Genomic DNA, 115,343 nt, shown 5'->3' with positions numbered 1-115,343 from the left:
TTATTGAGTCAGGTGCCAAAATCAATAATCTCAAGATCGACCTTATTGGTGATCATAATAGTGTTATTATCAGAAAAGGTGCAATTTTCTTTGGGGGGAGCTTAAGTGTTTCTCACAAAGCTAGCGTTAATATTGGTCTCAGGTGCAGATTTGGAAACAGACTGGAATTAATCGCCGAAAAAGCATCCATAATCTTCGGTGACGATTGTATGTTAGCTGCCGGGGTTCAGCTCAGGACGACCGATTCTCATCCTATTTTTGATTTAGACAGCGATACAAAAATCAATCAATGCAAGAGTATTGAAGTGAGTGATTATTGCTGGATAGGAAAAAATGTGACTATCTTAAAAGGGGCGCAAATCCAACCATGCAGTAGTGTTGGCATTAACTCAACTGTTACAGGGAAAACTACACCGTTTTCGGTATGGGCCGGATCACCAGCGAAGCTGGTTAAAAGTGATGTCATCTGGTCAAGATTGAATAAAATTGATAGCTATCTTGATGAACCTATCATTGTAAGATATTTAAAAAAATATAAGGATCTCATTCCAGAAGGTTTACGCGACACTATTGTGAAAAAAATAGAAAGCTTCTAAAACACTGTGCTCAATATCTGAGCTAATGGTGAAAACGGCTTCTGTCGGGTAAATGTCATAATAGGTTGTGGCTACTGCATATAAAATATGTTTTGTGGTCAGACTTTATTGTGAGACTCCCTGTCTATTGGTTTTTGAGTCGATAATTGTTGCAAAATTTCTTAAAACTTTATACCTGGAGTCATTACAAAATCCTATTGGATCACTCATTAGCTTTTTCATTCTTTTTAACAATAATGGCCTGTTATCCGGTACTTTTGAAAAAGCTCCATCTGGCATATGACGATGTGGTAACAGGCCTTTATTTTTAAGAATCAGAAGCTCATTTAGTTTTATTTTTAATGCCTCCATATCAGGTGTTTTTACATTTTTTTCTAACCACTGTCGGTTAACCGAAGGCACATACCCAGTAGCCAGTTGATCAAAGGTTGCCAGGCATCCACTGCCTACAAAGCTTGCTGTATGTATATCTTTTCGTACCCCAAAATCACTTACAATGGCTGTTGGGATGCCACGAGCCATAGCCTCTATTGCGACAGTTGAACTGACAGTAATGCATAGGTCAGTGTGCTGAAGGATTTCTTCGACCGGTTCGTAGGTAAATCGCAAATTATCCGGAAATTTTAATTTCAGTAATTTTCTTATTCTTTCTAGATGCCATATTTGTTTATGAATTGTTCTACCGCCGAGTTTGCAGCGGGGCTTTATTAATATGGTTTTCTGAGGTTTTGATTTCGCTAAATGAACGAGTTTTTTTAATAAATAACATCTTTCGCGAAAATTCCTGGGCGCAACAAGCTGCTCAAAAAAAACTATATCTTTTTGTTTGTTGACGAAGTTATGTTTGATATTTAAAAGCTGAGGGTAGCCAAAACAAAAAGCGTTATCTGGTGAAAAAGCAAGCTCTTTCGATAATTCGATATATCTTTCGTAATCGTTGGGACAATTGAATAATATTAGATCAGACTGGACTCTGGATAAAATGGTTGCATCATCCCCCTCAATGTATCCAGAAAAACAACTAACAATCAGCTTTGAATGATTTTGTTCAAAAAAATTAATAAATTGTTTGTTGGTCAAGTTCTCAATCAAAATATCATTCTTGAAACAATCACCCAATGAATGTTTAATTGCATATTTCGATAAATTTAATGATGAGTATTTTTTAAGCAAATTGTATCAGCTGACGTTATATAAAATTTTAAAAAGATTAAATGAATAATCAAATTATGTATTCTTTTAATTTATTCAGATTGTAATCTGACTGCCCTTTGCAATTGACAAAAAAGTGATTGTCTCCATCGCTTGCCATCTCAGGCATGTTAACAATGTATTCGACAGTCTTTTTGTAATCATCGATATGATGAAATAACTTATTGCTGATGGCTTCTGAAAAATATTCCTTGGCATTTTCGCCATAGGCTAGGACTTTACAACCGAAAAAACTGGCTTCATATGCTACTGTAGAACTTTCAACAACTACCGCATAAGCCTGATTTAAGAGTTCATATATATTCTTTGAGGTGGTTTCTTGTATATCAAAAAAAGAATAACTAGAAAAATAGTCTGTATATTTTTCTATCAAATGATGACTTCGAGGATGCAGTCTCAAAGAGATCTGAAATTTATCCTGAAGATTATTGTCAATTATCGTATTAGCGGCCTTGGTTATCATTGATTTTGTATGGTTGTGAGTATATTGCTCAATAAATACAATATTCTTGATCTTTTTACCTTCTTTATTGCTTCCATTCTTATAGGAAAATAAGTCTAATTTCCCTCCTACTAGCACTTCTGGTGTTAAATCGTCTTTTACTGGCTTTATGTATTTTCTTGAAGACTCACCCCAGACCCAAAAAGTATCTGGTAAGATATCCTTTTGATGATCAAATTTTTTCAAGTTATAAAAGTTTGGCCCCAGAATCCCATGTTGTACTTCTACCGTTTTTATTCCCAGCTGTTTGCAGGCAATAACCGCAGCCAGGCGTTCAGAAGAATAAAAGCTGGTCAACATGAGAAGCTTAGGTGAGATGTTAGATAGAATATTTATGAAATTATCTGATCTTATAAATATGGATTTAATCCATCTATCAACATAATCGTAACTGAATGGGCATAATAATTTATTCTTCCTAATGAAAAAGAAGAGTTCTTTTAGTCCTCGTATGTTACGTTCTTTAAAATTATTGGGTATATATTTATCAATCGGTTTCTTATAGTACAATATGTCTCTTTCGAATTGGGTTTTTCTGAAACCGTTATCAAATGGAAGAATGCTTAACTGTGTAAACTCTGACATTTCATCTTGAAAAGGCTTAAAAAGCCTGTTCTCTGAAGAGCCTCTCTCATTTAAAACCAATGAATCAAGAGCTTCAAGAAAAATAATTTCATAATTATTGTTAAGGCAGCGTTTTTCTTTCGCTAATAGCAAATTATCACCAACCTCTTTTGCGAAGAGTTTGTTTTGACGAAATGAGGAATCACTATTAAAAACTGAATAAGTTTTTCTATTGGCCGAAGCCAATAGCCCAGCACTATCGAAAGACCACAGGTGAAGACCTGCTAGCAAGCACTTTACAGCGTTCCAGACATACCAGCCATTAAATCTTATGTTTTTTACATTGAACTCATGCTCAATTCGACTGATGTTTTCTTCAACAACTTTAGGGTTCAGTGAAAATGAGGCCATATTAAATAATTTCTAGCTTGTAGTTGATTTTAAGGCCGTACTTGTTTTCCATAAATAGTTTTTTCTCATATTGTTTTTTTGCCTGATTGCCAACTAAATTGCTATATAACATTCTACTTCTTGGGTTGACACCGTTACGTATTATATATTGCTTTAACCTGAATAAGCTTTTTTTAAAATTGCCACAATGATAATGGCATTCAGCAGACTTTATTCTTGATGATTTAGCTGCTTTATGGGTATTTATAATGTACTCATAATACTCCAAAGCTCGTTCAAAATTTCTAAGTGCATGATATGAATCACCTATCAATTCAACTGTATTTTTGCCATATTTATGCTCAATTTCATCATGTCTTTCTTTAGAGAAGAGTCTTACAACTTTATAAAAAGATCTCATTTTAAAAAGTTCTCTAGCAATATCAACTTTAAGGGACTCATGAATTTCATAAAAGCGTATAATTCTTTCAGCAGAGAAATTATTGTTAGCACTACGGTATACTTTTGAAAACTTTACAGCTAAAGGGAATGTTCTTGGACTAACTCTACAGGCTAGCTTAATGAGTCTTTCAGTGTTTACAGAGCTCTTACCAAAAAAAGAAAAATATTTCCTTATAAAAAAAGCTCTAACTCTAGAATATGGATTCAGCATTTACCAGGTCATCAATATTATCGATATCGATTGAAAATTTACGTTCCATGTCAAATGGAATGACCGGCTTTTCAAAGAGATCTAATCGTTTTATGAAGTTGATGCAATTTGATATATAGATTGCTCCATTAATTAAGTATGTTGACTCTAAACTTTGCCTTGGGGCTGTGAGGCTAGCCCAGTCAAAAACCGGTTCAATAAAACCATTCCGAAAATATAAGTTCTTTTGAATAGGGTGGTCTGTTTTGGTGACACTTACCAGGCTTTTAGCATTAGACGCATTGAATTTCTCCTTCGCGTCTTTAATGTGTGTAGCACTACGCAAAGGTGATGTTGGCTGCAAAAGTATAAAATGCGTCGTTTCTTTATTTTGATTTACAAGCTCTAACAAAGCATGTTTGACTACATCAAGACTGCTTGATAAATCTGTTGCCAGCTCATCTGGCCGGTCAATGACCTCAGCCCCCCAGGTCAAACTGACCTCTTTAATTTCGGAGCAATCTGTTGTTACAACAATATGCTCAAAGCATTGGCTTTCCAGTGCTGCTGTTATAGTGTGTGCAATCATTGGTTTACCAGCAAGGTCAAGCACATTCTTTCGGGGTAACCCTTTAGAGCCTCCTCTGGCAGTGATAATGGCGGTATAGGTATTTTTCTGCATCAGGCTACTTCCTTTATGGCAGTTGCCATTAATGAAAAGTCTACATCATTGAATAGTTTTTGGTCTGCAGCAGACCAGATTTCTTCTTTCTCTATAAGCGAGATGAACTTTTCTGTACTATTGCCATCACCAAAATAGCTGTCTCTTACGGTTTTTGTAAAGCGAGAGGCTTTTTGAATAGCTTTGTATATGTCTTCGCTATCGTAACCAGTATTGATAATGCTCTTTGCAAAATACCTTGCGTTCTGACGGTTACCTATATTAATTGATGGCATACCATAGAATGGTGTTTCACGAATGCCTGCGCTGGAGTTGCCAATTATGCACTCAGAATTCTTCAGTAACGTCAGAAATGACTCAAACCGGATAGAAGGGTAAATTCTAAAGTTTTCTCTGTACTTCAATCGATCATACTCTTTAAGAATATAATCTGAACCTTCATCATTATTGGGGTATACAACCACAAAGTTTTTTTGGCATTTCAATAAAGCGTCAACCATTGCTTTGGCATTGGCTGGCATATTATCAATATCAGTGGTTACCGGATGAAATAGAACAACGCTGTAATTTTCAAACGGGATGGAATAATGTTCCTTCACTATATCTAAATCAGGCAGGTCAGACGATAGCATGGCATCTATATCGGGTGAACCGATATTATGGATATATTCCTGTTTTTCTCCCATTTGGACCAACCGTTTTACTGCCTCATCATTACAAACCATATGTAAATGAGATAATTTAGAAACAGAATGACGAATAGATTCATCGATCGTACCAGATCGCTCACCACCCTCAATATGGCACACCAGTGTATTAGTAAGGGCTCCTACAATGGCGCCTGCAAGGGCTTCTACTCGATCACCGTGGATGACGAGCATGTCTGGCTTATTTTCATGAATGTAACGTGAGAGACCTTTAATGGTGCTAGCCAGAATCATCTCCATTCTGTCACCAACATGTTGATTCATAAATGTGTAAACAGACTTATAACCTGCGCTTACAACCTCTCTGGCAGTATAACCATAACGTTGTAGTGTATGCATGCCCGTAATAAATACTTGGCATTCAAACCTTTCATGATTTTCAGTAGCTAGCATTAAAGGCTTTATTTTACCATAATCAGCACGTGTGCCTGTGAGGAATAGTATTTTACGTTGCTCCATGACTTTTTTTTTCTGTTGAGAAGAGAACAGGAAGAGCTGACGAATGAACTTCGAAAGATCTTATGGGCAAGTTAATTTACATCTGACTTTTTAATATGTTCGTCAGAGCTGATGTTTCGTGTTGCGACTTTGCCTAGTAACGAATTGAAGTCCTCTGCTAGTATTTCACCAGTTCCAGGGCGCTTAACCCAGATGTTGTCTTTACTGAATAGATCACCTTCTCTGATATCTCTGATTGCAACAACTGTTGCGAATGCAAAATCTATAGTAGGTTGTTCTTCATTAATCGGTGTTTTTGTTCCGCCCAAAGTCTTGTGGATGATTTTAGATCCTAAGATTAGCTCAGACATGGTTTTTGAATCATTTGAACAAACAATATCTGGCCCTGGTCGATCCATTCTATCTGTAAAGTGTCTTTCAAGGACTTTGGCGCCCAGTGCTACGGCACCCAGACATGCATAATTATTAACAGTATGGTCTGACAGACCAATTACAGCATTCGGAAATGCAGATTGCATTTCGGTCATAGCACCCAGTCTGACTAATTCTGGTGGTGTTGGGTAGACGTTAGTGCAGTGTAATAATGAGTATGGTACGCCATGCTTTTCAAAAATAGAGACTGCTTTTTTAATACTTTCTATGGTATTCATTCCAGTGCTGAGTATTATAGGTTTACCAAATGAGGCAATATAATCAATTAATGGGTAGTTGTTGCACTCACCGGAACCAATCTTATAGGCAGGTATATCCATTCGTTTGAGTCTGTTCGCAGCTGCACGAGAGAAAGGTGTGCTAATAAAGATCATACCTTTACTTTCGACATATTCTTTAAGCTTGATTTCTTCCTCTTCATTGAGTGAGCATCTATCCATTATTTCGTATATAGAAACGTCTGCATTGCCAGGGATGACTTTTTTTGCCTCTGCACTCATTTCATCTTCAATGACATGGGTCTGGTGCTTAACCACTTCTACACCGGCTTCAGCTGCAGCATCTACCATCTCGAAGGCTGTTTTCAATGAGCCTTCGTGGTTGATTCCAATTTCAGCAATAACCAGTGGTTCGTCATTTGGACCAATTCGTCTGTTACCGATAAAAAATTCATTCATGTTGTATCTCTAAAAGTTTTGGCTGTTTTTAAGTGAGCTTTATTTAAAGTATCAAATACAGAATTTAGGGGTTAGATTGTGAATTTAGAATCCACTTTTAATATCACTGGTGTGATGCATGGTTTTCTGATCAGGCTTTTGTGCCATCAAATCTTCTGGTTCGCTATTGACTGAGATTAATGGATATTTGAGGGGGTTGTTCCCCAAGCTATAAGTAGATTTACGCTATGGTTCGTAATGATTTATATTCTGAAACGCTACCGCCCTTCGAGTTTTGCTTCGTGAGTTGTTGTAAGACTGACGCAAGCACGCATAGACTGAAACATCGAGATGGAAAATTTGGCTGAGTATTTTAAGATTTATCTTTTGATCAGGTTATTGTGTATTTTCAATACCTTGATCGGTTTTGTGCATCTGACCTACAGATATGATCTGAAACAACCAGATATCGAAAGCTGGCTGAGCATTTTAAGTTTTATGTTTTTTTTGAGTAATAGTGTATTTGCACACTTGATTTAAGGGTTACTACATTGCGTATTGCTGCTATGTTCCCGTAAAGGTGCGAATATAAGCTAGGTAATAAGTACCTTGTATAAAGGTGGAGAAGTATCGTGATCTCTATTATCTATATATATTTTGCACACGAAATTCAGAAGTCTTGTATTTCCCTGAAATCTATACTGTATTGATTTCCTATGCAATAAGTACTAGAACCTATCTCTGATTTGCCTTGCCTAAGTTTTGCTCACGACTTCGATCGCTAACCTTTCGACTGTTCGAAAGGGTTACAACTCCTTTTAATCTGCTATGCTCAGATCTCGAATAAAAAACCATTAATTGAAGTAGTATGAGTCTTGAGGCTAGAGCCACGGCATTGGAAAAGAATCGGGAGCATTGCGACAAGGTCCCTGTTGGTATTGAGGGCACTCTAGGGTTGATTCTCAGGGAACAGGAGGGGATGAAGTAAGAGATCACCGGGGTGAAGAAAGAGATGGACAGGCGCTTTAGTGAGCACGATCAGATACTCACTGGCCTCAAAAGCACAGTGGCCTGGATTCTGAGGTGGCAAATATGGGTGAGGGAAGAATTGGCGGATCACAGTAGACGCTTCGACAAAGTTGAAGAGCTGCTGGTCCAGATCGTCAACAACCTTGCCAGCAAGTAATCAACTTGTTTCCATGCATGGACCGATAGAGCCTTGAAGCGCACGAACAAGTCAAATCGCTAACGACCACTGATTATTTTCAGCCTTGAGCGTCAGCTGCTTGATGGCCTGTGCCTCTTCGCTCTGTGCAAGAAGGTTGAGGAAAAAGCTGATTTTGCTGCTCGTGTTTATGGTTTCCAGATAGATAGATCGAAGTACTGCGTCCGAGGTTCTTGGTATAGCGATTTGATCCTTCTCCCAGCGAGCAACTGTTTGGCTATTAACACCCAATATTTCCGCCATGTTTTTTTGAGACATGCCACACTCGATTCTCAAAAATCGCACCTCCTCACCCAGGAGCGGGGTTTTCTTTTCAGTAATATATTTGGCAATGATTCGGTGAAGACCATGAACATCTTCTACGCCCACATAAGTCTCACCATCTATGGTTTCAATATCGTACCCATCAGCAAGGTAAATGTAAGATAAACCACACTCTGTATAGTGATAATTCATATCTCAGTCCTTTATTCTCGCTGAATGTAAATTGTGCGCGGTTTTTTCGAACTTACCTGCGAATGATTATTTTGAAATTTGTCATCATGATAGACAGTTTTTTGAAATTCAGAGTGGGCAAAAGAGAAAAATTCAGGAGGGTGAAAAACTAATGAAAGACTTGCATGTCCCAGACGTGTCCCGCCCTGTTTTTTGAAATGGGCGAAAAACTCTGGAACACTTGGTATAACTGGTCGGAGCGAGAGGATTCGAACCTCCGACCCCCACAACCCCATTGTGGTGCGCTACCAGGCTGCGCTACGCTCCGACGTGCCGCTCTGTGCGGCGGAGCTGTATATTACCTTTCTAATGCGGATTTGCAAGTCTTAGTCTGATTTCCTTCTATAGCAACCACTATAACAACAATGGATTAGCGAACAGAAAATGAAGAAATGTTTACTTTTTCTCCGTGTCAGACTATAGCCTTAACGACGAATCCAGTAGGATAACGACCTCAATCATCTTTCTTATGGGTTAACGCCAGTGTTAAATGCAATCAAAAGGGTTCTGACGCTATCTTTTTTACTCTTTGCCAGTCAACTGCTGGCAGAGCAGAAAGCAACAGCTCCAGATAAACCTGCTTCAGAAGCTGTGCAGCCTGTTGATGTAGTGATCAAGACCAGCAAAGGTGATATGACAGTTCGCCTGAATCCCGAGAGGGCCCCCGCCACCGTAGAGAACTTTCTCGCTTATGTAGACCAAGGGTTCTATGAAGGTCTGGTTTTTCACCGAGTGATGCCTGGCTTTATGATTCAGGGCGGTGGCATGACCGCAGATATGAGTCAAAAGCCGACGGAGGCACCTATCACGAATGAGTCTGGTAATGGCCTCAGGAACAGTCGTGGCACTGTCGCTATGGCAAGAACCTCTGACCCGGACAGCGCTACCTCTCAGTTCTTCATTAATCTCGTTAATAATGATTTTTTGAATAATCGTCCGGGTCGTCCGGGCTATGCAGTGTTTGGAGAGGTGATTAAAGGTGACGAGGTTATGGATTCCATAGCTTCCGTGAAAACCGGGAATAGAGGGCCTCATGCAAATGTTCCTGTTGACCCGATCACCATTCTGGCAGTTGAAAGAGTCAGAACGGCACCCAATTAAGTAAAACAGCTATAAGCGTCGCTGTTACCCCAATAACTATCAGGTAAATAAGGTTCCATGAAGCGTTGGGCAAAAAATTGTCTGTTAATCATCTTGTTGCCGGTTATTACAGCCTGCGACAGCTTTTGGAATAGCAGGCTGGCATTAAAATCTGTTGATCAACCTGAGATGGAAGCATTGGTCCGGGAGCAGGGCTGGGTCCTGGTCGATGTTCGAGACAGTAACTGGTATAACGGATGGCCTTCGGGTAATGATCCGGATGGGGGGCATATTCCGGGTGCCCGAAACTTTGACCTGGCTTTGATGACAGCCGACCCTGAACCTGTTCAGAACCTTTTGGCCAGTAAGGGAATATCGCCTGACAACAATATCGTTGTTTATGGTCGCGACAAGCAGGATGCCCAGGTGCTCGCCCAGTGGCTGGTGGATGAGCAGGGCTTTAATGAGGATCGGATTCGTGTGTTTGAAGCAGGCTTTTCTTCCTGGCTGACCCAGGGTGGCAAGCCTGCCAAGTTGCCGGGTTATGAGCGACTGGTTACACCTGAGTGGCTGGATGAGCAGCTTAAGGTAAATTCCGATCTTATGGTACTGGATGTCTCCTGGGGCAGGGGGGCTCGCTATGTCGTTGAGCATATTCCCGGTGCCCTGCATGTTGAAACCGGCAGCCTGGAGTCGATTATCAAGGAGTCAAAAAAACTGGTGTCGGTCCTGCTCAGGCTGGGTATCACTAAAGATACGCCTATAGTCGTTTATGGCGATGATATGATTGCCGCTGCACGAGTTTTGTTTGTTCTTCAATATGCCGGTGTCAAAGATGTACGACTTCTCAATGGTGGACTTAAAGCCTGGACGGGTTCAGGCTTCCCGGTAGAAAGAGGCATTAACCACGCGACACCTGCCAGACAGTTTGGTAGCCGTATTCCTGCTGATTCTGAACTATGGATAGTTACGATGGCATTAGAAAAAATTGCGGCGGCAAATGGATAAAGTTGAGTCCATCCTGAGGCAGGCGGCTGAAAACAATCATCGTGCTCTATTGGTTTTATCCGGGACAGAAGTCTGGGCACAGCAGCAGGCTGAATGCCTGTTTCAAAATGCACTCCTGTGCTCAAATAATCCGGAGCTACAAGCTCTCTGGGTAGGTGAGCGCAAGCGGGGAAATGAAAGTTCGATCTCTGCATCTAAAGCTACAAGCTGGTTAGGGCGTGAGATTGACTTCCTGGTATTTAACGCCTTTTCCGGTTTTGATGTCGATGCCTTTGGTCAACTCAGTGGTGCTTTGAAAGGGGGAGGGCTTTTCGTACTTCTGGTGCCAGACCTGGATAACTGGCCAGATTACTGCGACCCGGACCATAAAAGACTTACTGTTTACCCCTATCAGCCTGAGCAGATCGGGGGGCTCTATCTGAAAAGGCTGGCAAACCTTATCAAGTCTGAAACGACGCTCTCTCTGTTATGCGAGAACAGCGATGCTCGATGGCAACAAACTGTTTGTTACACCGATTTATCTGATTCTTATCAAGCTGGATCAAAAGGCGACAGTGCTTGTAGAACATGGGATCAATCCGGGGCTGTTGAAGCTATTCTTCGCGTGGCAAAAGGCCATCGGCGTCGTCCATTAGTGCTGACTGCAGATCGTGGTCGGGGCAAGAGTGCTGCACTGGGTATTGCCTCCGCCCGCTTACTGCAATCGGGGCTTTCAAGGATATGGGTAACGGCCCCCTCTCTGACTTCTGCCGAAGTCGTCTTTAATACCGCTGAATCATTGCTTGATGGGTGTGAAGTCCACCGGGGAAAACTGCTTTGGGAAGGCAGTATACTTGAATTCAAAGCACCCGACGAACTCCTGCATCCTGATGATGACTCTGGTTGCGACCTAATGCTGGTCGATGAAGCCGCTGCTATCCCGGTGCCACTGTTGACCCAATTGTTAAGGAATCATTCCAGAATCGTTTTCTCATCCACCCAGCATGGCTATGAAGGAACGGGCAGGGGTTTTGCCATCAAGTTCAAGTCAACACTGTCTGAACTAACGCCAAAATGGCAGGGTCTGCATCTGAAACAGCCGATCCGTTGGGCTGGTAATGATCCTTTCGAGGCGTTTGTTTTCAGAGCGTTGATGCTGAATGCCTCACCTGTTTCGGAGGAAATGGTAGAGGGTGCAGGTATTGAGAACTGTTCATTTGATCGTCTTGAGTCGACTGAACTGATTCATGACGATCAGCTGCTGACGGATGTGTTTGGTCTGCTGGTATTCGCCCATTATCGAACCCGTCCTTTTGATCTCAGGCATTTACTGGATGGCCCGAATATCGAGGTGCACTGCCTCAGGTATCAGGAACGTGTCGTGGCAACGGCGTTAATGGCGCTGGAAGGTGGCATTGAAGACAACTTGCAGGAAGCGGTCTGGCTTGGGCAGCGCAGGGTTCGGGGTCATCTTATTCCACAGTCTCTCAGTAATCATTGTGGTTTTCCGGAGGCTTCAGGCTTTAAAGGTTTGAGGGTTATTCGAATTGCGGTACATCCTTCATTGCAGGGAAATGGGCTCGGCACTCATCTGTTGAAATGCATTGAAGAGCAGGCAAAGCTCAGAAAACTGGATTATCTGGGCAGTAGTTTTGGTGCAACCTCAGAACTGGCGTCTTTTTGGGGAGGTTCGGGCTATCTTCCTGTTCGAGTGGGTATTACCCGTGAAGCGGCCAGTGGCTGTCATTCAATGATGGTTTTGAAGTCACTGAATGAAGCATTTTGTCTTCTTGTTAAAGAAATGCAGTGTCGTTTTACCTCAGGTTTTCTGATCCAGCTGCCCGGGGTATTCAGAGAAATGACTCCTGATCTGGCTCGAGTGATACTTCGCTTGAGTCATTCAAACATTGAATTGGTTCTGGATCAGCGAGATCAGATGGATCTGAAATCTCTTGTCTGTTCGGATCGTCTGTTTGAAAGTTGTCTGCCTGCCATTCGCTCTCTCCTTTTATCAAAAATTTCTGACAGCTCTGTCTCTAAGGTCGCTTTGAATGTCTCAATAGCCAAAGTACTTCAGTTGAATGACTGGTCGGAGATAGCCAGGGCAAATGGCCTGACGGGCAGAAAGCAGGCCGTTCAATTTTTAAAGCAATGTGTCCGGGACTTATGTACGCAACAAAAAATCGCTGAAAGCCAGAGTAGCTCCCAGCTTTAAGGAGTCAATCAGAGAAATTTGAGCATTTAACCACGCCGCCAAAGTTCTCTTTCTTGCAAAGCTTAACGTTTCCGTTTTCAGAATCCAGAACCCATATTCTGTGATCCTGATCTTTACTCTGGACGGGGTAAGCTACAAACCTGCCTGTAATGATGCTTCTTAAAGAATCCGCCGCCCAAACTGCGCTACTGAATAAAGCGGCAGCCAAAATAATCATCAGATAGTTTTTTGGATAGCTCTTTTTCATAAATGATATTTCCTCAACTCTTGAAAATGGTTGACTTCAATGCAAACTGGTTAGGTACTTATATATAGACAACAAAAAAAAGTAATCGTTCACCGCTGAAAATCCAGTCTGCTGTAAAAGAGGTGTCTGGGAGAACGGGGCAATCCGTTGTTGAAGCCGGTCTGACAGGCAATAAGGAGGTTCGGTAATGACGGATAGACTTTCTCTATCAAACCGTTAAAAAATACTGATTTCAGGCATTACACTGACTCGTTTATAGTCAGTGGCATCCTTTTATATGAATTTGAATCCTGATTAGGGTTAGGTGGATTTTATGGATCGTTTTACCGTTTTTGGACGTCCGGGCTGTGGCTACTGTGTGCGGGCTAAAGAAGTACTGGAAAGCCGTGGACTGCCCATGCTGTATGTGGATATTCATGCGGAAGGTATCACCAAGGCAGATCTGGAAAAAACCGTTGGAAAGCCGGTTGAAACCGTGCCTCAGATCTTTCACGGTCAAAAGTACATTGGCGGTTACACAGAGTTGGCTGCCTATTTGAAAGAAGAGTTGGTGGAATCCCTGCAAGGCTGAGGTCAACAGCCAGCCGCTGCACCATTGCCAGCTGCTGCACAACCACTGCAACCAATGAGCCTTTGCGCTAGTGAAAGTGCCAGTTGATGATAAAGACGCTGACAATGGTGGTTATCAAACTGAGAAAGGTAATGATGTATTGTCGGGTGAAGGAACCCATCTCGGCTCGAGCATCGGTAATTTCAGCACGTACACCGGCTATCTCTTTATGCAGCTCAGTACGCACACCGGCTATTTCCCTATGCATCTCAGTACGCAAGGCACTGATATCCGAACTCAGTGACTGATAATTGCGCTCACTTTGCAGTTGTATCTGCATAATGGCTTCCTGCATGATCAGGATATCCTTTTTACTGGCATTGTATTCCGGATCAAGGGAAGCACTGACCTTACTGGCCAGTTCTTCATCAATGCCAATACGCTTGAGCTCTGAAAATAACGACTTTTCCATAACCACCCCGACAAAAACTGAAAAAGCAGCATAGATCAGGGATGACATTATGACCAGCTAGACCGCAGACCCAATTTTCCAACAGGCCGACGATGCCGAAAAAGAACGTCTGCGCAACCATTACCGGGATCAGAATCTGGCCCTTGCCATTGCCATGGAAAACCGGGCCGGAGCGAAAAGCATTTTTGATGAGCAGGCACGTTCAGGCATATTTATAAATTCGAGAGTGCGGGTTTTCCGAGATTTTCACCAGTCTGGTGTCACTGCGTGTGAGTCGCTCCTGTTTGGCAGAGGGGTCAAAAGGTTTGATCCGGTTGAACTCTGGTAATGGCTGGCCTTTTTCCAGCTGGACAAAAACAGGCAGGGGCGTATTGATCTGGCCAGGATAGAGTTTGCGAAAATCTTTATCCGTTTTTCTCAGTTGCTCAATATCCTTTGCCCAGGTCAGGTTGGCACGCAGATGAGGGCTCAGCATTCTTTTAATAATAACGGTCTCAGCGGCAGGCATCTGCTCAAGCATCTGGATGTCTGTCTGGATGGCGTTGGAAGTCAGGTATTTCTTGCGCAGGTGATCAATCGCCTCATTTGCAGAAAGCTTCACAGAGCCGCTGTGGTGGGCTGCCCAGCTGAAGCCAATGCGACGGGGTGGAGTCTCAAAGAGTTTTAGTTGACGGTAACTCTGGACGAAATGTATGTGGGCAAACTGCAAGCCGCCGAGCATTTTTTCCCTGATCTCGTCCGAGGTTTCTTCAATGGCCTCAATACTGTCTCCGTAGAGTTTCCTGAACTCGGACATAGCCTGTTTGAAGTTTTCCCGGGCTTCGTTAAGTTTTATACCCGTCTGCAGCGTTTCTTTGGCAATGCCAACTATTCCGGGCAGTCGGGCTGTTTCCTGTTTGTTTTGTTGATCGGTATAGATCAGTCGGGTGCTGGTTTCTGCCGCCAGAGCACGGTCATTCTTGTCTTCGTCCGGGGATTTCATAACCCAAACGGGCAGGAGCTGGTCATCATAGACCTGATCACGAAACTGTCTGTTGACGGTCACCATATGAATCAGGGTGTCTCTGACGGCAATCCTGGCCGCCGTCTTCTGACTCATGGTGACAGCCTTTCTATTGACCAGTTGGATTCTGTTCGTTTAAACAGGAAACGGTCGTGCAGACGATTGGGGCGCCCCTGCCAGAATTCTATGGCTTCAGGGATGATCCGATAGCCCCCCCAGAAATCCGGTAAAGGAACCTTGCCTTCCTTGAATTTTCTTTTCATTTCTTCCAGCTTCATCTCAAGCACTTTTCTGCCAGTGATGACTGAACTCTGCTGTGAAACCCAGGCTCCTAACTGGCTGCCGTGAGGGCGGCTGGCGAAATATTTTAGCGAGTCGGTTTTGGAAATCTTTTCGGCCCGACCCCGAACAGTGACCTGTCTTTCCAGGGCAACCCAGGGAAACATAATGGCTACATTGGGGTTGTCGGCAATGTCCTGAGCCTTGCGACTGCTGTAGTTGGTGAAAAAGACAAAGCCCTCGGGGCTTACGTATTTCAGCAGGACGGTGCGCAGGCTGGGTAAACCATCTCTGGATGTTGTTGCCAGGCTCATGGCGTTGGGTTCGGGCAGTTGTGCTTCGACCGCTTGTTGAAACCACAGGTCAAACTGTTGGAATGGATCGGGATCAAGAGAGTCCAGATCGAGACCCGCCTGAGTGTAATTCTCTCGCAGATGGCTGATATCCATGTTCATACTTCGCTGATGCAGTGAGTTTATTGTATATGAACCGGTCAGGTCGTGAAACCGCTGTCAAATCTGGTCAGTGGAGTTGTACTTAAGACCTGAATCCTTGCATTGGGCTTGTCGAAGTGCGATACCATTTTGGGTATTAATTAATAGAAAATGATTAACGACACCGTTAACCTAATGCCCTGATTACACGTGTTTTTTTAAAAGGCCGCATTTGTGAATAGGGTATTACTTTGTTTTTATTTGAAGTTCTGGTTTATTTCTCGTTGTGCGAGTTTTTATTGGTTGAAAGTACTGTGTTCATTGGTATTAATACGATTTGTTGAGCTGGTCTATATCAATGAGAATACAGCCTCTTGTTCAAGATTATAATAGTGTGTGGGGGCAGATGCTTGAAGGTGGAAGAGTTTCATCTCCGAGGGTTTTTCTCCGTCGATGCGGTGAACGGACCACAGAACTCACTTCATGCCCTGTCCCTTGAGGTAGGGTAATTGATTTAATCCAAGTCATTCTGACTGAAATTAAAGTCAAACATACTTAATACCTTAATCCTGTCTTTCCAATTCCTTTCAGAAGGGAAGGGCCCTCAGGCCTTTGGCTTCCTGTACTCTGAGAAAGGGCAAATGAAAAATACAAATACCTGGTTAGGTATTTAACTCTTGTTAAACAGGCTGGTTTTAATGAGCACAACGTCAACGGTCGCACCTTCTGCCAATGACGGCAAGAAGTCCATTATTGAAAGAATCGGAAAAAAAATACCTGACCCGGTCATCATCTTTATCTGGTTATTCGGCCTGACTCTGGCAGGTTCTTTCCTGATGGGAGGCCACAGCTTTGAAGTTATGGGCGCTGATGGTGGTCAGATTGTTCATACTGTCAAAAACATGCTGACCACAGAAAATGTCCGCTGGATGTTTGAAAATGCCATTCTGACAAACTGGTTGTCCTTTGGTCACGGCGTTCTTGGCATCATCCTGATTGTTATGTTGGGGGTCGGTGTTGCAGAAGACTCTGGTCTTCTATCCACCCTGATCAAGAAGGCCGGTCTTAAAGTGAACGATAAATACCTGCCTGCTTTGCTGGTATTCATTGGCATCATGAGCAGTGTAGCCACCGATGCCGGTTATCTGGTTCTGATTCCACTGGCAGGCCTTTTGTATGCGGGCCTCGGCAAGAATCCTCTGATTGGCATGGCGGCTGCGTTTGCCGGTGTCTCTGCCGGGTTCAGTGCGAATCTGCTGCCTGCTACTCCGGTGGATGTTATCGTTGGTGTCAATGCTCAGATTTTTGCTGAATCTCAGGGAGTGCCTTTCACTAACGCAGCCGGTGAAGCACTAACGCCTGCCACCATGCACTATTTCTTTATTTTTGCATCGACTTTTATCCTGGCGACTGTGGGTGCCTGGGTGACCCACAAGTTTGTTACTCCCAAACTTGAGAAAATGGATTATCAGATACCTGAAGATCTGGATATCACCAATTTCGAACTCACCAAAGCTGAGAACAAGGGCCTGAAGGCCGCATTTTTTGGCCTGCTGGTTTCCATTGCCATTATGACAGGTCTGGCAATGGGGCCGCTGGCTGAATACACCAATGAAGCCGGTAAGGTGGTCAACCCATTCCTTAATAACATCATCCTGATGATTACCATGACTTTCCTCATTGTGGGTGTTTGCTATGGCAAATCGACAGGTAAATTCAAGGTTATGCAGGATGTTATCAGTGCCATGGTCAAGCAGATGAATACTGTCGGCTATGTACTGGTGTTGACCTTCTTCTGCTACAACTTTCTGGCCCTGTTGAGCTTTACCGGACTGGGGACCTACATTACCTTTCTGGGAGCGAGTTTCCTTCAGTTCCTGGGGTTGGATAATTTCCCAATTCTCTTGATCATTGGCTTCATTATCACCACTGCAGTCATCAACCTGTTTGTCGGCGGCCTGACATCCAAGTGGATGCTGCTGGGTCCAATCTTCGTACCTATGCTCTACCAGGCTAACCCGGCGATGACTCCTGATCTGGTGGCCGCAGCATTTCGTGTTGCTGACTCTTCCACCAACATTATTACACCGATGATGACTTATGCGGGTGTTATTCTGGCCTTTATGAGGAAGTACAAGCCTGATCTGACCATTGGTGACATGATCGGAATCATGATGCCTTATTCCATTGCCTTTATCACTATCTGGACGACTGCATTGATAGGGTTCTTCGCCTTCAATATTCCCCTGGGCTTCTGATCCCTCAAAGAAGAAAACCAGCCTTCAGGGCTGGTTTTCTTTATTTTCAAATCTTCAGCGCAACAGGGCGTTAGAAAGTTTGATTGGTATAAGTACTCAACCATACGAAATCATATTTTCTGACTTATTGTTCAGGCACTCGCGGCAACTGCTCCTGCGTTGCTCTAGCTCCTGCATCCATGCAGTCGTGATGCGTTGCAACTCTGGTCACATAGCTTGCTATGTGCCCGTCGTTGCGCCTTGCAGAGCACCTGCCCAATAAGCCAGAAATATTCGATTCCGTGTGGCTGAGTACTTAATACTCGAACCTTTAATCCTTTCTGTGGTACAAGTGTAATTAGATTACGACTGCTACTTTTGTACTCTGGTTTAAAATCTTGACGAATAGAAAAATAGATATAAATACAGGCACCCTTTGTACGTGCGTCTATACGGACATCTTTGCGAACAGTAAAAGGATGGTAAATTGGCTGTCTCAGTGCTTGATAATTAGCCCTGTCTGCAGAAAGTATTCAGCTGGGATCAAGACCTTTAGAAGGTGTGGGAACTTTTATGCTACGAAAGCACATGTCTCTGATTGTGGGAGTGCTGGCAACGATACTGGCAAGTGGGTGTACAGTGACAGCTGAACGAGATGCAATGGAAAAAAGTCGGGTGGTGGTGAAAAGTCCAGCGGATGATCGGGACTATCGTTTTGTCGAGTTGGACAATGGTCTCAAGGCTCTTCTGATTTCTGATCCGGATACCGATAAGGCCGCTGCCGCAGTGGATGTGAAAGTGGGTAGTTTCCAGGACCCGGACAATCGTCTGGGGCTGGCTCATTTTCTTGAACATATGTTATTTCTGGGCAATGAAAAATACCCGGAAGTGGATGGGTATTTTGAATACATCCGTGCCAATGGCGGCAGTGCCAATGCCTATACGGCTGATACCCGAACCAATTATTTCTTCGATATTAACAGTGACAAGCTGAGACCTGCGCTGGATCAGCTGGCACAGTTTTTTGTCTCCCCTACGCTGGATCCTGCTTATGTTGATCGTGAGCGTAATGCCGTTGATTCAGAATATAAGCTTCATGCCAATGAAGATGGCTGGCGTCTGATGACAGCTCAGAACGCTACTTCAAATCCGGCTCATCCCCGCAGTCGTTTCAATATCGGTAGTCTGGAAACCCTTGCCAACGAAGACGGCAGGTCACTCTGGAAAGACCTTAAGAGGTTTCACGATGCCTACTATGTAGCGGAGAATATCGGCGTTGTTATCTATGGCAAGGAATCAACAGATGTTCTGGAAAATTGGTTAAAAGAGTCTTTTGCCGGAGTACCTGAAGGCCAGTCACCGGGCACTCATATTGGTCTTGCTCCCTATACACCTGAGCAGCTGGGTGTTCGTATTGATCTGGTACCTCTAAAAGACGTCCGGGTACTCTCTTTGAGCTTTCCAATGCCCAGTCAATATGAGAATTACCGCAAGAAGCCTCTGGGCTATCTGGCGAGAATACTGGGTTATGAAGGTGAGGGCAGTCTGCACAGTTATTTGAAGGAGCGTGGTCTGATAGAGTCGCTGTCTTCTTATTCCAGCCATTTACCCGGAGAGTTCAGTGAGTTCACGGTTCGAATGGAGTTGACTCCAAAAGGTCTGGAGCAGGTCGACGAGATGACTGCCCTGGTGTTTGATTATCTGGATCTGGTTCGCAAACAGGGTTTGGAGCTCCGGATATACGAGGAAGCTCGTCAGCTGGCAGAACTAGGATTCCGTTACCAGGAAGATGCCAATCCACAGCAGACCGCATCCGGACTGGCTTCTCGCATTCACGATATCCCGCCTCAGGATATTTTGCGGACCAGCTACCTCTACGAAGACTTTGATCGCGAGCTGATCAGTGATCTGCTTGATCAAATGAAGCCTTCGAACATGAGGCAGGTTGTTATTGCCAGAGGCATTGAAACGGATCAGGTCGAGCCCTATTTCAAGACTCATTACAGTATCAAACCTCTGTCTGATACCCTGGTGAAGCAACTTTTATCGCCTCAGGTTCATGCAGAAATGACCATTCCCGAGCCTAATGACTTTATTGCCCGGGATTTGAAGCTGCGTGAAAGCAGTTCCGGTGATAAGCCCGGGGTGTTACTGGAAGAGCCCGGCTTTCAAGTCTGGAGTATGACAGACAGCAGCTTTGAAGTGCCCAAAGCCAATGTTCGCATCAAGATATCCTCCGGGAAGGCTTCCGAAACAGAAGCCGATCTTGTAGAGATGCAACTCTACAGCGTCCTCCTGAGACGAAGTCTGAATGAATACGGCTACCCAGCCAAAGAAGCGGGCCTGAACTACGGTGTTTCATCCAGCCGGGAAGGGCTGACCATTGCGCTGTCTGGCTATCAGGATAAGCAGGAGCTTCTGCTAAAAGACATTCTCAAGGCCATCAGGCAGTTCAACCCCGATCAGGCCGGTTTTGACCAGGAGAAGGCGCTGCTGATCAGAAGGCTCAAAAACAAGCAGTTCCAGCCACCCTATCGACTGGGTATGGATCGTTTGAGCCAGGAACTTTATCCCACCTATCGTGACGATAAGACGTTACTGGTAGCCGCTGAAAAGGTGACCTTCAGTGATGTTAAACAGTTTGCCAGTGACTTCTATCGTTCGATTTATATCCAGATGCTGGTCCATGGAAACCACAGTTCACAAGAGGCTATGAAGCTGGCTGAGCTGGTGGAAAAAGCTTTGTTAACGAAAGACAACCGTGGCCGTCAATTCAGGCAGCCTCTTAATCTTCTGAAGGATAAGAAGCGCACCATCAAGACTGACTTTAACCACAATGACTCTCTCTATATCACTTACTACCAGCGCCCTGGTACTGATGACAGAGATCGTGCCGTGTACTCCCTGCTGGGCAGACTGCTGGCGACTCCCTTCTTCAACCAGTTGCGGACAGAGCAGCAGCTGGGATACATCGTCTTTGCCGGTCCCCGTCCTGTTGAACGTCATCCCGGCTTAATCTTTGTGGTGCAATCTCCCGTGCTCGGGCCGGAAGGTATCGAGGAGAAGGTAGAAGTCTTCCTGAAGGGCCAGAAAGAGAAGATAAAATCCCTGACCGATGAAGAGTTAGAGCAGTATCGTCAGGGCCTGTTGGGTGATCTTTTGAAAAAAGATGCCAACCTGGATGAACGCAGCTCCCGTTTCTGGCAATCCCTGGATGGTCGGGAAGCCGGTTTTGATTTCCAGAAGCTCATTGCTGAAGAAGTGAAGACCGTCTCTGTTGAAGAGATTCAGCAGGCGCTGGATACCGTTCTAGAAGATAAGGGAAGATTGACCGTTGAGTCTGTTGGCAAGGCCCAGACGGACCGGGAAAGCTGAGTTCTCGTATCCAGGCCAGACGATTTATCTGGTTTGGATTTATCTCAGAAAAATAATTGGCTATGGACTTTTCTTGCAGGTGTACTATTTTGTGTACATGCGAACACAATGGAGGCACACAATATGAATTCCACTATGACAATCAGGCTTGAAGACAGTCTCAAAGATCGTTTGGAAAAGCTTTCTGAGGCCATGCAAAGATCAAAATCCTTTCTCGCAGCGGAGGCAATCAAAGATTTTGTGGAACTCAATGAGTGGCAGGTGGATGAGATAAAGCTTGCTGTTAAGGAAGCAAATTCAGAAGAATTCGCTAGCGATCAAGAGGTTCAGGGGCTTTTTGATCGCTGGGGGCTAGAGAATGGAGATTAAGTGGCTTAGAAAAGCACTAGAAAGTCTGAATAATGAATTAGATTACATTTCACATGATGATCCAGCAGCGGCACAAAAAATTTTGGAGAGAATACACAAGGCCGTTTTAAGTCTTGCTGATAATCCTTCAGCGGGTCGAGCTGGAAGGGTTTCTGGGACAAGAGAGTTGGTTGTGCCAAACACAAGGTATGTTGTTCCTTATCGTGTTAGGCTCGACCTCGAGAGAGTAGAGATACTGAGGGTTTTCCATTGTTCACGCAGGCCACCCAAAAATTGGTAAAAATAGGTAAGAAGTAATTAGTGTCGCCAAATTATCCTCCACAGCCACACTTTTCTTAAACCCCACCTTAAGAATCTACCGGTTTTTCTGCCTGAAAGAAATGTCTCCCCGAAAGAGCGCCACTATCCCGCTGTGACAGCGTCTCTGATTTTGTCCGAAATCAGGGTTTTCTCACTTTGTTTATATCAGGCCTTATTACTGGCAGTTTGTTTGGTATGGACAGGCAGCTGCTGTTGCGATCAGCACTCTGGTATTTACCGGTGATCGTCGGCGGTGTTCTGGGTGCCATTACTCTGGTGGGGCTGGCAGGTATGCTCATTGGTACTGGCTTTGTTGAAGCGGTCTTCTATGTTGGATTACCCATCTTGGGTGGCGGTATGGGTGCTGGAGCTGTCCCGCTGGCAGAGATCTTTGCCAATATTCTGAACTCCGACGCTACGACGGTTTTGTCAAAAATGGTCCCGGCGGTTGTACTGGGTAATCTGGTCGCCATTATTGCAGCGGGGTTGCTGGAAAGGCTGGGTAAGATCAAGCCCGGTCTGACAGGCAATGGCAAACTGATGAAAAGTCAGAAGGCCACTCTCCATGAAGAGCCCCATGAAGAGCCCCATGAAGAGCCCCATGAAGAGCCCCATGAAGAGCCTCATGAAGAGCGCCATGAAGAGCGTCATGAAGATAAAGTCGAGCCTGTTCCCGATCTGGCGAAGATAGGGATCGGACTTTTTGTTGCGAGCGGTTTCTACGTTTTGGGTTATTTGCTCAGTCTGTTCATTTCTCTGCATCCTTACGCCTTAATGATTTTCTCTGTCGGCCTTGTCAAAGCGCTGGGAGTGTTTCCTTCCAGCGTTGAAGAAGGAGCTGCTCTGTGGGGCGATTTTATGGTGATGTCTCTTACGCCTGCTTTACTTGCCTGTATAGGAATAGGCTTTACGGATCTTCATCAGATTGCACAAGTGATCTCTTTGCAGTATTTCATTCTGGTAGTGACGACTGTCACAGGGGCCATACTGGGTGCAGGACTGGCTGGAAAAATACTGGGTTTTTATCCCATAGAAGCCTCTGTAACGGCGGGGCTGTGTATGGCAAATATGGGGGGAACCGGAGATGTGGCGGTATTATCAGCCAGCCGTCGTATGTATCTCATGCCTTATGCACAGGTCTCTTCAAGAATAGGAGGGGCCTTTATTTTGCTATCGGCAAATGCACTGGTGTGGTTGATGTAGATCAGATCAGGTTTGAAAAGCCCACGTTGGTCTCATATAGTGGATCAGTGAGAGAACTACCTATCCAGTGACCCTGGGTGAGCACAGAATAACGATTGAACGGTTTATCGCCGGTCATTGCAGGAGAAGAAGAAATGACCAAAAAGGTCCTATTTGACAGGCTCGATACAGCCTCCGGGCATAAAGTTGGTGTTATCACTCTGAATGCTGAGGGCAATCTTAACTCTCTCGACAAAGCGATGTTAGACAGCCTTTATGAACAATTCAGTGAATGGCAGGAAGACAACAAAATCGTCTGTATTTTTCTTCAGGGGGCTGGGGAAAAAGCGTTTTGTGCGGGTGGAGATGTCCGTTCTCTCAGGCAAAGTGTTCTTGATGGGGATACCAGTGCCCCGGGGCAGTTTTTTGAAAAAGAATACCGTCTTGACTACCTGATTCATACCTACCGAAAACCCGTGATCTGCTGGGGTAACGGAGTCATTATGGGGGGCGGTTTTGGCCTCATGGCCGGGGCAGACTTTCGTGTAGTGACCGACACTTCTGTTATGGCCATGCCTGAAATTACGATAGGACTTTATCCGGATGTCGGTGGTTCATGGATCTTGAATCGCCTGCCCGCAAAAATTGGTCTGTTTATGGCTTTGACCGGGTGTCGTTTAAATCCTGCGGATGCTATGTACCTGGGTCTGGCTAACCGATTTATTGATCATGCCTTTAGAAAAAATGTGCTGGAATCACTTCAGGAGGCTGACTGGTCCGGAGACCATTATCAGGTGACCTCTGATGTTGTTCAATATTATGCAGATAACAGTGCTGGCTGGTTGCCTTACTCCAAGATCAGGGAACACCGTGATTTAATAGCCCGAATGATGGACAAGTCAAACTTTTCGGCGATCATTGCTGATCTGAAAGCCCTGGAAACAGAAGACAGCTGGCTTGAGCAGGCACGTAATATAGCTCTGACGGGTTCGGCTCTGTCGGCTGTGGTTGCCTACGAGCAATTTAAAAAGAGTCGGCATGTCTCTTTGAAGGAAGTCTTTCAGAGTGAACTCTTGCTCTCCATCAACTGTGTGCTGAAAGGCGATTTTCAGGAAGGGGTCAGAGCGCTTCTGGTGGATAAGGATAATCAGCCACAATGGGCTTATCCAGTGATTGAAGAGGTTCCTCAGGAAAAAGTAGTCGAAATGTTTACCCCCCCCTGGGGAGAGTCAGCCAATCCATTGTCTAATCTCTGATGAATGTCGGTAGCAGGTTCCCATGTGGTGCGTGGGAGCCAGTTGAAATTGATTATTGCGATAAAATGTGATCCAGATTCATCGGAATGCGTAGGATGAGTGACGCATCTAATTGAGGCTTCTATGAAAATACTGGTTGCTGGTGGCAGTGGTGGAATTGGTCGGGCCTTTGTCGAAGAGATCGTGCATGAAATGCCAGAAGCGCAAGTACATGCCACTTTTTTCAGAAGCTCTCCGGATTCCAAAAACTCTCCAGAAAATAATAATTCCGTAAACTCCGTTCAATGGCACAGGTCAGACCTTACCGATGCCGATTCCGTTGAACAGCTTGCCGATAGCGTTGGGCCAATTGACTGGATTATCAATGCTTCGGGAATGCTGCATACTCCCACTCAGATGCCTGAAAAATCGATTACTCAGATAGATTCAGATTTTTTTCACAAAACAATGGCAGTGAATGTTCTGTCGACACTTTTTTTGGCCCGTTACTTCCTGAAAAATTTTAAGGGCAGTGAATGCCCCCGGTTTGTTGCACTGTCTGCAAGGGTGGGTAGTATTGAAGATAACAGGGTGGGGGGTTGGTACAGCTACAGGGCATCGAAATCGGCTCTTAATATGGTGTTGAAAACACTCAGCCATGAGTGGCGAAGAAAAAAGCCCGATGGTTGTATTGTGGCCATTCATCCCGGAACGGTAGATACTCAGCTTACCGAGCCATTTAAAAAAAATGTTCCACCGGAAAAGCTCTTCTCTTCGCAGCACTCAGCCCAGAGGATGTTGGAGGTGATTCTTCGTTTAACTTCTGAGCAGACTGGTCAGTTTCTGGCATACGACGGCTCCCTGATTCCCTGGTAGTTAATTAGTATTGATTTTCCCGGATAGTCAGAGGCATTCATAGTCAGAGGCATTGTTGGTCAGGTTACTTCATAAGAGAAGAGAGTGGCTGTTTCCAAAGCCTGCTTTGAAAAGAGAATACCAAAGCAGGCCCTGAATGCCAGCGTCAGCTAAGCATCGACAGGACAACTTCTGCAACAGCTTCTGAAGAAGCTGGATTTTGCCCAGTTACCAGTAAACCATCGGTAATACAGTAGGGTGACCAGTCATCTCCCTGGCTGTATTGGCCTCCCTTGTTTTTGAGCTCATCTTCCAGAAGAAAGGGAACCACATCGGTTAAACCTACAGCGGCCTCTTCGCTGTTGCTGAAACCGGTGACTCTCTTGCCACTGATCAGTGGTGTATTGTCTCCTTTCTTTGCATTCAGCAAAACGGCTGGTGCATGACATACGGCAGAGACAGGCTTCCCCTGTTTCGCGAATGCTTCTATCAGGGCTATAGAGTTTTTGTCATGGGCCAGATCCCATAAAGGGCCATGGCCACCCGGATAAAAGATGGCATCGTATTCGTCAGCAGACACCTCAGACAGCTTTAAGGTATTTGACAGTTTGTTTTTCAGGGCACCGTCCGAATCAAACCTTTTTGTGGCTGCAGTCTGAGAGTCCGGCTGGGCACTTTTAGGGTCAATGGGCGGCTGGCCACCCTTCGGGGATGCGAGGGTTACCTCGGCATTGTGATCCGCAAACACATAGTAGGGCGCTGCAAACTCCTCGATCCAGAAACCCGTTTTCTCACCTGTATCTCCCAGCTTGTCATGGGATGTCAGGACGAATAACACCTTCATAAGTTCATCTCCATATGGTCAGGCGGCATGCCTGAGAATTTTGGTGGCAACTTCAGGAGTAATATTCTGCTTTTCTCCCAGTGCAGTCATTTTGTGCCGTTTCAGCTGATCAACAAGGTCAGCGATGGCGCTTTCCTCAATGCCATAATCGGACAAACGCGTTTTAATACCCATCTGTTCAAAGAATTCGCGGGTTTTGCTGATGGCTGAATCCATCTTCTCCTGGTCGTTGCCTTCCTTAATACCCCAGATCCTGTCAGCATACTGAAGCAGCTTGGACGCTTTCTCTTCTCTCATGACATGCATCACTGAGGGGAGCACGATGGCCAGTGTCTGGGCATGGTCGAGGCCAAACAGGGCAGTGATCTCGTGGCCAATCATATGAGTAGACCAGTCATGGGGCACACCCACGCCAATCAGACCATTCAAGGCCTGATTTGCAGCCCACATGATGGTGGCTCTGGATTCATATTCCTGGGGTTGTTTGAGTACAACCGGGCCTTGCTCAATCAGGGTTAACAGCAAACCTTCGGCATAGCGATCCTGAACAGGGGCATTTTCGCGGGTCGTCAGATACTGCTCCATTACGTGGACAAAGGCGTCTACGACACCGTTAGCGGTCTGGCCTTGCGGAAGGCTATAAGTGGTTTCCGGATCCAGCACAGTAAATTGTGGAAAGACTTCGGGGCTGCTAAAAGCCAACTTGTCATTGGTGGCTCTGCGGGTAATAACTGACCCTGAGTTACTTTCCGAGCCTGTTGCCGGAAGGGTAAGAACGTTGCCAGCAGGTATGGCCTGATGAATCCTGGCGTGCTCACTGAGAATGGTCCAGGGATCTCCTTCAAATGGAATGGCTGCGGCAATAAACTTTGTGCCATCAATGACCGAGCCACCACCTACGGCCAACAAGAAATCAATGTTTTCCTGTTTTGCCAGAGCAACCGCTTCCATCAGTGTTTCAAAGGAAGGGTTAGGCTCAATACCGCCAAACTCGGTAATGGACGTATGCTCTTTCAGGGCTTCCCTGACTTGATCAAGAGTGCCGTTCTTTTTAATGCTACCACCGCCATAGGTGATCAGAATTCTGGCATTACGAGGGACTTCATCAGCAATACGGGCGATCATGCCTTTGCCAAAGTGAATGCGTGTTGGGTTGTGAAATGAAAAGTTTTTCATGATTAAACCTAATACTGATTAGCTGAGTTTAACGAGCATTTTGCCGGTATTAATGCCAGAGAAAAGCCCGAGAAAAGCTTCAGGGGCCTGCTCGATACCTTCAAAAACCGTTTCTTTCCAGGAGATCTTGCCTTCCTGTATCCAGTGGCCCATCTGTTGGACAAACTCGGGGTAATGCTCCCAATGTTCGAACACAATAAAGCCCTGCATTTTCAGTTTTTTTACAATTATCTGAGCCAGATTGGCTGGTCCGGGAACAGGAGCAGTTGAGTTGTATTGATCGATCATGCCGCATACAGCTATACGTCCATGATCGTTCATTAGATTGAGGGCGGCTTCAAGGTGCTGGCCGCCGACATTGTCAAAATAGACATCAATGCCTTCAGGGCAGGCTTCGGCAATGGCATTCGCCAGGTCAGGTACGGTCTTGTAATTGACCACTGCATCGACTTTCAATTCTTCCTGCAGGTAACGGGCCTTATCATCGGAGCCAACGCTGCCGGCAACATAACAACCCTTGAGCTTTGCAATCTGGCAGACGGTCGACCCTACTGCTCCGGATGCAGCAGAAACAAAAACACGGTCACCTTTTTTCAGTTCTGCAATTTGTGTTAATCCCACCCAGGCTGTCATGCCAGGCATACCCATTATTCCCAGGAAGGCCTGATCGTCAATCTCTGTCTGGGGTAGCAATTGAAGGTCTTTATCATCAGAAATGAAATACTCGCGCCAGCCTTTCATGCTGGAAACTTTGCTACCTGTCGGCAGGGATGGATTTCGTGACTCTATGACTTCGCCGATGGCTGCACCTTCGAGGGTGGCATCCAAAGCAAAGGGTGGCACATAGCTTTTGCGATCGACCATGCGTCCACGCATGTAGGGGTCAACAGACATCCAAAGGTTTTTAACCAGAACTTCACCCTCTTTCAGCTCTGCAACGGGCTGAGAAACCAGTTTGAAGCAGGTGCTGTCTGGCAAACCTTCGGGGCGTCTGGCAAGATGAATCTCGCAATTTTTCTCTATAAACATGAACGAATGTCCTGAAACAGATAGTTCAGGGGATAATTTATCGTTGTACTCAATATGACTCCAATGCATCATTGTTATATTGATCATGATTGTGAGTAATGAGTTTGCCTGTTGATAATCTCTCGTCTTCCGACTTAAATTTGCTGCCGGTGTTGCAGGTCCTGATGGAAGAGCGAAGTGTGACCCGTGCTGCTGGTCGATTAAATCTGACTCAGCCTGCCATCAGTCGAAGTCTGGCCAGACTTCGGGTACTTTTTGATGACCCTTTGTTCACCCGGACTCCCCAGGGGCTGGCACCGACACCACGGGCCCAGGGTATAGCCCTGGACTTGCAAAAATCATTGCAAGACATCAGCCAGTTAATTGAGCCTCCCCGTTTCATAGCGGCAGAGTCTGAGCACAGCTTTCGAATGGCCTCTTCAGATTATGGGGCTCACGTATTACTGCCTGAAGTCATCAGGAGGCTAAGTCGTGAGGCTCCGGGAATTTCGCTCGAAATTGTGCCCTGGCGTTCGCATTTGCTCCATGAGATGGATCAGCAGAATGTCGATCTGGCTGTCTGCTCTATCACCGACGCGCCGGCAATGATTCATGGGCGAGGAATAGGTCAGGACAAGTTTGCCTGTGTTGTCAGAGATTCACACCCTCTGCTGGAGCAGGGCATGGATATTGAGCGCTATGCCAGCCATTCCCACGCACTGATTACCATGGGGGGGGAGCGTAAGGGTGCTGTTGACTACCTGTTGGAAGAGCGGGGATTGTCCAGGCGAATTGCCCTGAGGGTGCCGCACTTTATTGCCGCACTGGCTCTGGTAGCCAATACCGATTATATATTGACAGCACCTTATGGGTTGGTGAGAAGCTGTGCCAGTCACTATGGATTGGCGATACTGCCTTTTCCCATGGAGCAAAAGCCTTTTACCTACTCAATCATCTGGCATGAGAGGTATATGAAAGAACCGGCTCATATCTGGTTCAGGCAGCTTGTTTATGAAGAGCTGACTCAAAAGATCAGTCGGCTTCAGCTTGAGTGCACGGTTTGAGCAGCTATGGTTGATAACGCAAATTTGAGAAGAAAAAATTCATTTCTTTGTTAATTTTCTGTCAATATAGGAAGCACACATAACAAACAGGGAGTGTTTGACATGAAGGCTAAAGGATTAGCACTGTTGCTGATTTTATTTCCATTGCATTTGATGGCTGAACAGGTGGTAGATAATAAACGCTGTTCATCAGGTCTGGCCATCTATATCGCAGGTGATTATGCCAAAGCGTTTGAGGTACTCAAAGTAGAAGCCGACAATGGGCTGGACTGTGCTCAGCATTGGGTGGCCAGAATGTACCAGATGGGTCATGGTATTCCCATGAACAAAGAGCTTTCTGAAACCTATTATAAATTGGCCGCCGGTCAGGGATTTGAACAGTCCATTTTGCAGCTTGAGTTGTTGAAGAACAATTGAGACGTGTTGCTGAAGAGTGTCTGGCGCAGCATAAGCATTTTCTCTGCAACAGTGATAGCACGGAGTTATTGAAATGAAAAAAGCCTCTGACCACTTTTTATGCTGGTCAGGGGCTTTTTTTAATGGCGGAGGGTCAGGGGGCGAGTCTGTCCAGCTATCTCAATAGCTTAGGGCAATAGTTGTAGAGTAATATCCTCCCCGTGACACACTGTCATCATGATACGTCGAATACCAGTCTTTAATAAGATGGTCGGGGTCGGTACGTATCCATAAAAAAGGTAATTCGCTATCTGCGTGCTTGTACCACCTTATGAGTGCCTTATGTCCATGGACATCACTGACAGTGAAATCGAACCAGGACTGATGCCATGCGCAGTGAACAATCGACGAGGAATAGTATATATGTGTCACTGCTCCCGGCGGAACCCGGGTTCTAAGTCCATTGAAACCAATATCATCCATAGGATTATCATCCATACACTTACCGTCATCCGTGTGGATGGCCCAGTAGTTGTTATCTGTATTGCTTTTAAAATATAAAACAGCGGTTTTTGCCTGTGCAGCCGAACAAATTACCAGTGCGACAATCAATACAGCACAGCGTACATATTCTTTCTGTATCATGGTATTGACTCCAAAGAACAGGTTCATTGGGAAAATTTAGCATAGGGTGATACAGAAGTATGAAGCCATTTTTGGGGGACCAGCGTTTTCTGACAGGTACGAAAATAAAAGGAAGATAAATTAAATATCTTCAAATTTAGGGTCTATTGTTATGTCTCAATTAATAAAGCCTGCAGGCAAATCCAATTATGAAAACAGCAAGATTTCTCACTATGACTCACCTGTTTCTCTTGTTCGTAGTGTCTGTCATTTTGCCGTTTGTTGCTCACAGTGCTGAATTTACCAACCTATTGAGCTGGACTGGCTGGTTGAGTTCCTCCAAAGCCATTAAAAAAAAGAGTGAGGCATCGGAAGGGATTAGCAAACTGTCATTTATAGGTGGCAGTCCGCCTCTCCATCTTAATTATGATCGCAAGGCGTTTGACGAGAACATCAAAACAATTTCTGAACTGGAGAACAATCAGCTTTATATCATCCTCAATGGCCAACCAGGCGACTTGTTTAATTTTTGTTTCAGGACGCCACCTGCATTTTCAACGGGAAACTTGCCTTACCCCCCGGTAATTGCAGAGGCTCTGACGGGCCAGGCTATGCCGGATATACAAAACGGGGGAGTGAGGCTGGTTCCATTGGCGCCAGACAGTGATCGCTGGCAACATGAGTACTCGGCCAGTTGGCGCTTGCCGACAGGTAATAAGTCGCTGGTTCTGGCCATTGAAAACAATGACAATGGATGGGTTTTAGAGCCGGAATGTAGCGGTATAGTTTCAGAAAGCACTGGTTTACCGTCGCCTTCGAGAAGCAATATGTATGGCAGTATTACTTACGGAAACAAAAAAGCATCATTTGTCGAAATTTTTTTCCGAAGCAAACAAACTGTTAAAAATGGCCCTGATTATCTTGATGACAAAACGCGTTTAGATGGCCCTTTTTTAATACCCGGAGCCGCTGATAATGCTGATAACAGCCAGCCATTCGCAAGCTCTTCTGGTGGTAGCGGTTTTGGCGGTGGTGATGATTTAGACGATTTATTCAAGAAAAGGCCGGGAAACGGGTTGGCTCCACTTTACTCTTTTGAATGGGTGAGTGAACTGGTCAGCAGAATGGTGCTGGTGCCTGTCCCTGATACTGACGGTCAGACTGTTAAAAAACAGGTCTGGGATAACCGGATTGTGCTTAAAATCAGGCAGGGTTGGAATGAGCAGGCGATCATAATTTCGCAGGAACTGTGGAACAGGATAAGGGCGGCAAATCTTGAACGGAGTTCAGAACTTTTTCTGACATTGTCTGGAAATCCCGCTAATCCGGAAGCTGCATTTGATCATTACCTGGGCAGCAACCCGGCACAATCGCTGCAACCAGAAGACTACAGTCGCTATGCAAAGCAAGAGTTCATCCTAAGTCCTAAACAATTACGAAGTGTATCTGTTTTTCCGGGCCATTGCCCCTCAGTGATCGGTTGCTCCGGAGAAACCGCTCAGGTTGAGAAGGCAATGGCTGACCTTAGTGTGAAACCACCGACCAATGCCCAATCTCAAAGAGGTTATGGTCGGCAAAATCAAGGCAGCCGCAGTGGAAGAAGGAGTGGAGGAGATGATGGGTCAGGAGGGTCACCCAACACCGGGTTATGCCAACATTGTAATAAACCTGCTGTAGCCTCCAATAAGTGTCTCAAATGCCTGAATCGTGAATCTCAACTCGATGAGCAGGAAGTGACTAAAGGATCGCCTCCTGTAATGAGAGGAGAAAAGAAAATACCGGAGCTTGTGGCAAAAGGTGTTGATAATTCAGCAGCGGCACATCCCTGGTATCAGTCATCAGAAACAAGCAAACTGAGCTCTGTAACTACGGACTCCGACGCTCACAGGAAAGATGTACAAAATGCCAGGCATCATTCTGACGGAAAGGGTTCGCAAGGAGACTGGGTGTTGGTCGCTGATTCACGGGCACGGAAAGGCAAAAAGAAAAAGCGCTCAGGTTTCGCGGGCAAGTCTGTTGCCGGGTATCCACCCTGTGCTGCCCGTCATCGTAATAACCCAAGTCCGGGTGCAGCTCAGGGGCAGCAGGCTTTGGTTGACATAGGACTTAAGTTCCGATATGGCAAGAACTCAACCCGGGCCGGCTTGCAGCTGACTGATTCTGGCAGAGGTGATACTTCCACTGGTTTTCAGTTAACTCCTGCAAAAGAAGGGGCAAAAGTAAAACTGAAATCTCTGCTGGAGAGACCCCGGTATGATACTCCGCTGATAGATATTGGTGCCAATCTGGTCGGGAATAGTAGGTTTCAAAACTTGCACGCAGTTGTTGCTGATGCTGCCCGTTCGGGGGTCGGCACTATAATTTTAACCGGTGCATCTATCCCGATATCCAGACAGACCCAAAATGAGGTCATGAAATGGGGGAAATCCTCCCCTGTGCCAGGCAAAGCAACCGATCAGGCAACAGCTATTGCCGATTCCTCTGATTCCTCTCGATGTTCTTTATACTACACTGTGGGTTGTCATCCTCACGATGCCAAAGACTTTTTAAAAGAGGGTGGCATCCCGGCGATGAGAAAAATGCTCAAGAAGGATCGCAATCGCTGCGTCGCAGTGGGTGAGTGCGGGCTTGATTACGATCGAAATTACTCGCCTGAGAAAGATCAAAAAGAAGCTTTTCGGCAGCAGCTGGCACTGGCTGTAGAAATGAAAAAACCGTTGTTTTTGCATGAGCGTGACGCTCATGACGATTTCAAGGAAATTCTGGTGGATTATATTGAGCAACTGCCCGCGAAAAAAATGGCCTGCGTTCACTGTTTCACCGGCAATAGCGAGGCTCTGCAAGATTACATCGATCTGGGGTGCTCTATTGGAATTACAGGATGGATTGCTGGTGGCTGCAACAGAGATCTGGTGGAAGCATTGCGTACTGTTGGATGGGATGTTCTGCGGGATCGTCTGATGATTGAGACTGATGCACCATTTTTATGCCCCTTCCAGGTGATGCCCCGAAAAGATAATCCTGTGAAGGGTAGTAAAAAAAGAGTTGATAATGTTCCTGCTAATCTGCCCTATGTGGTCCATGCACTGAGTGTAGTACTGGGTGTAGATGCTGAAGAGATTGCTGCTGCAACCACCCGTAATGCCAGGGAGATATTCACTCTATTTGATGATGATTGAAAAATTCCGAAGATCTGGAGTCTTAAATAAAGCGTTCAGATAAGGATGTCTGAAGCAATAAGGTTTCAAACAAATGAAACTCGCAAACAGACCAGCATGATTCCAGACGTTTTCGTGATAGATGGCGGTGGGTCAGAGATTCGAACTCTGGGTAGGCTATTAACCTACGCCGGTTTTCAAGACCGGTGCTTTCAACCACTCAGCCAACCCACCGTATCAGGTGAAAATTCACAGTAAAAGCAAGCTGTCACCCAAGTAACTGCCTACAGATATCTGATTTCAAAGGAAATTTAAATATGGCGGAGGGACAGGGATTCGAACCCTGGGTGGGCTATTAACCCACGCCGGTTTTCAAGACCGGTGCTTTCAACCGCTCAGCCATCCCTCCGCAGCAACGGGAATGAATATTACCTGAAAACGATCAACTGTCAAACCCTTGAAAACCAAAGGATATCTCCTGAATGGAAAAATATTTATGGCAAAGCATCGGAAAAAGTAACGATTGTTACGATTTTGTAACGCCATCAGGGTACTGTGGGCATCATGTAAAACGAAGTTTTGGATATAGCCGACATGTTCAGCTCTGGTATACTCCTTATATATCTCCCAACGTGAGGAATAAAAAGATGGAACGAAAATCTACCGTTATAGCGTCAAGGCCGACACAGGTTGGCAGCGGCATTGAGATCAACAGTGTTTTGCGCAACACCTACCTGTTGTTGGGTATGACACTGCTGTTCAGTGCTTTTACTGCTGGTGTGGCCATGGCACTGGAAATCAGCCGTATCACTGCCCTGGTGCTCAGCCTGGTAGGTTTTGGTCTGATTTTCGTTGTCAATAAAACCGCTGACTCAGGCAAAGGTCTGGTGGCTGTTTTTGCTTTCACCGGTGTTCTGGGCGCAGCCCTTGGCCCAATGCTGAACTTCTACCTGGCTCTGCCTAATGGTCCTTCTTTAGTGATGCAGGCTCTGGGTGGAACAGCCGTCGTATTCTTTGCCCTGTCAGCCTATGTGCTGGTTACCCGTAAAGACTTCTCATTTATGGGTGGTTTCCTTATGGTTGGCCTGATTGTGGCCGTAATCGCCAGTATCGCTCTGATCTTCTTCCAGATCCCGGCGGCATCTATGGCACTGTCTGCTGCCATTGTATTGCTGATGTCCGGTTTTATCCTGTTTGATACCAGCCGTATCATCCACGGCGGCGAAACTAACTATATCCGCGCTACCGTCTCTTTGTATCTGAATATCTACAATCTGTTTACGGCTCTGCTTTCTCTGCTGGGCATGTCTGACGACTAAGTATTCGATGGCCCATATAAATACCCCGGTATCCCCGGGGTATTTTTTTGTCGAAGGGAGTCTTTGAATGAAATACGCACTGGCTGTATACGGTGCCTCCGGCACCGGGCAGTCTTCACTGACAGCGCTTTCTTTTGCCAGGGCCCTGCTGGCTTGTGGCCATGAGATTATTCGGGTCTTTTTTTATCAGGAGGGTGTGCACAATGCTTCCAGCCTGGTTTCTCCACCACAGGATGAGGTGAATCTGCCAGAGCAATGGCAAAAGCTGATAACAGAGCAGGGTATTGATGCCGTTGTCTGCGTCGCAGCGGCTTTGCGCAGAGGTGTGGTGAATACTGAAGAAGCCGAAAGGTACGAACTGTCGGGAAGCAATCTCAGAGATGAGTACGATCTCTCGGGACTGGGTCAGTTAATTGAAGCGACGATTGTGGCCGATCGTCTGGTTACTTTTGGAGACTAAGCATGAGTCAATCCATTTGTATTATATCGACTCAGGCCCCTTACCGTGGTCAATTTGCCAAAGAAGCCCTGGACGCTGTGCTGGTTTCTGCATCCTATGAGATCCCAACCCGTCTGTTGCTGATGGGGGATGGTGTTTATCAGATCCTGGATGGGCAGTCTCCCGGACAGCTGCAAAGGAAAAAACTTTCAGCCCTTTTTCAATCCCTGGAGCTCTATGGCATTGAAACAGTTTATGTGGATGGAGAATCGCTGACAGAGCGTCACCTTGATCCAGAGCAGTTATTACCCCTGTACACACTTCTGGAAGGGGACGCGGTGGCCTCTTTCCTGGCACAGCAAGATAAGGTATTGAGTTTCTGATGGCTACTCTGCATACGGTCAATAAAACCGGACAACCCCTGGAGCTCTGCCTGAGAGCCCTTAATGCCGGTGACAGTGTTCTGCTTCTGGAAGAGGGCGTTTACGCTTTGTACGAAGCCAGTGATGTGTTATCAGATCTTCTCAGGCATGTAACCGTCTATGTGCTGGAGGCGGATGTACTGGCCCGGGGAATCACAAACAGAGACGATCTGGATATTGGTATGGTGGACCATCAGGGATTTGTTGAGCTGACGGAGGCCAACGACAAGGTGGTGAGCTGGTTTTAGAATATGTCGGATTTGAAGCTTGATAAAGACGGTTATCTGGTCAACCTCAGTGACTGGAATCCAGAGGTAGCGGGTCAGTTAGCGGCTGAAGACCATATTATTCTGACCGATGAGCACTGGGAAGTCCTTAATCTGCTCAGAGAGTATTATCAGCAATTTGAACACGCTCCCAGTCAAAGACCTTTTGTTAAGTATGTTGCCAACCAGCTGGGAAAAGAGAAGGGGAACAGTCTCTATCTGATGAAGCTGTTTCCCGGCAGTCCCGCCAAACTGGCTGCCAGAATTGCAGGTCTGCCCAGACCTACAAACTGTTTCTAGAACAGCCCGGCCTGTGTATCCCCACCACAAAACCGGGCTGTCCGGTCGACAGCCCTCCGGTAGCTTCAATTTGATTTAGCCGCCTGGCTGGAAGTTTATGAGGCACTGACATCCTTGCGATAGACATGCCAGCAAAACAGCCCCAGGTTATGTATTGCGACCTCAGATTTGATGTTTTCGTAGGATTTAATCCCCACGTCCTGTGACATGGGTTCAAGAGCCGAATGGAAGATATAATCCGGCGAGTATTGCCAGGGTGCTAAGGATATTTCCCGATCAAGCCTTTCTGTATTTATGGAGGTAAAAAACAGATAAATACCCTGCCGCGAAGGAAGTGTTGCCAGCAACTGGTTTAACCGGTAGATATCACCGTTTTCTGCGTTCATTTCTGCGGCTATTGCCTGGCGACGGGGTTCTGTCTCACGCTCCTCCAGCGTAATGCTTTGAGCGAGCGCGTGGTAATGTTTGGTGTACACCAGTTCCGGGGGAATATATTGCTGGGGTGAGGATGCGTGCGGGTCTTCGGTGATCAGGACAAAACAACCAGGATTGTTTTTTATGAGTGTGGTGAGATAAAAGTCAGTTTTCCCCTGTGCAATCTCTTTACAAAGTTGTACTTCTTCCGAAGGCAAGCCGGTATAAGGGTGTATAGCGGTAAACAAAGTGGTCGCAGGATTAGCGCCAGAAATTTCCTGAGCCGGGATTATGTTGATGGGCAGCGGGTCGTCACAGTAAGTTCCATCCTGCATAGCATAAGCATTTCCGATATCTACAGGAATTACTTTGATCTGGGGGTTCAGCTCTTTGAGATAGTTTTGCATTAACAGGGATATTTTTCCATAACCACAGCCAATATCAACAATGTATTCGATTTCGCTGTTTTTGCTTAAAAAATCAGCCAGAAAGCTGAAGTTATAGAGTTCCAAATGACTCCTGTTTGCCTCCAGGGCCTGATTAACAAATGATTGCGAAGTATCCAGTGTCATCAGTTGCTGGTTGCCAATCTGGACAGTTTTCGGTTCAGACGTACCGGATACATTGGCATAGCTCGCACAGCAATAACGCTGGGGATTATTATCCATATGCTCACATTCCCAGTAAGTTTCAGGTGACGACGCAGAATGAGGGTTCAAGCCAGTAATGGTTCGGCTTGATAGACTGGCGGCCTGTTGTTCCTGAATTCCATCGCCGTCGGTTTGCAATTGTGGGGCGATGTTATGTTTTTGCCTGACATGATCAGGTTTGTCAGGGGGAGTTTCTCTGGTAAATTCCTGTTGTGTCGTCGGAGCCTGTAAATTGGCAGTGTCCATACTTCTAATCATGACATTTCTCCTTGTCGATGAGTCATCAAAAAGATCAAACATTTTATTCAGCTTGGGCCGGTTTTAGTCTGTGCTTACATATTTAGACCAAAGTACTAGTTATTAGTTCAATCCATAAACCGGGCGTTGTTGACGGCTATTCCCAGGCCAGAGAGGGTGTCTGGCAGCTTCAATTTGAAGAGTAGGGCTCTTTCGCAGTTTCGCTGGTCACTTCTGAGGCACTGATGTCCTGACGATAAACATGCCAGCAACGCAGCTCCAGTCCATAATTTTCCAGGACAGATTTGATATGAGCGCGAGACCTGATTGCCTTATTGTCTAACCTTTTTCCCCAGAGATAAGCATTAAAAATGTAATCCGGCGTGAATAGCCTGGGTTTTAAGTCCATTTGCCGTTGTAATCTCTCTGTAATTGCAGAAGTCATAGCGAGATAATGACTCCGTTGCTCAGGAAGTTTTGCCAGAAACTGGTTTAACCGGTCAATATCACCATTTTCTGCATTCATCTCTGCAGCTTTTGCCTCTTGAAGGGATTTTGTCTCAATATCTTCCGACGAAACGCAATTCAGTAATGCATGGTAATGCTTGGTGTATACCAGTTCCGGGGGAATATAAAGCTGGGGTGAGGATGCATAGGGATCTTCGGTGGCCAGGACGAAACAACCGGGATTGTTTTTTATGAGTGTGGTGATGTAATACTCGGTTTCCCCCCTTACGATCTCCCCGGAGAGTTTTTCTTCTTCTGAAGGCGTGCCGGTAAAAGGATGTAAAACGGTAAACAAAGTGGTTGCCGGTGATGCGCCAGCAATTTCCTGGGCCGGGATTATGTTGATAGGCAGTGGCTTGTTGAAGAAAACTGCATAGGAACGACTGTAAAAATTTGCGATATCCACAGGAATCACTTTAATCTGACGTTCCAGCTCATTGAGATAGTTTTGCATTAACAGAGATATTTTTGCGTTACCGCAGCCAATATCAACGATGTATTTGATTCCGCTGTTTTTGTCCAAAAAATCAACCAGGAAGCTGAAGTTAAAGAGTTCCAAATACTCCCTGTCTGCCTCCTGGGTTGAATTAACAAATGATTGCGAAGTATCCAGTGTTATCAGCTTCTGGTTGCCGATCTGGGCAGTTTTCGGTTCAGCCGTACCCGATACATTGGCATGTCTCGCACAGCAATTGCGCCGGGGATTATTATCCATAAGGGTACAAGCATAGGAGCGAGTTTCAGGGTACGGCGCAGAATGAGGGTTTAAACCAGTAATGGTACGGCTTGAAAGACTGGCGGCCTGTTGTTCCTGAATTCCATCGACGTCGGTTTTTAATTGAGGCTCGATGTTATGTTTTTGCCTGACATGATCAGTTTTGTCAGGGGGAGTTTCTCTTGTAATTCCCTGTTCTGTTGTCGGAGCCTGGAAATTGGCAGTGTCCATACTTCTAATCATGACTATACTCCTTGTCGATGAGCATGTAATAAGACTACAAACGCTTACTCAGAATGAACTGGTTTAAAGGTTGTCCTTACTTTTCAGACCAGAATATCAATAGAGAGTTCCATTCATAAACCGGGCTGTCTATTAGTTTCAATTTAAAAAATCAGGGCTCTTTAGTGCCTTGCTCGGTAACTTCTGAGGTAGTAATATCCTGACGATAAACATGCCAGCAACGCATCTCTAAATTCTTTACTGCTAAGTCATATTTAATTCTAAGAAATGGTTTTACAGGCTCGAAAAGTCTCATCTGATCAAGATACGAATTGAAGATTTTCTCTGGCGAAAGTTGCTCAGGTTCTCCGGGTAAGTCCTTTTGCAACCTTATCCTGATTAGAGGGATCGAGTACAAATAAATATCCCGATTTCTAGTAGGAAATTTTGCCAGCAACTGGTTTAAACGGTAAATATCACCGTTTTCTGCATTTATCTCCGCAGCCTTTGCTTGACGATCAGACAATGTCTCATAATTGTGCGGCGAAAAGGCATTTGCGAATGCATGGTAATGTCTGGTGTACACCATTTCCGGGGGAATATAACGCTGGGGTGAAGATGCGTACGGATCTTCGGTGGTCAGTACAAAACAGCCGGGATTGTTTTTCAGGAGTGTGGTTAGGTAATAATCGGTTTTTCCCTGTGCAATTTCCCTGGTCAGTTGCTCTGCTTCCCGGTCCTCTTCGGTAAAAGGGCGTATGGCGGTAAACAAAGTGGTTGCTGGTGTAGCGCCAGCAATTTCCTGAGCCGGGATAATGTTGATGGGCAGTGGCTTGTTGTGGTTATATACATTGTCATAAGCATTGGCAATATCAACAGGAATCACTTTAATCTGAACTCCCTCTTCTTTGAGATAATTTTGCATTAACAGGGATTTTTTTCCGTCACCACAGCCAATATCAACAATGTATTTGATTTCGTTGTTTTTGTTCAAAAAATCAACCAGGTACCTGAAGTTATGGTGTTCCAAATCGTTCCTGTCTCCTTCCAGATCCGGATCAATAAATGATTGTGATGTATCCAGCGTTATCAGTTTCTGGTTGCCAATCTGGACAGTTTCCGGTCTAAACGTACGCGGTACATTGGCATAGGTCGCATAGTAGTTGCCCCAGGGGTTATTATCCATATGGGCTTCACGTCGACGCCTGGAACTACCTGGGTAGGGTTTGCGAGGAGTGTTCAGTTCTAAGGGACGTTCATCTTGTCCAACGTGTTCACTGGCCTCAGGGGCACTTTGGCTGTGCGAGGCTGTCTCAGAAGTCTTGCGTTTTTGTGATTCGCTGGGATCAAAACATTGCTTTAATACTTGTGAACTGTGTTTGTTTGCCAGTTTTTGCCTTGTCTGAGTTTTGCTGGTTACTTTTGCGTCTGCCTCGCGCGCATTGGGTAATGGGCTTTTTATATCTGCATTCAAATCAGTAACGGTTCGGCTTGAAAGATCAAGGCTCTGTTGTTGAATTTCGTTGCCGTCGGTTTTCAGATGAGGGGGGATGTCATGTTTTTGTACAACATCATCAGGTTTATCAGGGCGAGTTTCTTTAGTATTGCCCGGTAATGTCGTCGGAACGACAGAGTTTTCTATACCTCTAATCATGACTGTTCTCCTTGTCGATGAGCACGCAAAAAGTTTAAAAACGTTTATTCATTAATGGTCAGTGCTTATAGATTTAGACCAAGGTACAAGTTATTAGTTCAATCCATAAACCGAACTTTGTTCTGGGGGGCTGTATCCACAGGCTTCTGAGGTATTTATATCCTGACGAAAGACGTGCCAGCAACGCAGCTCCAATGCCTTTCTTTTTACGTCATATTGGATATCATCATAAGGTCTGACACCTTCGGTAAAGGACCTTTTATCAAGATATAACCTGAAGATTTCATCTGGCCAAAATCGATCGGGCTTTTTGACTATTTCCGGCTGTAATTGGTCTTTCAATGCAGAAATCTCAGCTTGATAGCTGTTCCGCATTTCAGGAAGTTTGGCCAGCAACTGGTTTAACCGGTGAATATCACTGCTTTGCGCATTCATTTCTGCAGCTTTTGCCTGACGAATGGCTTTCTCTGTCTCACAAGCCGCTGGAACAAGGAAGTTCGGGTATGCGTAGTAATGTTTGCTATACACCAGTTCCGGGGGAATATAATGCTGTGGTGAGGATACATAAGGATCTTCGGTGATCAGGACAAAACAGCCGGGATTATTTTTTATCAGTGTGGTGAGATAAAAGTCAGCGATCCCCTCTCTAATTTCCTTATTCAGTCTTCTTGCTCCTGAGCCTGAGCCGGTATAAGGGTGTGTGGCAGTAAACAAAGTGGTTGCGGGTGAAGCATTGGCAATTTCCTGGGCCGGGATCAGGTTGATGGGCAGTGCCCTGGCACCGTCAGCTTCATTGGCATAATCATTACGGACGTCCACAGGAATTACTTTGATCCGCAATCCCTTTTCATTGAGATAGTTTTGCATTAACAAGGATATTGTTCCGCGGTGACAGCCAATATCAACAATGTATTCAATTTGGTTGTTTTGGTATAAAAAATTAACCAGAAAGTCGAAGTGATACAATCCCAAAAAGCGCCTTTCTGCCGCCAGATCCGAATCAACAAATGGTTGCGAAGTATCCAGCGTGATCAGTTGCTGATTACCAATCCGGACTGTTTCCGGTGTAACTGTTTCCGGTAGATTGGCATAGGTAGCCGAGTAGTTCCCCCGGGGATTATTATCCATATAGACTGATGTACATCTGGAAGTACCGGGATATGGCCTGGAAGGAGTCTTCAAATCAGCAACGTTACGGCAGGAAAGACTGAAGACTTGTTGCTCGTGGATTTCGTTGCCATCGGTTTTCAGAAAAGGGTTGACCTCTTGTTTTTGCCTGCAATAAACAGGTTTGTCAGGGGGAGTTTTTTCAGTACTGAGCTGTTCTGTCGTCTTGACGTTTAAATGAGAAGTCTCCATATCTCTAATCACTATGGTTCTCCATGTTGATTAATAAGCAATAAGATCAAAAATCCTTATTCAGTTTGAACTGATAAAAGTTTTGCGTTTTCTCTTCAGACCAAAATATTAATACTGAGTTCCATTCATAAAGCGGACTGTCTGGTAGTTTGTCTGGTAGTTTCCATTTGAAAAATACGGCTCTTTAGCAGCCTGGCTGGAAACCTCTGAGGCATTGATATCCTGACGATAGACATGCCAGCAACGCATCTCCAATCCATTTTTTACCAGGTCATATTTAATATCACGGTATAACCTGAAACCCTTGGTAGATGCCATCTTGTCAAGATACAACTTGAAGATCTTGTCTGGCCTGGCTCGCTCAGGTTTTCCGGGCAATTCCACTTGTAATTTTTCTTTAATTGCAGGGATCGAGGCCAGGTAATGGGCCCGCTCTTCAGGAAGTTTTGCCAGCAAATGGTTTAACCGGTGAATATCACCTTTTTCTGCATTCATTCTCATGGCTTTTGCCTCTTGGTTGGGGTTTGTTTCATAATCATCCAGCTTCATGTCATTCGCGAATGCCTGATAATGTTTGGTGTAAACCAGCTCAGGAGGAATATAACGCTGGGGCGAGGAGAGGTAGGGATCTTCGGTTGCCAGGACAAAACAGCCGGGATTGTTTTTTATCAGCCTGGTGAGGTAATAGTCAGTCATCCCCTGTGCAATCTCCCTGCTCAGTTGCCTTGCTACTGAGCCAGAGTCAGTATAAGGGTGAATAGCAGTGAACAAAGTGGTTGCCGGTGAAGCGCCAGCAATTTCCTGGGCCGGTATCAGGTTGATGGGCAGTGTCGTGGCGACGTCAGATTTACCGGCATAAGCATTGCTGACATCCACAGGAATCACTTTGATTGGTAATGTCTTTTCGTTGAGATAGTTTTGCATTGACAGGGATGCTTCTGCATTACCACAGCCAATATCGACAATGTATTCGATGGTGTTGTTTTGGCGTAAAAAATCAGCCAGAAAACTGAAGTTATAAAGTTCCGAATCAATTCTGTCTTCCACCAGGGTTGGATCAACAAATGCTTGCGACCTATCCAGCGTAATCAGCCGCTGGTTGCCAATCTGGACAGTTTCCGGATTAACCGTAACGGGTACATTGGCATAGGTTGCAGAGAAATTGCTGCGGGGACTGTTATCCATAAAGGCAGACTCGTAACTGGAATGACCAGGGTATGGTCTGGAGGGAGCGATCTGCTGTGTGGCACGTCTGTCTTGTCCAATAGGTCCACTGGCCTCAGGGACGCTCTGGCAATGCCAAGCTGTCGCTAAAGTGGGTCGCTTCGCTGATATGGCGTTAAAAAGTGGCTCAAAATACCCATCTACTTCTTGTAAACGACGATTTTTACCCACTTTTTGCTTTGTCACAGCGTTGCTTGCTACTTTTTCGACAGTCTCTTGCAGAGAGGAGGGTGATGGACTGATTTCAGGGTTGTTTGAGTCCGAATTTAAATCAGTAATCACTCGGCTCGAAAGACTTATGGTTTGTCGTTGTTGAATTCCGTTGCCGTCGGTTTTCGGGGTGATGTTATTTTTTTGCGCAATATCATCAGGTTTGCCAGAGGTTTTTTTTTCTGTACTGCCCTGTTTTGCCGTCTGAATGGGAGAATTGGCTGTGCCCGTACTACGAATCATGACTAGTCTCCACGTCTATGCAACAAGATCAATAACTTTATTCACCTTGAACGGGTTAAAATTTGTAATTGTTTGTTTAGACCAAAATATCACCGCTTAGTTCAACTCAGGCTCTTCAGGGATAACTGTGCCGTTTGGGGCCTTCAATTTAAAAATCGGGCTTTTTTCGCCTACTGGCTTGCCACTTCTGAGGGATTGATAGCCTGACGATAGACATGCCAGCAAAGCATCTCCAATTGATTATTTTCTACTTCACGTTTGATACTTTCAAAAGTTCTGCCAACTTCCGTTAATAAGTCATTATTAATATGCAACTCAAAGATGACATCTGGCCAGAATTCAGAAGGCTTTCTGAGTATTTGCTGCTGTTGACAGCTGGTAATTTTATTGATCGAAGCCAGATAACTATCCCGCTGTTCAGGCAGTTTTGCCAGCAACTGGTTTAACCGGTAAATAGCACCATTTTCTGAATTCATTTCCGCAGCTTTCTCCTGACGAAGGGCCTTTGCCTCATCGGTCTCCGACGGAATCCTGTATACGAATGCCTGGTAATGTTTGGTGTACACGAGTTCCGGGGGAATATAACGCTGTGGAGAGGAGGCACAGCGGTCTTCGGTGGCCAGGACAAAACAGCCGGGATTGTTTTTTATGAGTGTGGTGATGTAATAGTCAGTTTTCCCCTGTGTAATGTCCCTGCTTAGCTTTATTACTTCATAGTCGAGGCCGGTAAAAGGGTGTATGGCGATAAACAAAGTGTTTACCGGTGTAGCGCCAACAATTTCCTGGGCCGCTATTATGTTGATGGGCAGTGACTTGATAGCTTCATCGTCGTGATAATTGTAAACATCTACAGGGATTACTTTGATCTTGAAATTCTTTTCGTTGAGAACGTTCTGCAGTAACAGGGATATTCCTCCGCTACCACAGCCAATATCAACAATGTATTCGATGGTTTTGTTTTTATCCAAAAAATCGAGCAGGTAGCTGAGGTTAAACTCCTCCCAATTGCTCCTGTCTGACTCCAGGTCTGGATCAACAAATGATTGTGAAGTATCCAGGGTCATCAGATTCTGGTTGCCAATCCGGACAGTTTCCGGCTCAACCTCAGCCGTTACATTGGCATGTCTCGCACAGTAATTGTGTCGGGTATTATTATCCATCAAGGCAAATACGCGTCTGTAACCGGAAGTATCAGGGTATGGCGTTAAGGGAGTGTTCTGCTGTGTGGGACGTTTATCTTGTCCAATGTGTTCACTGGTCTCAGGGACGCTCTGGTTGTGCAAGGTCATCTTAAAAGTTTTGCGCTTCTTTGGTACGTTGGGATCAAAACGTTCATTGACTTCTTGTGCACTGCGTTTGTTCGCCACTTTTGGCTCTGTCTCAGTTTTGCTGGCTACTTTTGCATCTGCCTCGCGCGGTTTGGGCAATGGGCTGGTGTCAGAGTTGTTTATACCTGAATTCAAATCAGTAACGGCTCGGCTTGAAAAATCGACAGTCCGTTGTTGAATTTCGTTACCGTCGGTTTTCAGATGAGGGGTAATGTCATGTTTTTGAGCAACATCATCAGGTTTACCAGGACGAGTTTCTTTCGTATTGCCCTGTTTTGCCGTCGGAACGAGAGAGTTGAAAGTGTCCATACCTCTGATCATGACTGTTCTCCTTGTCGATAAGTATGCAAAAGATTAAAAACGTTTATTCAGCTTGATCCGATAATGATCAGTGCTTATCTATTTGGACCAATGAACAAGTTAATGGTTCAATCCAAAACCGAACCCTATTCTAGGGGGCCAGCATCCATAGGATTTCTGAGAGCTATACATCCGAACCTGCCTGGTAGCTTCAATTTGAAAAAGGGGGTTCTTTAACAGCCTGGCCGGAAACTTCTGAGGCATTGATATCCTGACGATAGACATGCCAGCAACGCATCTCCAATCCATTTCTGGTGAGTTCATATTGGATGCTTTCGAAAGGTTCGATAGCTGCCTTAAATAATGTATCTTCAATATGCAACTTGAAGATGTTATCTGGCCAGAATTCCTCTGGCTCTTCGAGTATGTGCTCTTTTATATTATCTGTAATCTTGGAGATTGAAGCCAGATAACTATCCCGCTGTTCGGGAAGTTTTGCCAGCAACTGGTTTAACTGGCTAACATCACCGTTTTCTGAATTAATTTTTGCGGCTTTTTCCTGACGAACAGACATTGGCTCAGAACAGACCATGCCAAAGCAAATCGGGTAGGCATGGTAATGTTTTGTGTACACCAATTCCGGAGGAATATAACGCTGAGGGGAGGATGTGTGCAGATCTTCGGTGGCCAGGACAAAACAGCCGGGATTATTTTTTATCACTGTGGTGATGTAATACTCAGTTTTTCCCTGTGTAATCTCCCTGCTCAGTCTGTTTGCTGTAGACCCCAGCTCGGTAAAAGGGTGTATGGCGGTAAACAAGGTAGTTGCCGGTGAAGCACCAGCAATTTCCTGGGCCGGAATTAAGTTGAAGGGGATTGGTTTGTTGTCGTTATATTCAGTGTGAGAATTGTTGACATCCACAGGAACGACTTTGATCTTCGATCCAAGCGCCCTGAGGTGATTTTGCATTAACAGGGATATCTTTCCGTCACCACAGCCAATATCAACAATGTATTCAATTTTGTCGTTTTTTTTCAAAAAATCAACCAGGAAGTTGAAGTTAAATGAATCCAAAAAGCTTTTTTTCTCCGCCAGATCAGGATCAATAAATGATTGCGAAGGATCCAGTGTCATCAGTTCCTGACCACCAATTCGGACCGTTTCCGGTTTATCCTTATCCGATAGATGGGCATAGGTAGCAAAGTAATTGCCAATGGCATTATTATCCATAATGACATTAATCGATCTGGATGAACCGTAATAAGGTCTGGAAGGCGTCTTCAACTCAGTAACCGTTCGGCTTGAAAGATCGACGGTCTGTTGTTGAATTTCTTTGCTGTCGGTTTTCAGATAAGGGGTGATGTCATGTTTTTGCGTAACATCATCAGGTTTACCAGGGGGAGTTTCTTCAGTATTGCCCTGTATTGTCGTCGGAACGAGAGAGTTGAAAGTGTCCATACCTCTGATCATGACTGTTCTCCTTGTCGATGAGTATGCAAAAAGATTAAAAACGTTTATTCAGCTTGATCCGATAATGATCAGTGCTTATCTATTTAGACCAAGGTACAAGTTTTTGGTTCAATCCATAAACCGAATCTTCTTCTGTGGGAGCTGCATTCACAGGGTTTCTGAGAGCTATACATCCGAACCTGTCTGGTAGCTTCAATTTGAGCAAGAGGGTTCTTTAACAGCCTGGCTGGCAACTTCTGAGGTATTGATATCCTGGCGATAAACATGCCAGCAAAGCATCTCCAATTTATTATTTTTTACTTCACATTTGATACTTCTGAGAGTTCTGCCAACTTCTTTAAACAGGTTGCCATTAAGATGCAACTTGAAGATGGCATCCGGCCAGAATTTAGAAGGCGTTCTGAGTATTCGCTGTTGTTCCCGACCTGTAATTTTGTCGATCGAAGCCAGATAACTCTGGCGCTGTTCAGGCAGTTTTGCCAGTAACTGGTTTAGCCGGTAGATATCACCGTTTTCTGAATTCATTTCCGCAGCTTTCGCCTGACGAAAGGTCCTGGCCTCATCGGTCTCCAACGGAATCCTGTATACGAATGCCTGATAATGTTTGGTGTACACCAGTTCCGGGGGAATATAACGCTGCGGTGAGGAGGCACAGCGGTCTTCGGTGGCCAGGACAAAACAGCCGGGATTGTTTTTTATGAGTGTGGTGATGTAATAGTCAGTTTTCCCCTGTGTAATGTCCCTGCTTAGCTCTCTTGATTCAGTGTAGAGGCCGGTAAAAGGGTGTATGGCGATAAACAGAGTGTTTGCCGGTGTAGCGCCAACAATTTCCTGGGCCGCTATTATGTTGATGGGCAGTGACTTGACAGCTTCATCGTCGTAATAATTGTAAACGTCTACGGGAATTACTTTGATCTTGAACTTCTCTTCGTTGAGAACGTTTTGTACTAACATGGATGTTTGTCCGCCACCACAGCCAATATCAACAATGTATTCGATGGTGTTGTTTTTACGTAAAAAGTCAATCAGGTAGTCGAAGTTAAACTCTTCCCAATTGCTCCTGTGTGACTCCAGGGCTTTGTCAACAAAGGGCTGCGAAGTATCCAGCGTCATCAGATTCTGGTTGCCAATCCGGACAGTTTCCGGTTCAACCGTCACCGGTACATTGGCATGTCTCGCGCGATAATTGCGCTGGATATCATTATCCATCAAGGTATATACGCGTCTGTAACCGGAAGTATCAGGGTATGGCGTGGAGGGAGTGATCTGCTGTGGGATATGTTTATCTTGTTCAATGTGTTCACTGGTCTCAGCGAGACTTTGGCTAAGTGATTGGCTAAGTGACTGGCTACATGACTGGCTACGTGAGGCTGTCGCAAAAGTGCGGGGCTTCTTAGCTGGTATGGTGGGTTCAGAATGCTCTTTTACTTCTTGTAAACGGCGCTTTTTCGCCACTTTTTGGTTCTTCATGAAGGCCGGTGGGCAGCTGTGTTCACAGTCTGAGGGACCTCTGGTAATGGGCTCGGTGCAAATATGACAATACTGGCGTTGCTGGTTTATCTGCTCTTGCCTTCCATTCCTTACGGTAGATGCTGTGCAGGGCTCCGGGGTTTGTTCTGAGCTGCGTTCTGAGTGACCCATTGCGTGAGTGTCAGAACCCGTTGATCCATCGTTTCTTTCATTATTTCCACCTGCAGGATTTAAGGGCCTTTGAGCACCAGAACGGATATTGGCATCCTGTTCAGGCCTCTCATGGGGATGAAAAGGCTGCTTGCGAATGAAGCGGTTCCATTCATGCCAGCCACCACCCGCTGGCAGCGACGGGCCGAAAATCTCCGGATACAGCGACTCAAGAAAACTTTGGCCATACTGACTGAACCTTAGGCAGGCTTCGAGCCTGCTGATGAATAACAGCTTGCCGTTTTGTTGGATGATGTATGACACTTGTCCATGACTGTCCTGCACATGAAAGGCTACCCCGTGAATGAGTGCGATAAATCTTAATAAAGGGTCATCAGATAACGAGTTCAGCAGCCATTGATTACCCCACCTGAAGACAGATCTGACACCGCCGGTATCACTGTAAACAGACTCAACGGCAATGAGTTGCGGCCAGTTTTCATCGGCCATATCGCTGACTTTCGCCACGGCAGGAAACTCCGCAGGCACAAGAGCCAGCGATTCTTCCTGATTAAGCCTTAGCCAGATTGAATCCTGAAATAAAACCGAAATGCCGGGCTCAGCGTAACGGATTGACAGGGGGAAGGGAGCAGGGAGGAGGCGGGTTAACGGTTTTTTTACCGGGTCAAGGTCATTGTTATCCGATCTGTCATGGCCATTGCTCGCAAAAAACCAGGGTCGGTGACAATGTTCAGTTGGATCAATGTATTTTACGACGTTGTTCAGATAAGACGGATTCTGTTCTGGCAACAGGTTCTTTGCTTCGGGAATATTCCGGTAAACAGTGGCCATCAAGGGTAGCAGCGAACTCAGTGAAATGGGCTCACTGAGACTACCCACAGCCATTGCCTGCTGTATTGTCGCCTGCATCATAAGACAGAATAAGAGCAGCCTGCAAATAGCCAGTGTGCAATGTATTTTGTTCATGTCACCCCAATATCTGTCTTTCACAATACCGGTCAGGAAGCCATTGATAAGTAACTATGACAGAACATAAAAATTATTGCCGATGGGCTCTCCGTAATACCAACTGTTCCATTACTTTCGTTGGCCAGATATGGATCAGCCCTAACGAATGCGATGCCGGATAAAGGGTAGACTATCTGACAGAGAGTCATCGCCAACAACAGGGCTTAATCTCAATTTATGCTTTCAAAAAAATCGGGCTGCCTTGTAGCTTCAATCTGAAAGTTAGGGCTCTTTCCCTGCCTGGCCGGAAACTTCTGAGGCATTGATATCCTGGCGATAGACATGCCAGCAATGCATCGCCAATCTATTTCTTTTTATCTCATCTTCGATGCTTTCGAATGTGATACATTCGGAAGATTTGTTAGTTGCCATGAATAATGTGTCATTAATATGCAAATTGAAGATATTATCTGGCCAGAATTTCTCTGGCTCTTTGAGTATGTAACTTTTTATTCGATCTGTAATTTGGGAGATCGAAGCCAGATAACCATCCCGCTGTTCGGGAAGTTTCGCCAGTAATTGGTTTAACCGGTGAATATTACCGTTTTCTGAGTTCATTTCTGCAGCTTTTTCCTGATAAAAAGGCACCCTGTCATCATCCTCCAGCCACTTTATCCAAAAGCTATTCGCGTAGGCGTGATAATGCTTGGTGTACACCAGTTCCGGGGGAATATAACGCTGGGGGGAGGATGAATTAGGGTCTTCGGTGGCCAGGACAAAACAGCCAGGATTGTTTTTTATGAGTGTAGTGATGTAATAGTCGGTTTTCCCCTGTGTAACCTCCCTGCTCAGTTCTTTTACTTCATCCACGAAGCCAGTAAAAGGGTGTATTGCGGTAAACAAAGTAGTTGCCGGTGTAGCGCCAACAATTTCCTGAGCCGGGATAATGTTAATGGGCAGTGGCTTGTCGTCGCAATATACATTGTCATAGGTATTGGCAATATCAACAGGAATCACTTTAATTTGAATTCCCTTTTCATTGAGATAGTTTTGCATTAACAGGGATATTTTTCCGTTATCACAGCCAATATCAACAATGTATTTGATTGAGCTGTTTTCGTTTAAAAAATCAACCAGAAAGCTGAAGTTATAGTATTCCAGATCTTCCCTCTTTGCCTCCAGATCCCGATCAACAAATGCTTGCGAAGTATCCAGCGTAATCAGTTGCTGGTTGCCAATCTGGACAGTTTCCGGTTCATTCCCAAGCGGTACATTGGCATAGCTCGCATAGTAGTTGCCCCGGGGGATATTATTCATATGCTCCCAATTCTTACGCTCGGAACTGCCCGTGTACTGTTTGGAAGGAGCATTCGTGGGTCGCTCCGCCAGGGGATGAAAAATTGCCACAAAATACTCATCTACTTCAAGTAAACGACGTTTTTTTGCCGCTTTTTGCCCTGTCTCAGTTTTGCTTGCTAATTTTGCGATTTCCTCCTGTGGAGGGGGCGGCGGGCTGATGTCAGAGTTGTTTGAGTCTGAATTCAAATCAGCAACCGTTCGGCTTGAAAGATTGACGGTCTGTTGTTGAATTTCGTTGCCGTCGGTTTTTAAATGAGGAGTGATGTCATGTTTTTGCGAAACATCATCAGGTTTACCAGCGGGAGTTTCTCTAGTGTTTCCCTGTATTGTCGTCGGAACGAGAGATTTGAGAGTGTTCATACTGTTAATCATGACTTTTCTCCTTGTCTATGAATAAGTACCTAACCAGTTGGTTTCGCATATTCTGGACGGCGGCTTTTTCCACCCTTCTGCGTTCCAACTTTGGTTGCGTAGCTATGGCTACGCGCCCGTCGTTGCGCCTTGAAGGATGAAAAAATCCACTCGCCAGAATATGCGAAACCAACTGGCCAGGTACTTATGCAATTAGATTAAAAACGTTTATTCAGCTTGTAATGATTAAAGTCTGTTCTTTTTTATTTAGACCAAAGTACCAGCTATTAGTTCAATCTATAAAATGAACCTTGTTACGGTGGGCTGCATCCAATACGAAGATACACTTGGTGAGGCTGTTCTGGTATCGAATAAAAGTTTCCTGAGTCTGAACTTCCTTATTTATCAGTTGTCAAAAAAAAGACAGCGTGCATTAAAAAAGCTGGCTGATGCTGGCAAGATTTTCAGGAGGGAAACAACAATGCTGCCAACAGGAGGGGCATCTTCCAATCCAGTAAACCTGAATGGTGTTGATAAAAATACATCTGAAAAGCATAATCCCGTAACAGTCCCCGCCACCGTAATACCCTCTGTCCAGAGCGTGGCATCAGGGCATTGTCAAAGCTCTGTGCCATCTGAAAGCTTACGCGCTACAAGAACAGTAAGACTGATCCAGGCTCGCTCCATTCTTGGTCATCCTTACTCCAGACCCGAAAGTAAAAAAGCACTCCCGGAATCATCTGGTAATGTGCTGATGCAACAAGTGATGATGGAGATGGCGGAACTGCAAGTCTCTTCGAAGGAGGCACCATGGCATCAGCGCAATCTTGCGGATAACTCCTCCCCGCAAGTCCTGATAAACCTGATAAGGCAGGGGGATACAGAAAGCGTAAAAGAATGCATTAGCAAAAACCCCCTTGCTTTAGCTATTAGAGATGAAGAAGGTAACTCCGTCCTGCATCTGGCGCTGCTACACGGCCATGATGATTTATCTCGGCTGTTGGTTAGTAGAGTTCAGCAGCTGTTGCAGGCAACAAATAATAACGGCGAACGACCTCTGCATATCGCAGCCAAAGAAGAACAAAATAATTTTTTGAGATTTTTTCTGGATAATTGCCCCAACTTGTCATTATTGGAAAAAGAACTGCTGGCAACAGACAAATCAGGAGCCACACCGGTTCATCTGGCAGCGCAACACGGCAATAAAGCCGGCCTAATGGCCATGCTTGAGTATGAAAGTATCCGGAATCTGTTTGTTGGCAATTATTCCCTTATTGGGTTGGCGATGGAAAATGGTCATAAGCAGTGTGCAGAAGTTATTATCAGCAGTGCAAAAAATGCGGGTACTTTTTTTCGACCCAATAGCCTTCTTCGCCATGCGGTAAAGTGTGGGCATTTGGATTGTGTAAAATGGCTCGTTCAAACCTGTCCAGATACTTTCACACCTGAAGAAGTTTATTTAAATGACTTGGAGCCGCTAACTCAGCTGGCTATAAAACGTGGCCATGATGAAATTCTAAAATATCTTCTCGAGCAGCCGTTCTTCATAAATCGACTGACGAAAATGGGATATGCCTCTGAATTTCAGAGTAAAGAAAATGGTATCTGTGCAAAACTGATCAGAGAGGCCCGGGAGAAAGTGAAGTTGCCGTTTTGCCCGGTGAAGAATTTCGAAAAAACGCTATTCCAACAGACCTTGCAGCAGGAAGAAGATAAAATTTTCAATAAAAATATCAGGGGAGAAAATTTATCGGATCAGCCCGATAACAGTTTTTCCGAGAGATCATTATCCGACAAATATTTGCCGCAGGTTAAAGCCTTGTTAAGTGGGTTACAGGAAATAGGGGTGTATGTACATTGTATCATTGAAGAAAATTTAGATAAAAAAGGTCAATTCATGTCTATGGGTGATACCGTGGCATCGGTTGGACTCATTAAAACCCTTGTTGACCTGGGCGCCAAAACTATTCATGCGCAATTGTCACCCCCGGATTACAGTGATTTCATTACACGACAAAAATTTAATCATAAAGAACAGGTAGGATACTTAAAGAAACAGCGAATAGCATTATCAATGTTGGCTTACTTGCTGCCAGGAATAAAGATTAATCAGGACATTCAGGAAATTTATATAAAAGACACCAGGGTTATCATTTCCAGCTGTAATCTTCGAAGCGAGAATAAAATCAATGCAGCCGTTACCCTTTCATTTTTTCGACCCGAAATGCTTTACTGGCAATTGGGATGCATACAAGAATCCTACATTACTTTAAAACCCTATCGTTTTTTCATTGAGCATGAAACGATGTATTTGGATACCAAAACATCGGTTAAAATGAATGATGAAAATAACGAATACTCTCTATGGTCACAGCCTTGCAACGTTTCGAAATCCACTTTCACCGATAAATCACCCACAACTTCCATTTACGACAAGGATGCAGTGTCTGATTGTAATATCGTCTCTTTGCATCTACCGGCAAACGCCATTATTCCCGGCGAAGATCTGCAACCACAGGGAACGGAAACAGCCATCGAATCCGTCGATAGCCATCGAGCAACATTAATCTCTGCTATTGATGATCTTTGTGATTTATCTGCCAACGAAAAAATACATATTGCGGTAGTTTATGGTTTGCACACTGTTCTGCGCCAGAATAAAGCAACGATACTAAGCAATTGGCTTAGTGCTATTAAAATAAATCAGGGTCAGGCAGCAGACGCCCTCCCGGTAGTGGTGACCACCACGGTCAGCGCTTTTAGGGATAAGGATAGAGAGGGAGATGAATATATGGATGAAAATGGAATGAGTTCGTTAAAAGAAATCACCAGAACCACGGGCTTTACACTGGTTGACTTTCGGGATCAGCAGGACCGGGCCTCTTTGATGGCCTCGGGCAGGAGCCAATGGTTACTGTGTCTTATGCCCAGTCTGCCGCAGCAAAGTTTCAATAAGCTGGTGCAAAGCACCCGGTTCCCGGTGTTAAGTGAAGGTGCCAATCTGACCACGACTCTGTTGCAAAGTGGCCAACCCCATCTTTCTCTCCTTCCCTATGGAAATACGCCAGTGGCCCAGGACATGGGAGTGCCACTGGAGGCTTTAAAGGCCCTGGCCTTTTCCTGCAAGCTACAGATGGAAAGGGAAGGCACCGGGATTGAAGTCCTTAAAAAGTTGTCCAATTTTGTCAGGGAAGGTCGCTATGCAGAGGCAGTTTCTTATATTGACAAGATAAAGACCAACGAGTTTGAATTTGAAAATGAGGCGTTGGATTTTGTATGGGCAGACCCCCAGCCATCGCCTTTGCAATTGCGGCCAGTCACCATTATGAGCCTGTTACATAAAGCAGAAAAACTGGGCGGGATTGAAAAAAAGGCGTTGCTCGCAGCGCTTGATCCTTCTGAGCAAGCCCTGGCTGATTATATTAATAGCTGCCTGGATAAGGACTCAATAACAAACCATCACTTCAGGCTGCAGCAAATGCATGTGAATAAGCCTTTCAATAACAAGGTGGTGGCAGCGCTGCTTCAATTTGGTCGCTATAAAAAACTGTTGCCTTGAGAGTAATCATGAAGCGGTTTACTGGTCTTTATGCCTATAAACGTCGGCTGACGTTCTTTACAGACCCCGAACTAATGCTAAGGTATCAAATTTTCACATAGGGAATCCCATCACCACCTAAACTGGAACAGAGACTCTTGTTCTTTTCGGAGATTTCCGATGTTCAGAAACCTTATCTGGATATTCCTGTTTTTTTCTTTCAGCGCCTTAGCAGAAAACACCACTAGCCAGTCCCTGCCAGCAACCGAGCTTGTTGCTTCACAGGCTTCGGTCATCAGCAATATTGAAGCTGCCAGCAAACGGGTGGTTCAGATGGAGGCCAACTGGGAGGATACCAGTTCTGAGATGACCCGCGATTTAATTCAGCAACAAGTCGTTTCCGATATTCGCACCACTACTGGTCTGGTTAATGATTTCCTTGACCAGGTTCAGGCTATTAATACCCCAGAGACCATAAAGCTGGGTGAAGAGGTGGTGAACGCAGAAAACCGCTTTTTTGAAGCCCGGCTAACCCCCGCCTCAACTGATCTGCGCAAACTGTTTGAACAATATGAGAAAGCCAGTGCCGATGAGCAGTTACTGGTGTTGTTCAACATCAACGACTTCTACGCCTACATAAACTGGCTGTTGAATGAACGGCTGGATAACCTGAAATTACTGAAAAGCTGGAAGGTCAATAGCGCCGCTGCGCAACAGCAACTTGACCGGGAGATAACCCTTTACGCTGAGTTTATGGCTACCTATCTCCGTAATAATAACCGCCAGAAAGAGTTGTTACAGACGGAGCTGAAATCCCTTCCTGCAGATGCCCGAAGTTCTTTGGAAAGTAAAATTGCCACTCAGGACCGTCTGGTTCGCAGTGCCGTGGCGAATCTGAAACAGATCGTGATAATGATGCAAGAACAGGGACTGCCGGTGGAACAGTATAATGAACTGATTTTCAAAACTACCGGTAATCTGGCAGAAGCCGTCGTTAACATCGAAACATTGCACACGGTCATTGCCGGACTCTGGGGTGATTTGATTCATTGGTTTAAATCCAATCTGGGCGGCATACTCTCCCGCCTCTTACTGTTTGTCGCTCTGATGGCAGTCACCATAATGCTATCTCGTCTGGTTCGGCGGGGGATATCCCGGGCCGTTACTCTAAAGAAAGCTCGTTTCAGTACATTGGTTCAGGATTTCTTTATCAGTGTTGGCGGTAACCTGGTGGTGGTTTTCGGCCTCCTGTTTGCCCTGGCACAGGTGGGACTGGATTTAACACCGGTACTGACCGGTCTGGGTGTGGCCGGTATCGTTATCGGTTTTGCCCTGCAGGATACCCTGTCCAATTTTGCCTCCGGTATGATGATCCTGATCTATCGCCCTTTTGATGTGGGTGACTATGTTGAGGCCGGAGGTGTTGCAGGCAAAGTGGGCAAAATGAGTCTGGTCAACACCACAATTCGCACTTTTGATAATCAGGTCTTTATGGTACCCAATGCCAAAATCTGGGGAGAAACCATTAAGAACATCACATCGGAGCGCATCCGCCGGGTCGATATGGTCTTTGGGGTTGCTTATGGAGACAATGTTGAGCAGGTTGAAAGCCTTCTTGAAGATATTGTCTGCAGCCACCAGAAAATACTGAAAACACCGGAGCACATCATTCGTCTGAATATTCTCAACGAGTCATCTGTGGATTTTGTGGTTCGTCCCTGGGTAAAAACTGACGACTACTGGGATGTATACTGGGACATCACCCGTGAGGTGAAAGTCCGGTTTGACCGGGAAGGTATCACCATTCCATTCCCGCAACGGGAGCTTCATTTTTATAGCAAGGCGCCAGCAGACCTGCCGGGCGAGCAGGTAACAGGCTGTCAGTGAGCAATTCTGTAGGCCATGGTTCAAACTCCTGAACCGAACACCTCCATTTAGCAATGAACTAAATCATTTCTTCGTTGTCAAAGATATTAGGACTTTAGTGTCATATTTATACAAGCACGCTCTCCTGAGATTACCTGAAATACTCTCAGGCAGGATTCAACGTGCTGACTAAATATGCTGACTTCAAAAAGGTATTAACAGCAAGCATAAGAAATGGAGGATAAGAAATATGTATACTGAACCTGCAAGCTTTCAACCCGGCACAAATCTCCAATTCCCGGCAGGAGAGTCTACTGAAAGAGTTTCTGAAGTAGGGAATACCAAAACATTTTTGGGTAACCCCTCAAGGCTTGTATCATCTTTGTCATTAGATTATGAAGATGATTCAAAACTTTTTAAACCAATCGATATCAATGGGAAACCGATACAGACAGCTATTACGTCCAGGTGTGTATTATCTTCTGGTGCGGAGTTCACTCATGACGACCCTAATGAAAAGGTGGATTCATGCGTGCAGAAGTCGAATATAATGAATGGGGGAAACGATGGTGTTGGAATTGGCGCAGGCTTTCCTGTCCTCTTTGACTCAATTTTTAAAAAAGTCTCATACCACGATAAGTGTGTTTTTAGAGATCATATCAAATCTTTACACCAGATAACCCCCCCTTACAACGCCTTCCCGAAAAGTCTCAGTACTAAACCCTTTGCTGAGCAGTTCGCCGAAAAAACAATTCACTGGCTCCAGCTTGTTAACACACCATACGATCAACGTGGCTCAGTCACGACAAGCTTTTGTCACCAAGCGGATAATTGTTGGGCAGAAGAAGAAAAACGTCTGGGTATTTTTTATCGGGAGGATTATCTGGCCCTCGAACTTCGCAAGCTGACAAAAAGTATCTACCTCGGGGCGCACTCACTACCGGAATATTTTGACACGATGAACAGGCGTAGCTTTGTAGCAAGGGATAATGGGCATAAACCAAGTGAGTGTCTGAATGCTTTTTTTCATGGCCCCACCACTGCAGACTGTGCAATGACCCTTTTGGCCTGTCAGTATCGGGCCATAGAAACCATCATTGGCACAGACGAATTCGACCGCATCTTTGGCGCACCGATCTCAAAGTTTAGAATTTCCTGCGACCTTTTCAGTCACATCAGCCATGTTTATGAATCCTTCCAAGAACTCGCAAAAGAAGGCGAATCTTTAAAACTGACCGATTTTAGCAACCCTCTCCATCATCTGTTTAATTATCTTGAGTTTTACAAAGGTTCAGGGAGCACTGAGCAGTCAGAACAGCAGATAAAAAAAGGTGATTTCCTCTATATTCAGGGCGTAGAGGGCTACGATTTGAAGCACGCAAATGGTCGTTCTGTCGGTTTCAATCTGGTATGCACCGGGCAAAACAGCAGCGGACAGAATCTCTATCTGGGGTTTGGTCCGGGTGTATTTGATGAGCCGAAAACCTACGATCAGGTCAAAAAAATACTGATTGATGGCTACAATAAACCACAGACTCCTGAGACAATTTTTGCCATTAAAGAGGGGAGAACGAACTATACAGAGCGGGCCAGCGATATCCTGCCCTATGACCACCCTATTGGTGGTATCCTTATTGCGGCTCGCTTTAATACTGAGTTCTGGGAATATTTTTTGTCCCAGTGCGATCAAGTCTGGCACCGTCAACCGCTTTTGTCTGTCACTGCGACTATGGAACCAAAGCCGGTGCATTACGGGTCAGAGCTCCACACTGAAAATCTTGATGCTGATATAGATCAATACAAACCCTATTCAACACAGCAGGAACTCATGCATGAGAAGGCCCTGAAGTTCACGCACGCTGTGATTAATAATCAGGGTGAAGCCCGGTGTAAAAAGTCCATGGGACTATTCCTGACCGGATCACCAGGAATAGGAAAAACACATCTTTGTGCAGCTGTTACCAAAAAAGCAGCCAAGTATGGTGTCAACACCCTGTATCTGGACGCAGATAAGTTAGGTGAGCTTTATCAGCACTTACAGGCTGATATAGTGCGATGGTATGTAAAGATCGACGAAATGCTTGCCGGTAAAGATTTGGTGGTCATCGATGATGCCCGCAGCGATGGCTTTAGCAAACAACTTCTGGCAAAAACAATGAAACATGTGATGAATTATGATAAGGCCATCATGGTCAGTTCAAATCATCATATTCCTGTCAAAGCTGCATTCCCTTGCAATATCGATCCCTTAACCGACTACGCACATAATTTTCTTTATCTGAGCGATTTGCAGGGAGACAGTCACCGTTCCCGATGGTGGCACAGCCCTGAAGTACAGGCTGCTGATGCAATATCGCAACTGGCTCAGTATCACGGCCGCAATGCGGCAGCAGTGATCACTGAACACGCAGTATCAATAGACGAATTGGTCAGAGTACTCAGTATTCCGGCCGAACAGATCCGCCAGGTGGGGAGCCCCTTTTTACCCGGAAGATATGTTGTAAGCCCGGATTACGATCTCAGAGATTTAACCAAAACACAGCATCAGGCTGTTTTTATGGAGTGTGATGTTACTGATGATGATACTCATATCAAGCAGTTCTTAAATGTTATTCAGAGAGTACACAACGAAGGCTTGAAGCTGGTGGTCAAAACCAATGACCGCTTATTATTGTTAAAATCTGTACGGGTTTTTTTAAATCAGCCATATTTATCTCTTAACTATAATGAGGTCTGTGTCAGGGAGCGGCTAGCGCATATGTTCCCGGACTTTGCGGAGTTCGGACTGCAGGACCAGCTCAAACAGCAAGTTTGCCGGGAGCGTTTGGTGGGAACCCATTCAGCAATGTGAAAAATCCGGATCGTGGCTCCTTCCAATCTAAAAAATAACTTGTGTCAGTTGAGCAAAAACGAATATTATTCGTTTTTATTTCCAAGTATTAGCGTCCTTATGTCCAGACAGCAGAAACGTATTCAGAGAGAAGCCGAGATCGTTGCTGCCACACTCCTTCTGATGAAAGAGAAAAGTTTCCTCGATCTGCGAATGTCCGATGTTGCCCAGGCGGCAGAGTGCTCCATGGGAGCCATCTATTCTCATTTCTCCAGTAAAGAAGATCTGCTTCTGGGGTGCGCTTATTTTCTGGCCCGGCAAAAAATTCAGGTCCTGCATCGTGTTCTGGATACGGATCTGGCTTCAGTCGAAAAGATGGTCATGATCTGTCTCTGCCTCTGGCAAGTGAATCAGGATAATCCGGAGCACTTTTCACTCAGTCAGCTGGCCATGAACCCGAGTATCTGGCAAAGAGCCTCTGCCAATCGCAGCAATGCCATGAATGAGTTGGGTAACTATATTGACAATCAGCTCAGGGCTCTGGTTCGGCTGACGCTTGTTGAGAATGGCTATGAAGACGTTTCTGATGCGCTGGTTGCTGAGCTGTTGATGGGGCTTTGGGGCTTGTCCTGCGGTCTTTATCAGATTAAGGAGTCAGGCTTTGGCGTTTTCAATGCAGACTTTCGAGAAGACGACGGAGTGGATCTGCACTTGTCAAATATTGAACGTTATCTGGCGGGTTGGAATCTTCATTCTGTCGTTCCCAGATCACGGCTTAATCAGCTGGTGGGCGTTGTGACTAGCTATACAGTCCTTGAAGCAGACTACTGAAAGTCTTACTTTAACACGGTTTGATTTGCCATTTCTGAAATGTGCAGCTGGCACAGAGTGTTTTTCTTTGCTTATTGCTGTTTATGTTGATCCCCTCACGCAGGGGATTTTTTAGGCTGTTTTGCGAATGATATTCGGGGTTGGGATGCCCTGTGTCCGCGAGGGAGAAAGTTTATGAAATCGATGTTCAGCCTGCCCAAAGGTAAGGCTTCAATCAATAACAACAAGTTGGGTTACTCGCCATTCCTTCTGACCTCACTGGTCGCTGCGGTTCTGGTTCTTTCAGGTTGCTCGCAGCCACAGGAAGAACAGAAAGTGGTGACTCGTCCAGTGAAGCTGTTCAAGGTGGAAGATTCCAATGCCGGCAACTTACGACAGTTTCCGGCCAAGGTCTATGCCAGCAAGGAAGCCGAGATTTCTTTCCGTATTCCCGGTGAACTGGTGGAGTTTCCTGTCAAACAGGCTGAAGAGGTTAAGAAAGGGCAGTTGCTGGCCAGGCTGGACGACCGTGATATTCGCAATGAGCTGGCTGCCCGACAGGCAGATTTTGATCTGGCAGAAACGGACAATAAACGGATTAAATCGCTCTATCAGAAAAAAGTGGTCTCTCAGTCCGAGCTGGATAACTCCAACGCCAAACTCAAGTCAGCCAGAGCCGCCCTGGAGTTGGCCAGGGATAAATTGAAGTACTCTGTACTCAAGGCGCCGTTTGATGGTCGGGTTGCCCAGACTCTGGTAGAGAATTATCAGTTTGTTCAGGCGCAGCAGGCCATTCTTATTCTGGAGGGCAGCAATACCCTGGATGTCAGTATTCAGGTTCCGGAGAGTATTGTCGCCAATGTCCGGGAAGAGGAGGTGGATTTCAGCTATCAGCCGACGGTCACTTTTGCCGGAAGACCCGGTACGGAATACAAAGTCAGTTACAAAGAGCACGCCACCAGAGTGAGCCCCGGTACCCAGTCCTATGAAGCCGTTTTCACCATGCCTATTCCTGAAGACTTAACGGTTTATCCCGGCATGGGCGCAACCCTGACAATGGATTTGGCAAAAGTTTCACCGGGAAGCAACGGCGGTCAGCACTTTATTGTGCCTCTGTCGGCGGTTTTGAAAGACAATACCAGCGGCAGGGAGCAGGTCTGGATATACGATGAGCATAATAACACCGTGAATCCGGTTGCAGTGACCACAGGTACCATTCTCCAGTCGGGTATCGAAGTCACTTCAGGGCTCAAAGAAGGTGAGCGCATTGTTTCAGCCGGTGTTAATCGGCTGCGCCCCGGCATGACTGTCAAGCCACTGCAGCGTGAGCGGGGGCTGTAAGCATGAATATTGCTGAGTATTCGATTCGAAACAAAGTGATCAGCTGGATGTTTGTGGTCCTGCTGCTGATTGGCGGTACGGTATCCTTCTTTGGTCTGGGCAAGTTGGAGTTCCCGGAATTTCCGATTCCCCAGGCGATGGTCAACACGGCGTATCCCGGAGCTTCACCCCAGCAGGTTGAAGAAGAGGTCACTTTACCTTTGGAACGGGCCATTCTGGAGATGGAATACGTGAAGAATATCGATTCTGTCTCCAGTGCCGGTCTCTCCCAGATCATGATAGAGCTGAAAGATGAGTTCACGGCCAGCGATCAGCCGCAAATATGGGATGAGCTTCGCAGTAAGGTCAATGATACCCAGTCGTCTATGCCTCCGGGTGTCTTGCCTTCGAGTGTCAATGATAACTTCAGTGATGTCTTTGGCATCATGCTGAACATCAGTGGCCGCGACTTTAATTATCGTGAGCTGGAAAGTTATGGCGACTTTCTTCAACGTGAACTCTCTCTGGTCGACGGCGTCAAGAAAGTCAGCCTGGCGGGTACGGTCGATGAACAGGTGGTTATTGAGATTTCTCAGCCCAAAGCCGCCGCCCTGGGTGTCGATCCGGCCTATATCTTCAGTTTGATCCAAAATCAGAATGTTGTGTCCAATGCCGGAAAGATGTTTATTGATGGCTTTTCGGTACGTATTCATCCCACGGGAGAGTTCAGGGACATCAGTGAGTTGAAAGAATTGCTGGTCAGTTCACCCGGCACCACTGAACTGATCTACCTGGGTGATATTGCTGATGTTCACACTACCTTTGATGACACGCCTCAAAACCTTTATCGAAGTAATGGTGAGCAGGCAATTTCTCTGGGCATCTCATTTGCCAAGGGCGTGAACGTAGTGGATGTGGGAGATGCCGTTAATGCCCGTCTGGCCGAACTGGAGTCAAGCCGGCCTGTAGGGATCGATGTTACCACTGTCTATGACCAGCCTGAAGTGGTCAGAGCTTCAGTAAATGGCTTTCTGATCAGTCTGGCTGAAGCTATTGCCATTGTCATAGTTGTCTTGCTGTTTGCCATGGGTCTGCGTTCCGGTCTGTTAATGGGTGGTATTCTGTTGCTGACCATTCTGGGCACTTTCATCGGCATGAACTTGCTGGGAGTCGATTTGCAGCTTATTTCACTCGGGGCATTGATCATTGCCCTGGGGATGCTGGTGGATAATGCTATTGTGGTCACCGAAGGGGTTCTGGTGGGTTTGCACAGAGGGCTTTCCCGAATGGACGCCATCAGGCAGGTGGTGGTTCAGAATCAGTGGCCTTTGCTGGGCGCGACAGTGATTGCCATTATCGCCTTTGCGCCCATTGGTCTGTCACCTGATACCACCGGTGATTTCATGGTTTCCCTGTTTCAGGTGCTGTTTTTGTCCCTGATGATCAGCTGGGTTCTGGCTCTCACTTTGACACCTTTTTTCTGTCATCTGGTATTCAAGGAACCGTCCGAGGCCATGGTGGGCAGTGAATCTGATCCCTATAAAGGCGCTCTGTTCTCTTTTTATCGCTGGTTTCTGAACAAAGCCCTGAAGCACAGAATTATTTCTCTGTTATTGACGGTGGCCGCTCTGGTCACGGCCATTGTCGGTTTTGGTTATGTTAAGCAGTCTTTCTTTCCTCCTTCAAATACACCGATCTTCTTTGTCGATGTCTGGATGCAGGAAGGCAGTGATATTCGTGCCACTGAAGAAGCCATCAAGCAACTTGAGCAGGATGTACTGACTTACGAGGGCGTCGTGAATGTCACTTCGGTGATGGGCAGGGGGGCTCAGCGTTTTATTCTGACATATGCTCCGGAAAAGAGTTACAGCAGCTACGGACAGCTGATTATCGAGGTCGATGAAAGGGATCGGATGAAAGCGCTGATTGGTCCCATGGAAAAGGCTATGAACGCCAAATACCCGGGCATTGAATTCAAGTTCAAGCTGTTGCAGAACGGTCCTTCACCCGCCGCCAACATAGAAGCAAGGTTCTACGGCTCAGACCCCGCTATTCTTCGGGAACTGGGCGCCAAAGCCATGGCCATCATGGAGGAAGAGCCCTCAGCCGTAGACGTGAGACAGTCCTGGAGAGAGCAGGTTACCATTGCCCGTCCTCAGTTTGATGAAGCGGCAGGCCGCCGAAGCGGTATTTCAAAACAGACGCTGGATGAAGCCTTGCTGGTGAACTTTACCGGCAAGCAGGTGGGTGTGTATCGGGATGGCAGTCATCTGTTGCCGATCATAGCCAGAGCTCCGGAGGAAGAACGCCTGAACGCCAATACCCTGACCGATCTTCAGGTATGGAGCCAGGAGCGTAATGCCTTTGTGCCAGTAGCTCAGGTCGTGAGCAGCTTCGAATCGGCTACAGAAAATCCGCTGATTGTGCGTCGTAACCTGAAGCGTGTTCTCACGGTCATGGCAGACGCAAGACCCTTCACAGGTGAAACCCCCGAATCGGTTCGATTGAGGCTCAAGGATAAAATTGAGTCCATCAGCCTGCCAGAAGGTTACACCCTGGAATGGGGCGGTGAATTCGAAATGTCCAGTAATGCCCAGGGCAGCATCTTTAAGTCATTGCCGATGGGTTACCTGATAATGTTTATTATTACGGTTTTGCTGTTCAGTACAGTTCGGCAGCCACTGGCTATCTGGTTTACCGTACCTCTGGGTGTCATCGGGGTGTCGGCAGGTTTGCTGTTACTGAATATGCCTTTCACATTCACAGCGCTGCTTGGTTTACTGAGTCTTTCAGGTATGTTGATCAAGAATGGCATTGTCCTGGTGGAACAAATCAACATTGAAGAAGAGAAAACCGGCAATCTTGCCAGGTCCATTGTTGATGCTTCTGTCAGCAGGGTACGCCCGGTTTGCATGGCTGCATTGACCACCATGCTGGGTATGATACCGCTGGTGTTTGATGCTTTCTTCAGTTCAATGGCGGTGACTATTATCTTTGGTCTCGGCTTTGCAACCGTTTTGACACTGATTGTACTGCCTGTGACTTATTCACTGCTTTACAGAGTTCGATACGACGGATAGGGCAGTTGCTGACAAAAAAACGAGCCGTGACTTTTATAAGCACGGCCCTTTTTTTATGGAGGATGTTCAGTTTTGAGTTACGACTGGTTCATGAATACTCTGGTCATTTCGAAGGGCGTAGTAATAAAGGTTGTTAAAAACCTCCGGATAATCCACACCAGCAAATTCCAGAATTTCAGCGAGCTGACGTGCAGTGTAACCCTGGCTCAGTAAAGTGCTCACGCTCCCCTGAAAATCTTCTTTCGACGTGATAAATGCCCGGTAGTACGGACGACCGGACACATCTATTAATCCCTGGGCATAAGATGGAATCAATTTCAGCATGGCGCTTTTCAGCGATTCAGGGTCGATCAGTGTACTGGATTCAACTCTGGTCAGGGATTCTGCCTGGTGGCAAGAGCGACGTTTGGCGGGATCGCTGGAGGGTTGAGGTGTCATTCTCTTGCAGGCCTTAATCTGCTGTTCGAGTTTGGGCATGATTTCAGTGGACTCCAGGGAAGGCGTAATCTGTCCTGACAGGCTTTTCTGGCTCCACTCGGCCAGTTTGTCCTGCATGCCATTTTTGATACTCAGGAGTGTCTCAGGTCCAAAACCTTCACGGCCCAGCCTCATCATCCACTGTGCCAACAGTGTCTCATTAATTTTTTCAACGGTATGACCCGGCTTTGCCAGCATCTCTTTCAGATAAGACAGGTAGAGGCTTCTGATTTGAAAACGATAGCCTTCTGTCACCATCCCACTGGGGCTGTTCAAATAAGCACTGGCCATCATTCCATAGCGCACCGCAGCAGAAACCAGTGGCAGAGGAGATTTATCTGAGAGTTCGGGTTGAGTGGCAGATTCAACGGTCATTTCAGCCTTTACGGGTTCAACCGGTTTTATAGGTTTTTGGTTAGCTTGTATGACAGGAGAGAGAACCAGAGCAAGGGAAAGCAAATACTTTTTATTCATCACATTATTCATCTGGACATCCATTAATCAGTTGCAGGGAGACGTTAGATTTGTATCGGCAAAAGTGGATAGGGATGAGGCTTGCGAAAGAGGTTTTTATTTATTTTTTTGTAAGGAGTGAACGAAGTATCGTTTTGTTGGTCTAACCTATATCTGGTTTTTTTTAGAGTGTTCAGATTAAATTATGTTGTTAAGAAATAGTCATAGAATTGCCGGTCTATCACTACTGGCCGTCACGCTGCTGCAGGCAGGCTGTGCAGGCAGGAATGCACATCCGGTTGCTGTACGACAGTACGGGGATATCAATCGCTCCTGTGCAGCTCTGGAAAACGAAATAGTCTTTATCGAGGAGGAAATCAGAAGGCTGGTTCCCAAGACCGATAAAACCGGTAAAAACGTAACCCTGGGGGTGGCCGGTGCGTTTCTCTTGGTTCCCTGGTTCTTTATGGACCTCAGTCAGGCAGAGCAGATTGAAATTAATGCCTTTCGTCAACGTTACAATTACCTGCTAGGTTTGGCACAGAATAAAAACTGTAGCAGCACTTCAAGAGTGCCCATTCCTGAATTCAGTAATTCCGGTTCAACCCGATAGCAAAAGCCATTCAACAACCGCAAATGCAGATTCAACGAGCGATGGATCTGCAAGTGCCGAGAAAAATACCCATCAACCCGATGAAGTGACAGCAGGGAATGATGAAAAATTCTGGAGAAAAAAGACAGGGTCATGATCAGGGAAGCCGGGAACCATTTCCCGGGCCCTTCTGATTGAAGCCAACCAGAGCTGACCAGGTGCCCGGAAAGCATAGCTTTCATCACTGTCATATCGGGTACTGAAATTAAATGACCGATCTGTTTCCCTGTCAGGTTCGTCGCCTTAATCAGACATTGTTTCTCGTAGGAGTTTGATTGCGGGACTTGCCACGGGTCTTTCCAGCATTGCGTTCGGTAGCAAAATTGACTCGAAGGGGTCTGCCATTCAATTCTTTACCATCCATAGTTAAAGCAGATTGAGCGTTATCACTTTCTGCAAAAGTAATAAATGCAAAACCTCTGGAGCGACCGGTTTCCCTGTCGGTAATCACGCGAATTTCATCGATCTCACCAAATTGCTCGAAGGCTTGCTGAAGGTCACTTTCATCACTGCTGAAAGGAAGGTTACCTATAAACAGTTTATTCTGTTGCATGGTAAATAGGTCTCCAATTATCCAAAGCTACTGTAACCCGGAATCGAGACACACAATTTGGCTCGAACAAGGCATTGGGCAGCATCATTATTTAAATTCAGGACGACATCTAAGGGCTTTCAGCAGAAACCCGGCAGAAACATTTTGATCTCTCTTGTTGTTATGAAGGGAGGGGCCAATGGCCTCTTTGCACAGGGTTTCCGGAATCATATCCTGAATGTTCTGGTTTTCGTGAACGGAGCACTCAGTGCAGCCAGACAGTCCATATTCTGACGTCATGAGTATCATTATTATCATGGCCTGTCAGCCAAGCCATGCATCCAGATTATAACCTCATTGCTTTATGTCAAGTATGAAGTTGAAACGGATGATATTTAGTGACATCAGTGAAGGTAAAGCTGCAAGGCTCAATAGCTTAATATCGAAAGATACTCTCTGTCGGGGATTTTGATACAGGAGCGACTCCTGAAATCATATGATCCTGATTTTTTTCTTGGCTTTCTGTTGTGTTATCTTCCACGAAGAGTGACACAAGAATCGAGACCAGCAGCGTCAACGGAAGCCCATTGAGCATTGGGCTGTTAATGAATCGGGACATTTCGGGGCTCATATTGATGAAAAAACTGGCGCTCAATGGATCAGCCAAAAACCGGGGGCGTATCCATGGTGAGCAGATGCGCGATGAAATCAGCGCAGTGCTGGATTACTACCGGTCACGTTTTCTTAGAGACAGGGAACGTTTACAGTCTCATCTTGATCTGCTGATGCAGAAAGTTCTGTCATTCAGACCGCACTATAAAGTGGAGATGGATGCTATTGCCGAAGCCGCAGACATTGAGCCTTTTTGGATTTATTGCATTAACGCCCGCAGTGAGCTTATGTCCTCGCCCATTGAGTGTTCTTCTGTCGCATTCCCAAGGCAGGGGCTGATAGGGCAAAACTGGGACTGGGCTGAAGCACTTGCAGGCAAGTTGGCCCTGGCAGATGTTGAACTCGAAAACGGTCATCGATTTCTGACCATGACCGAGCCGGGAATGCTGGCCAAAATCGGAATGAACTCTGCGGGGCTGGGCGTCTGTCTGAATATTCTGCCCGCCACTCGAAAACTGACCGGCTTACCTGTTCATATTTTACTGAGAGCATTGCTGGAATCTCAAAGCCTTCAGGAGGCCCGTTCCCTGATCGAGGCTCACGGGGCAGGCAAGGCCAGTCACATTATGGTCGCGGATAAAAATGAAACCATAGCGGTTGAGTTGGCACCTGATCAGCCCTGGTTCCAATCCACGGAACAGGCTACTTATCTGCATACCAATCATTACTTTCAGCCGGGCCAGGCCCAGCCAACTTCATCAAAGCCGTGTACTGAGACCCGGCTCAAACGGCTAGAGGATGGGTTACTGTATAACCCTCAACTGAACCTTAAGACCATGATGCAAATGCTTGATAATAATGAAAAACCTTTTCCGGTTCTCAGGCCCTACAGTTATCATGAGCTGACCGGAAATGCGGGAACTCTGGTGACCCTGATAATGAATCTTGGTAAACGACAAATGTTGTTGAGAGAGGGGCACGACCCTGAGCAGGGTTTTGAGAGTTACCGTCTGGCGTAATATTCAATGCTGGGACCCTGTGTGGGTTGCATGGTATCTTGAAATAAACCGTCAGCTGCTCTGCGCGCAGAGCAACTATTGATGAGACTGTCAGGAGATTAAACGGGAGTCGAATGTCCGAACCGATCACCAAGAAGCGTAAGCGAGCCGCAAAAGAAAAGCCGATGCTCAAAGCCATAACGGGTATTCGTGATGCGGACTCTGGCGCAGGGACTGAAGAAGCCAGTGCTCTGGTACTGAGACTGAGAGAAGCGGGTATGTTATTCCTGCTGGTGCTGGCTGCTTTTACTGCATTGGCGCTGTTTTCTTACAGCCCTACAGATCCCGGCTGGAGCTACGTGGGCCATGAAGGAGAAGTGGCAAACAGCACAGGCAGAGCGGGAGCCTGGTTCAGTGATGTCCTGTTTTCCCTGTTTGGTGTATTTGCCTGGTGGATACCGGTTCTGCTGGTCATCAAAACGGTGCTGGTTTTTCAATATCGATACAGTGCCTGGCGCTGGCAACCCGGCTGGTTTGTTATGCGCTCACTGGGATTACTGCTGGCTCTGGCTACAGGGGCAGCATTGGCTGCTATTCATCTGGAAACAGTCGGCAGAGGCTTGCCTGCCCGCAGCGGTGGTATTCTCGGTCGCATGATTATGGAACAGTCACTGCCTGTTTTTAATCTGGTCGGTAGCACATTGATTTTGCTGGCCATTTTTCTGGTGGGATTCACTTTATACACCCATCTGTCATGGTTTCAGGTTCTGGATACAATCGGGCGGTTATTAAAGATAACTTTTGCCAGAACAGGCAGGGGTATTATCCGGTTGGTTGCAATCATCCGGGCTCGCATCGCTGATTGGAAAGAGCTACGTGAAAGGGATCGTGAAGCCTTTCAAGCCGCTCAGCCTGAGCCGGAGCCTGCCGACTTTGCTCCAAGGCAGCGTCAGGAGCCTGTAGTGGTTCTCCCGGCTCCTGAGCCCGAATCAAAACCCACCAGACTCGGCAAAATTGCCGTGCCCGGGAAAAGCCCTTTAGCCGATATAGAAGATGCCATTGAAATACCGCCGGAAGGTGAACTACCCGGCGTGGGCTTACTCGACAAAATCAAAGATCATGGCAACGGTATTAACCAGGAAGAGCTGGACATTGTCTCCCGCCTGCTGGAAGCCAAGCTGGCAGACTTTGGTGTTAAAGCTGAAGTGGTCGCTGTGCATCCGGGTCCGGTGATTACCCGTTATGAGATTCAGCCTGCGCCCGGAGTCAAGGCCAGCAAGATTTCCAATCTGGCCAGGGATCTTGCCCGTTCTCTGGCTGTGGTCAGTGTCCGGGTGGTTGAAGTGATTCCTGGCAAGTCAGTGATGGGCATCGAAATTCCCAACGACGACCGGGAAACGGTGTTCTTTGCAGAATTGATTGCTTCCAGAGCTTACGAACAAGCCGCATCCCCTCTCAGTCTGGCGCTTGGACATGATATTGCCGGTCAGCCGGTGGTGGTAGATCTGGCAAGAATGCCGCACCTGCTGGTGGCAGGGACTACCGGTTCCGGTAAGTCGGTTGGCGTTAATGCCATGCTGCTCTCCATGCTCTTCAAATCCGGGCCGGAAGACGTTCGTCTGATTATGATTGACCCGAAAATGCTGGAACTGTCGATTTATGACGGTATTCCGCATTTGCTATCTCCCGTAGTGACCGACATGAAAGAAGCCGCCAACGCCCTGCGCTGGTGTGTGGCGGAAATGGAACGTCGCTACAAGCTGATGGCGGCTCTGGGGGTCAGGAATATTGCTGGCTACAACAAAAAGGTCAAAGATGCGGCGGCTACGGGCGAGCCTTTGCGTGATCCATTCCATGAAGCCATGACCCTTGGTGATCTGGCCCCTGAGCTTGAATCACTGCCGTTCATTGTCGTGGTGGTGGATGAGTTTGCTGACATGATGATGATTGTCGGTAAGAAAGTCGAAGAACTGATTGCCCGGATTGCCCAGAAAGCCCGTGCGGCGGGCATCCATTTGATACTGGCAACCCAGCGTCCTTCGGTGGATGTCATTACCGGCCTGATCAAAGCTAATGTTCCGACCCGAATCAGTTTCCAGGTGTCCAGTAAAATTGACTCCCGCACCATCATTGATCAGGGTGGGGCAGAACAATTGCTGGGTCATGGCGACATGCTCTACCTGCCGCCGGGAACCAGTGTTCCTATTCGTGTTCACGGTGCTTTTGTCAGCGATGATGAAGTGCACCGGGTGGTTGCTGACTGGAAGAAGCGGGGCAAACCTGATTATGTGGAAGCCGTTCTCAGTGGTGCCGATACGGCCTCTGACGGCAGTGCTTTCAGTGGTGGACTGGATGAAGATTCAGAGCAGGATGCCCTGTATGATGAAGCGGTCGCTTTTGTGACTGAAAGCCGCAGGGCGTCAATTTCGTCAGTGCAGCGTAAATTAAAGATCGGTTATAACCGCGCTGCGCGTATCATAGAAACTATGGAAGTAGCCGGTGTGGTGAGTCCGGCAGGTCATAATGGTAATCGTGAGGTGATCGCACCACCTCCCGTGAAGGGTTGAAGTTGAGTGTTTAATAAAATTTCCCAAGTGGTTGTAATTACTGCTATTTTCAATGTCTCAGCGCAGGTCATGGCTACCCCGCTGGAAAATGTTTCAGCCACTACCCTGAAGGCTCAACCAGTCAAGAAGCTGGATGTCAGCAAGGGGCTGAACGATGAGAAAGCCTCTCAGGCTCTCGCCAAAAAACTGCAGTCCATAAAAAGTCTGAGTGCTCATTTTCAACAGCAAGCGGTCTCTTCTGATGGTCGTACCAAGACAGAATCCGGGGAGATGCAAATGAAACGTCCTGATCTTTTTCGCTGGCTTACCAGGGAACCTTTTGAACAGGAGATCGTTGCCCAGGGCAATAAAGTCTGGATGGTAGACCCTGAACTCCAGCAGGTGATCATCCAGAAGCAGGATGCACGCAGGGCCAATACGCCAGCCAAACTGCTGACAGGGAATGCCCGTGAGTTGCTGAAACAGTACAAGGTTTCTGTCTATAGCAAGGATCGCAATGAGAGATTCACTCTGACACCCAGAGAGGAGTCAGACCTGTTTGAGAAGCTGGATATTGATTTTCGCCAGGGGAGGCTAAGCGCTATTGAGTTGTCTGATTCTCTGGGTGGCAAGCGCAGAATCCTGTTCTCCGGGGTGAAGGAAAACACTCAGTTGAATGACAGCCTGTTTGAGGTAAAACCTCCCAAAGGTTTTGATGTCATTGATGAGACCCAGGGTTAGCTGTGTATTCTGCCGGTTTGTTTGACGACGAGTCATCCCGATATGAGCCCCTTGCCGCGCGCATGAGGCCCCGCAATCTGGATGAGTACCTGGGACAGGAGCATATTCTGGCCAGGGGCAAACCTCTGCGTGAAGCTTTGCAGCAGGGTGCCATTCACTCCATGATTTTCTGGGGGCCACCGGGGGTCGGGAAAACAACCCTGGCCCGGTTGGTTGCCGGTGTCTGCGATGCCCACTTTGAAACACTGTCTGCGGTACTCTCTGGTGTCAAAGACATTCGGGCTGCGGTCGCCAGAGCCCGGGATGAGCAGATGACCCGTCAGCGCAAAACCATTTTGTTTGTGGATGAGGTGCATCGTTTTAACAAGTCCCAGCAGGACGCTTTTCTGCCCCATATTGAAGATGGCACTATCACATTTATCGGTGCTACTACCGAGAATCCTTCCTTTGAGTTGAACAACGCCTTGCTCTCAAGGGCCCGGGTTTATGTATTAAAACCGCTGACGGACGATGCGCTCAGAGAAGTGCTCCATCAGGCTCTGTCTGACGAACGGGGTTTTAAGGGCAGTCCTGTTTCACTGGAGCCTGAAGCTGAAGATATTCTGATTCGTTATGGCGATGGCGATGCCAGACGGGTTCTGAATACTCTGGAAGTAGCGGCAGATCTCAGTGAGGATGGCCAGATTAAAGTGGCAACGGTGACCGAGATTCTCGCCGACAGTGGCCGACGTTTCGATAAGGGCGGTGACGCATTTTACGATCAGATATCAGCCTTTCATAAATCCGTAAGAGGTTCTGATCCCGATGCCGCACTTTACTGGGCTGCCAGAATGGTGGATGGTGGCGCTGATCCACTCTATATCATTCGCAGACTGGTAGCGATTGCCAGTGAAGACATTGGCAATGCCGATCCAAGAGCGCTGGAGATGACCATGAATGCTTGGCAGGCTTATGAGCGGCTGGGCAGTCCGGAAGGGTTGCTGGCTCTGGCCCATGCCACGGTTTATTGTGCCTGTGCGCCCAAGAGTAACGCCGTCTATCTGGCCTGGAAGGCGGCGATGGCCGATGTCAAAGGAAACCCTTCCTTTGACGTTCCGCACCATCTCAGAAATGCTCCCACCCAGCTGATGGGATCCCTGGGCTACGGTTCTGAATACCGCTATGCTCATGACGAGCCCAATGCCTATGCAGCCGGTGAATGCTATTTTCCAGAGAATATGGAGGCCCGAAAGTACTACCAGCCTAATGATCGTGGGCTGGAAATCAAAATTCGCGAGAAGCTCGAGAAACTGGCACAATGGGATCAGCAGAGTCCTGTTCGCCGACGTCAGGAAGACTGACCCATACTGATTCTCGTAACAACTGAAAGATAGCCAGCATGGGGCCCGATGAACCTCACACATGATGAAGGTACTCTGCAAGCGCAAAGTTTCCCCGGGTATTTAAAATGAAGTTCTGGATATTCCTGTCCAGCCTGCTGATGTCAGGCATAACCCTTGCCGGTGAATATCGCACCTGCTCAATCAGTCATGGTCAGATCAGCCAATGTGGTGGCAAGTATACCGGTGCAGCGGTGATTGAAAATAATGGTGCCTACCGTCAGTGCGAAATCATTCAGGGAAGGGTTTCTGGTTGTGAACAAAAATACAGCGGGTCGGCTATTGTTCCGGATAAGGGTATTCACCGCCAATGTAAAATCACCACAGGGTCTGTTTCTTTCTGCAGTGACAGGTTCAGTGGGACGCTACCGGTTTACAGATAATACTCAAATCGCCTGAAAAACCATGATCGCTGCCGGATAGTCCGGCAGCTCTTTCACTATCTGGTGATCCAGCAGCTGCCACCGAGCCTGCTCACCTATTTCACAAAGCTGCGCAATACTTTCCGGGAAGTCGAACTGGCTGACGTGATCCAGAACAAGGTTCTGCCAGTCGCCCTGAAGTTCCGAAATACTTTTGAAGTACTGGCCAACTTTTTCGATGTATTGATCCCGACTCTGTTGATCAAGCCTGATGGCATCAATCATCACAAACAGGCTGTTGGGGTCTGCCTTGTTCCTGAGTTCCGAGAAAAGCGCCTGTTTTTCCGACAGGGAGCCATGATGAATGGCGAAACTGCTGAAGATCAGGTTGTAGGAGCCTCTGCCTGGCAGGGGTTCGAAAATATTACTGAGAAAGAACTGTGAATCAACACCGGGTTTTTGCATGTTTTCTTTGGCCATGGCTAAAACAGATTCAGCAAGATCGACTGCCGTGTAAGAGGTTAGCGATAGCTCTCTGGTCATCTCTGCTGCCAGTGACGCATCGCCACAGCCAAGATCAAGCAGATTTACTTTTTGATCGCCGTAGTGCTGCATGAGTTTACGGGTAGCAAGACGCATCAGCTGCTGGTGGCCCATGACATTGTTATCGACCAGCCAGCGGTAGCACTGCCATTGTTCATTAAAAATATCGACTTCTGAACGATGTTTCATCGGCTTACCGGGGTGTACTCTGATGATGGAATGAAAGACGGGAGACCCACTGTTATTGAAGCAGGTCAGAGATATCTGTCCAGTCGGCTGACCTGTTTGTCCCACTGCCAATGCCTGGGAGCTCGCGGAATCTGGAAAACATGGAATAAGGCGCACTTCCGCTGCAAATCAGAGCATCAGGCGCTGGTCGAGATCAACCTTGAAGCTCATGGTCGTCGATGACATCGATCATATAGAGCACATAAGAACCGCGTTGGCGATTCAAGCTGCAACAGTGAGCTTAACACCCAGTGATTTCAGCAGGCGGTGAACCGTATCCCAACGGGGCTGCACCCTGCCATTGAAGGTTTTGTAAAGGCTCTCCCGGCTCAGCCCGGTTTGTCTGGCCAATTGAGCGACCCCTTTTTTCTTAACCACATCACCCAGAGCCAGCACGAAAACAGCTGGGTCGTCGTCCAGATAAGCTTCAGCCAGAAAGTGTGCAATCTCGTCATCGGTTTCCAGCATTTCCACAGGGTTAAAAGGTTCAAGTTTCAGTGCCATCGTCATCCCTCATTTGTTCTATCAATGTGTGGGCTTTGAGAATATCCCGCTTTTGGCTACTTTTGTCGCCACCGCATAAGAGTACGATTAGCTGACGGTTCCGGATTGTGAAATAGAGGCGGTATCCTTTACCAACAAAAATTCTCATCTCACTGACCTGGTTTCCAACGGACTGGACATCTCCGAGATGGCCGACCCTGACCCGCTCAAGCCTTATGGCGATAGCCTCCGCCGCTTGGCGGTCTTTAAGGCCTTTGCGCCACTTCTGGAATACCTCTGTGGCCACTAAATCGTATTTCATAATTTTTAGACTGTAACCTATAGGATACATTTTTGCAAATTGCTCCGCCCTGAAGTGTCTGATTTTTTGGAACCTTTGGCGTGATTTTTGGCGAACCGTTCTGGCAGTTCAATTGAAGCAGGTCAGAGATATCTGTCCAGTCGGCTGACTTGTTTGTCCCACTGCCAATGCCAGGGAGCCCGTGTTATCTTGGCACAGATCAAACACTATTAGTCTGGTCACGCCGGACGTAGCAAAAGGGGCTACGGGCAGAACTGTGACCAGAAAACAAACAGGAATTATGATGCAAGCTACACACTGGATAGCCGTCGCTGCGGGTGGTGCACTGGGAGCCCTTCTCAGAGCATTTGTCTATGAGCTGTTTGTGCTGACCCGTAATCCTCATCTGCATCATTTTCCGACGCTGACGGTTAACCTGGTGGGATCAGTTATCATGGGAGTTTGCTGGTACCTGCTGACAGAAAAAGCCATGTTATCACCCACCTGGAAGGTCTTTGTGATGACCGGTTTTCTGGGCGCACTGACCACTTTCTCAACCTTCTCTCTGGATCTGATGAGATTGCTTCAATCCGATCAGCTTCTGACTGCCCTGGCCTATGGGCTTGGCAGTGTTCTTGTTTGCCTGCTGGGAACCTGGCTGGGTTATCAGGGGGTCCGCTGGGCGCTTTAGAACCTGGATACAGGCTCAACCGTTTATCGCTATTTCTGCACCTGCCAGTAGATTGTCCTATGCTTCCGGGGTTTGTTAAGGAAAATATTCTTTAAAGAAAAGGAGGTATAGGATGTATCTTTTTCGAATAATTAGTTCCGTTTTTGTCAGTCTTGTGTTGGTTGCTTCCTGTTGGGGCAGTGTTGATTCACCTGAGCAGAAAGCGCTCAGGTACGCCCGGGAAAATCTCAACAGACTCTATTTTGACTACGTCTTTGCAGAAGAAAACGAGAAGCTGTTAAAAGCCATCATGGTTTCTGTAAGGCGACTTTATGACCACTATGAGCTGGATCATTGGCTGGAAGGCCACTCTGCAACAGGCAATCAGACCGAAGCCCGACAGCAGCTTCTCACCGGGCTGGTCCAGCAGGCAACCCGGCATACTATCGCAAAAATCAATGGTGACGAGGAGCTGGATGGCAGTGATCGTTCCATGTTTCATCTCCTGGAGGCAGTCAGCAATGCGCCATCCATGCGGGAATCCCAGGATGTTGCTCACTGGTTCCACACCCGGCCCTTACTGCTTCAGGGGGTTCTGGCTGAAGATCGCATGGATTCCATGGAAAGCCTGATTCAGGAGGCTGTGCAAAACAGTTTCAGAGAATTCCCGTCCAACCAGCTTTCCCGGGAGCAATTAGCTCAGCAAATCGGTTTTATTCTCCTGGAAATGCAGGAGCGTTTTCTGCGTGGCAAGGTGCTTCGTTCTCTAAGCCACAAGGTAGATCGGCAAAAGCAGAACCCGAAGATTGCCAGAGACCCGGCATTTAGCATTTACCTGTCCCTGCTGACTAAAACCTTTAACAGTCATCCCACCCTCTGGCATACAGACAGCAAACGTCGTCAGTATCAGGAAAATCTCTCCGCGCTGTTTATGAAAGCCACAGATCGTGAAGATTATGGTCATGAGTGGTACCAGCAGATCCGCAGGATTCTGGCTGTTGAAAAGATGGTGCCTGTTACACCACCACCGCCGCCCGTTCAGAATCCGGGCAGCCATCACAATCGGCATGAAAGTAATGGGGAAGCCTGGTATCAACCCACTGTGTTAAAAGCAGCGCTTGGGATGGGGGCTATGCTTGGCGTGTTGACCTGCGCTGCGGTTTACATGGCGATCTCCTTCGAATATGACACAGAATCGGGCATCGACAAACCCGGGCGGAAAGGTCCCCAGGGAAGGAACTTGAGACCTAACAGCGCTGAAGGGAAGCAGGTCAGTTTCATGCAGTCTCCACAGCCAAGGCTATACATCTATTCGTGGGAAGAAGGCGATATCTGGGCAGTAGAAGAGGAAAGACGCCTGAGAAGACAGGAGGAAGAGGCTAAAAGACAAGCCACTCAATCAACTCATCATCAAGACGGGTCAGGGGAGGCATTTGGCTCCATTTTCAGTCCTCCAGGCAGCGGTAATGGCGGCAGTGGTTATGGCAGCTCTGGTGGTTATGGCAGCTTTGGTGGTTATGACAGCTTTGGTACACCCTCTACTGAACAAGTTCAGAGTCGGGATGCGGTCTGGGAATGAAGTCATGTATCTGTTTGATTCTACGTCTGTGTGCCCGACATTGTTCCTGTCTGCCTGCCGGGAGCCAGTCTGGGTTATCAGGGTATCCGGCCGCTCTTTAAACCGAACGCAGCCTGAGCCAATAATTTTTTCAGAACCTGCAAGATGGTTGTCCTATGCTTTCTGAATTTGTCAGGGCGCAGGGGTGCCGGATGTTTTTTTTTCGCGGTTTGTGGTCCGTGTTTTTCAGTCTGATGCTGGTAGTTTCCTGTTGGGGCAGCGTTGATTCACCCGGAGAGAAAGCTGCCAGGAATGCCCGGGACAATATTAACAGACTCTATTTCGATTACGTCTTTGCAGAAGAAAATGAGAGGCTGTTAAAAGCCATCATGGTTTCAGTGCGGCGAATCTATGACCGCGATGAGTTGGATAAGAGGCTGGAATGTCAGACTGCATCTGGCTATCAGACAGAAGCCCGACAGCAGCTACTCACCGAGCTGGTTCAACAGGCCACCCGCCATGCTATTGCGAAAATCAATGGTAACGATGACACGGAAGACAGTTATCTTCCCATGTTTCATATTCTGCAGGCACTGAGCAATGCGCCATCCATGCAGGAATCCCTGGATGTTGCTCATTGGTTCCAGACCAGGCCGGTGATGCTTAAGGGGGTTCTGGCTGAAGATCGTATGGACTCCATGGAGAGCCTGATTCAGGAGGCTGTGCAGAACAGTTTTAAAGAATTCCCGTCTGACCCGCTTACCCGGGAACAGTTAGCCCGGCAACTCGGTTTTATCCTGGTTGAAATGCAGGAGCTGTTTCTTCGGGGCAAGGCGCTTCGTTTACTCAGTTACAAGGTAGACAAGCAAAAAAAGAACCCGCAGATTGCCAGAGACCCTGCATTTACCATTTACCTGTCCCTGCTGACGGAAGCCTTTAACAAGCATCCTACTCTCTGGCATACCGACAGCAAACGTCGTCATTATCAGGAAGACCTCTCCGCCCTGTTTATGAAAGCCGCTGATCGTGAAGGTTATGGCAATGAATGGTACCAGCAGATTCGCAGGATTCTCGATGGTAAAAAGCCAGTGCCTGTTACCCGACCAACGCCCGCTCAGAAACCGCACAGGCATTACTACCGGGATGATGATGAGTGGGAAGGCTGGTTTGAACTCACTCCCTTTAGAGTGGTGCTTGGGATGAGTGTTATGTTTGGCGCATTTGTCACCACCATGATCTGTCTGGGAATGTCTGAACATGAAGCTGAGCAGGGCAGGCAGGAGCGGCGGCAGGAGGAGAATCTGCAAAGGAAATTGGGCAAAACACTCAACAAACCCGGGCGGGAAGATCCGCAGGGAAGGGACTGGAAACCCAACGAAACTGACAGGAAGGAAGTCAAAGAAGCTGCGGAAGGCTTTGAAGAAAAGATCATAAAAAATGTACTGATCCAGGCTGGGGTTCTGAATCCCCTTTTCTGTAACATGGACATAGCTGATATCTACATGCAGATATCGCTGACAGAGCTCTACAGGTATTTAAGGAAAGAACGCTATATCTGGACAGAAAAAGATGAAATTCGCCGACAAAGGGAGCAGGAAGAATATAAAGAACGCCGCAGAAAAGAGCAGGAACAGGCTAATGAAAGAGCCTGGACGTCCTCATACGCTGAAACAACCTCGCAACAAAACGGGTCGGAGTCTTCATCGAGCTTCACTTATAATTTTCTAAGCAGTGATGACGACAGTGGTTATGTCAGCTTTGGTACTGCCACTGCCACTGAGGTACAGGGACGGGATGCGGACTGGAATTGAGGTCATTTATGTGCCTGATTCCATGTTTGGAGGCCCGGCAGTGTCCTCATTTGCCTGCCGGGAACGTCTCAATCTGAACCATTAATTAGTTTTTCGGCACCTGCCAGTGGATTGTCCTATGCTCCCTGAATTTGTCAGGACATTGGGGTGGCGGATGTTTATTTTCTGCGGTTTATGGTCTGTGTTTTTGAATCTGATGCTGGTGGCCACCTGTTGGGGCAGTGTTGAATCACTCGAACGGACAGCTCTCATAGATGTCCATTACGACATCAACGGTCTTTATTTTGGTCACGTCTTTGCCGAAGAAAATAACAGGCTGTTAGAAGCCATTATGGTTTCAGTACGGAAAGTTTATGACCGCTATGAGCTGTATCAGTGGCCGGAAAGTCATTTTGCTCCTGACAATCAGACAGAGCACCGGCGGCAGCTGCTCACCAGACTTGTCCAGCAGGCTACCCGCCATACTATTGCGAAAATCACTGGTAACGATGATATAGATGACAGTTACCGGGACCGTTCCATGTTTCATCTCCTGCAGGCATTCAGTGGTTCTCCTGCCATGGAGGAATCCCGGGATGTTATTCATTGGTATCGAAACCAGCCGGTGTTGCTTCAGGGGGTGCCGGCTGAAGATCGCAGGGACTCCATGGAGAGCCTGATTCAGGAGGCGGTACAGAACAGTTTCAGAGAATTTCCGTCCAACCCATTTTCCCGGAAACAGTTAGCCCGGCAACTCGGTTTTATTCTGCTGGAAATGCAGGAGCTTTTTCTCCGTGGCAGGGGGCTCCGGTCTCTCAGCTACGAGATAGAGCAGCAAAAACAGAACCCGAAGATTGCCGGTGATCCTGCATTTATTCTTTATCTTTCCTTTTTGACTGAACTTTTTAACAGCCATGAAGCCCTCTGGCATAGAAAGAGCCTGGGGAGCAAATGGCGTCAGTATCAGGAAGACCTCTACGCCCTGTTTATGAAAGCCGCTCATCATGAAAATTATGGTATTGAGCGGTACCAGCGGGTTCGCAGAATTCTGGATGGTGAAAAGCTGCTCCATGAAAAGCCGGCCAGGAAATACTACTCGTACTGGAATGACATCAAATACTACCTGTACTGCATTGAAGTGGGCCCAAGGGAGAAATTTACCCTTTGGCTTGTGGTTGATTGGCTGATGATCGTTATTGTGGAAGATTTTGCGTACCGTATACGCCTTCACCAAGGGCAATTCTAATGATTTTGTCTGCACCCACTAGTCGATTGTCCTATGCTTTCTGAATTTGTCAGGGCATAGGGGGGCGGGTGCTTCTTTTTCGTGGTTTATGGTCTCTGCTTTTCAGTCTGATGCTGGTGGCTTCCTGTCGGGGTAGTGTTGAGTCAGTCGGGCGGAAAGCTCTCATAGATGTCCAGTACGACATAAGCAATCTCTATTTTGGTTACGTCTTTGCCGGAGAAAATAAGATGCTGCTAGAAACCATCATGGTTTCCGCACGGAAAGTCTATGACCGCGATGAGCAGTATCAGTCGCTGGAAAGTCATTTTACTCCAGACAGTCAGAAAGAAGATCGGCAGCGGCTGCTTACCAGTCTTGTTCAGGAGGCCATCCGTCATACTATTGCAAAAGTCACCGGTGACAATGGTATGGATGATAGTCGCCCTTGCAGTCCCTCGTTTCATTTTCTGCAGGTATTCAATAGTATTCCTGCTCTGGAGGAATCCCGGGATGTTATTGATTGGTATCAAAATCAGCCGGTGTTGCTTCAGGGGATTCTGGCTGAAGATCGTACGGACTCCATGGAGAACCTGATTCAGGAGGCGGTAAAGAACAGTTTCAGAGAATTCCCGTCTCACCCACTTACCTGGGAACAGTTATTATCAAGATTTGTGGTGAAGAGGGCATTCTATTTTGAGCCACTTACCCGGGTACAGTTAGCCTGGCAACTCGGCTATATTCTGCTGGAAATGCAGGAGCTTTTTCTCCGTGGCAGGGCGCTCCGGTCTCTCAGCTACAAGATAGAGCAGCAAAAACAGAACCCGGAGATTGCCAATGATCCTGCATTCACTCTTTATCTTTCCTTTTTGACTGAGCTGTTTAACAGCAATGACACCCTCTGGCATATAGAGAGCCTGGGGAGCAAATGGCTTAAGTTTCAGGGAGGCCTCTCCGTCCTGTTTTCGCAAGCCGCTAATCATGAAAATTATGGTTTGGAGTTTTACAAGCTGGTTCGCAGAATTCTGGATAGTGGAAAGCTATTCAATAATAAGCCGGTCAATAATAAGCCGGTCAATAAAAAGCCGGTCAATAAAGAGCCAGTCAGGAAAGACTACGTGAACATGATCAGCGATTTACTGGATCGAAAGATCGGACTTGAGCTGATTGCTATTTTTAGCATGCTGATGATCAACGCGGTGGCTCATCTTTTGAGAACTGCACATGTATATGAAATGTTTGTACCAAGGGTATGAGTAGCTGTTTGAGGATAGGCTGCAAAGGACATCAGGCAGAGCGCTCAACCTAATTTACCAGCTTCAGTTGGGATTTTTTGACTCGTTCCCATGCTCCAGCGTGGAAACGAGTTGTTGGGGTTTATTTTAATGACTTTTTCAGCCTCCTAGGAGCCTGACCGAGAACAGCGCAACCAGACCAACAGAAGTTTTCCCAAATCTTAAAATGAGCAAAAAATATCCAATTATTAGTGGGATTTTGCTCATTTTTGCATATTTATGCCTTCTCACAGCCTCTATGCTGCCTTTTTAGCCTCTTTCAAATCTTCAAGACGGATTGACCTCGTGGAAGCCGCTTTTACAAATTTTTTGATATTATGCGCAGTGCATACCAGTGAAAATTCCGCTGAAACTTTTTCTTTGCCGCGGAGACTGAACCCTCGGAAACCAGATTCTTTTATCTGTCCAAATGGTGGCTCCGCAATAACTTTACGACGCTCATATATGGCTTTCGCACCGGCTGTCTCCATTTTCTTATTCATAGCCTGACGTGCTTTTTCAAACTTATCGGTACGGATAACCCTGCCAGCCTCTTTCTTTGAATCACTGCAATTCCGACGATAAGGGCATTCCCTGCATACCGTCTTGTTTGCCCGGTAGCTTTTTCTTTTGCTTTTGCTGGCCGGGTTCGTTACCAGCTTTTCCCCTGCCGGACAGATAAATACATCAGCTTCGGAATCATACGCAAAATCCGCTTTGACAAACTTCCTGTCAGAGCTTTCAAGGTCGTCAGCGGCAGGCTTCTCCGCCTTGTCGGTTGCGATATAGGCATCAATCTCATGTCGCTCGACTGTATGTAAGTTTGACCCTGAAAAGTAACCATTATCCATACTCCACTTATCTACAGCCGCGCCATCAGTGGCTCCTGATAATGCCCTCAGCGCCGGCTCCACTTCCTGTACATCGTTGGCGTGTTGGCTGACATGCTGGCCAACAATGATCTGGTTATCGGAATCAACTGTAATTTGAGCATTGTAGCTGTACTCACAATACCCCTTCTTGCTCATCACGCGGGCATCGTGATCTGCAAAACTGATCTGCTTTTTGTCGTCTATTGGTTTGTCTGGATTTAAAGCTTTTTCACGTTCTTCAAGTGCTTTCTTGGCCTCTTTGATTTTTTTCAGGCGCTCTTCTTTAAACTGGAGGTCTTCAGGAATGCTGTAACCATTGGTTGCTTTGTAGGCGTCATCTTCTTCCTGATCACACTGACTGGCTTTTTTGATCAGCTCATCCACTTCGGCACTGAGTTCTGCCTCTTTCGCTTTGAGCCTCCCGTAGCTCATGGCCTTGTGTTTTGAGCTGTTGGCTTTGAACTTGGAGCCGTCCAGGCTGATATGACCCAGTGATGCCATTTTGAGTTCAATGGCCAGTTTGACTGACTGTTTGAAGCAGTCATGGAAAAACGACAGATTATCCTTACGAAAGTCACCAAGAACCCTGAAATTCGGGCAGTTCATTTGTGAGATATACATGAACGCCAAGTCTTGTCGACACCGTCGCTCAATCTCACGGGAACTGAAAACACCATGGCTGTATGCGTAGATCAGAATAGCGACAATGAGCTTTGGAGGGTATGCGTGCTGACCAAGGTGGTGATATTTTTTTTCGACTTCAGACGTATTAATGTTCTGAAAAATGCTTTCATAAATAAAACAATCATGATCTTTGGGAAGCAAATCGAAAACGTTGGTTGGGAACAGCAGATGCTGATCAAACTCAACAGGACTGTCCTTAAACTTTGGTGGTGGTGACATTTGGCATAATCAGAGTTGGTTTAAGGCTTATCATAACAGATAAGCCTATTCTCGGTCAGGCTCCTAGTTGATTGTCCTATGCTTTGTAAATTTTTCAGGAAATAGGGGGGCAGATGCTTCTTTTTCGTAGTTTATGGTTTCTGTTTTTTAATCTTATGCTGGTGGCTTCCTGTTGGAGCAGTGTTGAGTCACCCGAGCAGAAAGCTCACAGGAATGCCCGGCTCAGTGTCAACGGCCTCTATTTTAGTTTCGTCTTTGCCGAAGAAAATAAAAGGCTGTTAGAAGCCATCATGGTTTCAGTGCGGCAAGTCTATGACTACTATTATCAGGATCTTTGGTCGGAAGGTCACTCTGCAACAGAGAATCGGACAGAAGCCCGACAGCAACTTCTCACCAACCTCATCCAGCAGGCTATCCGGCATACTACTTCGAAAGTCATTGGTAGCGAAAAGGTGGTTGACAGTCACCCAGACTGTTCCATGTTCCATCTCCTGCAGGCATTCAGTAATGCTCCTGCCATGGAGGAATCCGGGGATGTCGTTCATTGGTATCGAACCCGGCCTGTGTTGCTTCAGGGGGTCGTCGCTGAAGATCGTATGGACTCTATGGAGAGCCTGATTCAGGAGGCTGTGCAGAACAGTTTCAGAGAATTCCCGTCTAACCCGGTTTCCCGGGAACAGTTAGCCCGGCAACTGGGTTTTATAGTGGTGGAAATGCAGGAGCTTTTTCTCCGTGGTAAGGCGCTCCGTTCTCTTAGCCACACGGTGAACCGCTTCAAACGGATACCGGAGATTGCCAGTGATCCTTCATTTGCTTTTTTTCTTTCCTTTTTGACTGAACGGTTTAACAGCCATGACACCCTCTGGCATACAGAGAGCGGGGGGAGCAAATGGCGTCAGTATCAGGAAGACCTCTCCGCTCTGTTTATGAAAGCTGCTGATCATGAAGATTATGGTATTGAGTGGTACCAGCAGATTCGCAGGGTTCTGGATGAAGAAAAACCGGTCAGTGAAGAGCCTTTCGGGGCTGACAATGATTGGGAACATTGGATCAAACCTGTGATCATGATTCCGTTTTCCTTGGTGGTCATCTTCACGGTGGTATCAATAGTGAAAGATATATGTGAACCGGAACCTCCGCGAAGAAGAGCTAAAAGAGGATAGGCTGCAAACGTCAGCCAGGGCCCCCGTTTCGCTAAACAATTTCCACAATTAAACGTTCTGCCCTGAATTCATTGGTTTTTTCTCTGCAGCTGCCATTACCTTGTTCTATGCTTCCTTAATTTGTCAGGACACAGGGGTGTTGGATGCTTGTTTTTCGTGGTTTTCTGTTTTTGTTTCTCAGTATGATAGCGGCGGCTTCCAGCTGGAGCAGTGTTGAGTCAATCGAGCAGAAAGCTGAGAGGAATGCCCGGAAGAACCTCAACAATCTCTATTTTGACTATGTCTTTGCCAAAGAAAATGAGGGGCTGTTAAAAGCCATGATGGTATCTGTCCGGCAAATCTATGACCTTTATAAGCCGAATCAGTGGCCGCAAGACCAACTGGTTCCAGACAATCAGAAAGAAGCTCGACAGCAGTTTCTTACCAGACTCGTCCAGCAGGCTGCCCGCCACACTATTGCGAAAGTTAACGATAAATTGGACGACAGTGACCCGGACCGTCCCATGTTTCATCTCCTGCAGGCATTCAGCGATGCTCCCGACATGAAGGAATCTCAGGATGTCGTTCACTGGTCTCAAACCTATCCGGTCATGCTTCAGGGGGTGATGGCTGAAGATCGTCTGGACTCCATGGAGAGTCTGATTGAGGAGGCTGTGCAGAACAGCTTCAGAGAATTTCCCACCAACCCGCTTTCCCCGGAGCAGTCAGCCCGGCAACTCGGTTTTATTCTGCTGGAAATGCAGGAGCTTTTTCTCCGTGGCAAGGCGCTTCGTTCGCTTAGCTTTAAGGTAGACAAGCAAAAACAGAACCCACGGATTGCCAGAGACCCTGCATTTAACATTTACCTGACCATCCTGACTGAAGACTTTAATAATCATCCCACCCTCTGGCATAAAGACAGCAAACGTCGTGACTATCAGGAAAACCTCTCTGCCCTGTTTATGGAAGCGGCTGACCGTCAGGATTATGGTCTTGGGTGGTATCAGCAGGTTCGCAGAATTCTGGATGGTGAAAAACGGGTCAGTAAAAAGCTGGTCAGTAAAAAGCCGATCAGGCAAAGCCATCAGGATGACAATAACTGTGAACGCTGGTTTAAAATTGGGGTGATCGCTTCGGCAGGCGGCATGGTCATCAGCATGATCAGCATAATGGCCTTTTTGATGGTCGATGAATATAAAATGGAACGCAAGTGGCGGCAAGAGGAAAAGCTGCGAAAGAAGCTGGGCAGAGCACTCAACAAGCCCTGGCGGAAGGATCCGAAAGGAAGGGACTGGACACCTAACAGAAGGGACAGGAAGAAGGTAAGAGATATCATCGAAGGCTTTGATCGAAAGATTTGGGAAAAAGTCATGATCAGAGCCGGGGTTCTGGATCCCCATTTCTGTGACATGGATCTGGATGATCTCTATATGCAGTGGTCGCTGGCAGATCTTTATAGCCATTTGAGACAAGAAGAATATATCCTGACAAGAGAAGATAAAATACGTCATGAACAGCAGCGGCAAGAAGCGGCTGAAAGAGCCAGAGCAGCCGCCTACACTGCAACAACCCATCAACAAAATAAGCGCAATACCCTATCCAATTCCGGCTTCAGTTGGGATTCTTCAGACAACGATGGTGGTTTTGGCTTTTCCAGCTGGGATACACCGACCACTCTTTCAGTTCAGGGTCTGGAGGCTAGCTGGGATTGATTATTTAAAGCTTTGTCAGCTGATTTATTTCAGTAAACAATTTCCGCCATTAAAGGTTCTGGCCATGGATTCATTGTTTTTATTCCGCAGCAACCACAGTTGCTTGTCCTATACTTTCTAAATTTGCCGTTTGACAGGGAGGTCAGATGTTTTTTCTTCGAGAATTATTGTTTGTGTTTCTCAGCTTGCTGCTGGTGGCTTCCTGTTGGGGCAGTGCTGAGTCACCCGAGCAGAAAGCCGCCAGGAATGTTCGGGATAACCTGAATAGTCTCTATTTTGATTACGTGTTTGCCGAAGAAAATGAGAAGCTGTTAAAAGCCATCATGGTTTCGGTTCGGCGAGTCTATGAGCAGGATCAGGAGGCGCAGGACCGCTTTTTCCCAGGCAGTCAGACAGAAAACCGACAGCAGTTTCTGACCAGACTCGTCCAGCAGGCTGTCCGGCATACTATTTCGAAAGTCACCGCTAGCGACAATCCGGACCACCCTATGTTTCACCTTCTGCTCAACAAAGCACCTGGCATGGAAGAATCCCCGGATGTTGCCCGTTGGTATCGAACGCGACCTGTGTTGCTTCAGGGGGTCTCGGCTGAAGACCGAACGGACTCAATAGAGAGCCTGATTGAGGAGGCAGTGCAGAACAGTTTCAGAGAGTTTCCGTCCAACCCGCTTTCCAAGGAAGAGTTATCCCGGCAGCTCGGTTTTATTCTGGTAGAAATGCAGGAGCTTTTTCTCCGTGGCAAGGCGCTTCGTCATCTCAGCTACAGGGTCGATGAGCAAAAACAGGACCCGGAGATTGCCAGAGACCCAGCCTTTGTTCTTTACGTTTCCTCTTTGACTGAACTGTTTAACAGCCATTCCACCCTCTGGCGTACAGACAGTGAACGTCGTCATTATCAAGAAGATCTTTCCGCCCTGTTTATGGACGCCGCTGGTCTTGAAGGTTATGGCACTGAATGGTACCAGCAGGTTCACAGAGTTCTGGAGGGTAAAAAGCCGGTCACCTACCACCCACGCAGTGGTTATAACCTTGATGGTCTCAATTATAAAGTACTGTTCCTTTCAGGCGCCTTGCTCGGAGGTTTTTTAACCGGCGTGATGGGTATAGTCATTGCTCATGGCCAGAGGCTATCACAAAGAGAGCAATGGACATGGGAGATTGAACAGGCGGAGGAGTTGCAAAGAAAGTTAGGCAAGGCACTCGAGCTGGAAGATCAGGAAGGAAGGGACCGGGAGCCTGACAGGAGAGACAGGAAAAAGATCGGAGAGATTATGGAAGGCTTTGATAGAAGGGTTACGGAGAAAGTACTGATCAGGTCCGGGGCTCTGGATCCCTATTCCTGTAACGTGGATATTAATCTCAGCATGCAGATATCGCTGATAAAGCTATACGACTATTTGAAGGAACGCAGGTATCTCTTGACAAAAGAAGAGAAAAGACGCCGGGAGATGGAGATGGAGATGGAGATGATGCAGGAAGAGGCGGATGAAAGGGCCCGAACAGCCACCTGCAGCGGAACTAGCCATCAGCAGGGGAGGGCGACCACACATTCACCCTCCAGTAGTTCTTCAAGTCAGCAAAAAGCAAGTGGCTGTTCCAGCTGGCGTACCCCAAGGACTTCTGAGGTTCAGTGTCGCAAGGCGACCTGGAGCTGAATGGCACCATTAAAAAGACTCCCCAATAAACAATTTCCGCAATTAAAGAACCTGCCCCTTGTGAATTTACAGACTTTCCTTATTATTGATGTTTCACGGAGATCTGCTCAGGATCTCTGCGCTCGTCCTGGTTCAGGACCCTCAGAATTGTTCAAGACATAAGGTTACGGAATTCACATGCTGGATCCCAAATACGTTCGCAGCCACCTCGATGAAGTGGCTGCCTTGCTTCGTAAAAAGCATTTCGAGCTGGATGTAGAGCGACTAAACGCTTTGGAAGAGCGTCGCAAGTCCCTGCAGATTCGCACCGAACAGCTTCAGAGCGAACGTAGATCCGGGTCGAAGGAGTTCGGCAAGATCAAATCCCGGGGCGGTGATATCTCCGAACTCAAGGCTCGTATGGACCAGCTCTCTGCGGAGGTGAAAGAGTCCGAGCATGAACTGTCAGCCCTGCAGGTAGAACTGAATGACTTGTTACTGGGGGTTCCCAATCTGCCCCATGAATCAGTACCGGAAGGAGCTGATGAAGAAGACAATGTTGAAGTGCGTCGCTGGGGGACCCCGACTGATTTCCAGTTTGACATTAAGGATCACGTTGATCTGGGTGAGCCCCTGGGTCTGGACTTTGAAACCGGCACCAAACTGTCTGGTGCACGTTTTACACTGATGCGTGGTGGCATTGCCCGACTGCATCGTGCCCTGGCTCAGTTTATGCTGGATGTTCAGGTTCAGGAACATGGTTATGAAGAGGTCAATACACCGGCTCTGGTTCATGATACCGCTCTGCTGGGGACTGGACAGCTGCCAAAGTTCAGTGAAGATCTGTTCAAGACCGAATGCGCTGAAGCTGAGAAACCTTTCTACCTGATTCCAACCTCCGAAGTGACCCTGACTAACGTCGTGCGCGAAAGCATTCTGGATGCCACTGAACTGCCACTGAAACTGACGGCACACTCTTGCTGTTTTCGCAGCGAAGCAGGCAGCCATGGTCGTGATACCCGTGGCCTGATCCGCCAGCATCAGTTTGAGAAAGTGGAAATGGTTCAGGTAGTGCATCCGGAAAAGTCGTTCGAGGCCCTGGAAGCCATGACCGGTCATGCTGAGGCTATTCTGCAGAAACTGGGACTGCCTTATCGCGTAGTCGCGCTCTGCGGCGGTGATCTTGGCTTTGGTGCCGCCAAAACTTACGATCTGGAAGTCTGGCTGCCGGGTCAGGGCAAGTACCGTGAGATTTCTTCTGTCAGTAACTGTCTGGATTTCCAGGCTCGCCGCATGCTGGCCCGTTTCCGTAATCCCGAAACCGGCAAGCCGGAACTGCTGCATACCCTCAATGGTTCGGGTCTGGCAGTGGGCAGAACGCTGGTGGCTGTTCTGGAAAATTATCAGAATGAAGACGGCTCCATTACTATCCCGGAAGTGCTTCAGCCTTACATGGGTGGCGTCACTGTCCTGGGCAGATAGTTCTGAAACAGATAGTTCTGAAACCAGAGCACCTTCAGGTGCTCTGGGTCACAGGCTCCGAGACCAGGTTCTTCAACCACCGTCGTGAGAATACTCTGAACAACACCATCATAGCCTTAAACAGCTCTTCAAACAGGCTGAAAATAAACACCAGGTACAGCGGCAGTCCCCAGTGCGCTGCGAGCCAGGCCATGGGGATGCCAATCCCCCACATGGCAAAGGTGCTGATGATAGCGGTGGCTTTGACATCGCCGCCACTTCTCAGCAGACCAAGAATTCCCATCAGGTTGATAACCCGGATACATAAGCCCACACTGGCTACGATCATTGCCTCCTCGGCCATAGTCATGGTAGGGCCTTCAAAGTTTCCGAACAGGGTGACTACATCCGTCCGGAAAACGATCAGCAGAGTACCAATAAATAGCGCAATAAAGGGTGACATGATCAGCATCATCCAACCCTGTCGCCAGGCTCTCTCAAAACGGCAGGCTCCCAGTTCCTGACCCAGAATAATAGAGCCGCCCACACCGAATCCGAGAAACAGTGAAATCAGGATGGCCTCGATAGAGGAGATCGCTGACATGACTGCAAGCTCATTGACACCAATACCGGCATAGATGACGCTGTATATAATCAGACCAAAAGCCCAGGAACCGTCCTGGAGCACGATGGGAACACTGACTTTGAAATAGCGAATCAGCTCTTTCGTTTTCAGGCCCAACTCTAAATCCTGTTTTTCGGGAATCAGGTAGCTTCTGAATTGTTTGATGTACCAGAGCAGAAGGACTGTCTGGAAGAGTCTGGACAGGGTTGTTCCCCAGGCCGATCCGGCAACGCCCAGTTCCGGGAATCCAAAGTGCCCAAAAATCAGCACGTAATTCAGGAATACATTCACCAGAATGGCATAAAAGCCAATGAGGGTGGGTGTTCTGGCATCGCCAGATGCTCTCATCGCGGCTTCCAAAGGTACGACAATTGCCGCACAGATAATCGAAGGGGCGGTAATCAGGAGGTATTCAATAGCCAGTCGGGTTAGCTCAGGGTCGCGGGTTGAAAGCCCGATCACGACATCAGGCAGCAGCATGTAAAAGGCCACGATAGGTACCGTGATGAGTACTGAGGTCAGCAGCGATTGCACCAGCGTTCTTCGCAAGCCCGCAGGATCGCCCGAGCCGATAAACTGTGAGGCCAGAATACTCATACCGCTACCCAGAGAGGCAGTCAGAATCAGGTTAAAGAAAAAGATTCGGTTTCCCAGGCCCACCGCAGCAACGGCTGTCTCACCCAGCTGACCGACCATCAGAATATCGATGAGTCCGAGCAGGGAAAACATCATGGATTGCAGGGAAACAGGCAGGGCGAGGCGCCAGAGTTTATGAAAAAACTCCCTGTCCGCACTAAAACTTAGTGAAGCGGATGTATTCATGCAGTTCCTGATAAAAAGGGTATTAAGTACTCAACCCTACGAAATCATATTTTCTGACTTATTGCTCAGGCACTCGCGGCAACTGCTCCTGCGTTGCTCTAGCTCCTGCATCCATGCAGTCGTGATGCGTTGCAACTCTGGTCACATAGCTTGCTATGTTCCCGTCGTTGCGCCTTGCAGAGCACCTGCCCAATAAGCCAGAAATATTCGATTCCGTATGGCTGAGTACTTAGACTGTTCTAGATTCAGTCTTGAATTATTCGGCGTAGATTATATGAACTAAAGTATCGCTCATCTGCTGGGAAATACCGAACTCTGAAGTGAGACAACCAGGCATTGGATTTTAAGGCTTTAAAAGAGGGTATAAGGATCAAATTTATTCTTATTAAAGGATAAGCATTCACTGGTATAATGCCGGACAATGAGAGGAACAGGTTCAGTATCAGGTTAAGCCGCTGAAAAAACCGTTTCCCGGATACAATAATGATAACTGAAAGAGAGTCGTCCGAGTGGATTATTTGCCATTATTCCTCGAAGTTCGTGATCGTCCCTGTCTTCTCGTTGGGGGGGGGGACATTGCCTTGCGCAAAGCCAGATTACTGTCTGATGCGGGTGCGATGATTCAGCTGGTAGCGCCCGAAATTCACCCGGACCTGATGACATTGATCAATGCCGGAGATCATCAGTTCCGGCAGAAAGCCTTTGAGCTTTCTGACTTGAAAGGCGTTTGTCTCGTGATTGCAGCAACCGATGATCCTGAAGTGAACTCGGAAGTGGCCCGGCAGGCAAAGCTGCAAAATTTGTTTGTCAATGTCGTCGATGACGCTCAATCCGGTAATGCCGTAATGCCTTCTATTGTGGATCGCTCACCGGTTATGGTGGCTTTCTCAACGGGAGGAAAAGCACCTGTTTTAGCGCGAATGCTGCGACAGCGATTGGAATCCATCTTGCCGGCGGGCTATGGCCGTCTGGCCGAAATGGCGGGGCAGTTTCGTGCAGAAGTGTCCCGGAAATTCAGCCATATTAATGATCGCAGATATTTCTGGGAGCGCGTGTTAACCGGGAGCGCTGCGGAAAAAGCCATTTCCGGTGATGTTGAAGCAGCCCAACGTTTAATGGCAGAAGAGCTGGCCAGCTCCGAACCGGTAACGACCGGGGAAGTCTATCTGGTGGGTGGTGGGCCAGGCGACCCGGACCTGCTGACATTCAAAGCGCTGAGGTTGATGCAGCAGGCTGATGTCGTGTTGCATGACCGACTGGTTTCAGAACAGGTATTGTCACTCTGTCGTCGGGATGCGGATTACATTTACGTAGGCAAGAAGCGCGATCGACACACCCGCCCCCAGGAAGAAATTAATCAGCTACTGGTGGATCTGGCAAAAGAAGGTAAGCGGGTGTTGCGTCTAAAAGGAGGAGATCCATTTATTTTTGGTCGGGGAGGTGAAGAGATTGACTCTCTGGCTGAAGAGAATATTCCTTTTCAGGTGGTGCCGGGTGTTACGGCGGCATCCGGCTGTGCCAGTTATGCGGGCATTCCCCTGACGCACAGAGATCATGCTCAGTCTGTAAGGTTTGTAACCGGTCATCTTAAAGACGACAGCTATAACCTGAACTGGCAAGAAATGGTTGACACTTCCCAGACTCTGGTTTTCTACATGGGTCTGATGGGGCTGCCACGAATCTGTGAAGAGTTACACAAACACGGGCGCAGTTCAGACACACCCATTGCTTTGATTGAGAAAGGAACCACCCAGAAACAAAGGGTATTCACCGGAACTCTGGAGACGATCTGCAGTATTGTTGAAGGGAATGCTGTAAAGGCACCCACTCTGATAATTGTTGGCGATGTGGTGCAGCTCCACGACAAGCTTAAGTGGTTTAATCCTCAAACTTCTTAGTTCAAACAATACATCCCCCACCCACTGCATTCCCGCCCTTTGCGCGGGAATGCATCAGGTTATAAGTTCGACAATATGGCCAGAGTGGCCATGACACCCAGAGCAGTCGTCACTGCGGCTTTACCTGCTGATGAAGTGGGCAGGACTGTCATATTTGTAGTTGATGAAGTGGGTACGACGGTCATATTTGTATTTGATGAAGTTGGGAGTGCTGTGGTCGTAACTGTGTTTGATAAATTGGAGGCCGCTGCCGAACTCATATTGACGGCATTGAAGAAGGCTGCGAAACCTGCAGCTGAGTCAAGGGGCGGACTGACTGGCTGGCAGACTTCTGAAACAAAGAAGAGCTCACCTTCGAGGTTGACCAGCCCGGCGCAGGCAGTGGCCGTGGAAGCATTCATGGCGGTCCAGATATTCACGGTTGTTTGAGTGGGAATTGGCCAGACACTGGGTGAACTTACAACTTTTTCGCACAGTTTTTGTTTTTCCGCGTCGTCCAGTGTTATGTGTGCTGCTTTCAAGCTGAAGCGTTTCAGAGGTTGCCACCATGGTTTGACTGCCTGAAGGTGGTTACAAACCAAATTCAGAGCAAGCAGTCCACTGACGGTCAGAGCGGTCTGTGTTGTTTTGATCTGATTACCAATCAGGTAAAAAAGAGGAAACTTTGTTTCCTTATCTGCGGTACCAACAAGTACAAACCCTCCCTTGCGAAGAGGGTCGAGTCGTGTGATACCCTCATTGGAAATATCAACAGTGTTTTTGAACACATCCATGGTGATTCTGGGGCCTAGTCTGAACTCTCCCGCCTCTGCCATATCGCCCCGGAATGTGTTCCCAGTCACAGTCAATAACCTGGACTGGTACTTGATGGCGGGAAGATTGATTAATATTCCCTGATCGGGAATAAGATTGGAAAGAATGCCGTTGTGAAGCCCGGTGTATTTTTTCCCAATGACCGTGTTATTGGCGAACTGTAGACCTGGACCTCGATACCAATAAGTGGCGGATAAATTCAAAGGTAACTTGCAATCCAGGTTAACTGCTGCCCGAACAGGAAGATGGAATACGTTTTCTTCTAATATCAGTCTGCGGTTATAACACTCTGCAAAAACAATGGAGTCAATTTTGGGGAGGTTATTCTCCCAGGTTGGCCGGAAAGTAATGTGTCGTATATTACTTTTTCTTCTTTCTTCGAAGAGGAAGTTATCAGGGGCTCCAATCCTGATCATACTACTGCCTGTAAATCCTGGCCGATTCTCGATAACGATTTCATGATCGACCTCGGCAGGTCCAAGAATGTCCTGACCGTCTTTCAAACGAATTTCACCGTCAATAAAGTATTTAGCGGTAATTTTACCAGGCGCCGAGGTCGTTGACGGAGGCGGCATCGCTGTGGTGCTATTTGACTGAACCATTGAGGAAGAGGTCATATTCATCGAAGAGCTGGTGGTGACATTGGCAGTGGTTGGGGCAGTGGTTGAGGTCTGCACGGTTTCGGAGGAGAGCAAAATAACAGTGTTCTCGGGAATCCGTTCGATCAGCTTGTTTAAATTCTCTGTCGGGTCAGCTTTGAGAACAATACACTGTCGATTGTAAACAAGGTCGCTATAAAGGTTCACTACTGCATCAACCCCTGAAAGACGGTCGCACAATTCAGTCGGAAGGAGGGGGGGAGCAGAAGGGGTTACACTGGGTGATCGAGTTGTGTTCTGTGCCTGCAGAATCAGAGCCTGTGACAGGAGTACAAGAGCGATTAAGCAGGTTGAATAATACTGTAGCTTGGTCATGTTAAGGACTCCCGATAAGCCTAGGAGCCTGACCGAGAATAGACTGCCCTACTGCGGCGGCAGCAAATTGGTCTGAAAATCCGCTTTTGTTCGTCAAATAGCTCGCTATTCTCCTCACAAAACCGAATTTTCATCCTCAATTTTCTGCCGTCCTCGCTACGGGCGCTATTCTCGGTCAGGCTCCTAGATAGGAAGCCTAGACTCCGCATTTATACTTATCCATTAATATGGTTAAGATGTTTCAGGAAAAACAGTTGGATTTTTCTTACTACCCTCTCTTCAGTGCTCTTGCCCGGACAGCCAGCCCGGACTCCAGAGCTATTTCATATCACTCGTTTTGCCCTCGACGGGAATGTCTATCTCCCGAGATGATGTGCGGATTCCCGGGCCGGGACCACCCATAGTACCTGAAAGCACGGGAATCAGAATAAACGCAGGGTACATTTATGTCAGGGCCTGGTTGCATAAGACTATAGATTCAACAATACAGCCAGAGTGGTTATAACACCCAAAGCAGTCGTCGCGGCGGTTAAACCTGCAGTTGAAGTGGTCACAAAATCAGAGTCGTCTATACCTGCTGATGTGGTGTCAATAACAGCAGGGGCAGCAACTGTCGGGCAGTTTGCATCATTATCAAAGTAGAGCTGACCCTGGATATTGGTCAGCCCGGTCAGAACAGAAGCTGTGGAATAATTGATGGGAGTCCAGGTATTCACGATCTGGTTGAGTGTCGGTCTACTGGTCGTTGCCATGCCGGCGGTTGAACTCACGGATCTTTGGCACTCAGTTCCGAGCGGTATGGGGTCAACTGCTATCACTGGATGAAATTCGCTGTATTGGTTCCACAGAGCCGTTCCCAGAAAGTCGTTACAGGCCAGGGCCAGTCCAATGCTGTAAGAGATGTTTATATTTTTCGTTGTGACGTAGATATAATTACCAGCCAGTTTAAAGCGAGAAACTTTACCGCCAAACCGATCACCTATAAGAGCGAATCCCCCTCGTCGGCCTGCATATCCTGTTGCAATTTCGTAACGCGTTATGCCTTCAGTATCAATGGTAACCGTGTTTCTGAAGATATCAATACTGTTTTCGGGCCCAAGCTGAATCTCAGCCAATTGTGAGGTTTTGCCCCGGACTGTGTTCTCAATTATTTCGAGTTTGTTTGACTGTCTGGTGATGTTACCAAGATTAATGATTATTGCTGCCTCGGGAATCATACTGTGCTGTGTTGTGCGGATGGTTTCACCTATGACCTCGTTCTTGGCGAAACGCAAGCCTGGACCCGTTTGCAAATTGTTGGCGGATGCATCCAGAGATGTAGAGCATCTCATGTCGACTGCGGCAAAGGTAGGGAGATATAAAACGTTGTTTTCTATAGCCAGTGTCCGGTTATAACAGTTTGTGTGAAAAATAGAGTAGATTGGATTATCGGGATTAGCTCCGGTTGGCCGGAAAGTTATGTGTTTTATATGATTGTCTATTGTTTCGCTAAAATTGAATCCGCCATTGTATTCAACTCCAACCTCGATCATGTTTCTGTCTGCAAAACCTGGATGAAGCTTGATAACAATTTCATAACCGTCATCAGCAGCCCCGATGATGTCCTGACCGTTCTTCAAAGTTATTGCATTGGCGATAAGATATTCAACAGTGGGCTTACCTGTCACGGGGGCAACGGTTGGAGAAGTTGTTTTGGAGGAAAGCAAGATAATGGTGTTATCAGGAATCCGTTTAATCAACTCACTTAAATCATCTGCAGGGTCGGCACTGAGAACAACGCACTGTCGTCCGCTAACAAGACCAGGGTACTGCTTAAGCCGTTGTTCAACCCCAGTCGTTTGACCTCTGAGAGAGCTACATAATTCCCTTGGAGGGGGAGTTGCAGTAGTAGGAGCTGCAGTTGACGATTGAGCTGTAGCTGTCGATTGAGCTGTAGCTGTCGATTGAACTCCAGCTGTCGATTGAACTGCGGCTGACGATTGAACTGCGGCTGACGATTGAACTGCGGCTGACGATTGAACTGCGGCTGTCGATTGAACTTCGGCTGTCGATTGAACTGCGGCGAACGGTTGAACTGCGGCGAACGGTTGAACTGCGGCTGTCGTTTGAACTGAGGCTGTCGGTTCAACTGCCGTTGTCAATTGAACTGTGGTTGTTGGATGAACTGAGGTTGTCGATTCAGCTGCCGCTGTCGGTTGAAGTGCTGCTGTCGGTTGAGCTGTGGTTGTTGGATGAACTGCGGTTGTAGGTTGAGTCGTGTTTTGAGCCTGAAGGTTCAGGGGCAGTAACAGAAATACAGGAGCGATGAACAGGGCCGAATGGTGCCACAACTTAATCATTTTCAGGACTCCTTGGAAAAGTCGTTAGGAAGACTAGACGCTGTGTTTATACTTATCCATTAATGTGATGATGGTGTTGCAAGAAAATAGATGGATCTTTTTGTCAATCCTCTCTTTAGTGCTGCTAATCAGAGTATTAGCCTTGATTCCTGAGCCTTTCATATACAGGGTGCGGGCATGCTCTTTTAACCGAGGAATCAGCTCAGGCTATAGATTCAACACTATGGCCAGAGAAGCTATGACCCCCAAAGCATTGGTCACTGGAGTTGTACCCGCTGATGAAGCAAAGGATTGAGGCTCTGTCATGCAGACAGCTGAGTCAAAGTAGAACTGACCCTCGACGTTGGTCAGTCCAGTCAAAGCAGTGGCTTTGGAATCATTGAAGGGAGTCCAGGTATTCACGATCTGGCAAAGTGTCGATGCATTGGTCGTTGCCATGCCGACGGTTGAACTCACAGACCTTGGGCACTCATCTGCCAGTGGCAATGGATCAACGGCTTTCAGGGGGAAATCTTCGTTGTCTACTTTCCACAAAGTCATTCCCAGAAAGTGGTTACAGGCCAGCGCCAGATCAAGCTTGTCATAGATAGTTAAAGCTGTCGTTGTGACGTTGATGTTGTTACCAGCCAGATTAATGAGAGGCGCTTTTCTATAGGCAGAAACGAAAAGACCTTTTAAAGCGAACCCTCCTTCAATTCCTGTACGAATTTCGCCAGGTGTCTTGTCTTTATTATCAATATCAACAGTGTTTCTGAAGATATTAATATTGCTTCCGGATCCAATTGCAATCTGAGCCAATTCCGAGATTTTGCCCCGGAATGTGTTACCAATTATTTCGAGTTTGTTTGACAGGTTATTGATGTTGCGAAGATTAATGAATATTGCTTTCTCGGGAATCATACTGAGTTTTGTTGTGTGGATGGTTTGACCAATGACATGATTATCAGCGAAACGTAAGCCCGGGCTCGTGTGCAAATCACTGGTGGATGCATCCAGATTCGCAGAACAATTAATGTTAACTGCGGCCCGGACAGGGAGATAAAAAACGTTGTTCTCTATAGATAATGTCCCAGAATAGCAGTTTGTGTGGACAATAGCGTCAGTTTGAGTATCTGGATTAACTCCGGTTGGCTGGAAAGTAATGTGTTTTATATGACTGTCTGCTGTTTCTCCAAAATTGAATTCGTCATCGTAGTGAACGCCAACTCCGATCATGTATTTACTTGTAAAGTTATCATGAAGCTTGATAACAATTTCAAAACCGTCATCAGCAGCCCCGATGATGTCCTGACCGCTCTTCAAAACGATTGCATTGGCGATAAAATATTCAACAGTGGGCTTACCTGTCACGGGGGCAACGGTTGGAGAAGTTGTTTTGGAGGAAAGCAAGATAACGGTGTTATCAGGAATCTGTTTTATCAACTCACTTAAATCATCTGCAGGGTCGGCACTGAGAACAACGCACTGTCGTTCGCTAACAAGATCACTGTCGTCGATAAGCCGTTGTTGAACCCCCGTCGTTTGGCCTCTGAGAGAGCTACATAATTCCGTTGGAAGGGAAGTTGCGGTAGCGGCATTTACCAGGCAAAACGATAAATCCAACGCATCCCGAAATTCAGTTCTCGAAGAGCAATTGGCTGTTAACACACGTGGGTCTGCATTTTGGCAAAAAAGTTGATCATTGGGGATAGATCCAAAATTCCTTATATTGCCATTGACATAGCTGTTCACCGCATTGGTCTTGGTAACCTTTGTTCCACTATTTCCCCCAGCCCCGATCCCGGCTTTTGAAAATCCACGCTTGGTGGCTCCGACATGGCTGTTCACCGCCATGGTGTTGGCAACCTTTCCTGTATTTGTAACAAACGCCCCCCCGATGCCGGCGTCTGCATACCAACCCTCGGTTTTGGCATTGCTGTTCACCGCAGTGGTTTTGTCAACCGTACCGTGAACCTCCCCCCCACCGATGCCGGCATCTGCATTCGAACCCGAGGTTTTGACCGAGCTTTTCACCGCCGTGGTGCTGTCAACCTTTCCCCGGTAATACAACAACCCCCCTCCGATGCCGGCTTCTGCTTGATTACCCTCGGTTTTGACATGGCTGTTCACCGCCGTGGTGTTGACAACCGTTCCTTTAACCACCCCCCCACCGATGCCGGCGCATGCCTTGAAATTCTTGGTTTCGACCCTGCTGTAAACCGCAGTGGTGTTGGCAACCGTTCCTTCAACCCACCCCCCCCCGATGCCGGCATGTGCATGCTGACCCGAGGTTGTGACACTGCTGTTCACCGCCATGGTGTTGGCAACCTTTCCTGTATCTGTAACATACCCCCCCCCGATGCCGGCGTTTGAATCCGAAGCCTTGAGTAAGACATGGCAGTTCACCGCCGTGGTGTTGTCAACCATTCCTTTAACCACCCCGCCCCCGATGCCGACGCGCACACGCCTCCCCCCTGGGTTGTCAATACGAACATCTTTCGCCCGGATATTACTGACTTTGCCAGTATCATCAACAACACAGGCTGCTAACCCGGTCGTCTTCCAGGAAGTTATATTGGCACCCGTAAAGTGAAGGTTCCTGATGCTGCCTTTCAGAGTGTCTATAAAACAGTCAGACAGGCCGCTGATGGTACGGCACTGCCCATAGTACTCCCCGGTGAATGGATGGGTATCATTGCCAATGGATTGATAGTCTTTAGTGACAACAATATCCGCTGTCTGTTGATAGGTACCGTTTAGTGGATATTCTCGACCAATCTTGCTCAGGTCTTCTGCATCATTAATCTTTATGGGGGCTGTTAACGCTGTAGTGGGTGTAGATTGAATGGTCAGGGCCAGTAACAGAAATTCAGGAGCAATGAACAGGACCGAATAGTGCCGCAACTTAATCATTTTCAGGTCTCCTTGAAAAGCCGACAGAAAGCCTAGTCGCTGTGTTTATAGTTATCCACTAATAGGATTAAGGTGTTGCAAGAAAACAGATGGGTCTTTCTGTCAATCCTCTCTTTAGTGCTGCTACTCAGGGTATTAGCCATGACTCCTGAGCCGCTCATATAAGTACCTAACCAGTTGGTTTCGCATATTCTGGACGGCGGCTTTTTCCATCCTTCTGCGTTCCAACTCTGGTTGCGTAGCTATGGCTACGCGCCCGTCGTTGCGCCTTGAAGGATGAAAAAATCCACTCGCCAGAATATGCGAAACCAACTGGCCAGGTACTTACAGGGCAAGGGCGTTGCAACAGCCTCTTTATAAACGAGGGGATGAAACACTCAGGCTATAGATTCAACAATATGGCCAGAGAGGCTATGACCCCCAGAGCATTGGTCACTGGGATTGTATCCGCCGATGAAGTGGAAACCGGGTTGATATTGAAAGTCGCATTGGTAGTCGCATTGGTAATAGACGCTATGACCCCCAGAGCATTGGTCACTGGGATTGTATCCGCCGATGAAGTGGAAACCGGGTTGATATTGAAAGTCGCATTGGTAATAGATGCAGAGGACTGAGGGTCTCTCATGCAAACAGCTGAGTCAAAGTAGAACTGACCCTCGACGTTGGTCAGTCCAGTCAAAGCAGTGGCTTTGGAATCATTGATAGGAGTCCAGCTATTCACGATCTGGCAAAGTGTCGGTGCACTGGTCGTTGCCATGCCGACGGTTGAACTCACAGACCTTGGGCACTTATCTGCCAGTGGCAATGGATCAACGGCTTTCAGGGGGAAATATTCGTTGTCTACTTTCCACAAAGTCATTCCCCGAAAGTGGTTACAGGTCAGTGCCAGATCAAGCTTGTCATAGATAGTTAAAGCTGTCCTTGTGACGTTGATATTGTTACCAACCAGATTAATGAGAGGAGCTTTTCTATGGGCAAAAACGAAAAGACCTTTTAAAGCGAACCCACCCCTTCGGGTTTCAATTCCTGTACGGATTTCGCTACGTGTCTTGCCTTTATTATCAATATCAACAGTGTTTCTGAAGATATTAATATTGCTTCCGGATCCAATTGCAATGTCAGCCAATTCCGAGATTTTGCCCCGGAATGTGTTACCAATTATTTCGAGTTTGTTTGACAGGTTATTGATGTTGCGAAGATTAATGAATATTGCTTCCTCGGGAATCATACTGAGTTTTGTTGTGCGGATGGTTTCACCAATGACCTTGTTATTAGCGAAACGTAAGCCCGGACCCGTGTGCAAATCACTGGTGGATGCATCCAGATTCGCAGAACAACTAATGTTAACTGCGGCCCAGACAGGGAGATAAAAAACGTTGTTCTCTATAGATAATGACCGATAATAGCAGTTTGTGTGGACAATATCGTCAGTTTGAGTATCTGGATTAACTCCAGTTGGCCGGAAAGTAATATGTTTTATATGATTGTCTGCTGTTTCTCCAAAATTGAATTTGTCATCGTAGTCAACGCCAACCCCGATCATGTATCTATTTTTAAAGTTATCATGGAGCTTGATAACAATTTCATAACCGTCATCGGCAGCCCCGATGAGGTCCTGACCGTTCTTCAGAGTTATTGCATTGGCGATAAGATATTCAGCAGTGGGCTTACCTGTCACGGGGGCAACGGTTGGAGAAGTTGTTTTGGAGGAAAGCAAGATAACGGTGTTATCAGGAATCTGTTTTATCAACTCACTTAAATCATCTGCAGGGTCGGCACTGAGAACAACGCACTGTCGTCCGCTAACAAGATCACTGTCCTCGAGCCGTTGTTGGACCCCCGTCGTTTGACCTCTGAGAGAGCTGCATAATTCCGTTGGATGGGGAGTTGCAGTAGTAGGAGCTGCAGTTGACGATTGAGCTGTAACTGTCGATTGTACAGCGGCGGACGGTTGAACTCTAGCTGTCGGTTGCACTGCGGCTGTTTGTTCAACTGCGGCTGACGATTGAACTGCGGTTGTCGGTTCAACTGCGGCTGACGATTGAACTGCGGTTGTCGGTTCAACTGCGGCTGACGATTGAACTGCGGTTGTCGGTTCAACTGCGGCTGACGATTGAACTGCGGTTGTCGGTTCAACTGCGGCTGACGATTGAACTGCGGTTGTCGGTTCAACTGCGGCTGACGATTGAACTGCGGTTGTCGGTTCAACTGCGGCTGACGATTGAACTGCGGTTGTCGGTTCAACTGCGGCTGACGATTGAACTGCGGTTGTCGATTGAACTGCGGCTGACGATTGAACTGCGGTTGTCGGTTCAACTGCGGCTGACGATTGAACTGCGGTTGTCGGTTCAACTGCGGCTGACGATTGAACTGCGGTTGTCGGTTCAACTGCGGCTGACGATTGAACTGCGGTTGTCGGTTCAACTGCGGCTGACGATTGAACTGCGGTTGTCGGTTCAACTGCGGCTGACGATTGAACTGCGGTTGTCGGTTCAACTGCGGCTGACGATTGAACTGCGGTTGTCGGTTCAACTGCGGCTGACGATTGAACTGCGGTTGTCGGTTCAACTGCGGCTGACGATTGAACTGCGGTTGTCGGTTCAACTGCGGCTGACGATTGAACTGTGGTTGTCGGTTCAACTGCGGCTGACGATTGAACTGTGGTTGTCGGTTCAACTGCGGCTGACGATTGAACTGCGGTTGTCGGTTCAACTGCGGCTGACGATTGAACTGTGGTTGTCGGTTCAACTGCGGCTGACGATTGAACTGTGGCTGTCGATTGAACTCCAGCTGTCGATTGAACTGCGGCTGTAAGTTGAGTCGTGTTCTGAGCCTGAAGGTTCAGAGGCAGTAAAAGAAATACAGGTGCGATGGACAGGGACGAATAGTGCCGCAACTTAATCATTTTCAGGACTCCTTGGAAAGTCGATAGGAAGCCTAGTCGCTGTGTTTATAATTATCCATTAATAGGATTAAGGCGTTGCAAGAAAATAGATCGATCTTTCTGTCTGTTCTCTCTTAAGTTTCTGTTATTCAGGGTGTTTGCTCTGACTCCTGAGCCATTTATATACAGGGTTTTGCAACAACCTGTTTAAACCGAAAGGATGAATCAGTTCATGTCTATAGTTTCAACAATATGGCCAGAGTGACTATGACACCCAAACCATTGGTCACTGCGGTGGTACCTGATGATGAAGTGGGAACCGGACTGGTACTGGTACTGAAAGTCGTATTGGCAATAGAAGAAGAGGACTGAGCGTCTGCCATGCAAGCAGCTGAGTTAATGTAGAACTGACCCTCGACGTTGGTCAGTCCAGTTAAAGCAGTCACTGTAGAATCATTAATAGCAGTCCAGGTATTCACGATTTGGCAGAATGCAGGCAAACTCCCAGTTGCCATGCCAATAGTTGAAGTCGCTGGGCTTCCGCACTTATCTGCCAGTGTCAATGGGTCAACGGCTTTCAGGCTGTGTTTTGTAAGTTGTCGCCACGGACTGCCAGCCTGCAGGTGGTTACAGGCCAGAGCCAGTTTAATGGTGTCAATAACGACTATAGCTGCTGCTGAGCCCCGGATCTGATTGCCTGCAAAATTATAAAGAGGAGGTTCTTCAATCTTACTGGTATGACCTATGAGAATGAATCCCCCTTGTATTAATTTTCCTCGACCAGAAGCTTCCTTGTAGGTCTTGCCGACATTGGAAATATCGACCCTGTTTCTGAAAACATCCATACTGGTTCCGGCTCCAAGCATTATTTCACCCGCTCCTGCCATTGTATTTTGAAATATGTTCCCTATGGCAGCGACCCTCTGTGTCTGGTTCTTGATGGATTGAAGATGAATACGTATCCCTCTCTCGGGAGTTAATTCGTCTATCTGCATTGGGATAGTGTTACCTATAACTGTGTTATTGACAAACATCAGGCTCGGGCCCGGACGACTGTCATTTTGGGCCGCATTCAGGTGTTCTCTACACTCAAAGTTAACCGCAGACTTATAAGGAAGATAGAATACATTGTTGTCTAAAATCAGTCTCCGGTTAAAGCACTCTGCTAAAACAATGTCATTAATGGGCCTGGGTAGCTTAGGTCCGGTTGGCAGGAAAGTAACGTGTCTTATATGACTGTCTTCTGTTTCTCCAAACTGGAAGTTGTCAGTGATTCCAACCCTGACCATCTGTGTATCTGTATAACTTGCGTTATTCTTGATGACGATTTCAAAACCGTCATTAGCGGCCCCAAGAATGTCCTGACCGTCTTTCAAAACGATTTCACTGCCAATGAGGTAGTCAATCGGGGTTATGCCCGAGGCAGGGGCAGGGGTGACCGATGGTATAGGCGTCGTTAGGTTAGTGACAGCCTCTGAGGAGAGCAGTATCACGGTGTTTTCAGGAAGCCGGTTTATCAACTGAGCTAAATCTTTTGTCGAATTGGCACCGATAACAATGCATTGCCGCCCGCTGACAAGGCTACTGTAGAGGTTTAGCCGTTGTTGAACCCCTGTCGTTTGTCCTGACAAAGAGTCGCACAGTACCCTTGCAGGATCATTGGCTGGAGTCTGAGCCTGCAGACTCAGAGTCAGTATCAGGCATACAGTGACGATTGATCGCGCAAAATAAAGTAGCCACTTAATCATTATCTGGACACCGCATAAAAGGCGATAGTAAGCCTGGACTCTGTATTAATACTTATTCATTAACGAGACCAGAGTGTTTTTATAGAATAGGTGATCTTTTCTGTCTATTGTTCCTCTGGTGCTTTTGGCCAGAGTTGAAGTCCTGACTTCTGAGCCATTCACAGGCGGCGTTTTGCAACGGCCTTTGTAAACCGAAGGGATGAATTAGCTCAGGTTATGGAGTCAATAAAATGGCCAGAGTTGTTATGACAGCCAAGCCAGTAGTCAACAGGGTTGTAACTTCTGAAGAACTGGCGATCGCGCCGTTAATGCAAGTCGTGTCAGTAATAGCAGCAGGGGATGCGGTTGCTGCCTGGCAGCTGTACGACTCAAACAGGAACTGGCCTTCGACGTTGATCAGTCCGCTGCAGGCAGTCGCCGTGGAGCCATTTATAGCCGTCCAGGTATTCATGATATGACCGATTGAAAACGGAATAGATGTTGCCATGACAGCTGCAGAGCCTGAAGTGGGCATTGCAACGGTTGAACTGACGAAGCCCTGGCACTCACCTGCCAGTCCAGGTTCTAATGGATCTTCAGCTTTCAGGATGAATTGCGGTTGAAGTTGTTGCCAGGGTTTAACTGCCTGCAGTTGATTACAAGCCAGAGCCAGCGCAAGGGGTGTGCTGACGGCTATAGCCGTCCCTGTTACATAGATCTTATTGCCGACCAGATTAAAGAGAGGACGTTCTGCGTCGGTATCTGCAAAACCAGTAAGAACAAAACCTCGTTGAGGTTGTCCTTCGGCAATGTAAATCACCAGTGTATTTCTGAAAACATCCATACTGGCTCCGGGTCCAAGATTAAACTCACCTGCGTCTGCCATTTCGCCCACGAACCGATTCCCAATAACTGCGACCCTCTTTGAATGGTTCATGATGTTGGGAAGATTAATATAGACCCCTTCCTCGGGAATAGTACCGTGGTGCATCGCACTGGTGGGGTCAACTCTGAGCGTGTTATTTTCGAACAGCAGACCCGGGCCGGGCCGTGTGGTATTGTCCGATGCATTCAGGGGTTCTTTGCAATCAATATAAACTGCAGCCAATTCAGGAAGAAAGAAAACGTTGTTTTCTACAATCAATCTCCGGTTATAGCACTCTGCGAAAACAATGGTGTTAACCGGCCTGTGGTGCTTAGGTCCGGTGGTCTGGAAAGTAATGTGTTTTATATGACTGTCTCTTGTTTTTTCAAACTGAAAGTTGTCAGTGGTTCCAGCCCTGATCATCTCTTTCTTTTTATAATTTGAATGAAACGTAATGACGATTATAAAACCGTCATCAGCAGCCCCGAGAATGTCGTGACCGTCCTTTAAAACTATCTCTCTGCCGATAAAGTACTTAACCGGGATTATACCTGTCGCTGGGGTAACGGTCGGGGCCGTGGTATTGGAAGAGAGCAATATAACGGTGTTTTCGGGAATCTGTTTTATCCGCTCACTTAAATCATCTGCAGGGTTGGCCGTGAGAACAATACACTGTCGTCCGCTGACAAGTTTACTGTACTGGTTTAGTCGTTGCCTAACCCCCGTCGTCTGTTCTTTAAGACTGTTGCACGCGCTTGGAAGGCTCGTTGTGGCTGAAGATTGAGTCGTTATCCGGGCCTTTAAACTCAAAGTATGAAACAGGAATACAGGGGCGATTAACCAGATCGTATAATGCTGCAACTTAGTCATTTTATGAGCCCTTTTAAAAGAGTGGATAGGAAGTCCGGGCGCTGCGTTTAAACTTGCCGTCAGTCTGTGCTCCTGATGGGACCTGCCGAGCCTGAAAGCAAGAGAGCCAGAGTAAGTGAATTCATGCCTCTGGCTTTTAAACCGAAGGGACGGATTCTCTCGGGTTACAGATTCAACAATAGTGTCAGGGTGGTTATGACACCCAAACCCGTTGTTACTGAGGTTGTAGCTGTTGATGAATCGGGGTCTATGTCAGCGGCAGGCCTACTGCTGTTGCCTGGAGATAGTGTAGTTGTTTTCAGGCAGTCTTCCCGGCCAAAGAAGAACTGTCCTTCAAAGTTGGTCAGTCCACTCAGGGCCTTGATCCTGCAGTCACTGATGGCTGTCCAGCTATTCTCGATCTGGCTGATTGTATAGGAACCGGTAGTGGGTGTTGGCATAACTAAGGTTGAACTCACGAAGTTTTTGCACTTACTTCCAAGTGGAAATGGATCAGCGGCTTTCAGGGTGAATTCTTTGTATAGTTGTCGCCAAGGGCTGGATCCCTGCAGGTGGTTACAAGCCAGGGCCAGTTCAAGGGGTGGACTGACGGCCAGAGCCATTCCTGTTACCCGGATCTGGTTGCCTGCCAAATTATAGAGTGGACGTTCTGCATCACTTTCTGAATGACCTTTGAGAACGAAACCACTCCTTTGTGTTATTCGAAGGCCAGTGGTGTCGCGAACAGTGGGGCCAGCATTGGTAATGTTGACCGTGTTTCTGAAGACATCCATACTGGTTCCGGGTCCAAGTTCAAACTGACCTGCATCTGCTATTACGCCCAGAATTGTGTTCCCGGTAAGCGCGACTCTCTTTGACTGATTCTTGATGGCAGGAAGATTAATAAATATTCCTTCCCTGGGAATGGTGATTCTGTTGTCTATTGTGCTGATGATCTTACCGATAACTATGTTCTTGGTGAACAGCAAGCCAGGGCCCTGCTGCGAGTCACTGTCAGACGCATCCAGACTTTTTTTGCAATCAAGATCAACCGCAGACCAGTCAGGAAGATGAAATACATTGTCTTCTATAATCAGTCTCCGGTTATAGCACTCTGCGAAAAGAATGGTGTTAACGGGGTGCTGGTCCAGAGGCCCGGTCGGAAGGAAGGTAAGATGACTCAGACGATTTTCATGAGTTTTGCCAAAATGGAAGTTGTCAGTGGTTCCAACCCTGACCATATTTTTATCCCGAAAACGTTCCCAAAGCGAAATAACGATTTCAAAACCGTCATCAGCAGCCCCAAGAATGAACTGACCGTTCTTCAAAACTATTTCATTCCTAATATAATAGTGAATCCGGGTTTTACCCGTCACAGAGGGAGTGGTTGGCACAGAGGGGGTGGTTGGTGAAAACGTGTGTGAGGAAAGCAGTATAACTCTGTCATCCGGAAGCTGTTTTATCAACTCACTTAAATCTTCTGCAGGGTTAGCGCTGAGAACCGTGCAATGTCGTCCGCGAATCAGGTTGCCGTATTGGGCCACCCGTTGCTTAACCCCCGTCGTATGCTTCAACGCAGGCAATAGGACAGAGTCGCACTCGATCGGGTCAAGTTTATTAGGGCGATGAGCGCCCGGAACCTCCTGGTTCAGAGCCTGTAACAGAAACAAAGGAGTAATCAACCAGACCAGATAATGTTGCAGTTTGATCATGCTGGGTCATACTCCTGAACGCTGCAATTTTACTCATCTATTAATCAAAACCGGTTGCCACGCTTGCGTAGGGATGAATAAGCTCAGGTCAAGGAGATAACAATACGGCCAGAGTGGTTATGATTCCCAGGCCAGAAGTAGTCAACAGATTTGTGCCCGCTGACGAAGTGGGGACCATAGAGGTAATGATAGTCTTGACGGTATCATGAGTCCTGCTGTTAATGGATATCGTATCGGTAATAAAAAAAGCGTGGGTCATGGCAACTGTCAGGCAGTCTTCTCTGTTAAAGAAGAACTGACCTTCGAAGTTGAACAATCCGCTGCAGGCGTTGGCGGTGGAATCATGGATGGCGGTCCAGGTGTTCCTGATCTGGTTGATTGTATAGGATTTGTGTGTTGGCATGACAACGGTTGAGTATGGAGTTGGCCAGTCAAAGGTTGAGTTTGGTGTCGGCGTGCCAATGGTTGATTCCAGACCTGACATGACAGAGGTTGAGTTTGGAGTTGACATGCCAACGGTTGATCCCGGACTTGGCATGACAGAGGTTGAGTTTGGAGTTGACATGCCAACGGTTGATCCCGGACTTGGCATGACAGAGGTTGAGTTTGGAGTTGACATGCCAACGGTTGATCCCGGACTTGGCATGACAGAGGTTGAGTCTGGAGTTGACACGCCAACGGTTGATTCCAGACCTGGCACGACAGAGGTTGAGTTTGGAGCTGACATGCCAACGGTTGATTCCAGACCTGGCATGACAGAGGTTGAGTTTGGAGTTGACACGCCAACGGTTGATCCCAGACCCGGCACGACAGAGGTTGAGTTTAGCGTTGACACGCCAACGGTTGATTCCAGACCTGGCATGACAGACGTTGAGTTTGGCGTTGACATGTCAACGGTTGATACTGGAGCCTGTCTGGAAACGGTTGAGTCAGGAGTGAGCATGGCAATGGATGAACTCATCACACTTGGGCACTCTTTTCCCAGTGGCAATGGATTAGCAGATTTCAGGCTGAATTCTGGTTGAAGTTGTAACCAGGGACTGATTGCCCGCAGGTGATTGCAAGCCAGGGCCAGTTCAAGGGGGCCTCTGACGGTTATGGCGGCTGTTGTTGTCTTAATCTCATTGCCCGCCAGATTAAAGCGAGCAGGCTCTGAGTCGCTGTCTTTGTGACGTATGAGAGCAAAGCCTCCCAGCAATGATTGTCGTTGTCGACGGGCGCTGCGAAGTGTGATACCGATATTGGAAATGTAGACCCTGTTTCTGAAGACATCTAAATGGGCACCGGGTCCAAGAACAAATTCACCGGCTTCAGCCATTCTGCCCAGGAATCTGTTCCCAATAACCTTGAGCCTCTTTGACTGGTTCTGGATGGCTGGAAGGTTAATGTGTATCCCTTCCTCGGCAAAAAAGAGGCCGAACCGCGTTCTGATACCACTACCGATGATCAAATTATTCGCGAACAGGAGGCCCGGGCCCGGGTGATCATCATTGGCGGATGCATCCAGAGGTTCTTTGCAATCAAGGTCAACTGCCGTCCAATAAGGAAGAGAAAACTGGTTGTTTTCTATAATCAGATTTCGGTTATAGCACTCTGCTTTAACAATTGCGTGTACTTGGCTGCGGTACCCGTGGCCTTTTGGCGTGAAAGTAACGTGCCTTATATGACTGCTTCTTGTTTTTTCAAACTGGAAGTTGTCACGGGTTCCAACCCTGACCATAAATTGCTTTTTATAACTTTGCTTAGGCGTAATGACTATTTCAAAACCTTTATCAGCTGCCCCAATAATGTCCTGACCGTCCTTCAAAACGATTTCACTATCAATAAGGTAGATAATCAGGGTATTACCTGTTGGGGGGATAACGGGTTGAATCGTCGTACGGGACGAGAGCAGTATGACAGTATTTTCAGGAATTTGATTGATCAGCTGAGCGGTATCCACCGTTGGGTCTGAAGTGAGAACAACACACTGTCGTCTACGAATAAATTCACTATTGTCGTCAAGCCATTGATGAACCCCCGTCGTTTGTCCTGAAAGAGAGGCGCAGTCTGTTGGAAGTGGCGGCTGAGTCGCTTGAGCTTCCGGATTCAGAGCCTGTAAAAGGAATACAGGAACGATTAAACGGGCTAAATAATACTGTGACTTGTTCATATTAAGGACTACTACCGATAAATCTAGATAGGAAGCCTAGACTCTGCATTTACAATTAGCCATCAGTCTCTTTGCCGGAGACATGACTTCAGATTAGTTTTTTAACAAAAGGAATAAAGAGGTCACGACGCCTAAAGCCGTTGCTGCGAGGTTTGTGCCCTCCGATGAAGGGGTAGATGGTGTGGTGGCAGGAGCAGAGGTCGAATTGATTGCCGGGCAGACTAGCGGGTCAAAGTTGAACTGACCATCGACGTAGGACAGTCCACTCAAGGCAGAAGCTGTGGAATTATTGATGGCAGTCCAGGTATTGACAATCTGACAGAGTCTGGGCGGCCGGGTCATTGCCATGGCAACGGTTGAATTTACCGAACTTTCGCACTCACCTGCCAGTGGTAACGGATCAGCAGCTTTGACGGGGTGTTGTTGTTTGTCTTGTTGCCAGGGTTTATAGGCCCGCAGGCGGTTACATGCCAGGGCCAGTTCAAGTTTTGCCTCGACACTTATAGCGGTGTCTGTTACATAAATCTGGTTGCCTGCCAGATTATAGAGAGGCGGTTCTGAAGCGCGTTCACTATGACCAATAAGAATGAAACCACCTTTTAGTATTTTTCCTCCTAAATTCATTTCTCTATGTGTCAAGCCTGAGTTGTCAATATCGATAATATTTCTGAAGATATCCATACTGCTTCCGGGTCCAAGACCAAAGCGACCCATGCTTCCCATCTTTCCCCGGGAAGTGTTCTCAATAACACTGACCCTCCCGGACTGGTTCTCGATGCCACGAAGATAGATTTTTAACGCATGCAGAGGGATACGCATGTGACCGTGAGCGTTGATTGAGTCGGCCAGTACTGTGTTATTGATGAAGTGCAGACCAGGGCCCGGACGCAAATGATTGGCAGCTGCATCGAGAGGTTCTGTGCACTCAAGTCTGACTCCGATCCAGTTTGGGAGATAAAATACGTTGTTGTCCAGAAACAATCTGCGGTTAGAGCACTGAGCGAAGATAATCGTGTGAATGGGTGAGCTGTTGTCAGGTAGAATGGGTTGGAACGTAATGTGCTTTATATGACTGTCTCTTGTTTCTCCAAACTGAAAATCATCATAGGAACCCATCTTGAGCATATAATTTTGTCGGAAACTTGGCCAAGGCGAAATAACGATTTCAAAACCGTCATCAGCAGCCCCTATAATATCCTTACCACTTTTTATAAGTATTGGACTGTCAATGAAGTAGTTAACCGGTTTTTTACTTGTTGAAGGGGTCATGAAGGGAGTAGGCGTCACTCCATGGATAATGTTGGAGGAGAGCAGTATCACGCTGTTTTCAGGAGCTCGATTAATCAGCTCTGCGGTATCTTCTATCGGATCGGCACTGAGGACAATGCACTGTCGTCCACGAACAAGGTCATTATACTGGTTGAGCCGTTGCTGAACCCCCGTCGTTTGTCCTGTAAGAGTGTCACACAATGTTGATGGCAAGGATGTTGTGGTTGCAGGCTGAGTTGTCTGGGCGAACAGGCTCAGGGCTTGTATCAGAAATGCAGTAACGATTAACCGAGCTGTAGAACGCTGCAACTTAATCATTTTCAGGGTTCCTCGGGAAGGTCGTTAAAAAGCCTAGACGCTGTATTTGTAGTTATCCATTGGTCTGTGTTGAGAAAGTACAACTTGTTTCCATGCTCTGCTTATCCGAAAACCGGTCTCAATAACTTGAGATAGCCTGTTGTTTCAAACTCCGGATCCCATAGAGCCTGAAAGGGAACCAGAGTTTTCTAAAAGCCTGCCTGAACCGGAAGGGTGAATCAGCTCAGATTAATTAGTGCACATCAAAGCCACGAGGGTCAGGAGAAAACACACACTAAAAAATTGGACGGTATGCTCTGGTAATCTACCGCAGTTCATGCAGATACTTTCAGTGGTAGTGCTACTGTCAGTTTTATTATTACTGCCAGTTTTAGTGGAACTGTCAGTTTTGCGGGTTCTGGAAACAAAGGATCGAGTGAAGGACTGGCAGTTTTCTGAGTCATAGAAGAGCTGGCCTACATAGTTTTCCAAACCGGAGCAAGCCGTATCAGAGGAATAATGTGTCGCCGTCCAGGTATTATCAGCCCGGTTGTTTTTATGTGGAGTTGGCATAACATCGTTTGAACTCACAAGGTTTTCACACTGTCTTCCAATATCACCAAATGTTGCAGGGAGTGCCTTGAATTTGTATTGCGGTTGCATTTGCCACCATGCATTGAAGGCTTGCAGCTGGTTGCAAGACATAGACAGTTCAATCAGTCCCCCGATAGTTATAGCTGTTGCTGTCACCTGGATCTTATTGCCAACCACATTAAAGAGAGGCGTTTTTGCACTGATATCGGTATGACCTAAAAGAGCAAAACCACCTCTGCGGTAAGCGGGGCGACCAATGCTGCCGTAATTGCGAATATCAACCGTGTTTTTGAAAATCTTTATATCGCTTCCGGAGCCAGGTTTAAACGCACCTGCCTCTGCCATTTTGCCCCGGATTGTGTTCCCGGTAACAGTTAATGCCTCTTGCTGATTTCTGATGGCAGGCAAATTAATAGATAGGCCTATTTCGGGAACAAGCGTTTTGGTGAGCTTTTTGAAGTTTGTACCTATGAGTGTGTTTCCGGCGAACAGCAGGCCCGGCCCCTGGTGTTTGTCATTGTCTGATGCATCCAGAGATTCTTTACAATCAAGGACAAGTGAAGCCCGGAGAGGAAGGTGAAATACGTTTTCTTTTAAAATGAGTTTCCGGTTATAGCATTCTGCGAAAACAATGGAGTCAATTGAGGGGGAGCCATTTTCCCGATTGGGCTGGAAAGTAAGGTGTCTGATGTGACTGTCTTCGGTTTCGTCAAACCGGAAGTTGTCAGTGGTTCCGACCTTAACGAAATGTTTATCTACAAATCCCGGCCGATCTCTGATGACGATTTCATGGCCATCATCAGCCGCCCCAAGAATGACTTGACCGTTTTTTAGACGTATTTCACTGCCAATAAGGTACTCAACCCGGACTTTGCTCGAGACAGGGTAACCTGATGGAGAAGGCGTCTTCACAGCAGTTTCGGAGGAGAGCAGTATCACGGTGTTTTCAGGAATTTGATTGATCAGCTGATCTGCATCCACTGTCGGGTCGGCACTGAGAACAGCGCACTGCCGACCGCGAACGAGGCTTTTATGCTCGATAAGGCGACTCTGAACCCCTGACGTCTGCCCCGAAATAGCCTCGCAGGACATCGTCGGAGGGGGTGTTGAAGGAGAAGGGGGTTCGGGTATAGTCGATTGAGTTGTCGTTTGGGCATGGAGACCCAGAGCCTTTATAAGAAACACAGGCGCGATTAATCGGGTTAAATTATGAATCACTTTAAAAACTTCCGGAAATCCTAAAATAAGGAAGCCTAGACTCTGCATTTATAACTATCCATTAATATTATTCGATCTCATGTAATTCGATCATGAAAAAATTGGCAAGAACGTATCGGTTCCCAGGTTGCGGCTCACAGGGCCTGAAAGCATGGGAGCCAGGGTTCTGCAATGCTGTTTTGCGGGGAATGATGGTGTCAAAAGGATCAATTAACTGAGGTTACAGATTCAACCATATGGCCAGACTAGCCAAAACACCCAAACCAGTAATCTTTGCGGTTGTTCCCGCTGCTTTAGTTGGGGCCAGAAGGGAACTGGATGTTGTATCAGCAACAGAGACAGAAGAAGCAGAAGCAGAAGCATAACGTAGAGTGAATGGTTGGCAGATTTCTGAGTAAAAAAAGAACTGACTCTTGGAGTTAACCAGACCGGCACAGGCAGTGGACGAGGAATTGTTTATGGGAGTCCAGGTATTTGCAAACCGGATGCTTCCATGTGTAGTGGGAGTTGGTATGGCAACCGTTGAATTTACAGCGGGAGTTGACATGACAGTCGTTGGGCCCACAAGGCTACCGCACACTCCTGACACTTTTTCCAAAGGTGCCGGCATTGCTCTAATGCTGGATTGTTTTAAGGGTTGCCACCATGGATTGAAGGCCTGCAGTTGGTTACAAGCCAGAGTCAGTCTAATGTGTCCCCTGACGTTTATAGCGGTCTGTGTTACCTTGATTTGATTGCCTGCCAGGAAAAAAACAGGCAGTTTTGAAGGGCTATGTGCAGGCCCAACCAGAACGAAACCTCCTTTGCGAGCAGAGCTTCGAATTGTGAGGCCAGCATTGAATATATTGACAATGTTATTGAAGACATTGATTTTAGATCCGGGTGCAAGTCTGAACTCAGCCGCTTGTGCAATATAGTACTCAAATGTGTTGCCAATAACCGATAGTCGATCTGACTGGTTAATAATAGAAGGAAGATTAATAAATATCCCTTGTTCCTGAGTAACAAGGTAATAACTATTGTCCGTAATCCAGCGGTATCTTCCTCCAGAGATTTTGTTATTAACGAACAGCAAGTTTGGGCCCGGGTTCCGGGTTGAGTCAGAGGCATCGGAGGATTTTTTGCAATCAAGAGTGAAGGCGGCCCTTGCAGGACTTATGAATAGGTTATCTTCTACGATCAGCTTCCGGTTGAAGCACTCTGCAAAAACAATGGAGTCAATGGGATGGTGAAAACTTTTCTGCCATGGCGAGAAAGCAAGGTGTCTTATATGGCTGTCTTTCGTTTCTTCAGTTTTGAAGCTTTCAGGGTATCCAACTCTGAGTATGTGTTGTTTGTATTCAAAATATGACCGATCCCTGATGACAATCTCAAAACCGTCATCAGCCGCTCCAATAATGTCCTGACCGTTTTTCAAAACTATTTCAGTGTCAACAAAGTACACAGCCGGCGTTTTATCTGTCACGGGGAAAGGGGACGGAGAAAGTGTCGCGCCAGGTGCAGTGGCGGAGGAGAGCAAGATAACGGTGTTCTCCGGGATCTTTTTTACCAACCTACCTAAATCCTCTGATGGGTCGACACTGAGAACAACGCACTGTTTTCCATTAACAAGTTCTCTGTATTGCTTCAGCCGTTGCTCAACCCCTGACGTCTGTCCCATGAGAGTGTTGCAAGGTGATATCTGAAGGCATGATATATAAGAATAGACTATCGGCACATGGGCCTGAAGAATCAGAGCTTGCAAAAGGAATAAAGGCGCGATCAATCTGGTCAGATAATCTGGCAGCTTGTTCATGTTTCGGGCTCTTTAGGGATATCTGTGGGTCATTGAACCCACAAGACCTGAAAGCACCTGAACCAGAGTTTTGCAACAGACGCTATGTGGGGAATGATCGCCTCGAAAGAATTCGCTCAGGTTATAGATTCAACCATATGGCCAACGTAGCCAAAACACTCAAACCAGTAATCTCTGCGGTTGTTCCCGCTGCCGTAGTTGGGACCAAAAGGGAACCGGACGTTGTATTAGCAACAGAAGCAGAAGCCAGAGTGAATAGTTGGCAGATTTCTTTACGAAAAAAGAACTGACCCTCGAAGTTAACCAGACCGGTACAGGGAGTTGACGAGGAATCGTTTATGGGAGTCCAGGTATTTGCAAACCGGGTGCTTCCATGTGTAGTGGGCGT

The 115,343-nt window shown here is 46.9% G+C and carries 88 protein-coding genes, 3 tRNA genes and 1 pseudogene (2 of these 92 running past the window's edge); 45 read left to right on the top strand and 47 right to left on the bottom strand.

All coding sequences use genetic code 11. The features are described 5' to 3' along the window. Positions 1-596 carry the 3' portion of an acyltransferase gene (locus tag ACO6VG_RS21225; RefSeq protein ID WP_422138211.1) on the top strand. 109 nt of this gene lie to the left of the window's left edge, so the window shows 596 of its 705 coding nt (coding positions 110-705); its start codon lies beyond the left edge, outside the window; it ends in the stop codon at positions 594-596. Between the two features lie 105 nt (positions 597-701). On the opposite strand, the gene ACO6VG_RS21220 is transcribed toward ACO6VG_RS21225, so the two are convergent. From ACO6VG_RS21220 to neuB, 6 genes are all read right to left on the bottom strand, one after another. Further along, positions 702-1,769, bottom strand: a complete 1,068-nt coding sequence (locus ACO6VG_RS21220; protein ID WP_422138210.1) for a DUF6716 putative glycosyltransferase — start codon at positions 1,767-1,769, stop codon at positions 702-704. A 49-nt stretch (positions 1,770-1,818) separates the two neighbouring features. Next, positions 1,819-3,285: a hypothetical protein gene (locus ACO6VG_RS21215; protein WP_422475533.1), complete on the bottom strand. Its 1,467-nt coding sequence runs from the start codon at positions 3,283-3,285 to the stop codon at positions 1,819-1,821. A 1-nt stretch (position 3,286) separates the two neighbouring features. Then, positions 3,287-3,937, bottom strand: a complete 651-nt coding sequence (locus tag ACO6VG_RS21210) for a tetratricopeptide repeat protein (RefSeq protein ID WP_422475531.1) — start codon at positions 3,935-3,937, stop codon at positions 3,287-3,289. After that, positions 3,918-4,598: a cytidylyltransferase domain-containing protein gene (locus ACO6VG_RS21205; protein ID WP_422134106.1), complete on the bottom strand. Its 681-nt coding sequence runs from the start codon at positions 4,596-4,598 to the stop codon at positions 3,918-3,920. The genes ACO6VG_RS21210 and ACO6VG_RS21205 overlap by 20 nt, the downstream gene beginning before the upstream one ends. After that, the gene (gene neuC, locus ACO6VG_RS21200) at positions 4,598-5,764 is read right to left on the bottom strand and encodes a UDP-N-acetylglucosamine 2-epimerase (protein ID WP_422475529.1); all 1,167 of its coding nucleotides are present in this window, start codon (positions 5,762-5,764) and stop codon (positions 4,598-4,600) included. Before neuC ends, ACO6VG_RS21205 begins: the two co-directional genes overlap by 1 nt. A gap of 71 nt (positions 5,765-5,835) precedes the next feature. Next, positions 5,836-6,873, bottom strand: a complete 1,038-nt coding sequence (gene neuB / locus ACO6VG_RS21195; RefSeq protein WP_422475527.1) for an N-acetylneuraminate synthase — start codon at positions 6,871-6,873, stop codon at positions 5,836-5,838. A 979-nt stretch (positions 6,874-7,852) separates the two neighbouring features. On the opposite strand from neuB, the gene ACO6VG_RS21190 reads away from it, so the two are divergent. Continuing rightward, positions 7,853-8,038 (top strand): hypothetical protein, encoded by a 186-nt coding sequence (locus ACO6VG_RS21190; protein ID WP_422138205.1) that lies wholly within the window; start codon positions 7,853-7,855, stop codon positions 8,036-8,038. Between the two features lie 51 nt (positions 8,039-8,089). Here ACO6VG_RS21190 and ACO6VG_RS21185 read toward each other — a convergent pair whose 3' ends face one another. Then, positions 8,090-8,533 carry a helix-turn-helix domain-containing protein gene (locus ACO6VG_RS21185; RefSeq protein WP_422134103.1) on the bottom strand — a complete coding sequence of 148 codons (444 nt, stop codon included), beginning with the start codon at positions 8,531-8,533 and terminating at the stop codon, positions 8,090-8,092. 230 nt (positions 8,534-8,763) lie between these two features. Further along, a tRNA-Pro gene (locus ACO6VG_RS21180) sits at positions 8,764-8,840 on the bottom strand. 215 nt (positions 8,841-9,055) lie between these two features. Between ACO6VG_RS21180 and ACO6VG_RS21175 the strand changes: the two genes are divergently transcribed. Genes ACO6VG_RS21175 through ACO6VG_RS21165 form a run of 3 tightly spaced genes read left to right on the top strand, consistent with a single transcriptional unit; the run spans position 9,056 to position 12,854 of the window. After that, positions 9,056-9,673 carry a peptidylprolyl isomerase gene (locus ACO6VG_RS21175; protein WP_422475525.1) on the top strand — a complete coding sequence of 206 codons (618 nt, stop codon included), beginning with the start codon at positions 9,056-9,058 and terminating at the stop codon, positions 9,671-9,673. 57 nt (positions 9,674-9,730) lie between these two features. After that, positions 9,731-10,660 (top strand): sulfurtransferase, encoded by a 930-nt coding sequence (locus ACO6VG_RS21170; protein WP_422138202.1) that lies wholly within the window; start codon positions 9,731-9,733, stop codon positions 10,658-10,660. Further along, positions 10,653-12,854, top strand: a complete 2,202-nt coding sequence (locus tag ACO6VG_RS21165; protein ID WP_422475523.1) for a tRNA(Met) cytidine acetyltransferase TmcA — start codon at positions 10,653-10,655, stop codon at positions 12,852-12,854. Before ACO6VG_RS21170 ends, ACO6VG_RS21165 begins: the two co-directional genes overlap by 8 nt. A gap of 4 nt (positions 12,855-12,858) precedes the next feature. On the opposite strand, the gene ACO6VG_RS21160 is transcribed toward ACO6VG_RS21165, so the two are convergent. Then, on the bottom strand, positions 12,859-13,101 hold the full coding sequence (locus ACO6VG_RS21160; RefSeq protein ID WP_422134099.1) for a hypothetical protein: 243 nt from the start codon (positions 13,099-13,101) through the stop codon (positions 12,859-12,861). Positions 13,102-13,414: 313 nt separating this feature from the next. Between ACO6VG_RS21160 and ACO6VG_RS21155 the strand changes: the two genes are divergently transcribed. Continuing rightward, on the top strand, positions 13,415-13,672 hold the full coding sequence (locus ACO6VG_RS21155; protein WP_317146159.1) for a GrxA family glutaredoxin: 258 nt from the start codon (positions 13,415-13,417) through the stop codon (positions 13,670-13,672). A gap of 67 nt (positions 13,673-13,739) precedes the next feature. Here the strand turns inward: ACO6VG_RS21155 and ACO6VG_RS21150 are convergent, their stop codons facing one another. The 3 genes from ACO6VG_RS21150 to pdxH all read right to left on the bottom strand — a co-directional run bounded on the left by ACO6VG_RS21150 (position 13,740) and on the right by pdxH (position 15,854). After that, positions 13,740-14,171: a hypothetical protein gene (locus ACO6VG_RS21150; protein WP_422475520.1), complete on the bottom strand. Its 432-nt coding sequence runs from the start codon at positions 14,169-14,171 to the stop codon at positions 13,740-13,742. 154 nt (positions 14,172-14,325) lie between these two features. Next, a complete protein-coding gene (locus tag ACO6VG_RS21145; protein WP_422134096.1) occupies positions 14,326-15,222 on the bottom strand; it encodes a DNA replication terminus site-binding protein in 897 nt (298 codons plus the stop codon). Next, entirely contained in the window at positions 15,219-15,854 is a 636-nt protein-coding gene (gene pdxH / locus ACO6VG_RS21140; RefSeq protein WP_422134095.1) for a pyridoxamine 5'-phosphate oxidase, read from the bottom strand. The genes ACO6VG_RS21145 and pdxH overlap by 4 nt, the downstream gene beginning before the upstream one ends. 683 nt (positions 15,855-16,537) lie before the next feature. Between pdxH and ACO6VG_RS21135 the strand changes: the two genes are divergently transcribed. The 7 genes and pseudogenes from ACO6VG_RS21135 (at position 16,538) to ACO6VG_RS21105 (ending at position 25,413) form a co-directional block, all read left to right on the top strand. Then, complete coding sequence (locus ACO6VG_RS21135) at positions 16,538-18,097, top strand: AbgT family transporter (protein WP_422134094.1); 1,560 nt, start codon at positions 16,538-16,540, stop codon at positions 18,095-18,097. Between the two features lie 552 nt (positions 18,098-18,649). Beyond that, positions 18,650-21,451 carry an insulinase family protein gene (locus ACO6VG_RS21130; protein WP_422475518.1) on the top strand — a complete coding sequence of 934 codons (2,802 nt, stop codon included), beginning with the start codon at positions 18,650-18,652 and terminating at the stop codon, positions 21,449-21,451. Between the two features lie 123 nt (positions 21,452-21,574). Beyond that, complete coding sequence (locus ACO6VG_RS21125) at positions 21,575-21,820, top strand: CopG family ribbon-helix-helix protein (protein ID WP_422452257.1); 246 nt, start codon at positions 21,575-21,577, stop codon at positions 21,818-21,820. Then, positions 21,810-22,100, top strand: coding sequence for a type II toxin-antitoxin system RelE/ParE family toxin (locus ACO6VG_RS21120; protein ID WP_422138196.1), 291 nt, complete (start codon positions 21,810-21,812; stop codon positions 22,098-22,100). The genes ACO6VG_RS21125 and ACO6VG_RS21120 overlap by 11 nt, the downstream gene beginning before the upstream one ends. A 143-nt stretch (positions 22,101-22,243) precedes the next feature. Next, positions 22,244-23,323 (top strand): annotated as a pseudogene (locus ACO6VG_RS21115) (2-hydroxycarboxylate transporter family protein); the annotation flags it as partial. A 134-nt stretch (positions 23,324-23,457) separates the two neighbouring features. Continuing rightward, entirely contained in the window at positions 23,458-24,558 is a 1,101-nt protein-coding gene (locus ACO6VG_RS21110) for an enoyl-CoA hydratase/isomerase family protein (RefSeq protein ID WP_422409292.1), read from the top strand. A 123-nt stretch (positions 24,559-24,681) separates the two neighbouring features. Then, the gene (locus tag ACO6VG_RS21105) at positions 24,682-25,413 is read left to right on the top strand and encodes an SDR family NAD(P)-dependent oxidoreductase (protein WP_422138194.1); all 732 of its coding nucleotides are present in this window, start codon (positions 24,682-24,684) and stop codon (positions 25,411-25,413) included. Positions 25,414-25,558: 145 nt separating this feature from the next. Here the strand turns inward: ACO6VG_RS21105 and ACO6VG_RS21100 are convergent, their stop codons facing one another. Genes ACO6VG_RS21100 through ACO6VG_RS21090 form a run of 3 tightly spaced genes read right to left on the bottom strand, consistent with a single transcriptional unit; the run spans position 25,559 to position 28,441 of the window. Further along, positions 25,559-26,236, bottom strand: coding sequence for a type 1 glutamine amidotransferase domain-containing protein (locus ACO6VG_RS21100; RefSeq protein WP_422134088.1), 678 nt, complete (start codon positions 26,234-26,236; stop codon positions 25,559-25,561). Positions 26,237-26,254: 18 nt separating this feature from the next. Then, entirely contained in the window at positions 26,255-27,412 is a 1,158-nt protein-coding gene (locus ACO6VG_RS21095; RefSeq protein WP_422134087.1) for an iron-containing alcohol dehydrogenase, read from the bottom strand. 18 nt (positions 27,413-27,430) lie between these two features. After that, positions 27,431-28,441, bottom strand: a complete 1,011-nt coding sequence (locus ACO6VG_RS21090; protein ID WP_422475515.1) for an NADP-dependent oxidoreductase — start codon at positions 28,439-28,441, stop codon at positions 27,431-27,433. A gap of 98 nt (positions 28,442-28,539) precedes the next feature. Between ACO6VG_RS21090 and ACO6VG_RS21085 the strand changes: the two genes are divergently transcribed. Further along, complete coding sequence (locus ACO6VG_RS21085; protein WP_422138192.1) at positions 28,540-29,484, top strand: LysR family transcriptional regulator; 945 nt, start codon at positions 28,540-28,542, stop codon at positions 29,482-29,484. Positions 29,485-29,586: 102 nt separating this feature from the next. Then, positions 29,587-29,901 carry a hypothetical protein gene (locus ACO6VG_RS21080; protein ID WP_422138191.1) on the top strand — a complete coding sequence of 105 codons (315 nt, stop codon included), beginning with the start codon at positions 29,587-29,589 and terminating at the stop codon, positions 29,899-29,901. A 159-nt stretch (positions 29,902-30,060) separates the two neighbouring features. On the opposite strand, the gene ACO6VG_RS21075 is transcribed toward ACO6VG_RS21080, so the two are convergent. Further along, the gene (locus ACO6VG_RS21075; protein ID WP_422475513.1) at positions 30,061-30,525 is read right to left on the bottom strand and encodes a hypothetical protein; all 465 of its coding nucleotides are present in this window, start codon (positions 30,523-30,525) and stop codon (positions 30,061-30,063) included. Between the two features lie 212 nt (positions 30,526-30,737). Here ACO6VG_RS21075 and ACO6VG_RS21070 point away from each other — a divergent pair, with 212 nt between their 5' ends. Beyond that, the gene (locus ACO6VG_RS21070) at positions 30,738-33,683 is read left to right on the top strand and encodes a TatD family hydrolase (protein ID WP_422475511.1); all 2,946 of its coding nucleotides are present in this window, start codon (positions 30,738-30,740) and stop codon (positions 33,681-33,683) included. 122 nt (positions 33,684-33,805) lie between these two features. On the opposite strand, the gene ACO6VG_RS21065 is transcribed toward ACO6VG_RS21070, so the two are convergent. Together ACO6VG_RS21065 and ACO6VG_RS21060 are read right to left on the bottom strand one after the other, a co-directional pair. Further along, a tRNA-Ser gene (locus tag ACO6VG_RS21065) sits at positions 33,806-33,896 on the bottom strand. Between the two features lie 84 nt (positions 33,897-33,980). After that, positions 33,981-34,071 (bottom strand) — tRNA-Ser (locus ACO6VG_RS21060). A 238-nt stretch (positions 34,072-34,309) separates the two neighbouring features. Between ACO6VG_RS21060 and ACO6VG_RS21055 the strand changes: the two genes are divergently transcribed. The 5 genes from ACO6VG_RS21055 to ACO6VG_RS21035 all read left to right on the top strand — a co-directional run bounded on the left by ACO6VG_RS21055 (position 34,310) and on the right by ACO6VG_RS21035 (position 36,408). After that, positions 34,310-34,981 (top strand): Bax inhibitor-1/YccA family protein, encoded by a 672-nt coding sequence (locus tag ACO6VG_RS21055; RefSeq protein ID WP_317146175.1) that lies wholly within the window; start codon positions 34,310-34,312, stop codon positions 34,979-34,981. A gap of 67 nt (positions 34,982-35,048) precedes the next feature. Further along, a complete protein-coding gene (gene tusD, locus ACO6VG_RS21050) occupies positions 35,049-35,441 on the top strand; it encodes a sulfurtransferase complex subunit TusD (RefSeq protein WP_422134081.1) in 393 nt (130 codons plus the stop codon). 2 nt (positions 35,442-35,443) lie between these two features. Further along, positions 35,444-35,803: a sulfurtransferase complex subunit TusC gene (gene tusC / locus ACO6VG_RS21045; protein WP_422134080.1), complete on the top strand. Its 360-nt coding sequence runs from the start codon at positions 35,444-35,446 to the stop codon at positions 35,801-35,803. After that, the gene (gene tusB, locus ACO6VG_RS21040; protein ID WP_422134079.1) at positions 35,803-36,090 is read left to right on the top strand and encodes a sulfurtransferase complex subunit TusB; all 288 of its coding nucleotides are present in this window, start codon (positions 35,803-35,805) and stop codon (positions 36,088-36,090) included. The genes tusC and tusB overlap by 1 nt, the downstream gene beginning before the upstream one ends. 3 nt (positions 36,091-36,093) lie before the next feature. Next, the gene (locus ACO6VG_RS21035; RefSeq protein ID WP_422134078.1) at positions 36,094-36,408 is read left to right on the top strand and encodes a TusE/DsrC/DsvC family sulfur relay protein; all 315 of its coding nucleotides are present in this window, start codon (positions 36,094-36,096) and stop codon (positions 36,406-36,408) included. Between the two features lie 95 nt (positions 36,409-36,503). Here ACO6VG_RS21035 and ACO6VG_RS21030 read toward each other — a convergent pair whose 3' ends face one another. The 9 genes from ACO6VG_RS21030 to ACO6VG_RS20990 form a co-directional block, all read right to left on the bottom strand. Further along, positions 36,504-37,730 (bottom strand): hypothetical protein, encoded by a 1,227-nt coding sequence (locus ACO6VG_RS21030; protein WP_422475508.1) that lies wholly within the window; start codon positions 37,728-37,730, stop codon positions 36,504-36,506. Positions 37,731-37,899: 169 nt separating this feature from the next. Continuing rightward, complete coding sequence (locus ACO6VG_RS21025) at positions 37,900-39,174, bottom strand: hypothetical protein (protein WP_422475506.1); 1,275 nt, start codon at positions 39,172-39,174, stop codon at positions 37,900-37,902. Between the two features lie 151 nt (positions 39,175-39,325). Continuing rightward, entirely contained in the window at positions 39,326-40,807 is a 1,482-nt protein-coding gene (locus ACO6VG_RS21020) for a hypothetical protein (protein ID WP_422475504.1), read from the bottom strand. A 93-nt stretch (positions 40,808-40,900) separates the two neighbouring features. Next, entirely contained in the window at positions 40,901-42,178 is a 1,278-nt protein-coding gene (locus ACO6VG_RS21015; protein WP_422134074.1) for a hypothetical protein, read from the bottom strand. 96 nt (positions 42,179-42,274) lie between these two features. Beyond that, positions 42,275-43,843, bottom strand: coding sequence for a hypothetical protein (locus ACO6VG_RS21010; RefSeq protein ID WP_422475502.1), 1,569 nt, complete (start codon positions 43,841-43,843; stop codon positions 42,275-42,277). 170 nt (positions 43,844-44,013) lie between these two features. Then, positions 44,014-45,492, bottom strand: coding sequence for a hypothetical protein (locus ACO6VG_RS21005; RefSeq protein WP_422134072.1), 1,479 nt, complete (start codon positions 45,490-45,492; stop codon positions 44,014-44,016). Between the two features lie 190 nt (positions 45,493-45,682). Further along, the gene (locus ACO6VG_RS21000; RefSeq protein WP_422475500.1) at positions 45,683-46,942 is read right to left on the bottom strand and encodes a hypothetical protein; all 1,260 of its coding nucleotides are present in this window, start codon (positions 46,940-46,942) and stop codon (positions 45,683-45,685) included. Positions 46,943-47,134: 192 nt separating this feature from the next. Next, positions 47,135-49,549, bottom strand: coding sequence for a hypothetical protein (locus ACO6VG_RS20995; RefSeq protein ID WP_422475498.1), 2,415 nt, complete (start codon positions 49,547-49,549; stop codon positions 47,135-47,137). A gap of 264 nt (positions 49,550-49,813) precedes the next feature. Next, positions 49,814-51,262 (bottom strand): hypothetical protein, encoded by a 1,449-nt coding sequence (locus tag ACO6VG_RS20990; RefSeq protein WP_422475496.1) that lies wholly within the window; start codon positions 51,260-51,262, stop codon positions 49,814-49,816. A 283-nt stretch (positions 51,263-51,545) separates the two neighbouring features. On the opposite strand from ACO6VG_RS20990, the gene ACO6VG_RS20985 reads away from it, so the two are divergent. The 6 genes from ACO6VG_RS20985 to ACO6VG_RS20960 all read left to right on the top strand — a co-directional run bounded on the left by ACO6VG_RS20985 (position 51,546) and on the right by ACO6VG_RS20960 (position 64,685). After that, positions 51,546-54,800 carry an ankyrin repeat domain-containing protein gene (locus ACO6VG_RS20985; RefSeq protein ID WP_422475494.1) on the top strand — a complete coding sequence of 1,085 codons (3,255 nt, stop codon included), beginning with the start codon at positions 51,546-51,548 and terminating at the stop codon, positions 54,798-54,800. Positions 54,801-54,959: 159 nt separating this feature from the next. Further along, positions 54,960-56,666 (top strand): mechanosensitive ion channel domain-containing protein, encoded by a 1,707-nt coding sequence (locus tag ACO6VG_RS20980; protein ID WP_422412784.1) that lies wholly within the window; start codon positions 54,960-54,962, stop codon positions 56,664-56,666. 529 nt (positions 56,667-57,195) lie between these two features. Further along, on the top strand, positions 57,196-59,496 hold the full coding sequence (locus ACO6VG_RS20975; RefSeq protein WP_422475492.1) for an ATP-binding protein: 2,301 nt from the start codon (positions 57,196-57,198) through the stop codon (positions 59,494-59,496). Between the two features lie 99 nt (positions 59,497-59,595). Then, a complete protein-coding gene (locus tag ACO6VG_RS20970) occupies positions 59,596-60,306 on the top strand; it encodes a TetR/AcrR family transcriptional regulator (RefSeq protein ID WP_422475489.1) in 711 nt (236 codons plus the stop codon). A 174-nt stretch (positions 60,307-60,480) separates the two neighbouring features. Beyond that, entirely contained in the window at positions 60,481-61,626 is a 1,146-nt protein-coding gene (locus tag ACO6VG_RS20965; protein WP_422134063.1) for an efflux RND transporter periplasmic adaptor subunit, read from the top strand. 2 nt (positions 61,627-61,628) lie between these two features. Continuing rightward, positions 61,629-64,685, top strand: coding sequence for an efflux RND transporter permease subunit (locus ACO6VG_RS20960; protein WP_422475487.1), 3,057 nt, complete (start codon positions 61,629-61,631; stop codon positions 64,683-64,685). Positions 64,686-64,751: 66 nt separating this feature from the next. Here the strand turns inward: ACO6VG_RS20960 and ACO6VG_RS20955 are convergent, their stop codons facing one another. Continuing rightward, positions 64,752-65,648, bottom strand: coding sequence for a hypothetical protein (locus ACO6VG_RS20955; protein ID WP_422475485.1), 897 nt, complete (start codon positions 65,646-65,648; stop codon positions 64,752-64,754). Positions 65,649-65,820: 172 nt separating this feature from the next. On the opposite strand from ACO6VG_RS20955, the gene ACO6VG_RS20950 reads away from it, so the two are divergent. After that, positions 65,821-66,228: a hypothetical protein gene (locus ACO6VG_RS20950; RefSeq protein ID WP_422475483.1), complete on the top strand. Its 408-nt coding sequence runs from the start codon at positions 65,821-65,823 to the stop codon at positions 66,226-66,228. Positions 66,229-66,514: 286 nt separating this feature from the next. On the opposite strand, the gene ACO6VG_RS20945 is transcribed toward ACO6VG_RS20950, so the two are convergent. Then, a complete protein-coding gene (locus ACO6VG_RS20945; protein WP_422134059.1) occupies positions 66,515-66,820 on the bottom strand; it encodes an RNA recognition motif domain-containing protein in 306 nt (101 codons plus the stop codon). A gap of 614 nt (positions 66,821-67,434) precedes the next feature. On the opposite strand from ACO6VG_RS20945, the gene ACO6VG_RS20940 reads away from it, so the two are divergent. The 5 genes from ACO6VG_RS20940 to ACO6VG_RS20920 all read left to right on the top strand — a co-directional run bounded on the left by ACO6VG_RS20940 (position 67,435) and on the right by ACO6VG_RS20920 (position 73,458). Further along, entirely contained in the window at positions 67,435-68,430 is a 996-nt protein-coding gene (locus tag ACO6VG_RS20940) for a C45 family autoproteolytic acyltransferase/hydolase (protein ID WP_422134057.1), read from the top strand. A 113-nt stretch (positions 68,431-68,543) separates the two neighbouring features. Beyond that, positions 68,544-70,976 carry a DNA translocase FtsK gene (locus tag ACO6VG_RS20935; RefSeq protein ID WP_422475481.1) on the top strand — a complete coding sequence of 811 codons (2,433 nt, stop codon included), beginning with the start codon at positions 68,544-68,546 and terminating at the stop codon, positions 70,974-70,976. Positions 70,977-70,982: 6 nt separating this feature from the next. Further along, complete coding sequence (lolA, locus tag ACO6VG_RS20930; protein ID WP_422475479.1) at positions 70,983-71,696, top strand: outer membrane lipoprotein chaperone LolA; 714 nt, start codon at positions 70,983-70,985, stop codon at positions 71,694-71,696. 62 nt (positions 71,697-71,758) lie between these two features. Then, entirely contained in the window at positions 71,759-73,036 is a 1,278-nt protein-coding gene (locus tag ACO6VG_RS20925) for a replication-associated recombination protein A (protein WP_422476313.1), read from the top strand. Positions 73,037-73,143: 107 nt separating this feature from the next. Next, positions 73,144-73,458: a hypothetical protein gene (locus tag ACO6VG_RS20920; RefSeq protein ID WP_422134054.1), complete on the top strand. Its 315-nt coding sequence runs from the start codon at positions 73,144-73,146 to the stop codon at positions 73,456-73,458. Between the two features lie 3 nt (positions 73,459-73,461). On the opposite strand, the gene ACO6VG_RS20915 is transcribed toward ACO6VG_RS20920, so the two are convergent. Beyond that, a complete protein-coding gene (locus ACO6VG_RS20915; RefSeq protein WP_422134053.1) occupies positions 73,462-74,169 on the bottom strand; it encodes a class I SAM-dependent methyltransferase in 708 nt (235 codons plus the stop codon). Positions 74,170-74,199: 30 nt separating this feature from the next. Here ACO6VG_RS20915 and ACO6VG_RS20910 point away from each other — a divergent pair, with 30 nt between their 5' ends. After that, positions 74,200-74,391, top strand: coding sequence for a hypothetical protein (locus ACO6VG_RS20910; RefSeq protein ID WP_422134052.1), 192 nt, complete (start codon positions 74,200-74,202; stop codon positions 74,389-74,391). Between the two features lie 39 nt (positions 74,392-74,430). Here ACO6VG_RS20910 and ACO6VG_RS20905 read toward each other — a convergent pair whose 3' ends face one another. Beyond that, positions 74,431-74,712, bottom strand: a complete 282-nt coding sequence (locus tag ACO6VG_RS20905) for an addiction module antidote protein (RefSeq protein ID WP_317146204.1) — start codon at positions 74,710-74,712, stop codon at positions 74,431-74,433. Next, on the bottom strand, positions 74,696-75,043 hold the full coding sequence (locus tag ACO6VG_RS20900; protein WP_422134051.1) for a type II toxin-antitoxin system RelE/ParE family toxin: 348 nt from the start codon (positions 75,041-75,043) through the stop codon (positions 74,696-74,698). Before ACO6VG_RS20900 ends, ACO6VG_RS20905 begins: the two co-directional genes overlap by 17 nt. A gap of 250 nt (positions 75,044-75,293) precedes the next feature. On the opposite strand from ACO6VG_RS20900, the gene crcB reads away from it, so the two are divergent. The 5 genes from crcB to ACO6VG_RS20875 all read left to right on the top strand — a co-directional run bounded on the left by crcB (position 75,294) and on the right by ACO6VG_RS20875 (position 81,488). Further along, on the top strand, positions 75,294-75,683 hold the full coding sequence (crcB, locus tag ACO6VG_RS20895; RefSeq protein WP_422134050.1) for a fluoride efflux transporter CrcB: 390 nt from the start codon (positions 75,294-75,296) through the stop codon (positions 75,681-75,683). A gap of 112 nt (positions 75,684-75,795) precedes the next feature. Beyond that, positions 75,796-77,241, top strand: a complete 1,446-nt coding sequence (locus ACO6VG_RS20890; RefSeq protein ID WP_422134049.1) for a hypothetical protein — start codon at positions 75,796-75,798, stop codon at positions 77,239-77,241. Between the two features lie 191 nt (positions 77,242-77,432). Continuing rightward, positions 77,433-79,031, top strand: a complete 1,599-nt coding sequence (locus tag ACO6VG_RS20885; RefSeq protein WP_422475476.1) for a hypothetical protein — start codon at positions 77,433-77,435, stop codon at positions 79,029-79,031. A gap of 154 nt (positions 79,032-79,185) precedes the next feature. Then, positions 79,186-80,256, top strand: a complete 1,071-nt coding sequence (locus ACO6VG_RS20880; RefSeq protein WP_422412841.1) for a hypothetical protein — start codon at positions 79,186-79,188, stop codon at positions 80,254-80,256. 68 nt (positions 80,257-80,324) lie between these two features. Beyond that, complete coding sequence (locus tag ACO6VG_RS20875) at positions 80,325-81,488, top strand: hypothetical protein (RefSeq protein WP_422475474.1); 1,164 nt, start codon at positions 80,325-80,327, stop codon at positions 81,486-81,488. Positions 81,489-81,763: 275 nt separating this feature from the next. On the opposite strand, the gene ACO6VG_RS20870 is transcribed toward ACO6VG_RS20875, so the two are convergent. Then, entirely contained in the window at positions 81,764-83,281 is a 1,518-nt protein-coding gene (locus ACO6VG_RS20870; protein WP_422132798.1) for an IS1182 family transposase, read from the bottom strand. A gap of 113 nt (positions 83,282-83,394) precedes the next feature. On the opposite strand from ACO6VG_RS20870, the gene ACO6VG_RS20865 reads away from it, so the two are divergent. From ACO6VG_RS20865 to serS, 4 genes are all read left to right on the top strand, one after another. Next, complete coding sequence (locus ACO6VG_RS20865) at positions 83,395-84,444, top strand: hypothetical protein (RefSeq protein WP_422475472.1); 1,050 nt, start codon at positions 83,395-83,397, stop codon at positions 84,442-84,444. Positions 84,445-84,587: 143 nt separating this feature from the next. Beyond that, the gene (locus tag ACO6VG_RS20860; protein ID WP_422134044.1) at positions 84,588-86,135 is read left to right on the top strand and encodes a hypothetical protein; all 1,548 of its coding nucleotides are present in this window, start codon (positions 84,588-84,590) and stop codon (positions 86,133-86,135) included. A 146-nt stretch (positions 86,136-86,281) separates the two neighbouring features. Continuing rightward, positions 86,282-87,790, top strand: a complete 1,509-nt coding sequence (locus tag ACO6VG_RS20855; protein WP_422475470.1) for a hypothetical protein — start codon at positions 86,282-86,284, stop codon at positions 87,788-87,790. 177 nt (positions 87,791-87,967) lie between these two features. After that, entirely contained in the window at positions 87,968-89,251 is a 1,284-nt protein-coding gene (gene serS / locus ACO6VG_RS20850; protein WP_422475468.1) for a serine--tRNA ligase, read from the top strand. Between the two features lie 34 nt (positions 89,252-89,285). Here serS and ACO6VG_RS20845 read toward each other — a convergent pair whose 3' ends face one another. After that, a complete protein-coding gene (locus tag ACO6VG_RS20845; protein ID WP_422134041.1) occupies positions 89,286-90,677 on the bottom strand; it encodes an MATE family efflux transporter in 1,392 nt (463 codons plus the stop codon). Between the two features lie 509 nt (positions 90,678-91,186). Between ACO6VG_RS20845 and cysG the strand changes: the two genes are divergently transcribed. Next, positions 91,187-92,575, top strand: a complete 1,389-nt coding sequence (cysG, locus tag ACO6VG_RS20840) for a siroheme synthase CysG (protein WP_422475466.1) — start codon at positions 91,187-91,189, stop codon at positions 92,573-92,575. Between the two features lie 59 nt (positions 92,576-92,634). Here the strand turns inward: cysG and ACO6VG_RS20835 are convergent, their stop codons facing one another. From ACO6VG_RS20835 to ACO6VG_RS20815, 5 genes are all read right to left on the bottom strand, one after another. Next, positions 92,635-94,362 carry a hypothetical protein gene (locus ACO6VG_RS20835; protein ID WP_422134039.1) on the bottom strand — a complete coding sequence of 576 codons (1,728 nt, stop codon included), beginning with the start codon at positions 94,360-94,362 and terminating at the stop codon, positions 92,635-92,637. A 470-nt stretch (positions 94,363-94,832) separates the two neighbouring features. Next, positions 94,833-96,101: a hypothetical protein gene (locus ACO6VG_RS20830; protein WP_422475464.1), complete on the bottom strand. Its 1,269-nt coding sequence runs from the start codon at positions 96,099-96,101 to the stop codon at positions 94,833-94,835. 5 nt (positions 96,102-96,106) lie between these two features. Continuing rightward, positions 96,107-96,490 carry a hypothetical protein gene (locus ACO6VG_RS20825; protein WP_422475462.1) on the bottom strand — a complete coding sequence of 128 codons (384 nt, stop codon included), beginning with the start codon at positions 96,488-96,490 and terminating at the stop codon, positions 96,107-96,109. Between the two features lie 418 nt (positions 96,491-96,908). Continuing rightward, positions 96,909-99,593, bottom strand: a complete 2,685-nt coding sequence (locus ACO6VG_RS20820; RefSeq protein WP_422475460.1) for a hypothetical protein — start codon at positions 99,591-99,593, stop codon at positions 96,909-96,911. A gap of 382 nt (positions 99,594-99,975) precedes the next feature. Continuing rightward, positions 99,976-101,343, bottom strand: a complete 1,368-nt coding sequence (locus ACO6VG_RS20815) for a hypothetical protein (RefSeq protein WP_422134034.1) — start codon at positions 101,341-101,343, stop codon at positions 99,976-99,978. A 266-nt stretch (positions 101,344-101,609) separates the two neighbouring features. Between ACO6VG_RS20815 and ACO6VG_RS20810 the strand changes: the two genes are divergently transcribed. Continuing rightward, positions 101,610-102,407 carry a hypothetical protein gene (locus ACO6VG_RS20810; protein WP_422475458.1) on the top strand — a complete coding sequence of 266 codons (798 nt, stop codon included), beginning with the start codon at positions 101,610-101,612 and terminating at the stop codon, positions 102,405-102,407. Positions 102,408-102,713: 306 nt separating this feature from the next. Here ACO6VG_RS20810 and ACO6VG_RS20805 read toward each other — a convergent pair whose 3' ends face one another. The 8 genes from ACO6VG_RS20805 to ACO6VG_RS20770 form a co-directional block, all read right to left on the bottom strand. After that, complete coding sequence (locus tag ACO6VG_RS20805) at positions 102,714-104,225, bottom strand: hypothetical protein (protein ID WP_422412907.1); 1,512 nt, start codon at positions 104,223-104,225, stop codon at positions 102,714-102,716. A 214-nt stretch (positions 104,226-104,439) separates the two neighbouring features. Beyond that, positions 104,440-105,939 carry a hypothetical protein gene (locus ACO6VG_RS20800; RefSeq protein WP_422475456.1) on the bottom strand — a complete coding sequence of 500 codons (1,500 nt, stop codon included), beginning with the start codon at positions 105,937-105,939 and terminating at the stop codon, positions 104,440-104,442. A gap of 164 nt (positions 105,940-106,103) precedes the next feature. Then, a complete protein-coding gene (locus ACO6VG_RS20795; RefSeq protein WP_422475454.1) occupies positions 106,104-107,630 on the bottom strand; it encodes a hypothetical protein in 1,527 nt (508 codons plus the stop codon). A gap of 88 nt (positions 107,631-107,718) precedes the next feature. Then, positions 107,719-109,782 carry a hypothetical protein gene (locus ACO6VG_RS20790; RefSeq protein WP_422475452.1) on the bottom strand — a complete coding sequence of 688 codons (2,064 nt, stop codon included), beginning with the start codon at positions 109,780-109,782 and terminating at the stop codon, positions 107,719-107,721. Between the two features lie 93 nt (positions 109,783-109,875). Further along, positions 109,876-111,369 (bottom strand): hypothetical protein, encoded by a 1,494-nt coding sequence (locus ACO6VG_RS20785; protein ID WP_422475450.1) that lies wholly within the window; start codon positions 111,367-111,369, stop codon positions 109,876-109,878. 228 nt (positions 111,370-111,597) lie between these two features. Then, complete coding sequence (locus tag ACO6VG_RS20780) at positions 111,598-113,160, bottom strand: hypothetical protein (protein ID WP_422475448.1); 1,563 nt, start codon at positions 113,158-113,160, stop codon at positions 111,598-111,600. A 220-nt stretch (positions 113,161-113,380) separates the two neighbouring features. Further along, positions 113,381-114,955, bottom strand: a complete 1,575-nt coding sequence (locus tag ACO6VG_RS20775; protein WP_422475446.1) for a hypothetical protein — start codon at positions 114,953-114,955, stop codon at positions 113,381-113,383. Between the two features lie 121 nt (positions 114,956-115,076). Continuing rightward, positions 115,077-115,343: the final stretch of a hypothetical protein gene (locus ACO6VG_RS20770; protein ID WP_422475444.1), read on the bottom strand. Its footprint extends 1,500 nt past the window's final position; the window shows 267 of its 1,767 coding nt (coding positions 1,501-1,767); the start codon falls outside the window, past its right edge; it ends in the stop codon at positions 115,077-115,079.

The organism is Endozoicomonas sp. ALB032, assembly GCF_049310125.1.
Taxonomy (GTDB): domain Bacteria; phylum Pseudomonadota; class Gammaproteobacteria; order Pseudomonadales; family Endozoicomonadaceae; genus Endozoicomonas_A.
Note: the sequence above shows the minus strand (reverse complement) of the source record. Positions and strands in the feature narration are given on the sequence as shown.

Excerpts from the sequence above, each read along its gene's own strand:
- ACO6VG_RS21215 (WP_422475533.1), bottom strand. The coding sequence starts at position 3,285 with ATGGCCTCATTTTCACTGAACCCTAAAGTTGTTGAAGAAAACATCAGT.
- ACO6VG_RS21210 (WP_422475531.1), bottom strand. The coding sequence starts at position 3,937 with ATGCTGAATCCATATTCTAGAGTTAGAGCTTTTTTTATAAGGAAATAT.
- ACO6VG_RS21205 (WP_422134106.1), bottom strand. The coding sequence starts at position 4,598 with ATGCAGAAAAATACCTATACCGCCATTATCACTGCCAGAGGAGGCTCT.
- neuC (WP_422475529.1), bottom strand. The coding sequence starts at position 5,764 with ATGGAGCAACGTAAAATACTATTCCTCACAGGCACACGTGCTGATTAT.
- neuB (WP_422475527.1), bottom strand. The coding sequence starts at position 6,873 with ATGAATGAATTTTTTATCGGTAACAGACGAATTGGTCCAAATGACGAA.
- ACO6VG_RS21185 (WP_422134103.1), bottom strand. The coding sequence starts at position 8,533 with ATGAATTATCACTATACAGAGTGTGGTTTATCTTACATTTACCTTGCT.
- ACO6VG_RS21170 (WP_422138202.1), top strand. The coding sequence starts at position 9,731 with ATGAAGCGTTGGGCAAAAAATTGTCTGTTAATCATCTTGTTGCCGGTT.
- ACO6VG_RS21165 (WP_422475523.1), top strand. The coding sequence starts at position 10,653 with ATGGATAAAGTTGAGTCCATCCTGAGGCAGGCGGCTGAAAACAATCAT.
- ACO6VG_RS21160 (WP_422134099.1), bottom strand. The coding sequence starts at position 13,101 with ATGAAAAAGAGCTATCCAAAAAACTATCTGATGATTATTTTGGCTGCC.
- ACO6VG_RS21155 (WP_317146159.1), top strand. The coding sequence starts at position 13,415 with ATGGATCGTTTTACCGTTTTTGGACGTCCGGGCTGTGGCTACTGTGTG.
- ACO6VG_RS21150 (WP_422475520.1), bottom strand. The coding sequence starts at position 14,171 with ATGTCATCCCTGATCTATGCTGCTTTTTCAGTTTTTGTCGGGGTGGTT.
- ACO6VG_RS21145 (WP_422134096.1), bottom strand. The coding sequence starts at position 15,222 with ATGAGTCAGAAGACGGCGGCCAGGATTGCCGTCAGAGACACCCTGATT.
- pdxH (WP_422134095.1), bottom strand. The coding sequence starts at position 15,854 with ATGGATATCAGCCATCTGCGAGAGAATTACACTCAGGCGGGTCTCGAT.
- ACO6VG_RS21135 (WP_422134094.1), top strand. The coding sequence starts at position 16,538 with ATGAGCACAACGTCAACGGTCGCACCTTCTGCCAATGACGGCAAGAAG.
- ACO6VG_RS21130 (WP_422475518.1), top strand. The coding sequence starts at position 18,650 with ATGCTACGAAAGCACATGTCTCTGATTGTGGGAGTGCTGGCAACGATA.
- ACO6VG_RS21125 (WP_422452257.1), top strand. The coding sequence starts at position 21,575 with ATGAATTCCACTATGACAATCAGGCTTGAAGACAGTCTCAAAGATCGT.
- ACO6VG_RS21120 (WP_422138196.1), top strand. The coding sequence starts at position 21,810 with ATGGAGATTAAGTGGCTTAGAAAAGCACTAGAAAGTCTGAATAATGAA.
- ACO6VG_RS21110 (WP_422409292.1), top strand. The coding sequence starts at position 23,458 with ATGACCAAAAAGGTCCTATTTGACAGGCTCGATACAGCCTCCGGGCAT.
- ACO6VG_RS21105 (WP_422138194.1), top strand. The coding sequence starts at position 24,682 with ATGAAAATACTGGTTGCTGGTGGCAGTGGTGGAATTGGTCGGGCCTTT.
- ACO6VG_RS21100 (WP_422134088.1), bottom strand. The coding sequence starts at position 26,236 with ATGAAGGTGTTATTCGTCCTGACATCCCATGACAAGCTGGGAGATACA.
- ACO6VG_RS21095 (WP_422134087.1), bottom strand. The coding sequence starts at position 27,412 with ATGAAAAACTTTTCATTTCACAACCCAACACGCATTCACTTTGGCAAA.
- ACO6VG_RS21090 (WP_422475515.1), bottom strand. The coding sequence starts at position 28,441 with ATGTTTATAGAGAAAAATTGCGAGATTCATCTTGCCAGACGCCCCGAA.
- ACO6VG_RS21085 (WP_422138192.1), top strand. The coding sequence starts at position 28,540 with ATGAGTTTGCCTGTTGATAATCTCTCGTCTTCCGACTTAAATTTGCTG.
- ACO6VG_RS21080 (WP_422138191.1), top strand. The coding sequence starts at position 29,587 with ATGAAGGCTAAAGGATTAGCACTGTTGCTGATTTTATTTCCATTGCAT.
- ACO6VG_RS21075 (WP_422475513.1), bottom strand. The coding sequence starts at position 30,525 with ATGATACAGAAAGAATATGTACGCTGTGCTGTATTGATTGTCGCACTG.
- ACO6VG_RS21070 (WP_422475511.1), top strand. The coding sequence starts at position 30,738 with ATGACTCACCTGTTTCTCTTGTTCGTAGTGTCTGTCATTTTGCCGTTT.
- ACO6VG_RS21055 (WP_317146175.1), top strand. The coding sequence starts at position 34,310 with ATGGAACGAAAATCTACCGTTATAGCGTCAAGGCCGACACAGGTTGGC.
- tusD (WP_422134081.1), top strand. The coding sequence starts at position 35,049 with ATGAAATACGCACTGGCTGTATACGGTGCCTCCGGCACCGGGCAGTCT.
- tusC (WP_422134080.1), top strand. The coding sequence starts at position 35,444 with ATGAGTCAATCCATTTGTATTATATCGACTCAGGCCCCTTACCGTGGT.
- tusB (WP_422134079.1), top strand. The coding sequence starts at position 35,803 with ATGGCTACTCTGCATACGGTCAATAAAACCGGACAACCCCTGGAGCTC.
- ACO6VG_RS21035 (WP_422134078.1), top strand. The coding sequence starts at position 36,094 with ATGTCGGATTTGAAGCTTGATAAAGACGGTTATCTGGTCAACCTCAGT.
- ACO6VG_RS21030 (WP_422475508.1), bottom strand. The coding sequence starts at position 37,730 with ATGATTAGAAGTATGGACACTGCCAATTTACAGGCTCCGACGACACAA.
- ACO6VG_RS21025 (WP_422475506.1), bottom strand. The coding sequence starts at position 39,174 with ATGATTAGAAGTATGGACACTGCCAATTTCCAGGCTCCGACAACAGAA.
- ACO6VG_RS21020 (WP_422475504.1), bottom strand. The coding sequence starts at position 40,807 with ATGATTAGAGGTATAGAAAACTCTGTCGTTCCGACGACATTACCGGGC.
- ACO6VG_RS21010 (WP_422475502.1), bottom strand. The coding sequence starts at position 43,843 with ATGATTCGTAGTACGGGCACAGCCAATTCTCCCATTCAGACGGCAAAA.
- ACO6VG_RS21005 (WP_422134072.1), bottom strand. The coding sequence starts at position 45,492 with ATGATCAGAGGTATGGACACTTTCAACTCTCTCGTTCCGACGGCAAAA.
- ACO6VG_RS21000 (WP_422475500.1), bottom strand. The coding sequence starts at position 46,942 with ATGATCAGAGGTATGGACACTTTCAACTCTCTCGTTCCGACGACAATA.
- ACO6VG_RS20995 (WP_422475498.1), bottom strand. The coding sequence starts at position 49,549 with ATGAACAAAATACATTGCACACTGGCTATTTGCAGGCTGCTCTTATTC.
- ACO6VG_RS20990 (WP_422475496.1), bottom strand. The coding sequence starts at position 51,262 with ATGATTAACAGTATGAACACTCTCAAATCTCTCGTTCCGACGACAATA.
- ACO6VG_RS20985 (WP_422475494.1), top strand. The coding sequence starts at position 51,546 with ATGAACCTTGTTACGGTGGGCTGCATCCAATACGAAGATACACTTGGT.
- ACO6VG_RS20980 (WP_422412784.1), top strand. The coding sequence starts at position 54,960 with ATGTTCAGAAACCTTATCTGGATATTCCTGTTTTTTTCTTTCAGCGCC.
- ACO6VG_RS20975 (WP_422475492.1), top strand. The coding sequence starts at position 57,196 with ATGAATGGGGGAAACGATGGTGTTGGAATTGGCGCAGGCTTTCCTGTC.
- ACO6VG_RS20970 (WP_422475489.1), top strand. The coding sequence starts at position 59,596 with ATGTCCAGACAGCAGAAACGTATTCAGAGAGAAGCCGAGATCGTTGCT.
- ACO6VG_RS20965 (WP_422134063.1), top strand. The coding sequence starts at position 60,481 with ATGAAATCGATGTTCAGCCTGCCCAAAGGTAAGGCTTCAATCAATAAC.
- ACO6VG_RS20960 (WP_422475487.1), top strand. The coding sequence starts at position 61,629 with ATGAATATTGCTGAGTATTCGATTCGAAACAAAGTGATCAGCTGGATG.
- ACO6VG_RS20955 (WP_422475485.1), bottom strand. The coding sequence starts at position 65,648 with ATGAATAATGTGATGAATAAAAAGTATTTGCTTTCCCTTGCTCTGGTT.
- ACO6VG_RS20950 (WP_422475483.1), top strand. The coding sequence starts at position 65,821 with ATGTTGTTAAGAAATAGTCATAGAATTGCCGGTCTATCACTACTGGCC.
- ACO6VG_RS20945 (WP_422134059.1), bottom strand. The coding sequence starts at position 66,820 with ATGCAACAGAATAAACTGTTTATAGGTAACCTTCCTTTCAGCAGTGAT.
- ACO6VG_RS20940 (WP_422134057.1), top strand. The coding sequence starts at position 67,435 with ATGAAAAAACTGGCGCTCAATGGATCAGCCAAAAACCGGGGGCGTATC.
- ACO6VG_RS20935 (WP_422475481.1), top strand. The coding sequence starts at position 68,544 with ATGTCCGAACCGATCACCAAGAAGCGTAAGCGAGCCGCAAAAGAAAAG.
- ACO6VG_RS20925 (WP_422476313.1), top strand. The coding sequence starts at position 71,759 with ATGAGGCCCCGCAATCTGGATGAGTACCTGGGACAGGAGCATATTCTG.
- ACO6VG_RS20920 (WP_422134054.1), top strand. The coding sequence starts at position 73,144 with ATGAAGTTCTGGATATTCCTGTCCAGCCTGCTGATGTCAGGCATAACC.
- ACO6VG_RS20915 (WP_422134053.1), bottom strand. The coding sequence starts at position 74,169 with ATGAAACATCGTTCAGAAGTCGATATTTTTAATGAACAATGGCAGTGC.
- ACO6VG_RS20910 (WP_422134052.1), top strand. The coding sequence starts at position 74,200 with ATGAAAGACGGGAGACCCACTGTTATTGAAGCAGGTCAGAGATATCTG.
- ACO6VG_RS20905 (WP_317146204.1), bottom strand. The coding sequence starts at position 74,712 with ATGGCACTGAAACTTGAACCTTTTAACCCTGTGGAAATGCTGGAAACC.
- ACO6VG_RS20900 (WP_422134051.1), bottom strand. The coding sequence starts at position 75,043 with ATGTATCCTATAGGTTACAGTCTAAAAATTATGAAATACGATTTAGTG.
- crcB (WP_422134050.1), top strand. The coding sequence starts at position 75,294 with ATGATGCAAGCTACACACTGGATAGCCGTCGCTGCGGGTGGTGCACTG.
- ACO6VG_RS20890 (WP_422134049.1), top strand. The coding sequence starts at position 75,796 with ATGTATCTTTTTCGAATAATTAGTTCCGTTTTTGTCAGTCTTGTGTTG.
- ACO6VG_RS20885 (WP_422475476.1), top strand. The coding sequence starts at position 77,433 with ATGTTTTTTTTTCGCGGTTTGTGGTCCGTGTTTTTCAGTCTGATGCTG.
- ACO6VG_RS20880 (WP_422412841.1), top strand. The coding sequence starts at position 79,186 with ATGTTTATTTTCTGCGGTTTATGGTCTGTGTTTTTGAATCTGATGCTG.
- ACO6VG_RS20870 (WP_422132798.1), bottom strand. The coding sequence starts at position 83,281 with ATGTCACCACCACCAAAGTTTAAGGACAGTCCTGTTGAGTTTGATCAG.
- ACO6VG_RS20865 (WP_422475472.1), top strand. The coding sequence starts at position 83,395 with ATGCTTCTTTTTCGTAGTTTATGGTTTCTGTTTTTTAATCTTATGCTG.
- ACO6VG_RS20860 (WP_422134044.1), top strand. The coding sequence starts at position 84,588 with ATGCTTGTTTTTCGTGGTTTTCTGTTTTTGTTTCTCAGTATGATAGCG.
- ACO6VG_RS20855 (WP_422475470.1), top strand. The coding sequence starts at position 86,282 with ATGTTTTTTCTTCGAGAATTATTGTTTGTGTTTCTCAGCTTGCTGCTG.
- serS (WP_422475468.1), top strand. The coding sequence starts at position 87,968 with ATGCTGGATCCCAAATACGTTCGCAGCCACCTCGATGAAGTGGCTGCC.
- ACO6VG_RS20845 (WP_422134041.1), bottom strand. The coding sequence starts at position 90,677 with ATGAATACATCCGCTTCACTAAGTTTTAGTGCGGACAGGGAGTTTTTT.
- ACO6VG_RS20835 (WP_422134039.1), bottom strand. The coding sequence starts at position 94,362 with ATGACCAAGCTACAGTATTATTCAACCTGCTTAATCGCTCTTGTACTC.
- ACO6VG_RS20820 (WP_422475460.1), bottom strand. The coding sequence starts at position 99,593 with ATGATTAAGTTGCGGCACTATTCGGTCCTGTTCATTGCTCCTGAATTT.
- ACO6VG_RS20805 (WP_422412907.1), bottom strand. The coding sequence starts at position 104,225 with ATGATTAAGTGGCTACTTTATTTTGCGCGATCAATCGTCACTGTATGC.
- ACO6VG_RS20800 (WP_422475456.1), bottom strand. The coding sequence starts at position 105,939 with ATGACTAAGTTGCAGCATTATACGATCTGGTTAATCGCCCCTGTATTC.
- ACO6VG_RS20795 (WP_422475454.1), bottom strand. The coding sequence starts at position 107,630 with ATGATCAAACTGCAACATTATCTGGTCTGGTTGATTACTCCTTTGTTT.
- ACO6VG_RS20790 (WP_422475452.1), bottom strand. The coding sequence starts at position 109,782 with ATGAACAAGTCACAGTATTATTTAGCCCGTTTAATCGTTCCTGTATTC.
- ACO6VG_RS20785 (WP_422475450.1), bottom strand. The coding sequence starts at position 111,369 with ATGATTAAGTTGCAGCGTTCTACAGCTCGGTTAATCGTTACTGCATTT.
- ACO6VG_RS20775 (WP_422475446.1), bottom strand. The coding sequence starts at position 114,955 with ATGAACAAGCTGCCAGATTATCTGACCAGATTGATCGCGCCTTTATTC.